The following is an 83,066-nucleotide window of genomic DNA, read 5'->3' as shown; positions in this document are numbered from 1 at the left end:
CAGCCGTCGATGACGTCCGTGCCGCGGTTGGTGAGGGTCAGGTCCACCGTGAAACCGGAACCCCAGTCGTTCGTCTTGTAGTCGACACTGCACTGAAGTGCCGCCGCCTGCGCGGTCGGTGAGCCGATGGCCAGCATCGACAGGGGTAGGGCTAAAGCGGCCGCCACGGCGGTCCACACCCGCCGAACTGTTCTGCGATTGCGTCCGGGATCCATGAACTGGTTCCTCCTAGCGGCTAACGGCTCGGGGAAGGACAAGTCTTGGCCAGTGGGAGCGCTCCCATAATGGGGATGAGCATGACAGCGGTCAAGGCGCTTGAAGAGTCGAAGACGGAGAACGGTTCAGTTCATCGAAAGTTTCGCGGAACCTCTGGGCAACCGTGCCGTTCGGCGCTACCTTGCTCGCACCAGTGGGAGCGGTTCCATCAGTCGACGCGCCGGTCAACGCGCGCCAAACTGCAAGGAGTCGCTCATGCGACACCCCCCACCTTCACTGCTCGCAGCCGCGGTAGGCGGCAACGAGCTCGTAGCCTCCCCGCACGTCCCACCGGACCCTGCGGGTGTGCACCCGCCGGCGCTGTGAGGAATCAGCCCGGACCGTTTCGCAGCGCACAGCAAGATCCGAAGGTCGACCAGCACCGCCGTCGGCACGCTGAGAAGCGGTGCGCCGCCCGGACGGGCGCACCCCCTGCCGGCAGCCGGTACCAGCGCTTACCACTTCATCGCCTGCACACCGTCAACGGCCCGTACTTGGACGGGGAGTTGACGGTGGCGCGCAGGGTGTGCAGGTGCCGGCGTCCCAGCGAAGCACCCCGTGACCGGAGCCTCGCTGATCTCGGAACGCGACGGTGCAACGCCGTCGTGCGGCACCACACCGCGTGATCGCCTGCGCGTCGAACAGCAGGAAACATCCCCGAAGGAGAAGGAACTCCCAGTCATGAGTCGCACCAGGACCTCATTGCTCGCCGCCCTCGCGCTCCTCACCGGAACCTCCGGTGCAGCGCTCTTTACGGCACCCGCCGGTGCCGCCGCCGCGCCCTGCACGGTGGACTACAAGGTGCAGAACCAGTGGGACGCCGGATTCACCGCCGCCGTTACCATCACGAACAACGCGTCCGCCAAAACGAGTTGGTCGGTGAAGTGGTCGTACTCCGGTAATCAGAAGGTCACCAGCGGCTGGAACGCCAAGATCAGCCAGAGTGGGGCCGCCGTCACCGCCGCCAACGAGGGATACAACGGCACGCTCGCCACCGGAGGTTCGGTCAGCTTCGGCTTCCAGGGCAGCTACAGCGGCAGCAACGCGATCCCTGCCACGTTCACTCTCGACGGCGTGACCTGCAATGTCGATGGTGGAAGCGGTCCGGGCGACGGAGGGGACGGAGGCGACAACGGCGGTGGCACCGACGGCCGAGTGGCCAACCCCTATGTCGGAGCCAAGGCCTATGTGAACCCGGAGTGGTCGGCCAAGGCCGCCGCAGAGCCGGGCGGCAGCCGCATCGCCGACGAGCCCACCGCCGTCTGGCTCGACCGCATCGCCGCGATCAACGGTGTGAACGGCGGCATGGGTCTGCGCGCCCACCTCGACGAGGCTCTGAAGCAGAAGGGCTCCGGCGACCTGGTCATCCAAGTGGTCATCTACGACCTTCCGGGACGCGACTGCGCCGCCCTCGCGTCCAACGGCGAACTCGGCCCGAACGACCTCGACAAGTACAAGACCCAGTACATCGACCCCATCGCCTCGATCCTCTCCGAGTCGAAGTACGCCTCCCTCAGGGTCGCCACCGTCATCGAGCCCGACTCGCTGCCGAACCTGGTCACCAACGCCGGCGGCACCCCCACCACCACCGACGCTTGCGTGGCCATGAAGGCCAACGGCAACTACGAGAAGGGCGTCGCCTACGCTCTCGACAAGCTCGGCGCCATTCCGAACGTCTACAACTACATCGACGCCGGCCACCACGGCTGGCTGGGCTGGGACAGCAACCTGGGCCCCGCCGTGCAGGAGTTCTACAAGACCGCCACCACCAACGGCGCGAGCGTGAACGACGTGGCAGGGTTCATCGTCAACACCGCGAACACCAGCCCCACCAAGGAGCCGCACTACAAGGTCACCGACTCGGTGAACGGTCAGACGGTTCGGCAGGCCAAGTGGGTGGACTGGAACCAGTACGTGGACGAGCAGTCGTTCGCACTCGCTCTGCGGGAAAAGCTCGTCGCGGCCGGCTTCAACTCCGGTCTGGGCATGCTCATAGACACCTCACGCAACGGCTGGGGCGGTTCCGCACGGCCGACCGGTCCCGGGCCTAAGACTTCGGTGGACGACTACGTCAACGGCAGCCGCATCGACCGGCGCATCCACGCCGGCAACTGGTGCAACCAGAGCGGCGCCGGTCTCGGCGAGCGGCACACCGCGGCTCCGGCCGCCGGCATCGACGCCTACGTCTGGGTCAAGCCGCCGGGGGAGTCCGACGGCTCCAGCTCCGCCATCCCCAACGACGAGGGCAAGGGCTTCGACCGGATGTGCGACCCCACCTACGGCGGTAACCCCCGCAACGGCAACAACCCCACCGGTGCCCTGCCGAACGCGCCAGTGGCTGGGCACTGGTTCTCCGCCCAGTTCCGCCAGCTCATGCAGAACGCCTACCCGCCGCTGCCGTAATCCTCTGACACGGTGAGCGTCCGCCGGGACCGGCTCGAACGAGGCGGCCCGGCGGACCGCGACGTGCACCGACGGTGCCACCGGTTGGCCTTGCCTCGCTCGGCGACGGTTCTCGGCGGCGCGGCCGAAGCTGAAGCCCACGGGACACGCTCTGCGGCGACCCGGGCCGACGACTGCTCGCATCCTGCGGCCGCGTGGCGGGCATGATCAACCACACCGCGTCGCGTGCGTGTATGGGACGAGATGCTGCCGTTCGATGTCCGTCTGAGCGGCAGTGATCGGGAGTCGCACCGCCTGCCGCGGAACCGGGCAGTTCAGGAAACGTTCCCAACATGCCCTAGTGATCGCAGCACCACTGCGTCCCCTGTCGACCTGTGAACTGGCAATTCCCCATCACTTCCCCATGTTCACCGTTCGAAGGGTTGTCAGGGACATGGAGCGCTTCTACAGTCCGTCACCGAAGCAACGGGTGGGAGCGCTCCCAAAATTCATCGGACGGGGCGTCCCGAATGTGCGTCACCCGTCCGCTCCACTCTCCCGGAGAGGCCCCCACATGCGATCGTCACCACGTCACCCGCTCACTGCGCGCACCCTGTTCGGTGCGCTGCTCACGGCTTTCGCCACCCTGGCCGCCCTGGTGGCCGTCGCGCCGGCGACGCAGGCCGACACCACGATCTGCCAGCAGTTCGGCTCGACTGTCATCCAGGGGCGCTACGTCGTCCAGAACAACCGCTGGGGAACCAGCGCGACGCAGTGTGTCACCGCCACCGACACAGGCTTCCGTGTCACTCAGGCCGACGGTTCCGTGCCCACCAACGGCGCCCCGAAGTCCTACCCCTCCGTCTACAACGGCTGCCATTACACCAACTGTTCACCGGGTACCAACCTCCCGGCTCGGATCAACGGCATCAGCAGCGCGCCGAGCAGCATCTCCTACGGCTTCGTCGGCGACGCCGCGTACAACGCCTCGTACGACATCTGGCTGGATCCGACGCCCCGCACCGACGGGGTGAACCGCACCGAGATCATGATCTGGTTCAACAAGGTGGGCCCGATCCAGCCCATCGGTTCCCCGAGCGGTACGGCCTCCGTGGGCGGGCGCAGCTGGCAGGTGTGGACGGGCAGCAACGGCTCCAACGACGTGATCTCCTTCGTCGCCCCTTCGGCGATCAGCGCATGGAGCTTCGACGTCATGGACTTCGTCCGGCAGACCGTCTCCCGGGGGATGGCGCAGAACGACTGGTACCTGACCAGTGTGCAGGCCGGTTTCGAGCCGTGGCACAACGGTGCGGGACTCGCGGTGAACTCCTTCTCGTCGACCGTCAACACCGGCGGCTCGGGCAACCCGGGCAACCCGGGTGACCCCGGCGACCCGAAGGCGAGCTGCAAGGTGACCTACGCGCCGAACGTCTGGGAGGGCGGCTTCACCGCCGACGTCACGATCGCCAACACCGGCTCGTCCCCCCTGGACGCCTGGAAGCTGTCCTTCGCCCTGCCCTCCGGACAGCGGATCAGCAACGCCTGGAACGCCACCGTTTCCCCCTCCTCCGGGGCGGTGACGGCGAGCGGTCTGGGCCACAACGCGCAGATCGCGCCCGGTGGCAGCCAGACGTTCGGCTTCCAGGCCACCTACAGCGGTTCGTTCGCCAGGCCGACCGGGTTCAGTCTGAACGGCACCGCCTGCGCGTGACCCGGTGCGACACGTCGTACGACCACCTCACCGGACCGCCCCGGGGCCTGCCCTCCACTTCCCATGCCGAAAGGGTGGGCCCCGGGGCAACCGTTCCGCTCCCTCGCTCCTCCGGCCGCCCCCGGAAAGGCCTTACGCCATGAGCCAGAGCCCCGCTCCATCCTCCCGACGCCCCGCGCTCGTCGCCGCCCTGTGCGCCGCCGCTCTCACAGTGATCGGCCTGACCGGCGCGGCACCGCCCGCTGGAGCCGGTGGATCCGCCACCTCGACGGGCTCCGAGGCCCTGCCGTATCGGGATTCCGCCCTGCCGGTGGCAGACCGTGTCACCGACCTGCTGTCCCGGATGACGCTCGACGACAAGCTCGGGCAGATGACGCAGATCGAGAAGGACGCCCTGGTGCCGCAGGCAGACCTTGCCGCATACCGCATCGGCTCGGTGCTCTCCGGCGGAGACTCCACGGTCAGCCCCAACAACGCCCGGACGTGGGCCGACACCTACGACTCACTGCAGCGCACGGCTCTCGGTACCCCACTCGGCATCCCGATGATCTATGGCATCGATGCCGTGCACGGCCACAACGCGGTGCGCGGGGCGACGATCTTCCCGCACAACATAGGTCTCGGCGCCACCCGCGACCCCGCCTTGGTGCGACGGGTCGGGCGTGCGGTCGCCGAGGAGGTCGCGGGCACCGGCATCGACTGGTCCTTCGCCCCCTGTCTGTGCGTGGCCCGCAACGACAGGTGGGGTCGCACGTACGAGTCGTTCGGCGAAAAGCCCGAACTGCCCACGTCCATGACGTCGTTCATCACCGGCCTGCAGGGCGAGACCCTGGGCGCCGGCCCCGCCTCGGTGCTGGCCACCGCCAAGCACTACCTCGGTGACGGCGGTACCACCGGCGGCGTCGACCAGGGCGACACGGAACTGCCCGAGGCCGAGCTGCGCGCGGTCCACCTACCGCCCTTCCAGGAGGCGGTGCGGCGGGGCGTGGGCTCGGTGATGCTCTCGTACAGCAGCTGGAACGGGGTGAAATCGCATGCACACAGGTACCTGGTCACCGACCTGCTCAAGGGCGAGATGAAGTTCGACGGGTTCGTCGTGTCCGACTGGGCCGCCGTCGACCAGCTGGACGGGCAGAGCGGCTTCACGGGTGCGGAGATCGCCACGGCCGTCAACGCGGGCGTGGACATGGTGATGGTTCCGCAGGACTACAAGAAGTTCCTCGGTCTGCTGCGTTCCGAAGTGACCGCCGGGCGGGTCCCTGTCGCTCGCGTCGATGACGCCAACCGCCGCATCCTCACCAAGAAGTTCCAACTCGGCCTCTTCGAGAACCCGCTCACCGACCGCTCGTACACGACGGGTGTCGGATCCGCAGAGCACCGGTCGCTCGCCCGCGAGGCCGTACGCGCCTCACAGGTGCTGCTGAAGAACGAGGGCGGCGTCCTGCCGCTGGCGAAGAACGCGAAGCTGTTCGTGGCCGGCAAGTCCGCCGACGACATCGGCAACCAGAGCGGCGGCTGGACCCTTGGCTGGCAGGGCCGCAGTGGCCCGGTCACCGAGGGCACCACGATCCTTCAGGGCATCCGTGCCGCTGCCGGCTCCTCGCAAGTCACGTACGACCGCTACGGCAACGGCATCGACGCCGGCTACTCGGCCGCCGTGGCGGTTGTCGGAGAGACACCGTATGCGGAGATGCGTGGAGACCGGCCCGGCAGCATGGAACTGGACCAAGAGGACCTGCAGACCCTCGCCCGGCTGAAGGCGAGCGGAGTGCCTGTCGTCGTGGTCCTGGTCTCCGGCCGTCCGCTCGACATCGCCGCCCGACTGCCCGACTGGAAGGCGCTGCTGGCGGCCTGGCTGCCCGGCACGGAGGGGAGCGGAGTAGCAGACGTGCTCTTCGGCGACCATGCGCCCAGCGGCAAGCTGCCCATGACCTGGATGCGCAGCGCGTCCCAGCAACCGATCAACGACGGCGACGGCAAGAACCCTCTCTTCCCGTACGGTCACGGCCTGACCTACGGCACGAACCCCGGACCGGGCCCGGGCCCGCAGCCCGAGCCCGAGACCTGCGTCGCCCAGTTCAAGACCGTCTCGTCCTGGTCCGGCGGCCACCAGGCGGAGGTCACGGTCAAGAACACCGGCACCGGCCCGCTCACCGGCTGGTCTGTCGCGTGGGACTTGAATGGCTCCACCGTCACCAGCCTCTGGAACGGTTCCATGTCAGCGGCCCAGGGCCGGGCCACCGTCCGCAATGCCGTCCACAACGGCTCCCTTGCACCGGACGCCACCACGTCGTTCGGCTTCACCGCGGCCGGCCCGGCGGGCACGCCGCAGCTGCGGTGTACCGGCTCGTGACGTGATGCACCCTGCCGTGCGTCGTCACGCGCATGGCGGACGTAGCGGTCGAGCCCGTTGTGATCATGCGCCGCTGAGCCCTGCCTCGCACCGCACCAAGATCACTCAAGGGAGGTGCTAACGCGGTCGAGGGGTGCGGCCCGCGCATGTCCCGAACAGGCAATCCGCCATGTCCGCCACGGGAAAGACCCGGGCTCGGTTCTAAGGGTTCACTGTCGGCCACCTCGACGAGCCTGCGTCACCGTGCAGACCCGGCACCTTGCCGACCCCGGGCTGGGCTCGGGAAGGGTCGCCGAGGCGGTCGGAGTGTCCGCGCGGCACCTGAGCCGTATCTTCCAGCCGACCGGGGTGAGCCCCTCCCGTTACATTCTCGAACAGCGGCTCGGCAAGGCCCGGCAGGTGCTCGCCGATCCTGGCTCCCGCCATCCGACGATCGCCGAAGTCGCCCACTGCTGGGGCTTCGCCGGCCAGGCCCACGTCACCCGTGTCTTCCGGAGCCGTTTCGGCCGCACCCCGGGGGAATCGCGTCCGCTCGTCCTCTAGACGCTCTGCACGGACTGCCGGATCTCGAGTGGAGGCCATCGGCTCCTGCGCGGTGGTGGGCGGCGGAGACCGCCGCTTGTCACCGCCGAGCCGTGTCGTCGCTCTCTCCGGGGGCGGCGGTCAGGTCGTGGTGAACGACCTGTACCGGCCGCCCGTTTCGGGATGGACTGCTACTTGATGCGGATCTCGGCGAGCTGGAGACGGTACCTGTTGGTCTCGTCCGAGGCGGGCTTGCCGAGCTTGGAGACCTTCAGGCGTAGGTAGCGGCCGGTGGCGGACGTGAGTGTGTACGTCTGAGCGGCTCCGCCCGGGTTGGGTTCGGCGGTGATGGTGCGGGCGGTGGTGTAGGTGTTCGACCCGGCAGGGCGGGTCTGGATCGTGAAATCGACGGGGAAGCCCGCTGTGCCGCCGCCCGCTGCGCCGGCGTCCGTGCGGGGGTGGAGAGTGACGGAGCCGATGGCCCGGTCGGCGCCGAGGTCGATCTCGACCCACACGGGGGTGGCGCTGACATCGGCGGAGGGGAAGTCGATGCTGGTGAAGCCCTTGCTGCCGGTCACGCTGGTGAGCTTGCCGTCGAGGACGCGTGTCTTGCCCCAGTCGCCGTTCTCCAGCGTGTAGTTGGCGGTGACGGCGGTCGCGGCGGTGGGGACGGTGAGTTCGGCGAGCTGGAGGCGGTACTTGGTGGGCTCGTCGACAGGAGGGGCACCGAGCTTGGTGGCGTGCAGACGGACGTAGCGGGCGGTCGTGGTTCTGAACCCGTACGTCTGCACAAGTCCGCCCGGGTTGGGTTCGGCGGTGACCGTGCGGGCGGTGGTGTAAGTGCTCGACCCCTCGGGGCGGGTCTGGATGGTGAAGTCGACAGGGAAGCCCGCGGTGCCGCCGCCGACCGCCGGGGTGTCGGTGCGGGGAAAGAGTCGTACGGCGTCGAGGTCGGTGTCGGCACCGAGGTCGATCTCCACCCAGACAGGGCTCGCGCTGACATCGGGGGAGGGGAAGTCGATGCTGGTGAAGCCCTTGGCGCCGGTCACGCTGGTGAGCTTGCCGTCGGTGAGCCGGTTCTTGCCCCAGTCGCTGTTCTCCAGGCTGCTGTTGCTGGTGACGGGCCGGCCGAGGGCGAGGTTGTCCAGGCGGCCGGCTCCGGTGACCGTGAACGTCCAACTGCCCGGCTGGAGGGTGAAGTAGACGTACGAGGAGTCTTTGCTCGCGTAGCTGAGGCCTGAGACGCTGCCGGTGGCGGCGCCCCCCGTGAAGACGGTGGTTCCGTTGGCCTTGATGACCGGGGATGAGCCGCGGTAGGTCGGAACACCCACCCGCGCGGTCGTCCCACTCGGGGAGGTGAGGGTCAGGGTGACCTGGTCGCCGTCGCGCGTGATGCCGAAGCGGATGTCGCCCTTGACGGTCGGTGTGACCGTGTTGATCTTCGCGAGGGTGCCGGTCTGCGGGATGACCTCGTACGTGGTCCAGCCGGGCTTGGTGGGACGGACGCCGGCGGCGTAGGCGGACAGTGCGTACAGGGGGCCACCGTTCCAGGCGTGGTTGTCGGTGCCACCCGACTTGTCCCATATCTCCCACAGAGTGTGGCAGGTGGGGTCGGCGACCTGGGCGGCGTAGCGGTTGCGCATCCGCTCCTCGGCGACGGTGGCCGCCCCCATGAGGTAGAGCGCTTCCAGGACGTAGAACTCCATGTAAGGGCTGGCGTTGAGGTGGGTGCGCAGCACCTCGGTGATCGCTGCGTGTCGGGAGGTGGGCGCGAGGCCGGCGACGACGGCGAGACCGTTGCCGCGGTCGTCGGTGTCCTTGGTGTAGCCGGGTGAGCGGTACTCGTTCTTGGACGTGTCCCACAGAACGCGGTCGAAGTTGGCCTTGATGCTGTCGCGCTTGGCCTGCCAGGAGGCGACGTCGCCGCTGTTGCCGCTGAGACCGGCGAGGGTGATGGCCGTGCCCAGGGCCAGGTAGTACCAGCAGTTGTCCAGGAGGCGGGCGTCGATGTTGGTGCCCCAGTCCTCCCAGTCCCAGTCCCCGGCCCGGTGGTTGACCAGCCCGGCCGAGTCCAGGCTCCACAGGTTCAGGTACGCCTTCACCGCCGGGTAGGTGCCGGCGACCGCATCGGAGTTGCCCGTGTAGAGGTGGTACGTGCCGAAGGCCCACACTGAGGCGAGCATCTGGACGGGCAGTTCGGCGGTCCAGATGGTGGACGGCATCGGCGAGTAGAGCACGCCGCTGGGCTTCTGCCAGGCGGTCAGCTCGGCGATGGCCTTGGCGCCGAGGGCGTGGGAGCGGGTGTCGAAGGTGTAGAAGCCTTCTTTGAGCTGGTTGACCACATCGCCCCACCACTGGGCGCGCTCGCGGGTGGGGCAGTCCATGTAGGTGTCGCGCATGTTGACGTACATCGTGCGCGCCGCCTTGCCCCACAGGGTGTCGAAGAACGCCTCGTTGCTGCTGAACGATCCGGTGAAGTCGGTGTCGTAGCCGGATTCCCGGTACTTCAGATCCAGGATGGTGACACCGGCGGGGATCGTGTACTTCACCGCCGTGCCGCTCATCCAGGCCAGCGCCTCGAACTCCTGGACCCCGCCCTTGCAGACATAGGTCGCGCGGATGTTGTTCTCCGCCCCGGGCGTGAGGCCGGTCAGGCCATCGCCGTCGGCGTAGTGGTCGGTCTGTATGCCGATCACCGCGCCGGTCGGAGCGTCCACCTTCAAGTAGGGCGTGACCTGGAGGTTCGACGGCAAGGTGGCCGTGATGGCGGTGGCGCCCTGTCCCGTGGACGGCAGCGACGAGGCGTTGCCGTAGGACTTCAGGCCCGAGTACCGGAACTGGGGGACCGGCCGACGGACGAGGCCGTTCCAGGGCGCGGCACCGGCGGCTCCGAAGTCGGTGGGGGCACCCCACGCGCCGTCGTCGAAACCGGCCGACTCCCAGGCGGTCATGGCGGTGGCGTTGCGGGCGTCGTAGTAGACGTTCGACTCGGGCAGACGAAAGTTGACCTGGGTGCCGCTGGTGTTGTTGGAGTAGCCCGGATGGACGATGTGCTTCCAACTGGTGTCGCTGACGAGCCGGGTGGTGGTGGAACCGGTTGTGATGTCGGACTGGAGGAGCAGACCGCCCTTGCCGCTGCTGTTGTGGGAGAAGCCCTGCTTGCCGAAGTGCCACACCAGCAGTGCCACCGTGTTGCGACCGCTCGTGAGGTACGGGGCGAGGTCGATCTCGTCGTAGTAGGTGCCGGTGCGGTCGGGGCCGCGCTTGAGCTGTCCGTCGAAGACGACGAGCGTGCCGTTGACCCACAGCCAGTACTTGGAGTCCGCCGCGATCTGCGTCACCGCCTTGGACGGCGCGGAACCCAGGGTGAACGATCTGCGGAACGCCACCCACTGGTTCGTCGAACTGGACGGAGCCCAGATCCACTTCGCGGTCCAGGAGACGGCGGCCGACGCCACGGGAGCCAGACCCGGCGCAAGCACCGAGCCGAGAGTGGGCGCCAGCGCCACGGCTATGGCGGAGCACAGGATGGACCGGCGCGTTACAGAGGGCATGCGGGCGCTCCTACTGTCGGTGTGCGGTGATGTGGGGGTTGGAGGGCGTCCTGGAGACCGGGAAGGAGGGGGATGCGGCGACGCCCGACTTTGAATCGTTTCATCCCTGTGTTTGCAGCGGGAATTCTTTGCCGCTCGGCGAGAAGGTGTCAAGGCCTGTGCAGGCGGGAATTCGGCCGGCGTGCCGAGGGGTTTCGCCGAAGCGCCGTCGGTGGTGGCTGCGCAGGGCCGCTGCCTGGCGGGCCGCGAAGGGTGCCCGAACGTCATCGGCCTGTCCACGGCATCGGAGACGACAGTTGCCCGCGCAGCGCCTCCTTCGCCGCCGCGTGCCGGGAAACTGATCAGGCGTCTCGTCCGCTCAGCGGCCTCTATATCGGCTACGGCGTTACTGTTATGGTGCTGGCCAAGGAGGTGGGACGTTTCGTGGTGGACCCTGTGCCTGCGCGAGCGGACGCGGCAGCGGCTCGGCGTTCCCCGGGGCGGCCGCCGGTGCCGTTGGAGCGCATCGTCGCCACAGCACTTCAGATCGTGGACGAGGAGGGCTCGCACGCTCTCTCGATGCGGACGCTGGCCCAACGTCTGGGCTCGGGCACGGCGACGCTGTACCGGCACTTCGACAACCGGGCAGCGCTGGTCGCCCATGTCGTGGACCGCATGTTCGGCAGCGTGGAGCTGAACGGCGACGAACTCGCCGCACTGGGCTGGGAGCGGGCGCTGCGGACTGTCGCGCACACCATGTTCGACGCCTTGGCCCGGCACCGGAACGCGGCGCGCCTGCTGGTCGAGCAGATTCCCCTGGGACCCAACGCCATGGCACTGCGGGAGCGCTGTGTCGCGGTGTTGCTCGACTGCGGCTTTCCGCCGCGAGTCGCGGCGTACGCGTTTGCGACCCTGGCCCGCTTCGTCCTCGGGTTCGCCGTACAGGTCAACGGGCATGTCGGCGCAGCACAGTCCGACGACGCCCCGCCGGCGGCCGTCTTTGAGAGCGTGGACCCGCAGCTGTTCCCGGCCACCGTCACCGTTGCCGGGGTGTTGCCCGTTCCCATCGAGGAAGAGTTCTCCTTCGGTCTCGAGCTTCTTCTCAGCGGACTTGCCCACCTGCGCGACGAGGCCTGACAGAGCGGCGCGATCACCCTGGCGAGTAAGGCTGTTGCGGGTGTCAGCCCCGGCTGCCTGCGGGCCCGATGCTGCGCAAGAGCCGCTCTCCGGACTCGCGCAGCTCGTCCTTGGCCTCGTCCAGTCGCGTCATGAGCAGGGCATGATCGCGTTTGCGCCAGGTGCCGGCGACCATCACGGCTTCGATGTTGGCGATGTCGGCGTGCAGGGCGGTGGCGACCGGATCGTGTGCCGGCCACAGGTTGAGGGCCCGGGCGTCGACGGCGACCAGGTCGGCCTGCATGCCCACCTCGATCCGGCCAACCCGGTCGGCGAGGCCCAGGGCCTTCGCCCCTTCCACCGTGGCCCAGGCCAGTGCCTGCTTGGCGGTGACCGAAGCGGTGCCGGCGTGCATGCCTGTCGTCTGTCGGTGCTGGGCGTGGTCCAGGCTGCGCTGGTGGGCCAGGGCGATGCGGGCGGCCGTGAGGAGATGGCCGGGCACGGCGGTGTCGATGTCGGTGCCCAGGGAGGGCGCCGCGTCCAGGCGTAGCAGTGACCCGGTGATGGGTGTGCCGTGTCCTTGGCCCAGTTCGTTCTCCGGGGTGCTGGTGAAGGTGACACCTGCCTCGATGAGCGTCTTGATCCAGTCGTCGGGCAGGTCGATCCCGTGCACGATGTTGGTCAGGGGGCTGAACAGTCCGGCGGCGCGCACGGCTTCCCAGCCGGGGGAGGGTTCTCCGCCGCTCTGGTGCATCGAGACGACGAGGCCGCGTTCCGCGCCGGCTCGGAAATCGGCCACCGCGGTGTCGGGCGAGGAGTACTGCGGCCCCTGCAATGCCATGCCCATGGTGAGGAGGGCGAGGCCACGGACGGGGCCGTCGAGCAGCCGGTCGATCTCGGTGAGGGGGTGGGGGGTGTCCGGCGACCGGTAGGCCGTGCCGTGCAGGAAGACGGCGCGGATCCCGGATTGGGCCAAGCCCTCGACGGCGGCGTCGGCGTGTTCGGGCGAGAGGGCGTTGTGACACCAGTCGCCGAGGGTGGTCGTACCGCAGTTGAGCTGGTTCAGCGCGCCGACCAGATTGCTGACGTGCAGGTCGGCCGGGGTGTAGTGGCCGGCGCACGCGCCGTGGAGGTGGGTGAGGTACTCCACCAGAGTCCAGTCGGCACCGACGGAGCGCAACGCGGTCTGCCAGGTGTGCAAGTGGGCGTTGACGAGGCCCGGGATGACGATGCGCCCGGAGAAGTCGACGACTTCGGCGTCGGATGCCTCGATGTTCTCGCCGACGGCGGCGATAAGGTCGCCCTCGACGAGGATGTCGGCATGCTCGGCGTCGGGACGACCCGGCGCCATCGTGATGACCTGCGCCCCGCGCAGCAGCACGCGGCTCATGCGATGGCCCCCGAAGGGGAACATGTGTGGCGCTGATGGGGCATGGTGTGGCTCCTCTGCTCATGGCGTCATTGCCCGCGCGGCGGATTGTGTGGTGGTGAGGAAGTCCTGAGTGGCGATGTGCCCGATGTAGCCGTCGGGACGGATCAGCAGCAGGGTGTCGCCGGTCAGGCCGTAAGCGCGCTTCAGCGTGTTCTTCGGGTCGAGAAGGCCGAGACCGTCGGCGGCGGTCGCCCCGACCGTCAGCCGCTTCAGCCGAGCGCCGGCCGTCGGCCAGGCGAGCAGTTCGAGGTCCCGGGCGGCCCCCGGTCCGTATGCGATGGCGGTGAAGTACGGCCCCCGGAAGACGTCGAACAACCGGGTCCCGGTTCCGTCGGCGCCGAGCAGTTCGGCGTCCGGCGCGCGGTCGCCCGCACGCAGTGTCCCGGTGCGCATCCCGTCGGCGGGGGCGAGCGGGCCGCCGTAGTACGTCAGGGCGAGCTGCTGCTCGTCCTTGCCCCGCTTCATGCTCGACGGGTCGAGCTTGGCGATGCCACCCCACTTGTCCGTGGACAGGCCCAGGACCCCGGCGGCGATCGGCTGCCGCTCGGCCTCGTAGGTGTCGAGCAGCGTGGCGTCCGCCCCGGCGAGGACCTGGCCGAGTTTCCAGCCGAGGTTGTAGCCGTCCTGCACGCCGGTGTTCAGGCCCTGGGCGCCGGCCGGGGTGTGGACGTGCGCGGCGTCACCGGCGAGGAAGACCCGTCCTCGGCCGTAACTCTCCGCCAGGCGGATGTTGGGCCGGAACACCGACGTCCAGTGGATGTCGTGCAACCGGATGCCCCGGTTGCGGGTGTGCTGGTGGATGCGCTGGACGATGTCGTCCTTCTCAGCAGGCGGTTCCTCGTCGCGAGTGAGACGGATCATCCACTGGAACATGTCGCTGTGCGGGAGCGGGCAGGCGCCGATGAACCTGCCGCCCCGGCCGGGCCACATGTGCCACCGGTTGCGGGCAAGACCGGTCACCGAGGCGTCGATGATGACCATCCGGTCGCTCTCGTCCGTGGTCCCGACGAAACCGATGCCGAGCTGCCTACGCACCACACTGGAACCACCGTCGGCGCCCACGACGTACCGGGCGACGATCTCCTCCGTGCCGTCCGGGCCCGCCACCTTCGCGACCACCGTGTCCTCGTCCTGCGTCAGCTCGGTCAGTTCCCTGCCGAACTCGATCTCACGGCCGAGCTCGCTGAGCCGGGCGTGCAGTGCGCGGTCCGTGCGGAACTGAGGGATCAGCCAGGTGTTCGGGTATGGGACCTCCGGAGTCGCCTCCCTGTGGGGGAACATCTTCCAGGGCACCGCCAGGGGGCCGGCATGGATCCCGAGCTTGGGGTAGGTGCTGCCGCCGGCCAGCACGTCGGGCAGGGCACCGAGGTCTTCGAGGACTTCGAGGCTGCGGGGCTGGACGCCCTTGGCGCGGGAGCCGTCGAAGGCATGGAGAGACCTGTCGACGATCCGTACGTCGAGTCCCCGGCGCACGAGGTCGATCGCCGCGGCGGCACCCGAGGGGCCCGCACCGATGACCAGGACGTCGATGACCGGCCGGTCGTTCACGAGTCGAGCCTCTCGCTCTGTGCGGTCACGAACGGGGCGATCCGGTCGGCGACGTTGTGGGGCTGCTCGAACGGGGCCATGTGCCCACATTCCAAGATCACGTGATGGTGCCGGGGTTTCAGCAAGGCCCGTGCCGTGTCGAAGTGGACCAGTGGTGTGACGTTGTCCTCGTCGCCCCAGAGGAGCAGCGTCGGGATGCCCAGCGTCCCGGTCTGGCGGAAGAGATCGTCACGGCCGGAGACGGGCAGGTGCTGCAGGGTGTCGAAGACCGCGTACAGCGACCCCTCGAAGCGGAAGGAGTCGAGCACCATCTCCGCGAGTTTCGCGCCGAGTTCGGGGTCGCGGACGTTGTGCCCGAGGTGACCGCGGAGTATCTGACGTCCGCGGTGCCGGGCGACGAGGCCGGCGAGCAGGTCGCTGCGCAGCAGCCGGTGCGGCGAGGTCAGTTGCGGTTTCGCGAGGCCGGCAGGGCCGACGATGGTGAGGGTGGACACCGACGACCGGTGCTGGGCGGCGTAGGTCATGGCGACCAACGCGCCCATGGAGGTACCGACGAGGTGCAGTGGCCGCACGGTCAGGCCGAGCCGGTCCGTAAGTTCGGACAGCTGCCGTGCGAACAGACTCTCGTCGTATCGCGCCCGCACCCGGTCCGAGTAGCCCCGGCCGTACGCGCTGCAGGTCAGCGTCCGCAGCCCGCGGGCGTGCAGCTCGGTGACGAGACCGTCCCAGTAGAACAGCGGGATGGTCAGTCCGCCCGCCATCACGACCACCTCCCCGTCCTCGGGGCCGGTCAGTTCGTAGTGCGTGACGCCGTCGGACAACTCGATGAAACTGCCGCGCAGGGCCTGCCGCGAGTCGGCGGTGAGCCGTAGGTCCTCGCCTGACGCGACGAAGTACTTCATGGAACGGGCCTCCTCGGCCTCAGTGCGTGGGGGTGTCGGTGGAGGAGCGGAGGAACATCACGATCGCGTCCGCGACCCACTGCGGTTCCTCTTCGGGCAGCAGGTGACCGCCATGGGGGTGCACCATCTCGCCGGCGCCGGGGAGGTCGCGGCTGAAGTACTGGCCGTCGACGCTCGCGCTGCGCAGGACGAGCGTGGGCGCCGTGATGCGGGGAATCTGCGCGCTGCGGTCGGGCTGATCGGTGTTGCAGAAGTCGACGAAGGCCGAGCGGTTCCCGGGCCGGTTCATGAGCTGGTGGGCCCGGTCCACCATGGCGTCGTCCACGATCGTCGAATGCGGGCCGACGCTCGAACGCAGGTTGCGCTCGATGGCGCGGCGCGGCATCACGCGCCGCAACACCGGCCGCAGCAGCGGGTTGCGGGTCAGGCGCATGCCCGCCGGGATCTCCTTCTCCGGGTACCCGGTGGCGTTGACCAGCACCAGGCCGGTCAGCCGCTCCGGATGGTCCAGGGCGAGGTTCCAGGCGATGTTGCCGCCCAGTGAGTTGCCGGCCACCGCGTAGCGAGGCACCTCCAGCGCCTCCAGGAAGGCCGCCACCGCCGCCGTGTAGGTCGGGATGCGGTAGTCGCGGTCCCTGCGAGGGCCGGTCAGGCCGAACCCCGGCAGGTCGGGGCGGATGACGTCGAACGACTCCGACAGCAGGGCCGCCGCACGGTCGAAGTGCTGAAGCGACGAAGCGCTGCCGTGCAGCAGGACGAGTGCAGGGCCGTGCCCGGCGCGTTTGTAGTGGATCCGCAATCCACCCACCGCGACGAACCGGGAATCGGGCTGCGGCTCAGACCAGGTGCTCATAATGGATACACTGTTACCGATAAGGTGGCCGTGTCAAGTGCAACCCCTGGAAGTCACGGTCTCGCGGCCCCGGAGGCGTCGAGCACGCGCTGCGGCAGCGCGCGCCTCGCCGGGCGGGCGGCGTCCGAGGTGCAGGGGAGTTCGAACGGTCGACCGGTGGACCAGTCGCGGGGTGACCAAGGCCGTGGGCAGCACCGCCAATGCGACCGGGAGGAGCGCGACGGCGGCCTCCCACGGGCTGTGGTTCAGCATGAGGTGCAGGTGATCTCGCCGGTAACGACCAGCAGCCTGACGGGATTCGTCCTCGCAGATCGCTCAGGTGACGATGCGGCAGGGCAACTTGCTCAGCCCGGGCAGGGTGTTGTTCACGATGAACTCGGGCTTGCCGATCTCGAACCGGCGCACCCGTGCGAGCAGTGCGGTGAGGAGGGCGTGCGCCTCCAGCTTGGCCAGATGACGGCGACGCGATCGCCCGCGGGGATGGTGACGCCGTCGCACTCCCGGGCCCTGGTGGTCACCCTGCTGAAAACGGTGACCGGAGAAGCGATGCGCAGAATTTCAAGGCAGGCGGCGGGTGCGAGGGAGGGTCGGCCCGCAGCGCGTCCCACTGGTCGGGGTGTTCGGCGAACAGCCGGACGGCGGCCGCCAGGGAGAGGATCGTGGTGTCCATGCCCGTGGCGAGGAACGCCATCATGAGGGTGACCGCGGCGGCCTCGTCGATCTCGCCCGAGTCGACCGCCTCCCAGACGCGGGCTCCGGGGCCGCCTGCGGCAAGCCGGTCCCTGGCGGCGGTGGTGGTGACGTAGTGCAGCAGAGCCTGCTGCTGTCGCATCGCGGCAGGTGTCCGCTCCCTCAAGGGACCCAGACCCTCGAAGGTGGAGGCACCGAACTCAAGGAGCTGGTCCCGGCCTTCGCCGGGCACCGCCCTCTTCCTCGCCACCGACGACAGTGCCCACATGACCGGCGCCTACCTCAACGCCGACGGCGGCTTCAACATGATCGGCGCCTGACCCGCGCCCTGAGCGGCGGTGGCAGGCCGCATGGGGGATCCGCCCGCGTACGGCGCCGACCCGGAGCCGTCATCACCACAACCATGAAGTTGCCATGGCAACGTTCCGTTTCGACACCCGAGTCGCACAGGACCCCGACCGCGTCTGGGCCGTCCTCACCGACGTGAGCATGATTCCGCAGTGGTTCCCGGCCGTACAGGAGGCCCGCTTCGACGGCACGCACCGCCACCTGACCACGGCGGAGGGCACGCTGAAGTCCCTCGTGGTGACGAAGGACGACACACTGCGCCGCTTCCAGTACCGGTTCGTCGAGGGCATGCCCCAGTTTATCGACTTCCACCTGGGCACCATCGACGTGCTTCCCGACGCGGACGGCTCACGCGTGGTCTACAGCCAGGAGATCCTTCCCGAGGCCTTGGCGCCCATCGTCGAGCGAGCCGTGAGCGAGGGGATCGGGGGCATCGGGCGGTACTTCGCCGCGCACCCCTGAGGAGCCGCAGAGCGGGACGCGACCGGCGGAACGACCTCGTCGGCCGCTCGGCCACCTTCCGGCCGCGCTCGTCGCTCACGGCCTAGGAGTGGCCGGTGAGGTGAGGTCGGGCAGGGGGCGCCGGGCGACCCTGTGGGCGTCGTCCTGTGGCACGCCCAGCATGCGCAGGACCATCTCGGCGAGGTTCACCGCGGCCTCGTCGCCGTCCAGGTCGGGGCGGGCGAATCTCAGCTCCACCAGGGACAGCAGCGTGCCGCCCAGTGCGGACAGGGCGACCGCCGGGTCGACGGGGGTGAAGCGGCCGGAGGCGAGGCCGGCCTGGAGGTCGCGCAGCGCCCGCCGGGCCAGGCCGTTGTCCGAGTGGATGTGGCCCATGCCGCGGTGGCGCAGGACCTGCATCAGCTCGGGGTGGGAGTCGGCCATGCGGGCGCTGAGCCGGAAGCCCGCCGCGACGAGTTCCGCGGGGTCGTCGATCTCCGCAAGGTGCTCGTCGAAGTTCTGGCCGAACTCCTCCAGGGCGTCCACCACGGCTGCCTCGAACAGCTCCGTCTTGGACTCGAAGTGGTTGTAGAAGGAGCCGAAGCCGACGTCGGCGCGCTCGGCGATCGCCTGGATGCTGGCGCTGGCGTCCCCGGTCTCGGCGAGTATCTGCCGGGCGGCGCGAACGAGCGCGCGACGGGTCTCGGCGCGGCGCCGCTCGAACCGGTTGCTGGGCGGGGCTGACGTAGGCATGCACAGAGTCTAACCGCGGGGACGATGACGACAGCATCTCTGATGGAATCATCATTTCATGTCGTGAAGGGCTTGACGACGCTACTGTCAAACTTGATGATTTCCTCATTAAGGCGATGCTGCTCGGAGGGCACCCATGTCTGAACCCCGCGTCCACGGGACCGACGTCAAAACGGCCCACCAGGACCTGCACAGCGACCAGGGCGCCCTGCGCGGCGAGCACCCCGGCCGCTCCCGCAATCCCGTCATCAAGGTGGCGGACCTGGCCTGGCTGGAATTCGAGAAGCCCGACCTTGACCGGGCGGAGGTCTTCGCCCGCGACTTCGGTTTCGGTATCGCCGCCCGCACGGAGCGGGAGCTGTGGCTGCGCGGCACCTTCCCGGGCTCGCCCTGCATGGTGATCCGGCGCGGCCGGAGTTCGCGCTTCATCGGCCCGGCGTTCCGCGCGGCGGAGCGGGCCGACCTGGACCGGCTGGCGCGGGCCACCGGCTCCCACGTGCGGGACGCGGACGTGCCCGGTGGCGGCAGGACGGTCGGCCTGCTCGACCCGTCCGGCTTCCCGGTACGGGTGGTGCACTGCGGTGAGCAGCTTTCTGCGCTGCCCGAGCAGCAGCCGCGGCTGCTCAACTTCGGTACTGCTCACCGTCGTACGAACACCACGCAGCGCCCGCCGCGCGAGCCGTCCCGCATCCAGCGGCTGGGACATCTGGTGCTGGAGACACGGGTGTTCGCGCGGGCGCTGGACTGGTACCTGGACACCCTCGGCATGATCGTGTCCGACTTCCTGTTCCTGGACGGGCAGCGCGAGCGCGGCCCGGTCATGGCCTTCATCCGCTGCGACCTCGGCAGCGTGCCGGCCGACCACCACACGCTGGCCATGCACCTGGGGCCGGGCACCGGCTATGTCCACTCCGCCTACCAGGTCACCGACCTGGACTCGATCGCGGCCGGCGGCGAGTACCTCAAGGAGCGCGGTTACCAGCGCAGTTGGGGCATCGGACGGCACATCCAGGGCAGCCAGCTCTTCGACTACTGGCGCGATCCCGACCACTTCATGCTGGAGCACTTCGCCGACGGCGACCTGTTCTCCTGCGACATCGAGCCCGGCTGGGCGGCCTTCTCGACCAGCGGGCTGGCCCAGTGGGGTCCGCCGGCCACGCGTGACTTCCTCGGTGCGAGCCCCACCCCCGAGCGGGTCCGCCACGCCATCGAGGCCCTGCGCGACGACAACGAGATGGACATGGCGCGTCTGCTGGGTCTGCTCAAGGCCGCCAAGTCCTGAATCCTCAGCTCACTCACGAAGGAAACCGACATGAGCACCAACGTCCTGCGCACCGCCGACGGGTGGTGGGCGGTCCTCCCTCAGGCTCTCGACTCCGCTCCAGCAGGGAAGGCCCCCATCGCCCGGGCCGTCCCGGTCGACACCAAGGCCGTCACCACCGCCGAACTGATCGCCGACCGGGCCGCCGTACGAGAGGCCGCGCTTTCCGGCGAACCCGGCACACCCGTCGCCGACCTGGCCGCCCTCTCGCCGCTCACCACCCCCTGCCGGGTGGTCGCGCAGATGGTCAACTACCGTAGTCACGCCCGGGATTCGGGCTTCACCGGCGACATCCCGCCCGCCTTCTTCCGCAAGGCGTCCGGCTCGGTCAGCGGCCCCGGCGACGCCGTCATCCGGCCCCCGCATGTGAAGTTCCTCGACTACGAGATCGAACTCGGCCTCGTCATGGGGGCGCCACTGCCCATCGGTACCCGAGTCGCCGAGCCGGACCTGCCGTCGTACGTCGCCGGGCTGGTCATCACCAACGACGTCAGCGCGCGGGACGTCCAGCTGACCAAGACGCAGTTCTACGAGAGCAAGTCGTACCCGACCTTCACACCGACGGGGCCGTACCTAGCCCTGCTGGAGCCGGAGGACTTCGCACACCTCCTCGACCTGCGGCTGAAGCTGTCCGTCAACGGCGAACTGCGCCAGGACCGCACTCTCGCCGACATGATCGTCCGCCCGGCGCAGGCCCTGACCCTCCTGGCCCGCTTCCAGACCCTCGACCCCGGCGACCTGCTGCTCACCGGCACCCCCGGCGGTACGGCCCTCAAGGCCCCGCCGAAACCGGTCGAGAAGATCGGCGCGCTGCTGCCGCCCGCCGTCAAGTGGAAGGCGTTCTTCAAGAGCCAGGCGAAGAACCCGCACTACCTGCACGCGGGCGACGTGATCACGGCGACGATCGCGACCCCCGACGGCCGCATCGACCTCGGCGAGCAGCGTACGCCCGTCAAGGACGCACAGTAGGGCAGAGGTGAGCCGCATATGACCGTCGAGCACAACCCGGCCGCCGTACCCGTGGTGATCATCGGGGCCGGACCCGTGGGCGTGACCGCCGCCCTCCTCCTCGCCCGGCGCGGAATCCGCAGCGTCGTCCTCGAACGCCACCAGGACGTCTACCCGCTGCCACGCGCGGTCGCCACCGACGACGAGGTCCGCAGGATCCTCCAGGCCGCGGGCGTGGGGGAGGAGTTCGCAGCCATCGCCCGCCCGGCGAACGGGCTGCGGCTGCTGGACGCCCGGCACCGGGTGATGGCCGAGTTCCGCCGCACCGGGCACGGCCTGCACGGCTACCCGCAGACCAGCATGTTCGACCAGCCCGAGCTGGAACAACTGTTGCGCGCTGCCCTGGCCCGGCGCCCGGAGTGCGAACTGCGGGGCGGTGTGGAGGTCACCGCCGTCGGACCGGACACGGCCGGCCCCGTGCGCGTGACCTACCGCGACGACGACGGCGAGCACCAGCTGTGGGCCGAGGCGGTCCTCGGCTGTGACGGTGCGGGCAGCCTCACCCGCGAGGCCATCGGCGCCGCATGGGAGGACCTGCGCTTCGAAGAGCAGTGGTCCGTCTTCGACGTCCGCACGACGGCGGACGTCCGCTGCTGGGAGGGCGTCGACCAGGTCTGCGACCCGGACCGGCCGGCCACCTTCATGCGCGTCGGCGAGGACCGCTACCGCTGGGAGTTCCGGCTGCGGGACGGTCAGGAGCCGGTCCGCGAGCTGATCGCCCCGTGGCTGCCGCAGTCGTACGACGGGGACTTCGAGGTCGTCCGTGAGACGCAGTACACCTTCCGGGCGCGAGTCGCCGACCGCTGGCGCAGCGGACGGGTCTTCCTCCTCGGCGACGCCGCCCACCTCACTCCGCCCTTCATCGGGCAGGGCCTTTGCACGGGCTTGAGGGACGCCCACAACCTCACCTGGAAACTCGCCCGGGTCCTGCAACGAGGCGGCGAAGAAAGGCTGTTGGCCACCTACGAGAGCGAGCGCAAACCGCATGCCCGCCATGTCATCCGGCTCGCGGTCGCCATGGGCTGGGCCATGACCGGTGGCCAGGACGGTGCCGCCGCGGTGCGCCGGAGGCTGCTGGCCGCAGCCTGCCGCATACCCGGGCTCACCACGGCGGCCGGCCGCGACCTCAGCCCGCCCCTGACCACCGGTCCCCTCGTCCGACGCCGTACCCGCAGGGGCCTGGCGGGCACCTACTGCCCGCAACCGTGGATCACCGCCGACGGGCGGCGTACCCGCCTCGACGAGCTGCTCGGCGACTCCTTCGCCCTCCTGACCGCCGCGGAACCCGGGCCCTCGCTGAACGCCCTTGCCCACGGGCTCGGCATCCGTGCGATCCCCGTCACGGACTTCGGCGACGACGGCACCCTCGCCGCCTGGCTGCGCGCGGGCCGGGCGGACGCCGTACTGCTGCGTCCCGACCGCGTCGTCATGGACCTAATCCCGGCCGGCGGCGTCGACTTCACGGACACCTCCGCCTGGGCGTCCCTCCTGCACACCACGCGCGGCCCCCACCCATCCCCCAGGACCGTCGACAACAGCCTGCTGAGGAGCGTCACACGATGAGCGTGCCCGACCCCTTCCTGATGCCTGATCCGCAGGTCGTCGCGGACAGCCACATCATGGACTTCGCCCGCCACGTCGGGATGCCCGGCTCCGACTACGCCACCTTGCACCGCTGGTCGGTCACCGATCTGGAGGGCTTCTGGGGTGCGGTGTGGGAGTACTTCGACATCGACGCGGACACCCCGTACGAGCGGGCGCTGGCGGAGGAGCGGATGCCCGGCGCCCGCTGGTTCCCGGGCGCCACCCTCAACTACGCGCACCACGCCCTGCGCAACCACGCCGACGACGCCGTGGCGGTCATCGCCCTCGACGAGACCGGCTCCTGCTACGAGGTGACCGCCGGCCACCTGCGCGCCCAGGTCGCCTCGGTCGCGGCCACCCTGCGCGAGCTCGGTGTGGGGCCAGGCGACCGGGTGGTGGGCTATCTGCCCAACACGCCGCACGCGATCGTCGCGTTTCTGGCCGCCGCGAGCCTGGGCGCCGTGTGGTCGGTGTGCGGGCAGGACTACGCCCCCAGGGCGGCGGCCGACCGGTTCGCCCAGCTCGAACCGACCGTCCTGGTCGCCGCCGACGGCTACCGATTCAACAGCACCACCTACGACCGCCGCGACGCCGCCCTCGAACTCGCGGCCGCGCTGCCGACATTGAAGGCCACCGTGCTGGTGGACCACGTGGGCCTGCCGTGGCCGTCGCGGGCGAATCCGTCGCCGGCCGTCTCGTGGGGGGACGCCTCCACCCGCACCGAGGAACTCACCTGCGTCCCGGTGCCGTTCGACCACCCCCTGTGGGTCGTGTTCTCCTCCGGCACCACCGGCCTGCCCAAGGGCATCGTCCACGGCCACGGCGGTGTCCTGCTGGAGCACCTCAAGACCCTGGGCCTGCACTCCGACCTGGGCGCCGGCGACCGCCTGCTCTGGTACACCACCACGCACTGGATGATGTGGAACCTCGTCGCCTCGACGCTGCTGACCGGCGCCACGACCTGCACGTACGACGGCAGCCCGGCGCCCCTCGCGAAGCCCGACGTCCTGTGGGAGCTGGCCGCGCATCACCGGGTCACCGTCTTCGGCACCAGCCCCCAGTACCTGCTCGGCATGGAGAAGTTCGGCATCGACCCGTCCGTCCACGACCTGTCGTCGATCCGCGTGGTCGGCTGCACCGGCTCCGCCCTGCCTGCCTCCGCCTACCCCTGGGTCCGTGACCACGTCGGCCAACGCGTGCTGTTGGCCTCCATCAGCGGCGGCACCGACATCGTCTCCGGCTTCGCGGGCGGCGCGCCCAACACACCCGTCTGGGCGGGACAGTTGTCCGCACCCCACCTGGGGGTGGCGTTGGCCGCCTTCGACGCCGAGGGCTTCCCCGTCGTGGACCAGGTCGGCGAACTCGTCGTCACCCGCCCGATGCCGTCCATGCCGCTGTCCTTCTGGAACGACCCCGACGGCACCCGCTACCGCGACGCCTACTTCTCCTTCTACCCCGGTGCGTGGCGCCACGGCGACTGGATCACCCTCACCTCCCATGGCTCGGTGATCGTCCACGGCCGCTCCGACAGCACGCTCAACCGCAACGGCGTCCGCCTGGGCAGCGCCGACATCCACGACGTCGTCGAACGCCTCCCGGAGATCGCGGAGGCGCTGGTCATCGGTGTGGAAGAGCCGGGTGGCGGATACTGGATGCCGCTGTTCGTGGTGCTCGCCGCCGGCGAGACCCTGGACGACGCCCTCCGCGTGAAGATCAGGGAAGCGATCCGGACCGGCGCCTCACCCCGCCACGTCCCCGACGACATCCTCGAGGTCCCCGGCATTCCGCACACCCGCACCGGCAAGAAACTCGAAGTCCCCGTCAAACGCCTTCTCCAGGGCGCCCCGGCCGAACAGGTCGTCAACCCCGCAGCCGTGGATGCTCCCGACCTCATCGACTATTACGCCCAGCTGGGCGCCGGCCGCCGGGACCGATCGGCATGACGACCGCACAGACCACCCTCGCCGTCACGCTGTCCCTCGTCCTCCTCCCTCTCGGGCTGGCGAAGATAGCCGCCGTGCCGTTCATGCGTCAGGCAGCCGCGCACCTGGGCATGTCAACGGGCCTCTACCGAGTCGTGGGCACGCTGGAGATCGCCGGAGCCGCCGGGCTGCTGCTCGGTCTGGCTTCGGCCCCGCTCGGCGTGGCCGCTGCTGCCGGGCTGGCTTTGCTCATGGTGGCTGCCGTGGTGGTGCACCTGCGCCAAGGTGACCCGCCCGTGCGGGCCCTGCCCGCCGCCGTGCTGGCTGTGGCGGCGGTGGCGTACGCGGGGATGGCGCTCGCGGCCGGCTGACGGCTCGGTGAGGTCCCTGACGCACCTGGACGACGTCGTCATCCGTCTGGTCCGCCGAAGCCTCGGCCGACGGGCGGGAACTCACCGAGGCCACGCTCCCGTCAGCCGTCCATGGACCAGTCGGCCCCGACAAGCACCGTCATGTCTCTCGCTCTCTCACTGCACCTTCAGGAGGCCACGTCATGCCCATACGTACGGAAATTCCGGTCTACCACCCCGATCTGTACTCGGCCTCGGCCATCCGCGACACGTATCCGCACTACGCCGCGCTGCGGGCACTCGGCCCCGTGGTCCGGCTGAGCAAGCACAAGGTCTACGCCCTGCCACGCTATGCCGAGTGCAAGCAGGTGCTGCTGGACGACGACACCTTCGTCTCCTCGGGCGGCGTCGGCCTGAACCCCGTCGCCAACCGCATGGGCCGGGGCACCACGCTGTTCAGTGACGGCGGTGAGCACGCCCGCCGCCGCTCCCTCCTCGCGCACCGCCTCACTCCCAGGGCGCTGCGCACGATGCAGGAGACAGTCGACCAGCAGGCCGCCGCCGTGGTCGCGGCAGCCGTGACTCGTCGGGCGGTTGACGCGGTGGAGGTCGCCACGGCCCTGCCGATGTCCGTCGTCCCCGACCTGGTCGGCTGGCCCGAGCAGGGTCGTGAACATCTGCTGCGCTGGGCCGGCGCCACCTTCGACGCGCTGGGCCCCTTCAACCGCCAGGCGGTGCGCACACTTCCCGCGTCCCTCGGCATGCTGCGCTACGCCCGCGCTGTCGTGCGCGACCGGTCCGTGCTGGACGGCAGCATGGGACACGACCTGCTGCGCGCGTCCGACGAGGGCCGGATCATGCCCGCCGAGTGCGTCACCATGATGATCGACTACCTGGCGCCATCCCTGGACACGACGATCAGCGCCATCTCCAGCGCTCTGTACCTGTTCGCCACCCACCCCGAACAGTGGCGCCTGCTCAAGGCGGACCCCGACCTCGTTCCGAAAGCGGTCAACGAGATCGTCCGCTACGCATCCCCGATCCGCGCCTTCTCCAGGACCGCCGCCCGCGACACGGAACTCGCGGGCATCGCCCTCCCCAAGGGCTCCCGGGTACTCGTCCTCTACGGCTCCGCCAACCGCGACCCGCTGGAGTGGGACGACCCGGACGCCTTCGACATCCGTCGCGACGCCGCCCGCCAACTCGGCTTCGGGCAGGGCAGTCACGGCTGTGCCGGCCAGGGCCTGGCCCGCCTGGAAACCTCCGCGATGCTCCGCGCCCTGGTCGAACGCGTCGACCGTATCGAGGTGACCGGCCCACCCGAGTGGGCCATGAACAACGTCATCCACCGTCTCGAGCGCCTGCCGCTCGATCTCATCCCCGCATGAACCCCGCCGCTCGCCCGTTTGAAGACAGTTGAGGACATCACCATGAAGATCTCCGTCGACCATCCACGCTGCGAAGGCCACGGCCTGTGCGCCGACCAGGCCCCCGACGTTTTCAGCCTGGACGAAGACGCCGAACTCACCTACCGCTTCGAGGGCACAGACGTCCCCGACGAGCATCAGCCCGCCGCCCGCGCGGCCGTCAACGCCTGCCCGGTCGCCGTCCTGCGAGTCCTGTCGTGACCGCACCGCGCTCGGTGCTCATCGTCGGCGAGTCACTCGCCGGTACCACCGCCGCCCGCCACCTGCGCACCCTTGGCCACACCGGACCGGTCACGGTCATCGGCGCCGAGGAGCACGGCGCGTACTCCCGCCCGCCCCTGTCCAAGGTGGTCCTGAAGGACCCGGCCCCGGACCAGACCCTGGGCCTGGTCCTCGACGGGATCGACATCGACGTCATCCGCTCGGCCGCCGTCGCGGCCGACACCCGGCGCCGCACCGTCACGACCGCCGACGGCCGCCAGGTCGGCTACGACGCGCTGATCGTCGCCACCGGCGCGGATGCCCGCCGGCTCGCCGCCCCCGGGCAGCGGGGCGAACTCGTCCTGCGCACCCTGAACGACGCCCGCCTGCTCCGCGCCCGCCTGGCGGACGCCCGCTCGGCGATCGTGGTCGGCGCCGGCTTCCTCGGCATGGAGGTGGCCAGCGCCTGCGCCGCCCGCGGCATCCCGGTCACCGTCGTGGACGCCGACCGGCCGCTGGAACGCATCCTCGGCGACCACCTGTCCGCCGAGATCACCGCACGCGCCTCAGCACACGGCATCCGCTTCATACAGGCCACCGGCTTCGCCACCCTGACCGGTGACCCCGTGAGCGGCGTGGCGCTCCCCGACGGCACCGAGCTCACCGCGGACCTGGTGGTCACATGCGCCGGAGAAGTACCCAGCACCGGCTGGCTGGCAGGGACCGTCCTCGCCGACCGCCTCGGCGTCGGCATCGACGATGCCTGCGCTACCACCGTCCCCGACGTGTTCGCCGCCGGCGACGTCACCTACCTCCGCGGCGACGGCACCCGCCCCGACCGGCGTGCGCCCTTCTGGTCCAACGCCGTCGCCCAGGGCAGGGCCGCTGCGGCCTCCGCTCTCGGTCTGCCACCGCAGGGACCAGCGCAGGACGACTACTTCTGGACCGAGGTCGCCGGTCTCACCGTCAAGATCGTCGGCCGCCTGCCGCTCCTCGGCGAACCGACCACGGTGCAGGGCAGCGTGGCCGACGGACGCGCCCTGCTGACCTGGAGCCATGCCGACGGGACGTCGACGGCGGTCGCCTACGGACTGCGCAGACCGGTGGCCGCGCTACGGGCCTTGGCCGCCACGACCTTGCCGCCGTCACCGTGACGGCGGCAGATGAGCGTCGCGACGTAAGGATGCCACGGGGCGCGGGCATGGCCGGGGCGCCCTTCCGCGGCGCACTCGGCTGATCAACCCGGTCCCTGGGGGCAAGCCCTCCCTGATCGACTACCACGCCTGCCTCGGCGCGTCGAACTCTGCGCTCAGAGGCGCGCACAGCCCCGAAGTTCTACCTCCCTCCATCCCGGTCGCCGGCGCACGACTTGTACGGCCGTCATCCCGCCGCGGCGGGAGCGGTGGGTTGCAGCCGTGCGTACGGGGCTTCTTCATGAGGCCGAACTCGTCGATTTGGAATGGTCGTTGAAGCGTCTGGTGGGTGAAGAAGAAGGCTGCCCAGGAGGAGCTGGAGCGGCTGCGCGGCCAGGAACACCGGTGGAACTCCGAGCGTGAGGGCCTGAGTCGGCGGGCGCCCTGGCGACTGGAACGCCAGGTCGAGGAGGCGGCCTGGGTGCGAACACGCGCGCCTCCCTGGAGGGTGGAGCGAAGACGGTATTCGAAGCGATTCGACACCTGTTGTGGGACCAGAGGAGGGCAATGGGTCATCAACGTCGTCGCATCAAACAGCCGATACCAGAGCCTCTTCCAGTGTTCCGGGAATGCTGGAGGGGGCCTTGTGCGCCCATGGGTGTTCACTTAACCTCACAGCAATGTCGAAGCGATTCGACAGCGCCTCGTGGCCCAGTCATGAGATGTCCCTCTTTCAGCTCAGCCGATTCCGCAGTCGCGACACCGCACGACGCCCTCGCCGCCTCCACGAACAACCGCTGGACCGCAGCCGACACGCCGGCACGGGCCGGGCGGCGGGCTGTCCGCTGATCAGCAATCGCTCGAAGAAGAGAGGAACTCCATGAGAAAGTCTTGGATTCTGTCCCTGATCACGCTGGTCACCGCCGCGTCGGGAGTGACAGCGGGAGGTGTGACCCCTGCCGCCGCAGCCCCCACCACGCCCTTGCGGGTCATGCCGTTGGGTGACTCCATCACCTGGGGTGTGGGCAGCAGTACGGGCAACGGCTACCGGGGCCCATTGTGGGACAGGCTGGCCGCGGACGGCCATCCGCTCGACTTCGTCGGCACGTTGCGGGGCGGTTCGATGTCCGACCCGGACAACCAAGGCCACTCGGGATACCGCATCGACCAGATCGCAGCACTCGCCGACGCCTCGCTCACCCGCTACCGGCCCAATGTCGTGACGCTGCACATCGGCACCAACGACCTCGACAGGTCCTACGAGGTCTCCACCGCCACCGCCCGGCTGAAGTCGCTGGTTGGCCAGATCACCGCCGCCGCCCCCGACGCGACCGTCCTCGTGGCCTCACTGGTCGTGTCCACCAGCGGCTCGGAGGAGCGGTACCGCGCCGCGTACAACCAGGCCATCCCCCAGATCGTCAGCGAGGCACGGGCCGCGGGCAAGCGCGTCGCATACGTGGACATGAGCAGCCTGACCACGGCCGACCTGGCCGACGCCCTGCATCCCAACGACTCGGGCTACCAGAAGATGGCCGACGTCTTCCACCGCGGCGTCAGGACCGCGGACAGCGCCGGATGGCTGAAGAACCCGGCCCCCGCCCCCGCACGCGTACAGTCCGGCGTGGCCGGCAAGTGCATGGACGTCAAGGGCGGCGCCACCACCGACGGGACCGCCGTCCAGACGTGGAGCTGCGGCGACGGTGCCAACCACTTCTGGTCCGCCTACACCGACGGCACGCTGCGCTCCATGGGCAAGTGCCTCGACGCCGCCGGCGGAGCCACCGCCAACGGCACCAAAGTACAGCTCTGGTCCTGCCACGGCGGTGCCAACCAGGTATGGCAGCCCTACAACGGTGGCTACCGCAACCCCGCATCCGGTCGCTGCCTCGACGTTCCGGGCTCCTCCACGACCGACGGCACGCAGCTCCACCTGTGGGACTGCAACGGCGGCTCCAACCAGAAGTGGACCACTCTGACCGCCGGATGACACCGCTCCCACGACCCCCAGGGCGGTAGAAGCAAATCCCGGCTCGCGGCAACCTTGTGTGACGTCTGTGACGACAAGGGAGCGGATCCGGCCAGTTCCAGTGGCCGGATCCGGGTTTCCACTGTTGAACAGCATGCAAGGAGAACGCCTCCCCATGAACAACCCCACGAACGGCGGACGCCGCGGGCGTCACCGCCGCCGCTGGACCGCCACTGGTCTGCTGCTCGGCGTGCCCGCCGTTCTCGTGCCGTATCTCCTTGTCGCGCAGGAGGACTCGCAGGCCGCGACGGTCGATGGCGACGCCTACTACCGGCTGGTCTCCGTGCGCAGCGGCAAGGTGCTGGACGTCAACGGTTTCTCCGCCGCTGACGGCACCCGTATCCAGCAGTGGACCGACCAGAACACCGCCAACCAGCAATGGAGGCTGCGGCCCACCAGGGACGGCTACTACGAGCTGGTCAACCGCAACAGCGGCAAAGTGCTGGGCACAGCGGGCGACTCGACCGCCCGGGCAGCCGCCACGGAGCAGCAGACCGACAGTTCCTCCACCTCCCAGGAGTGGAAGATCAGCGAGGTGAGCGGTTCCGACGCCGTCACCTTCACCTCGCGCAGGAGCGGCCAACTGCTGGACGTCTCCAAGGGCTCCAAGGCCGACGGCGCGGCAGTCATCCAGTATCCCGCCACAGGCAGCGCCAGCCAGGAGTGGAAGCTGGTGAAGTCGGCCGAGCCCCGGGCGGCCGGGGCGGGCACGGCGCCGACCACGGCCGCGGCCGGTCCGTATGTGTGGAAGAACGCCCAGGTGGTGGGCGGTGGTTATGTCACCGGACTCGTGTTCAACCAGCGGGAGAAGGGCCTGCTGTACGCGCGCACCGACATGGGCGGTGCCTACCGCTGGGACACCGGGGCCGAGCAGTGGATCCCGCTGACCGACTGGATCGGCGAGAAGGACTGGAACCTGCTGGGCATCGACGCGGTGGCCACCGACCCCGTCGACCCCAAGCGGCTCTACCTCGCGGCGGGCACCTACACCAACGAGTGGGCCGGCAACGGCGCGCTCCTGCGCTCCACCGACCGGGGCCGCACCTTCAAGCGCACCGATCTGCCCTTCAAGCTGGGCGCCAACGAGGACGGCCGCGGTGCGGGCGAACGGCTGGCGATCAACCCCGCGGACAATGGCACCCTGCTGCTGGGCACCCGCAAGAACGGCCTGTGGCGCAGCACCGACTCCGGTGTGACATGGCGTCAGGTCTCCTCGTTCCCCGTCAAGGACGGGGCGAGCAGCGGCGCGGGCATCTCCTTCGTGACGTACGGCCCGGCCGGCAGCAAGACGATCTACGTCGGCGTCAACGACAGGTCCACCTCCCTGTACCGCTCCACCGACGGCGGCAGCACCTGGCAGGGCGTCTCCGGGCAGCCCACCGGCCAGTTGCCGCAGCACGGCGTGCTCTCCGGTGACGGGTCGCTGTACCTGACGTACACCGACAACCTCGGACCCAACGGCGTGACGGCGGGCTCGGTGTGGAAGTACACGCCGGGCAGCGGGACATGGAAGAACATCTCCCCCTCCCAGGGCGACTACGGCTTCTCCGGTCTGGCCGTGGACCCGCGCAAGCCCTCCACGGTGATGGTCACCACTCTCGGCCGCTGGTGGCCCGAGGACGAGATCTACCGGACCACGGACGGCGGCGCCACATGGAAGGCACTGGCCGACAAGTCGGTGCGCAGCGCCTCCGCCGCCCCCTACGTCGGCACCCACACCGGGCACTGGATGACCGCCCTGGCCATCGACCCCTTCAACTCCGGGCACGTGCTGTACGGCACCGGCAACGGCATCCTGCGCAGCAAGGACGCAGGCGCCTCCGACACCGGCGGCACCAGCCACTGGAGCATGGGCGCCCGAGGGCTGGAGGAGACCGCGCTGCTGGACGCGATCGCTCCTCCCGGCGGCGCCACCGTCATCACCTCCATGGGCGACCAGGGCGGCTTCCGGCACGACTCCCTGACCAAGGTGCCCTCCGGGCGGCTGAGCAACCCGATGATGACCAACAGCACCGACATCGACTTCGCCCAGTCCAAGCCGTCGATGATGGTCCGTGTCGGCCGTGGCGGCGCGCAGGACGGCGCCTACTCCACCGACGGGGGCCGTAGCTGGAAGGGCTTCAAGGCGGAGCCGGTGGCCAGTGCCCAGGACGGGCATGTCGCGCTCGCGGCGGACGGCTCCACCATCGTCTGGACGCAGGCCGGTCAGGCCCCGTACCGCTCGACCGACAACGGGGCGAGCTGGTCGAGGGTCAGCGGCCTGGGCACCGGCGCCGTGATCGTCGCCGACCGCTCCTCGGCCAGGACCTTCTACTCGCTGTCCGGCGGCACGCTCTACGCCAGCGCCGACGGTGGCGCGACCTTCACCGCCCGCGCCGGCAACCTGCCCTCCGGCAGGCTCACGGCCGTTCCCGGCATCGCTGGGGACCTGTGGATCTCCGGCTCGGGCAAGGGGCTCCTGCACTCCACCGACGGCGGCCGCACCTTCACCACGCTCAAGACGGTGCAGTCCGCCTCCGCCCTCGGCCTCGGCAAGGCCGAGCCGGGCACCGACTACCAGGCCCTGTACCTGATCGGCACCGTCAAGGACGTCACCGGAGTCTTCCGCTCCACCGACAAGGGCTCCACCTGGCTCCGCGTCAACGACAACGCCCACCAGTGGGGCGCCATCGGCGGTGTCGGCGTCATCACCGGCGATCCCGACACCTTCGGCCGCGTCTACGTCGGCACCAACGGACGCGGCCTGCAGTACGGCGACCCGTCCTGACCCCGCGAGCCGTGGCGGGGCCGCGGCCGTGACGGCCTGCGGCCCCGCAGCTCGGTCCGCTGTCGTGGACTGCCCTCAACCGCCAGGGCGTCTGCCCGCGCGCCGGCAGGGGCGGCGGGTCAGGGGAGTGTGGTCCACTTCTGGTTGTTCTGGCCGTTGCACGTCCACAGGACGACCGGGGTCCCGTTGGCGGTCCCTGCTTGTTGGGCGTCCAGGCAGAGCCCGGCGTGGACGTTGCGGATCGACCCGTCGGTCTGCCTGGTCCACTTCTGGTTGTTCTGCCCGTTGCAGGGCCAGACGACGACCCGTGTGCCGTTGGTGGTGCCCCGGTTGGAGGCGTCCAGGCACTTGTCGCCGTAGACGCGGATCTCGCCTCCGGCCCAGGTGGTCCAGAGCTGGTTGGCGGCGGTGTGGCAGTCCCAGATCAGCGTCGCCGACCCGGCCGCGGTGGCGGCGCGGTCCACGTCCAGGCAGCGGCCGGACCCGGTGGCGCGCAGGCGTGCGGTGGTGGAGGCCAGCGGGCTGCCGCCCGTCATCTTGAACACGGCGACACCGTGCGCCGGGACGCTCGCCGAGATCTGCCCGGACGTGCTCGACGCGGCACCGGTCCACAGGTCGGTGAGGGTGAACGACCCTCCGGTGAGGCCGACCTGCGCGGCCGAGGCGGTGATGGTCGCAGTGCCCGCTCCCCGGTTGAACAGGCCCACGGCGACCGATCCGTCGGACAGGGGCTTGGCGAACACCTCGGTGTCGCCGTCGTCGCGCACCCTGCGCCCGCCCGCGCCCAGCGGATCCTGGTTGACCGCCAGCAGACGGGGGTTGCGCAGGATCGCGCTCACGTCGGCGGACATGGTGCGGATGTCGTTGCCGGCCATGAGCGGGGCCGAGAGCAGCGACCACAGGGCGAAGTGGGAGCGGGACTCGGTCAGCGACAGACCGGGACGGCCGACGACCAGCATGTCGGGGTCGTTCCAGTTTCCCGGGCCCGACTGGGCGGCCAGCGGCGCGGTGACGTCCAGGACGTTGCCGACGCCCATCGGGTAGCTGTTGGTGTTGCTGTTCTGCCAGATGTCGAGCAGGTCCTCGGTCGTCCGCCACAGGTCGGCGACCTCACCCCAGTCGTACTTGTCGCCGGTGGGGGAGTGGAAGCTGTTGGGGTTGATGCTGTAGACGATCGGGCGGCCGGTGGCGCGCAGGGCGTCACGCATGAGGGTGAACCGCGCGATCTGCTCGTTGAGTGTGCCGCTGCCGGAACACCAGTCGTACTTGAGGTAGTCCACGCCCCATGACGCGAACGTGGCGGCGTCCTGGGCCTCGTGGCCCTTGCTGCCGGTGGAGCCGGGGTAGGTCCCTACGCCCTGCGCGCACGTCTTCTCGTTGGGCGCCTGGTAGATGCCGAACTTCAGGCCCTTGCCGTGGATGTAGTCGCCGAGCGCCTTCATGCCGCTGGGGAACTTGGTCGGGTTGGCCCGGAGGTTGCCCGCCGCGTCACGCTGCGGGTCGAACCAGCAGTCGTCGACGACGACGTACTGGTAGCCCGCGGCCTTCATGCCCGTGGACACCATCGCGTCGGCGGCCTGGCGGACCTGCGCCTCGGTGATCCCGCACCCGAAGCTGTTCCAGCTGTTCCAGCCCAGGGGCGGGGTGAGTGCCGGGCTGCCCGGCGCGGCCTCGGCGGTCGTGCCGGCGGAGGCGGTGAAGCAGGCGGTGAGCGTCAGCGCGGTGGCCGTGAGGAGACGCAGCAGTCGTCTGTGTAAGACCATGGGGGGTTCCTTCCTGGCCCGCGAAGCTGTGCGGGCCTGATGGGCCGCTCATGAGGTTGTGATCAGGTGTGCCCGGGTCAGCGCTGCAGGGTGAGCAGGGCCGGCCGGTACGGCAGCTTCAGGTAGTCGGTGCCGTCCGATGAGGGAGACCTGCCCTGGTAGAGGAACTGCAGGTTGCAGGGGTCGATGGTCATGGTCTGGTCGGGGTTGCTGCGGACCAGGTCACCGTGGCTGATGTCATTGGTCCAGGTGGCACCGCTGTTGGCCTTGCCCGCGAAGGGGTTGCTCTCGGTGGCGGCCTGCGGGGTCCACGGACCGTTCAGGCTGGAGGCCGTGAACGAGCGGAAGAATCGATGCTCAGCCGCACCACGAGCCTCAACGATCATGAGGTACTGGTTCTGGCCCTGGACCTTGTAGACCTCCGGCGCCTCGAACAGGTTCTTCTCCGTGTCGCTCATGACCGTCGTGTACGACGAGCCGAAGCTGCCCGGGAAGTTCCCGATCGGCATGGTCGACTTGAAGATGCTGCCCTTGTCGTTGGCGAAGAACAGGTACATGTTCTGGTCGTCGGCGATCACGGTCGGGTCGATCGGGCCGCCGACGGGGACGCTGCCGGTGAACAGCTGCTGCGGCGCGGACCAGCCGTTGGGGTTGGTGGGGTCGCTGGACGTGCGGTAGGTGAAGGGCCAGGCGGTGCCCCACCCGTTCGAGACCAGCACCCATATCTTCTTGGGCGCGAAGTAGAAGAGTTTGGGTGCCACCGCGGAGCCGCTGATCCCGCTCTGGCCGGCCGAGGCCATGTCCGACCAGTTCGTGAAGGGCCGGAACGTCATCGCGCCCCACGACGATCCGTCAGAGCTGGTCGCGTAGACCAGGTGCCGGCCGTTGTACGTCACGGTGGTGAAGTCCTTCAGCGCCACCCACCCGTTCGCCGGCTGTGCCAGCGGACCGGTCGACGTCCATCGGTATGTCGACGGAAGGGCACACGCGTTGGGCGGCCCGGACGGGCCGGTCCACTTCTGGCTGCTGCCGCCGTTGCAGTTCCACAGCTGCACCGCCGTGCCGTTGGCGGTGGCGCCGCCGCTGACATCCAGGCACAGCCCGGACTCCACGGCGACGATCGTGCCGTCGGCGTTCGCCCGCCACCGCTGGTTGGTCCCGCCGTTACAGGACCAGATCACCGGCCGGGTGCCGGCCGTGGTGGCGTGGCCCGGAACATCCAGGCACTTGTTGCCGTACACGGTGAGCTGGTTGTCGTCCGTCAGCGTCCACTGCTGGTTGGTCCCGCCGTGGCAGTCCCAGATCTGCACGTTCGTGCCGTCGGTCTGGTTGGCGCCCGGCACATCGAGGCACCGGCCGGAACCGACGCCGCGCACGGCGCTGGTGGTGGCCGCCTGGGCGGGGTTGGCGACGAGTGTCGCCGCCGAAGCCAGCAGGGTCGCGAGCACCACAGACATGTGCCTGCGGCTGAAACCACGTTTGCGCATGGGGGTCTCGTTCCTTGAGTGAGCGGATACCGTTCGCTATGCCGAACACAGGTCGAGTCGCCGAGCAGACGGAAGGGGGAAGAGCGGCCATCTGCCTCCGGGGCGGGTCTCAGTTCCTCACGATGCGCCACCGGTTGTCGGAGGTGCCGTCGTCCGGACCCTGGACCGCGAACGCGCCGACAGCGGTGGAGTTGTCCGCGATGGCGAGCAATTTGCCGCTGTGCTCGTTGCGGATCTTGTAGGTCCCGTCTCCCTGGTCGAGCAATGTCCATCGGTGGTCTGCGGTGCCGTTGTCCGACCACTGCAGGACGGTCGCGTCGTCGTCCGTGGACATGGTCAAGACGCCGAGCACCTTGCCGCTGTGGGTGTTGCGGAAACGGAACCCGCCCCCGTCGGTGATCAGATGCCAGTCGTGGTCGGCGGTGCCCGAGTCGTGCCACTGGAGAGCCCGGCCGCCGTCGGCCGTGGACATGTTCTGGATGCCCAGCACGAGACCGCTGCCCACATTGGCGAGACGGACGGTGCCGCCGGCGTTCCAGTAGACGGCGTAGTTGTGACCGTGCGCGTCGTGGAACGGGCCCAGGCTGACGGTGGAGCCGTTGGCGGTGGCGGTGAAGGCGAGTGACGTGTTGCTGGTCCGTCTGATCGAGGACGGGTTCAGCGACGGCAGGGAGCTGAGCGTGGAGTCGCCGTAGTTGCCGGACAGGACCACCGGTCCGTAGGTGATCGCGGCGACGTCCGCGTTGTCGTTGGCCGCTCGCATGATGACCCGCATGGGCAGGCGGACGGTGACCGTGTCGCCGGAGGTCCAGGAGCGGGTCAGGGTGGCGTAGCTGCCGGGCGTGGTGACGATGTCCTGCCGCGTGCCGTTGACGCTGACGGTGGCCCCGGCGGTCCAGCCCGGGATGCGCAAACGCATCGCCCAGGTTCCGCCGACGTTGCCGGTGACCTGCAGGGTCGTGGTGTCGCCGACGGGGTATGCCGTGGTCTGGGTGACCGTGATCCCGCGCTCCGACCAGTTGAGTACTGAGGGCACGAACAGGTTGACGATCAGGGTGTCGTCACTGCGGTAGTAGATGGAGTCCATCAGCCTGGTGTGCATCTCCAGGCCCGTGCCCTGGCAGCACCAGAACGTGCCGTAGTCGGTGCTCCAGGTGCCGCCGCCCCACGCAGGACCCACACCGCGCCGGCCTCCCGGGTTGAGCGGGGTGAAGTAGGTGACGTGGCCGTGGTCGCTCGCCGGGTTCTGCTGGCCGATCATGTGGTTCAGCCAGGCCCGCTCGTAGTAGTCGAACAGCGTGGCCCGGTTCGGGTCCAGCGCGAACAACTCCCGCGTGAGAAGGAGCATGTTGAAGGTGTTGCAGCTTTCGCAGGTGTCCTTGTTCAGGTAGCCGGCGATGGCGTTCGGGGCGCGGAAGTGCTCCGCCTGGCTGTTGCCGCCGATGGCATAGGTGTGCGCGTTGACGGTGAGGTTCCAGGCGTTGGTGGCGATGTCCCGGTAGCGGGTCGTACCGGTGGCCTTGTACTCCCGGGCGGCCCCGATCCACTTGGGTACCTGGGTGTTGGCGTGCAGTCCGCTGAGCCGGTCCTGGTTGGCCGCCAGCGGATCGAACACCGCGGCGTGGTCGAACCGACGGGCGACGGCGAGCCACCGCGCGTCGCCCGTCTGCTGATAGAGATCGGTCAGTACGGCGTTCATGCCGCCCAACTCCGTCTGCAGCATGGCCTGCATCTGCTGGCCGCTCAGCCGGCCGGTGCGCCAGTCCACCCATCCCGCCAGAGCGAGCAGCACGTCCCGGGCCTGCGTGCTGCCGATGTGGCGCCACACGTCCAGCAGGCCGGCGAGGGTCTTGTGGATGGTGTAGTACGGCACGTTCCCATTGCTCAAAGTCCGCTGCTCGAGAGCGGTGAAGTCGGACTCGGGGTAGCCGGAGAGGTACCCGGCGCTGAAGCCGGCGGCGCTGTTGTTGGCCTGGCATGTGGCCAGCTCGGCAACCATGCGGGCTGCCTTGTCCCGGCAGACGGTGTCCCCGGTCACGGCGTACAGCTGTGCCCAGGCCGTGAGGAAGTGCCCTTGGACGTGGGTGCGGAAGGGGAAGTCCGGCGCGTCCCAACCGCCGTTCGCGGCCGCGCCGTTGGTGGACAGCCGGTGGTTGGTCCGGAAGTTGTACAGCAGCCGGTCGACATCGATGAACCGCAGGTAGTTCCGCGTGCGGTTCTGGTTGTCCAGCCAGCGGCTCGCGGTGAGCCGGACCTGTTCGAGTGCGAAGGGGTGCGCGGAGACCCCGATGTCGGCCCTTGCGGGAGGCACGGCCGCGTGGGCGGGGGACGCGCGGACTACGGATCCGGTGACAGGGGCGGCGGCGGTGGCCCCCACTGCTTGCAGGAGGCGCCGTCTGCTGACGGAGGAAGACATCTTGAACCTCTCGGTGGGGGCAGAGTGACTGCTGGTTCGTAGGTGCGTTCGCTCGCGTGTTCCGGCGGTCTGACGGGGCGACAGGGGGCCGTGCCGCGCGGGGGTCCGCGACGGCATGGCAGGGGGTTGGACGGATCAGGCCCAGGGGCTGACCACAGTGAAGGGTGACGCTTGAGCAAGGTTGTTCGAGGAGCCGAACTGCGTACGGTACTTCGAGCAGAAGATAGGTTTGGGCCGTGGTTCCGTCAATGCTTCCGACGGGGTCCGTTTCCATTGCGGCTCGGGTCACCCGGACGGCGCGGTGGCCGGCCTACCGGATGACGACGTCCTTGCCGCTCGCCAGGGGCTGTGACGGGCCGTTTCACGCCGACTGCCACATTCGGGCGAGGGTCGTGGCGGTGAGAAGCTCCTCGGGGTTGCCCTGTCCCACCAGGTGACCGTCGCGGAGCAGGAGGCAGGTGTCCGCCGAGCGTGCGGCTTCCAGGTCGTGTGTGGCCTGGACGACGGTCACCCCGTCGGTGACCAGTTCGGTCAGGAGCGCCGCGATCCGCTCCCTGGCCTCCGGATCGAGCCCGGTGGTGGGTTCGTCCAGGAGCAGCAGATCCGACTCCTGGGTGAGCCCTTGGGCGATCAGGGCGCGTTGTCTCTGTCCGCCGGACAGCTCCCCGAGCTGGCGGGACGCGAGGTCCATGATGCCCAGTCGTTCCATGGCCGTGTCCACGATGGCGCGATCCTGCCGGGTCAGCCGGCGCCATGGCCCGCGCTCACCCCAGCGCCCCATCTCCACCGTCTGCCTGACGGTCAAGGGCAGCGCGTCACCGACGGCGCCGCGCTGCGGGACGAACGCCGGTGGCCGGTCGCCGGCGTGGTGGAGCTTGCCTGATGTGGGCTGGATCACTCCGGCGAGCACGCCGAGCAGGGTGGACTTCCCGCTTCCGTTCGGGCCGACCAATGCGGTGAGGGTCAACGCCGGTATCTCGGCGTCGAGTTCATGGAGAACGGGACGGCCCGGGTATCCGGCGGACACTTCGGTGAAGCGGACGCGGGGCGTCGTGTCCTTGGCCGGAGCGGGGGAGGGGGGAGTTCTGAACATGATTGTCATTGTAATGTGTTCCCATGGAGTGGTTGACGGACCCCTTTCAGGTGACCTTCGTCCAAAGGGCCTTGTGGGGCGGGATGCTGGTGTCGGTGATCTGTGCCCTGGCCGGCACCTGGGTGGTGCTCAGGGGAATGGCCTTCCTCGGTGACGCCATGTCCCACGGGCTGCTGCCCGGAGTCGCGCTCGCCGCGCTGCTGGGCGGCAACCTGCTGGTCGGGGCGCTGCTGAGCGCTCTCGTCATGACCGCCGGCGTCACCGCCCTCGGCCGCACCCCGAAACTGTCCCAGGACACCGGTATCGGCCTGCTGTTCGTGGGGATGTTGTCGCTCGGCGTCATCATCGTGTCGCGGTCGCAGTCCTTCGCGGTCGACCTGACCGGGTTCCTCTTCGGCGACGTCCTCGCCGTCCGTGAACAGGACTTGGTGCTGCTGGGCGTGGCGCTGCTCCTGGCGCTGGCCGTCTCGGTCCTCGGCCACCGGGCCTTCCTCGCCCTGGCCTTCGACCCGCGCAAGGCCAGCACGCTCGGCCTGCGGCCTCGCCTGGCGCACGCCGCGCTGCTCGGCCTGCTGGCGCTGGCCATCGTCGCGTCGTTCCACATCGTGGGGACGCTGCTGGTGCTGGGCCTGCTCATCGCGCCGCCCGCGGCAGCGCTGCCCTGGGCGCGCAGTGTGCGGGGCGTCATGACCCTCGCGGCGCTGCTCGGCGCCACCGCCACCTTCGGCGGGCTGCTGCTGTCCTGGCACCTGAGCACCGCGGCCGGCGCGACCGTCTCGGCCCTCGCGGTGACCCTGTTCTTCCTCTCCCACTTGGCATCCGCCCTCCGCCACCACCGCCGTGCACGCCCCGTCGGCGCTCCCGCCGCGGCGACAGACTGAAAGAAGCCTGAGGCGATCCCCTTGTTCGTCGGAAGAAACGTCACTGCCCGGTCGTCGGCCGCGTTGGTCGCCGTCGCGCTGCTCACCACGAGCTGCGCCGACCAGGACGGCGAGGCGTCCACCCCGAAAGCCGCTGCCTCGCCCTCCGCCCCGCACGGATACGTCGAAGGGGCCCAGGAGCGGGCCGAGCAGCAGTCCCGGCTGGTGCTCAACGACCCGGAGACAGGGGGCTCCCGCGTCCTGGACCTGATCAACGGAGAGGCGCACGAGGTGTCCCGGACGACCGGCACCACGCGCCTCACCACGGACGGCCGGTTCGCCTACTTCCACACCGCGGGCGGCACGCGTGTCCTGGACAGCGGTGCCTGGATGGTGGACCACGGCGATCACGTGCACTACTACCGCGCGACGGTGCGTGGCGTGGGCCGGCTGCCCGCAGGCGCGGAAGCGCGGATCCGCAGCGACGCCGGCGTGACCGTGGTGACCGACGGGGACGGCCGGGCCGCCGTCTACCGCCGGGCCGAACTCGAGAAGGGCAGGATCGGCTCCCCCCGCACCCTTCCCGGAACACACGCGGAAGCCGTCGTGCCGTACGGGGAACACCTGCTCGGCCTCACGGAGGACGGGAAGCTCGCGGTGTACGACCGTGCGGGCAAGCGCGTCGCGTCTCCTGACGCGCGCTGCGAGGAGCCGCGGGGCGACGCCGTCACCCGGCGCGGAGCCGTCCTCGGGTGCGCCGACGGCGCTCTGCTCGTCCGGGAGAACGACGGCACGTTCACGGCCGAGAAGATCCCGTACGACGGTGACGTACCCGAAAAGGAACGGGCAACGGCCTTCCGCCACCGGCCCGGCAGCGACACGCTCACAGCGCCGGCCGGCGACCGGGCCGTCTGGGTGCTGGACGTCACCGAACGCACTTGGAAGCGTGTGAAGACCAGCGGTCCCGTGATCTCCGTCAACACCGCCGGCGAAGGCTCGGTGCTGATCGTCCTGGAGGCCGACGGATCGCTGCACGGCTACGACATCGCCACCGGCAAGCAGGTCACCAGGACGAAGCCACTCATCACGGGCGCCCCGGACGTCGGCGCCGACGGCGGTGCGGCACCGGTCGTCGAGGTCGACCGCAGCCGCGCTTACCTCAACGACCCCAAGGGCAAACGCGTGCACGAGATCGACTACAACGACAACCTGCGCGTCGCGCGCACCTTCGACCTGGACATCGCGCCGTCCCTGATGGTGGAGACCGGGCGATGATGCGCAGGATGCCAGGGGCGCTGCGGACCCGCACGTTCCTGCTGGCCCTGCTCACCCTCTTCACCGCCGGCGCGGCGACCGCCTGCGTGAACGACCACGACCGCCCCCGGGTCGTGGTGACGACCAACATCCTGGGCGACATCACGCAGGAGATCGTCGGTGACGAAGCCGACGTCACCGTGCTGATGAAACCGAACGCCGACCCGCACTCCTTCGGACTGTCGGCCGTGCAGGCCGCCGAGCTGGAGCGCGCGGACCTGGTGGTCTTCAACGGGCTGGGCCTGGAGGAGAACGTCCTGCGGCACGTGGACGCCGCCCGCGAGTCCGGAGTGGCCACCTTCGAGGTGGGCAAGGCGGTCGGCCCGCTCACCTTCCAGGCACACGACGACGGCGGCCCGGAGGAGGAGGCCGGGCAGCCCGACCCTCACTTCTGGACCGACCCCGACCGCGTACGCAAAGCCGCCGGTCTGATCGCCGACCAGGTCACCGAACACGTGGACGGCGTGGACGAGAAGACGATCCACGCCAACGCCGACCGCTACGACACCCAGCTCGCCGACCTCACCACCTGGATGGAGAAGTCCTTCGCCCGCATACCGGAGAAACGGCGGGCGTTGGTGACCAACCACCACGTCTTCGGCTACCTCGCCGAACGCTTCGACTTCCGGGTGGTCGGAGCGGTGATCCCGAGCGGCACGACGCTGGCCTCTCCCAGCTCCTCCGACCTGCGCTCGCTCACCCAGGCCATGCGCGAGGCCGGCGTGCGCACCGTCTTCGCCGACTCCTCTCAGCCCAAGCGGCTGGCCGAGGTCCTGCGCACGGAGCTGGGCGACGGTGTGCGCGTCGTAGAGCTCTACTCCGAGTCGCTGACCGAGCCAGGCAAGGGCGCCGGCACCTACTTGCAGATGATGCGCGCCAACACCACCGCCATGACCGATGGCCTGAGCGGCGCCTGACCCCGGCCTTCCCACGTGAACACCGGCCGAGCGGCCACCAGCACCCCACTCCACGCCGCACCCCCGCGGCCCCAGAAAGGAACCACACCGGTGAACAAGCCGATACGCAACAGAGCCTTCACGGGCACCGCCCTCGCCCTGGCGGCCTCCGCGGTCCTGACCGCCTGCGGAGGAGAAGACGCCGCCTCGCCCGACACACAGGCCAAGAACGCTCCGGGAACCAAGGCCGTAGCGGTCAAGGACCCGCTGGTCGCCACGTTCGACGGCGGCCTGTACGTCCTGGACGGCGAGAGCCTGAAGCTGGCCAAGACGATCGAGCTGCCCGGCTTCAACCGCCTCAACCCCGCGGGCGACGACTCCCACGTCATCGTCTCCACCGACGCCGGGTTCCGCATCCTGAACGCCGCCGAGCAGACCTTCCCCGGCATCGAGTACAAGGGCGCCAAGCCCGGGCACGTCGTCCTGCACGCCGGCAAGACGGTGCTGTTCACCGACGGCACCGGCGAGGTCAACGTCTTCGACCCCGCCGACCTCAAGGCCGGCAAGAAGCCGCAAGGCCGCACCTACACCTCCGCCGAGCCGCACCACGGCGTCGCCATCGAACTGAGCAACGGCGAACTCCTCAGCACCCTCGGCACCGAGGAGAAGCGCACCGGCGCCCTCGTCCTGGACAAGAACAACAAGGAGATCAAGCGCAACGAGGACTGCCCCGGCGTCCACGGCGAGGCCGCGGCCAAGGGCGAGGCCGTCGGTGTCGGCTGCGAGGACGGCCTCCTGATCTACAAGGACGGCACGTTCACCAAGGTCGACGCCCCCGACGCCTACGGCCGCATCGGCAACCAGCGCGGCAGCGACGCCTCGCCGATCCTCCTCGGCGACTACAAGACCGACCCGGAGGCCGAACTGGAGCGGCCGACCCGCATCTCACTCATCAACACCGAGACCGCGAAGCTGCGCCTGGTCGACCTGGGCACCAGCTACTCGTTCCGCTCGCTCGGGCGCGGACCGCACGGCGAGGCACTCGTCCTCGGCACCAACGGCACTCTTCACGTCATCGACCCGGAGACGGGCAAGGTGGAGAAGAAGATCCCCGTCGTGGACAAGTGGCAGGAGCCGCTGGACTGGCAGCAGGCCAGGCCGACCCTCTTCGTCCGCGACCACACCGCATACGTCTCCGAGCCGGGCAAGCGCAAGCTGCACGCCGTCGACATCGAGTCGGGGAAGAAGGCCACGTCCGTGACCCTGCCGCAGAGCACGAACGAGCTGTCCGGCGTGGTTGCCGGTCATTGATCCGTAGACCTCGGCGAGGGGCGGGCCGGGGGAGTGGCCTGGTCCGCCCTGCTGGCCGAACTGCACGCGGGCAGCGAGGAGTTCCGGGGAGCGGTGCAGGAATCCTGCCCGAGCAGCCGACCCGCTGCGCGGCGGCACGCCCCGGTGCGAAATACTCTCCCGATGAGTTCACGCACTTCCCCGATCGGCCGGCCGATCACGATACGGAGGGCCGTCGCGCGGGATGCCAAACGGCTCACGCGGCTCGTGCGTGGCTCAGGCGCCTACGCGGGTGAGTACGCCGCCGCAGTCGCGGGCTACCGGGTCGGGCCTGATTACATCGAGGCCCACCGCGTCTTCGTGGCCGTCGGCGCTGACGATCATGGAGGCCGGGTCCTCGGGTTCTACTCGCTCGTCCTCGCTCCACCGGAGCTCGACCTGCTGCTCGTCGCGCACATGCAGTCCGAGGCCCGTGCCGCCGGGCTCGACCGTGTCAAGGTCGTGTCGCATCGTCCCGCCGAGGGCTTCTACCACCGCGCAGGTGCAGTGCGGATCGGGACCGCGCTCGCGAACCCGCCCGCCGTGCCGTGGGACCGTCCCGAATTCGAGTTCCGCGTGTCGTAGCAATGACGCGGTTCGCCGGTTCCAGGGCACCCGACTTCGGTTGCACGGTGGCCGGCATGCAACGTCGCGGCCGGCCGTCGGCTCAGGCTTTCGGGGGAGGCACCGGGAAGAGCAGGCAGCTACTCGTGGCATGGGCAAGCAGCCGGTCGGTTGCGTCGACCAACTGCGCCTGGGCGAGGGCGGTTTGACGACCCTTGCTGACGACCGTGCCGATGGCGCGAACCGTACCCGTGTCCACGGTGATCCGCCGCAGGAACTTCACCGTCAGATCGAGCGAGGTGTACGCCATGCCCTGCGGCAGCACGGACTGGACGGCGCAGCCCGCCGCCGAGTCGAGCAGGGTGGCGAAAATGCCGCCGTGCACGCTGCCGATCGGGTTGTAGTGCTCCTCCCCGGGCGTCAGCGAGAAGACCGCACGGCCGGGCTCCACTTCGTCGAGGACCAGATCGACCGTGTGGCCGATGGGCGGCCCCGGCAGTCGCCCCGCCTGCATCTCGCGCAGGAAGTCGATGCCTGCCATGCGCCCGGCGGCCTCCGCCAGGATCGCGGGATCTTCCCATTGATACGTACGCGCTCGTCCCACGACCCAGTGCCTTCCCGTCTGGCTTTTACAAGTGAAGCTAGCTGCGGGCCGGTCTGGCTGTCAATGACGAAGTCAGGCACCTACGATGGTGAAATGGAGTGGCTTGAGGCGAGCACGGAGAACTGCCCCGTCCAGCGCACGCTCGACGTGGTCGGCGAGAAATGGACCTTGCTGATCCTGCGCGACGCCGTCAACGGAGTCCGCCGGTTCGACGACTTCCACCGCCACATCGGCCTGTCCGAGGCCGTCCTGAGCGACCGCCTGAGGAAGCTGATCTCGGCGGGCATCCTGAAGACGGTCCCTTACCGGGAGCCGGGCAGTCGCTCCCGCAACGAGTACCGGCTGACCCCCAAAGGCTGGGACCTGTGGCCCGTCCTCATGGCGCTGAGCCAGTGGGGCCAACTGCACGCGCTCGGCCCCGAGGGCCCCGTCCTGGACGTCCGCCACACCGGCTGCGACGCCCCGGTCCGCGTCGTCGTCGAGTGCTGCGCGGACCACTCCGCCCTCACTCCCCGGGACGTCACCGCCCGACTGGGACCCGGCGCCCACGCTCCGTCGTGACGCTCACCCGCCCCGGAAGACGTCAGAGCCCCCGGCCGCTGCCGATCAAGCAGGACCGTCGGTGCGCTTCTCCCGGATCCGCTGGGCGACGTCGCGCAGCTTGATGTTGTGGTGCTGGGAGATGTTGCGCAGCACGCTGAAGGCGTCCTCTTCGCTCATCCCGTGGCGTTCCATCAGCATCCCCATGGCCTCGCCGATCGCGTGCCGGGTCTCCAGCGCGTGCTCGAGCTGGTCGATCGTGCGCGCGTCCGCGAGGGCGACGGCGGCGTGCGAGGCCAGCAGCCAGCCGGCGGTCGCGACGTCCTCGGTGAAGGTCCCCGGGCGGGTGGCGTACAGGTTCAGCGCGCCGAAGTCCTCCTCGTGGGTGTAGAGCAGGACCCCGGTCATGCTGCCGATGCCCAGTCCGCGCGCGGCCTCGGCGTACCGCGGCCAGTCCGGCTGGGGCCGGGTCATGTCCGCGACCAGGAACACGCGCTCCTCGTCCGCTCGGCGGGCGAGATCGAAACACGGCCCTTCGCCCAGTTCGCCCTGCAGGCGGTCGGACTCCTCGACCATGTCCCCGTAGGAGGACAGCGTCACGGCGCGGCCCTTGCGCACCGCGAGGATCCCGGCCGCGTCACAGCCGTCCACCAGCTTCACGGCCGACGCCGCGATCTCGTCCAGCGTCTGCTGCACCGAATCCTGCTTCAGCAGGGTCCGCGCGAGCAGGGCCATTTCCTCGGCGAACTTCTGCCACTCCATCGCCACCACCCGGATCGATCGTCAGTCCGGCCACCCTACGCACAGCCTGATCCATGGGGGGCGAAGGCGCCAGGACCGATGAGCCGGAATGCGAAAGGGGAGTACACGTGTGTTTCCGGCGCCCCGGTCCCATAACCTCGTGCTGGGAGACGTCGGATGCCAGGTGTTACGCACCGGTGAGGAGGCGAGGGTGCTCGGTCGGGGTACGAGTGCGCGGTTGCTCGCGGGCGCCGTGCTGGCGCTCTGCATGGTGCTCGTCGGTCCCAGCGCTCCGAACGGCGGCCTCTTCGCCGGGCCGCGGCACGCCGCAGCCGCCGGGGACGTCGTGTCGAACCGGGTCATGACGTGGAACATCTGCAACCCCTGCACGGTGAGCGACGTCGACCGGGCCGCGGACATCGCCGCGTACGCGCCGCAGGTCATCGGCCTGCAGGAGGCGTGCGTGCGTGACGTGGAGAGGATCCGGGAGCATCTGGAGAACCTCCACGGGCTGGTCTACCACGTGGAGTACGGGTCCGTGCTGCGCAAGTGGGGCCGCTGCGGGGGAGCGCCGTGGAGCCCGGGGGCCTTCGGCCAGGCCATCCTCTCGGCCGCACCGATGACGGACCCCGTCAACGTCGAGTATCCCGACGGCGGGTCCGAGGACCGCGGGTACATGGCCGTCACCACCCTCGTGGCCGGACAGCCCGTCCGGGTCCTCAACACGCATCTCGCGCAGCGGCGCCAGGAGGCGGTCCGGGCCGAGCAGACGCGCGTCCTCGCCGCGGAGGTCGCCCGGCACGAGCGCGCGATCGTCCTCGGTGACTTCAACGCCGTGCCGGACGCCCCGGAGCTCTCCCGGATGTGGGCGCTGGCCACGGACGCGGACCCGCAGTGCCGCCCGTCGCCCACCGGGACCTGCCGGCCGACCACCGACTGGCAGAGCAAGTTCGACTACGTGTTCCTGCGCGGCTTCGCCCCGCTCAGGCACCGCGTGCTGCCGACGCCGTCCTCGGACCACCACCTGCTGCACACCGACGTGACCCCGGCTTGAAGCTTCCGGTGATCACTGGCCGGGCGGGGTACGCGGTGTCGCCCCGTGACGTGGAATCCTCGGTCGTATGGGCATACGGGGAGGGCAGGTAACGAGGGCATGCCGGCGACAGGTACGTCGGCCCGATCAGCAGGGAGGCCGCGATGACGGGGCCGGAGCACACGGAGACCGTTCACGGGCTGTCCGCGCCGACAGCGACCGTCGTGCTGACCGGGACCCTGGAAGCCATCGGCGCGGGCGCCTACGTCGTGGACGAGCAGGGCTGCATCATCGCGGTGAACACCCGCGCAGAGCAGCTTCTGGGCCGGTCGGCCGACGACCTGCTCGGGCATGACGCGCACGATCTGCTGCACCGCGGCCCGGACGGGCACCCCCTGCCGAGAACCCAGTGCACCATGCGGCAGGCCTTCCACGCCGGGCGCACGGCCCAGTCCGACGAGGACTGGTTCGCCTGCGGCGACGGCACCCTGCTGCACATCTCCTGGCTGATCACGCCGTACGACGTCGGGGGCCGGCACGCCGGCACGCTCGTCGTCTTCCACACACCCCACCACCCGCAGGCCGCGGACCCACCGCAGGAACCGGCGGCCCAGCCCCTGTCGGAACTGCACCGGCTGGCGCTGCTGGCCGAGACCACCGCGCAGCTGACGTCCACGCTCGACGTCGACGAGGCGCTGCGCCGGCTGGTGGCCCTGGTCCTGCCCCGCCTCGCGGACTGGGCGGTCGTCGATCTGATCACCGAGCGCGACGAGGTGTGGCGCACCGTCGTCGTCCACTCCGACGGTGACACGCTCGCGCACCACGAGGATCTGCAAGGGCCGATGCCGCCGATCCCGGAGGAGTCCCCGATGCCCCTGTCCAGGGCCCTGCGCGGGGTCGCCTCCAACCTCGCCGGCCCGCAGACCTACCAGGGGCCGCCGGACTCCGGCATCGCGGTCGAGCAGCGCCGCCTCTTCGACGCCACGGGCATGCACTCAGCGGCCATCGCGCCCATCCGCAGCACCCGCGCGGTCCTCGGAGCGCTGACCCTGGGCCGCGACGAGAACCAGGCGCCCTTCACGCCCGCCGACCTCCCCCTCATCGAGGACATCGCACGCCGGGCCGGCCTCGCCCTGGACAACGCCCGCCTCTACCAGCGCCAGCGCAAGGTCGCCGAGACCATGCAGAACCACCTGCTGCCGCAGATGCCGGGCGTCCCGGGCCTGCAGATGACCGTCCGCTACCTGCCCGCACCGGACGCCTCACAGGTCGGCGGCGACTGGTACGACGCCTTCCCCCTGTCGGACGCCTCCACCGCCCTCGCCATCGGGGACGTCGTCGGCCACGACCTGGAGGCGGCCGCCGGCATGGCGCAGGTCCGCAACATGCTCCGCGCCTACGCCTGGTCCCAGCACGAGCCCCCCAGCCGCATCGTCGAACGGCTGGACGAGGCGATCCAGCACATCACCGACGTCACCATGGCCACGACGATCTTCGCCCGGGTCGAACCGGCCGAGGACGGCCACTGGCAGCTGTCCTGGACCAACGCCGGACACCCGCCGCCGCTGCTGATCAGCCACGACGGCCTGGCCCGCTACCTCACCGAGGGCCACGGCATCCTCCTGGGCACCCAGACCGGCACCCGCCGCCCGGACGCCACCGCGCAGCTGCCGCCCGGCTCCACCCTGGTGCTGTACACGGACGGCCTCGTCGAAGCGCCCCGCCGCACCCTCGACGAGGGACTCGAGCGACTGCGTCAGCACGCCGCCGCCCTCGCCCACCGCCCCCTCGCCTCGTTCACCGACCAGCTCCTGCGCCGCGTCCGCCCCTCCGGCAACGACGACGACGTCGCCCTCCTTGCCGTGCGCGTGCCCGGGCGCTGAACCCGGAACGGGCTTGTCCAGGGCCCGGGCCTCATCCGTCCGGGGTACTCGGCGCCGCGCTGCCCACGCGGTCGCGGTGCTCGCGCACCGCGATCCGCGCCAGCTTCGTCAGCATCATGCCGTTGCGGATGGACACGACGTAGTCCACCGGGAGGCCGTGCATCCGTATGCCGGGGCCCCGCAGCGGATGCCAGACGAGGACGAAGAGGGTGTTCTCGCCCCAGGGGATCAGGTTCATGGCGATGCGGGCCGCGCCGAAGGGGTCCGCCTTGGCTTCCAGTTCCAGACGCCGCCGCGGCTCGCAGATGCGGACGACGCAGGTGTCGTCGAGGACCAGCGGACCGAGGCCGACGCGGACTTGCAGACGCGTGCCCACCTCCGGCCAGTGCGGGTCGGCGGCGGTGACCTGCTGGGTGCCGGAGACCCATTCCCCGTAGCGGTGGCCGTCGGACAGCAGGTCCCAGACCTCGGACGGCGAGCTCAGGATCAACCGGCGGTTCCGGGCCACACCGACCACACTCCTCTTTACCGTCGAGCCGGCGCCCGTGAACGAGACCGCCGGGCGCGGAACATCTCCTCGACCCTAGGCGGGCCGCGCGGCTCCGGCACCCGGAGCCGGCTCACCGCGGAATTCGCTGGTGACGGGCGGCGGGACGCGCTCATACTGACGCGGTGGATCCAGTGACTCTCGAGACCCGGCGTCTGGTGCTGCGGCCCTTCGGGCCGGGCGACGCGGACGCGGTGTACGACGCCTGCCAGGACGAGGACATCCAGTTCTACACCCCGGTCCCCGTGCCCTTCACACGGCAGGACGCCGAGAAGCGGGTCTGCGAGGAGTGGCCCCAGGGCTGGGCCCGCGACGACGACTACGTCCTCGGAGCGTTCCGCAAGGACACCTCGGCCCTCGTCGGCTCGTACTGCCTCACGAGGGTGAGCCGGGGCGTCTACGAACTCGGCTACTGGGCCGCCAAGGAGCAGCGGGGCCAGGGCTATACGGTCGAGGCCGCGCGGGCGCTCTGCGACTGGGGGTGGGCCACGCTCGACGTCCACCGCATCGAGTGGTGGGCCATGACCGGGAACACCGGCTCGCGTGCCGTGGCCGAGCGGCTGGGGTTCACCGTCGAGGGGACGCTGCGCAACCGCGGCATCGCCAACGACGGCGAGCCCCACGACTGGTGGGTCGGCGGACGGGTGAGGCCCTGACGTGAAGCGTGCGCGAAGAGGGGGCGCGGCGGGGCGCGGGGTGCGGGTGGGCCTGCTCATGGCGTGTGTTCCGGGCATCCCGTGGGCCGCTCTCGCCCTGGGGGTGGCCCTGGTGGAGTTCCTCCGGGGAGGGGACACCGAACTCGCCGCTCGCGACGTGCGCTACGGCGTGCTGCTCACCGGGGGAAGCCTGCTGGCCGGTGCCCTGATGGGCCTGATCCTCGCGGGGGGACTGGCCCTCGCGTCGCGCGTCGTCACCCGGCCGTGGGCCATCACCCTCACGGGAGCGCTGCTCGGCGCGCTGGTCTTCCCCGCCGAGTTCCTCGTCGTCGCGATCGGCACGGACGGGGCCGTCGCCCAGCTCGGCACGACCTTCCTCGCATGGCCGTTCATGACGGCGGTGGCGGCCGCGCACAGCACGGACATCGTGGGCCGCACCCGCAGACGCGCCTGGCTGTGGGCGCCGGGGCGGGGACAGACGCAGGGGCCGACGCCGGCACCGTCTCGCACAGGACGGCCCGCGTGATGGTGGGGACCGAACAGACCCGGCTGGTCGTGCTGAGAGGCAACAGCGGGGCCGGGAAGTCGTCCGTCGCGGCCGGGATCCGTGAGAGGTTCGGGCGGGGAGTGGCGCTGGTCGGACAGGACAATCTGCGCCGGATCGTCCTGCGGGAAAGGGACCGGCCCGGTGCGGCGAACATCGGTCTGATCGATCTGACGGCCCGCTACGCCCTGGTCGCCGAATACCACGTGGTGGTCGAAGGGATCCTGTACGCCGACCACTACGGCGAGATGCTCACCCGGCTGCGGGCCGACCACCGCGGGCCGACCCACGCGTACTACCTGCACGTGCCGTTCGAGCAGACCCTTCTCCGCCATGCCACGAAGCCGATCGCGCACGAGGTCGGCGAGGCGCAACTGCGCGACTGGTACCGCGAACTGGACCTGCTGCCCGGCGGCGTCGAGACCGTCGTCGGCGCCGAGAGCACCCTGCGGGAGACCGTGGGCCGCATCATGCACGACACCGGCCTGGCAGGTCTCCCCGCGCTCGACCTCTAGTCACCCGTCCGTACGCGCCGGGCAGGGCGGTACCGGCGCGCCGCGGTGAGGATGGACGGTGCCGGGCGCCCGCGCCGGCAGCTCGGTGCTGCCGCCTGATGCGACGCGCGGCTGTCGCTGCCCGTCCGCGCGAGGGAGAGGTATGACCGAGACCGACGAGGCCGGGGCCTTCTCCGCCGGGACCGCATGGCCCTCGGAGCACCGCGATCCGAGGACCGGCATGGTCGACCTCCGGCGCGTCGGGGCGAACCCCGACCACTGGTACCCGGTCGCCCTGTCGAAGAACGTGCGCAGCAAGCGGGCGTTCGCGACGGCGTTCGCCGGCGAGCGCATCGCGCTGTACCGCGGGGAGAGCGGCACCGTGTACGCGCTGGAGGACCGGTGCGCACACCGTCAGGTGCCGCTCAGCATGGGCGTCGTGGAGGGCGAGGCGCTGCGCTGCTGCTACCACGCGTGGGCCTATCGCGGTGACGGCCGCATCTCGCAGATCCCGTACCTCTCCAAAGGCGACGGCAGGCCGCCGCGCGGCGTGCGCGGCTACCCCGTCCGCGAGGCGTACGGATTGGTGTTCGCGTTCCCCGGCGACCCGGACAAGGCGGCCGTCACCCCGCTGCCCGATCTGCCGGCCTTCGGCTCACCGCGGTACAAAACGATGACCTACTCCCGGACCGTGCGCTGCCACTACTCGTTCATGCACGAGAACCTCCTCGACATGAACCACCAGTTCCTGCACCGGGGCGTGGTGGGCAGACTCCGTCCCGAGCTGCTCGACACCCGGACCGACGAGCGGTCGGTGGAGGCCAGGTACCTGTTCAGCCACGCCGGGGGCAAACGGAACCGCGGGGCCAGTCTGCTGGCCGCCGAGGGCATCGGCGGCGGCGACTCCCGCGACGTCATGACGATCCGCACCGAGTACCCGTACCAGACGCTCGATCTGGTCCCGGAGAACGCCGAGCGGCCGGCCTTCCGGCTCTGGGCCGCCTATGTGCCCGAGGACGCCGAGCAGCGCAGATGCCACACCTTCGGCCTGCTCATGATCGAGAAGCCGCGGGTTCCCGGCGCTCTGCACCTGGCGTGGCCGCTCATCAGGCGCTTCACCGAGCGGGTGTTCGCCGAGGACCGGATGGCCGTCGAGGCCGAGCAGCGGGCCTGGGACGAGCAGGGCGAGGACCGCAACCGCGAGGTGTTCTCCCTGATCCTGGACGTCCGGGAGGTGCTGCGCACCAACGGTGTCCCGATCCGCCCCAGGGCGGCCGCGTGCGGCGCCGCCTCGATGTGCGACGGCCATGACCGCGGGCCGGTTCCGGGCGCCGGCCCCCTCTGAGACCCCGCGTCCGCCGATGCGGGCGCGCTCACGGCCGGGGGTTGGTGCGGTGCCACCGTGGGCGGGCGTCGGTGCCGCGGCGGCCCGCCACCGAGGCACAGCGCGGGCACTGGCGCCGCACCCGGTCCGCGGCGCCGCCGGATGCGGGGAAGGCGTCCGGCCAGCCGACGTGCGGGAAGCGGACCAGCCGGGAACGGCTGAGGGACAGGCCGCAGACGGTCTCGTTGCGGCCCGGTTCCCAGGCGTGCACCTCACCGGAGGGCAGCCGGCGCCGCCCCGCCTCCTCGTCGGTCCACTGCCCGGACGCCGCGACGGCGTACTGCTTGTCACGCGCCACGGTGCTCAGCCGGCCGGGTGGTCGACGTGCAGCCGCACCTGCTCCTCCAGCCGCCGCAGGCTGCTGTCCAGGGCGTCGGTGACGGCCCGCTCGCCCGGGTCGTGGCCGTCGTGGAAGAACGACAGGTGCACGGTCACCTCACTGGCTCCGCCGTCGAGCCCGGCGACCTGGAGCCAGCCCGCGTACGCGCCCTGGTCACGGGTGCCCCATTCGAGCCGCATCTGCTCGGGCCGGGCCCGGAACAGGGCGGAGGTGTCCTCGTCGGTGCGGTCCTCGTGCACCGTGACGGCCGGCAACCGCCCGGCCTCCACGTGCAGGGCCTGTGGCAGCCAGCTGTCCAGCCGGCCGACGTTCGCGGCCTCGTCGAAGACGTGCTCCGGCTGTGCGGGCATCGTGCGGGAACGTTCGTACTCGTTCATCGCCTCACCGGCCTCGTCTCGGGGGTCATGGCGCCCACCGCGTTCCCGGTCTGCCCGCACCCAATCGCGAAAGGCCCCGTCCGCAGCGGTCGCGGACGGGGCCATGCCCTCGGCTCAGAACCTGGATCAGAACCTGGGCTGCGGGGACTGCGCCCGGACCAATTCGCGCGCCTCCGCCTCCGTCTCCACGGACGGTGGGGAACCGGCCAGCGGCTGGTTGGCGGTCTCGCGCATGCACAGCACGGCGATGACGCCGATGACCGCGGCGCCGGTGGCGTAGTACGCCGGCATGAGGGTCGAGTCGAAGGTACTGATCAGAGCGGTGATCACCAGTGGCGTCGTGCCGCCGAAGACCGAGGTGGCCAGGTTGTAGGCCACCGAGAGCGAGCCGTAGCGCACCTGCGTGGGGAAGATCGCCGGGAGCGCCGCCGACATCGTGCCGAGCATCGGCAGCAGGGAGAGCCCCATCAGCAGCAGGCCCAGCGTGATGAGGACGATGTCGCCCTGCCTGATGAGCCAGAACGACGGCAGGGAGAGGAACAGGAATCCGAGCATCCCCGTCATCAGCAGCGGCTTGCGCCCGAAGCGGTCCGAGAGCCGCCCGACCTGGTTGATGAGGAGCATCTGCAGCACCATCACCACGACCAGGATCAGCAGGCCGTGGTTGGTGCCGTAGCCCAGCTCGTCGGACAGGTACGTCGGCATGTAGGACAGCAGCATGTAGTCGGTGATGTTGTACGCCGCGACCAGCGCGAGGCACAGCAGCAGCGGCCGCCAGTACCGGGTGAAGATCTTGCCGAGGTCGGCGGCGGCCGATGTCTCCACGGCGTCGGCGGCCTCGCTCGCCTTCACCTGGCCGCCCTCCAGCTTCTGGAAAGCGGGCGTCTCGTCCAGCTTGAGCCGCAGGTAGAGCCCGATCAACCCGAGCGGGGCCGCGACCAGGAACGGCACGCGCCAGCCCCACGACAGCATCTGTTCGTCGCTGAGGAGGGTCTGCAGGAGGACGACGAGACCGGAGGCCCCGACGTAGCCGGCCAGCGTGCCGAGCTCCAGGAAGCTGCCGAAGAAGCCGCGCCGCTTGTCGGGCGCGTACTCGGCGATGAACGTCGACGCGCCCCCGTACTCCCCGCCTGTCGAGAAGCCCTGCACCAGCCGGAAGAAGATCAGCAGGGCCGGGGCCCACAGGCCGATCGCGGCGTGCGGGGGGACCAGGCCGATGGCGAAGGTCCCCACCGCCATCATGATCATGGTGAGGGAGAGGATGCGCTTGCGCCCGACCTTGTCCCCGAGCGGCCCGAAGACCATGCCGCCGAGCGGGCGCACCAGGAAGGCCACGGCGAACGTCGCGAAGGACCCGAGCAGCTGGGCGGTGTCGTTGCCGGAGGGGAAGAAGACCCTCCCGATGGTCGACGCCAGATAGCTGTAGATGCCGAAGTCGTACCACTCCATGGCGTTGCCGAGGGCGGCTGCCTTGGTGGCGCGCTTGACCGCCGCATCGTCGGTCACCGTGATGTCGCTGCGGCGCAGCTTCGGGTGACGGCGTTTCTCGATCGCCCGGAACAGCACCCGGTGTCGTCTCACAGCCGCGGGGTCCACCGACTCGTCGTTGTCGGTCGCAGCCATCACGTGGTTCCTTTCGCCGGTCGCAACTCCAAGCACAACGCCTGCACGAATCTCGCGCGCTCAAACGACCCCCTTCGCGCGGCGTCCGGCCGGCCACGGAACGTGATGCGCGGGTGCTCAGTGGGAGAGGTGGGTCACCGCACCGTCCGGGAGGATCTCCGGGACGGGTGTGCCCGTGCTCCGGCGGGGGAACCCGATGCGCCGGGTGCGTGCCTGGTGAGAGGAGCCCAAGTGACAGCGTCGGCGGAGGGCGGCCGGAACCAGGGCGCGCGGCAGGACGGCTACGAGCCGGACCCCAAGCGGTGGCGGGCCCTGTGGGTGACGCTGGTGGCCGGCTTCATGAGCCTGCTGGACGTGTCGATCGTGGCGGTCGCCCTGCCCACCATCCAGCAGGAGCTGCACGCCTCAGCGGCCGAGGTGCAGTGGGTGGTGTCCGGCTACGCCCTCTCCTTCGGCCTGGCCCTCGTCACCGCAGGGCGCCTCGGCGACGCCCTGGACCGGCGCCGCATCTTCCTCGTCGCCCTCAGCGGTTTCGTGCTGTTCAGCGCGGCCTGCGGAGCGGCCCCGAACATCACGCTGCTGGTGGTGGCCCGGCTCGCCCAGGGCCTGGCGGCCGGCTTCATGGCCCCGCAGAACTCCGCGCTCATCCAGCAGATGTTCCGGGGCGCCGAGCGGGGCCGCGCCTTCGGCTTCTTCGGCGCCACTGTCGGGATCTCCTCCGGCGTCGGCCCCCTCGCCGGCGGCCTCATCCTCGCGCTGGCCGACGGCGCCCAGGGCTGGCGGTGGATCTTCTACGTCAACGTGCCCATCGGCATCCTCGCGGTCCTCCTCGGACGCCGCCTGCTGCCCCGCACCCGGCGCTCCGGCCGGGAACACGTCGACCTGCCCGGCGTCGTGCTCCTCGGCCTCGGTGTCCTCGCGCTCATGTACCCGCTGGTGCAGGCGGAGACCGGCGGCCTCACCCGGCTGTGGTGGATGTTCCCGGCCGCGGCGGGGCTCCTCTTCGCTTTCACCCGCTGGCAGCGCCGCCTGCTGGACCGCGGCACCCAGCCGCTGCTCGACCCGCGCCTGTTCACCACCGTGCGCGGCTACGCCGTCGGCGCGGGCGTCGGCACGCTCTACTTCATCGGCTTCGCCGGCGTCTGGCTGGTCTTCGCTCTCTTCTACCAGCACGGCCTCGGCTTCTCCCCGCTCGAATCCGGCCTCGCCGTGACGCCCTTCGCCCTCGGCTCGGCCTTCGCGGCCGCCGTCTCCGGGCGGCTGGTGGACAGGCTCGGCCGGCTGCTCACCGTGGGCGGGCTCACCGGCGTGATCCTCGGCCTCGGCGGCGCCGCGCTGCTGCTGCGTTTCGCGCCCCTCGACATCGCGCCCTGGATCGCCGCCCCGGTCCTGTTCCTCGGCGGCGTCGGCGGCGGGTGCGTGATCTCCCCCAACATCACCATGACACTGCGCGACGTCCCCGTGCACATGGCGGGAGCGGCGGGCGGCGCCCTTCAGACCGGCCAGCGGCTCGGCGCCGCGGTGGGCACCGCCGCCCTGCCCGGTCTCTACTACCTGGTGCTCGGCAGCAGGAGCGACGACTACCGCGGCGCCCTCTTCCTCGCTCTGGTCGCCGGGCTCGTCGGCATGGCCGCGTCGCTGGCCCTGGCGGCGTACGACTGGCGGCGCGACCGGCGGAGCGGGGAGCAGCACCGCGCCTGTCCGGACGACGTCGCCCACAGCCCCGTGCACGCCCGGCAGACCTGAGCGTCCCCGTTTCACGAGGGCTGGGGCCGGGGCTCCCGTGGGGCGGGCGCGTCGTCGTCCAGGTCGCCGCGCAGCGCGCCGAGGGCGAAGGCCGTCATGGACGCCAGGATCAGCAGCGCGAGCGGTCCCCAGATCGCGGGAAGGGCCCACAACGGCCAGTCGTTGGCCGCCTGCGCCCACAGCGTCAGGATCGCCGTGCCGCCCAGGGCCACGCCGTGCCACCGCACCATCTTCGCCGCGGTCACGTGGCGCGGCTCGCCCCGCGCGAAGAGGGGCCACAGCCCGCCCGCGAGGGCCGCCAGGCCGAACGAGGTGCAGGCCAGCGCACCGCCCAATCGGTCCTCGGGCCATCCCACCGGCCCGTCGGACGTCTGCTGCCGCCGGTCCTCGGCGTCCCGTACCTCGACGACACGGCCGTGCCAGATCACACCGACGACCTTCTCGCCCGGCTGCATCTCGGACATCACGGGCTCGGTGCGCAGGAACGTCACCTCCCACGGCTCGCCCGACGGCGGCACCAGCTCCGCCTCGGGGGGCTCGCTGCGCTCGCCGCGGTTCAGGGCGGCACGCCGCACGGTGAACTCCTGCTCCCACACGCACCCCGACGCCTCGGCGGGGGCGGCGGCGCAGGCAGCCGCGCCGCGGTACTCCCGCTCCCGCTCCAGCGCCCCGCGGATCTGGAAGGCGGACGCCACCCCGACGCCGAGCGCGACGACCGCGAGCAGCACCCACATCACGGACCGCATGACCCCGTGCCCCGACGACCCCACCGTGCCTCATCCCCTCCGCGGACGGAAACCCGCCGAGCATTGGAACACGCCTCAGCCGCTGCTGTGGACCCGCCGGCCTTCGACGAAGGTCTCCAGGACCCGGGTCGCGGCGATCTCCTCGGGCGGACCCGCGAACGGGTCGCGGTCCAGGACGACGAGGTCGGCCGCCTTGCCGACGGTGATGCTGCCGGTGGTCGCGTCGAGATGGTTCACGTACGCGCTGCCCGCCGTGTACGCGGCGATGGCGGTGCCCAGGTCGATGCGCTGCTCCGGGAAGAAGGCCGGGGTGCCCTCGGGGGCCTCGTGGGAGACCCGGTTGACGGCGACATGGATGGCCTGGAGCGGGTCGGGGCTGCTGACGGGCCAGTCGCTCCCGGCGGCCAGGGTCGCCCCGGCGCGCAGCAGGTCCCCGAACGGGTACTGCCACGCGCCGCGTTCCGCCCCCAGGAAGGGCAGGGTCAGCTCGTCCATCTGCGGTTCGTGGGCGGCCCACAGCATCTGGAGGTTGGCGCTCGCGCCCAGCGCGCGGAAACGGGGCAGGTCGTCGGGGTGGACGACCTGGAGGTGCGCCAGGTGGTGCCGCGTGTCGCGACGGCCGTTCGCGGTCCGGGCGGACTCCACGGCGTCGAGCGCCTCGCGCACCGCCCGGTCACCGAGGGCGTGGAAGTGCACCTGGAAGCCGTGCGCGTCCAGTTCGGTGACGTACTTCCGCAGCTCGCCCGGCTCGACGAAGCTGATGCCGCTGTTGTCCGAGGTGCAGCCGCAGCCGGTCAGGTAGGGGGACAGCATGGCGGCGGTGTGGTTCTCCGCGATGCCGTCCTGCATGATCTTCACGGTCCCGGCGCGGAACCGGTCCCGGCTCAGCTCCTCCCTCCTGGCGAGGAGTTCACCGATCTGCTCGGCGCCGCGCTCGCGGTCCCACCACAGGGCGCCGACGACCCGCGCGGTGAGCAGCCCCCGGTCCAGCGCCGTCAGATAGGCCGGGGCCGGGTCGGTCAGGTTGGCGTACGTGCCGACGATGGCGTCCTGCCAGGCCGTGACGCCGTGGGAGTGCAGCACGGCCTGGGCGCGCAGCAGACCGGCGAGCTGCTCCTGCGGCGTGGGGTCCGGCACCAGCCTGCCGACCAGGTGGACCGCGCCCTCCTGGAGCATCCCGGTCGGGTTGCCCGCAGCGTCGCGCTCGATCCGGCCGTCGACGGGGTCGGGGGTCCGGGCGTCGATGCCCGCACGCTCCAGGGCCCGGCTGTTGACCCAGGCGCCGTGGTGGTCGCGGTTGGGCAGGAAGACGGGCCGGTCCGCGACCACCGCGTCGAGGGCGGCGGCCGTGGGGGAGCCGCCGGGGAACGCCTCCAGGGACCAGCCGCCCCCGGTGATCCACTCGACGTCCGGGTGCTCCTTCGCGTACGCCCCGATCCTGCGCAGGTACTCGCCCGCGTCGACGGTGTCGGCGAGATGGCACAGGCCGAGTTCGAGGCCGGCGCCCATCGGATGGACATGGGCGTCCTGGAAGCCCGGCAGCAGCAATTTCCCGGCGAGGTCGACGACCTCGGTGCGCGGCCCGGTCAGCTCGCGTACCTCGTCGTGGCAGACGGCGACGATCCGCCCGCCGCGCACGGCCACCGAGGTGGCGCGGCTGCGGGCCGGGTCGACGGTGTGCACCGGACCGCCGGTCAGGACGAGGTCCGCGGGTCCCTGGGCAGGGGGGTGTGACATCGGGGTGAACTCCAAGGAGGGTCAGACCGCCGCGCGGTCCATCGGCAGGGTGAGGGCTTCGGCGTCGGTGCCGCGCCCGGTGGTGAAGTAGGACGAGCGCCGGACGTACTTGGCCACGGCGGCCATGACGAGGCCGGCGAGCACGATCACGGCGGGCAGCGAGAACATGAACCAGCCGTTGTCCGGGCTCAGTTCGAAGTGATCGCTCATCGTGAGGTACGAGTAGCCGAGATAGCCGCCCAGGCCCAGCAGCACCAGCCCGGACAGGGCGGGCACGACGACGGCGAGCAGCGCCTCGCGCGGGCCCTCGTGCCACGAGGCGCGGAAGCGCACGGCGCAGGCGAGCGCGGTCAGGCCGTAGTAGAGGGCCACGATCAGGCCGATGGCGTTGACGGCGGCCAGCAGCATGTCGCTCAGCTTGGGGATCGCGAAGGCGAGCACGGCGATCACGGCCGCGACGGACATCACGACGACCGTCCCGGCGGCTGGAGTGCCGTAGCGCGGGTGGACCCGCGTCCACAGCGGGCCCATGGTGCGGTCGCGGCCCATGGCGAGCAGGCCGCGCGCGGTGGGGATCAGGGTGGCCTGCACCGAGGCGACGGCGGAGAACATCAGGGCCAGCAGGGGCAGGGTGGCCCAGGGCTCGGCGGCGAGCTTCTCCCCGAGGTAGCCGAGGGCCTGCGGGCCGTTGCGGACGAGTTCGGCCAGGCTCATCTCCCGCTGGAAGGCCACCGACGCGAAGAGGAACAGGCCGAGCATCGCGAACAGGGCGATGAGTCCGCCCCGCGCCGAGTCGCCCGGGTCCTTCGTCTCCTCGGTGACGCTGAAGGCCGCGTCCCAGCCCCAGAAGAAGAACACCGCGAGGACCATGCCCTGGGCGAAGGCGGTGCCGCTGGAGATCTCGAACGGGTTGAACCAGGACAGGGAGACCGCGTGGTCGCCGGCGACCAGGGCCCAGCCGCAGAAGCCGAGCAGCACCGCGTACTCGAAGACCAGCAGCCCGAACTGGAACCTGGTCGCGCCCCGGACGCCGGTGACCGCCAGGGCGGCCAGGGCGAGCAGGATCACCAGCCCGACCGCCGTGCAGACGCCGGTGGACGTCGGATCCAGGGCGATGCCGGCCAGGCTGCGCAGACCGGCCTTGTTGGCGAAGGCCAGCACGACCGATCCCATGATCGCGCTGGTGTAGGCGCAGAAGATGACCGAGCCGACCAGCGTCACCCAGCCGGTCAGGAAGCCCGGCCAGGGGCCGAGGGATCTGCCGACCCAGGTGTAGCCGTTGCCGCAGTTGGGTTCGGAGCGGTTGAGACGGGCGTAGGCGAGGGCGATGCCCAGCACCGGCAGGAACGCCAGCAGCAGCAGCGCCGGGGCTTGCAGGCCGACGATGGTGGCGATCGCGCCCATGCCGATGGCGATGCTGGTGGTGGCTGCGGTGCTGGACGCGGCGATGGCGACACCGTCGACGACGCCGAGGGAACGGCGCAGCGCGGGGCGTGGCGAGGGCGGTGCGGAGGACATGAAGGGCTCCTCGGGGGAGTGGTGGGAAGAGCCGCGCGGGACTGTGATGGAACATCCGCTGTCCACATTGGGTCAACCCTGTTGACGTAAGGCGACGGGGGCCGTTCACTGCATTGCGCGAGGAACCGTCCGTGCGTGAGGAACCGTCCGTGCGCGAGGCGCCGCCGGTGCGCGGAGCCTTCCGCCTGCGAGGAGAGGAGTCCCGGTCATGACCACCCGTGTCCCGCAGGAACGACGACGCCGCCGGCCGACCCGTTCGGGGGTCCTGTTGTCGGAGGACCTGATCGTGCAGACCGCGCTGCGGCTCATCGGCGAGCACGGGCCCGAGGCGCTGAGCGTGCGCAGGCTCGGCGCGGCCCTGGGCTGCGACCCGACCGCGCTCTACCGCTACTTCCACGACACCGACGACCTCGTGCTCGCCATCGCCGACCGGATCATCGGCGACGCGATGGCCGGCTTCACGCCCGGGGACGACTGGGCGGCCTCGCTGCGGGAGGTGGCCCTCAGGGTCCGCGCGGGTTACCTCGCCCATCCCCGCGCGGCGGCCATGGCGGCCCACCGCGTCACCCGGCGCCCGAACGAGATCCGCGCCGTGGAGACGGGCATCGGCCTGCTGCTCACCGCGGGCTTCCCGCCGGCCGACGCAGCACGGCTCTACCTGGCCTTCATCGACACCGTGCTCAGCCACGCCGCCACGGAGGCCGCGTTCCTCGCCCTCCCAGCGCAGCAGCGCGAGGCCGACCACCGGTCCTGGCGGGACGTCTACCAGGACCTCGACCCGGCGACGTACCCGTCCCTGACCCTGGTCCGCCGGGAGCTGCCCGCGATGGCGGACAGCTCCTTCGAACCGGCGGTGGACCTCCTGCTGGAGGCCCTGGCGGCCCGGGCGCGGGCCCTCAAAGGGACGTGAGCGCCTGCGCTACAGCACCTCGGCCCGCCCGGGGGTGTCGTCCAGGAAGCCGCCCGACTGGTGCTGCCACAGCTTGGCGTAGGCACCGCCGTTCGCGAGCAGCTCTTGATGGCTGCCCTGTTCGACGATCCGCCCGCGGTCGAGGACGACGAGCTGGTCCATGCCGGCGACCGTGCTCAGCCGGTGCGCCACCACCAGCGCCGTCCGCCCGTCCATGAGCCGCCACAGCGCCTCCTGGACCAGCAGTTCGCTCTCGGAGTCCAGGGCGCTGGTCGCCTCGTCGAGCAGCAGGATCGGCGCGTCCCGCAGGATCGCCCGGGCGAGGGCGACCCGCTGGCGCTGCCCGCCGGACAGCTTGACGCCCCGCTCGCCGACCATGGTGTCGAAGCCGTCCGGCAACGCGTCGGCGAACTCGGTGACATGGGCCGCCTCGGCCGCCCGGCGGATCTCGGCGTCGGTGGCGTCCGGCCGGGCGAAGGCGATGTTGTCCCGCAGCGTGCGGTGGAACATCGCCGGGTCCTGCGGCACGTACGCGATCCGGCCGCGCAGATCGGCCTGGCGCACCCGGCTGATGTCCTGGCCGCCGACCAGGATACGGCCGCCGTCGATGTCGGTCATCCGCAGCAGCAGCCGGGTGAGCGAGGTCTTGCCGCCGCCGGACCGGCCCACGAGACCGATCTTCGCCCCGCTCGGCACGGCCAGGTCGAGCCCCTCGAAGAGCCGCCGGCCGCCCCGGTGGGCGAAGGTCACCTTCTCGAAGCGGACGTCGGCCGCCCGGGCCGGCAGCGGCTCCGGTGCCGGCGGGTCGAGCACCGTCGGCGGGGTCAGGAGCAGCTCGGTGAACTGCGCTGCCTCCGTCATCGAGCTCTCCAGCCGGCGGTAGATCTGGTTGAACTCGAACATGATCCGCGTCGCGTTGCTGTAGTAGGCGAAGGCCACCACGATGGCCTCCACGCCGTGCGCGCCACCGCCCAGCGTCACCGCGAGCAGCAGGCCCATCGCGTTGGTGAGGACGGACATCGGCGCGACCAGCGTGTCGATGCGCAGGTTGCCGTAGTCCCACGACCGCATGGTGAGCCGGCGGGACATCGCGACCCGGGACCGGTGTTCGGCGGCCTCGCGCTCCTCCGCGGCGAACGCCCGCACGGTGTCCATGTTCATCAGGCTGTCGGCGACATGGCCCGACACCCGCGCGATCGCCTCCTCACGCCGGTCGACGAGCGCCTGCCGGCGCCGGATGAGCGGCACGACCAGCACCGCCGTCAGGGCGATCATCACCAGGAGACCGACGACGAGCAGCGGTTCGTAACGCCACAGCACCACCGCGCCGAACAGCAGTGGCACGAAGCTCCCCACGATCTGGAACGTCAGTGTGTCGACGAACTGCTCGAACCGGGAGGCGAAGCTGAGGACCCGCTTGGTCAGCGAGCCGGCGAAGTTGTCATGGAAGAACGCGGCGTCCTTGGCGAACAGTTCGTCCATGCCGATCACGTAGAGGTGCTCGATGCCCAGGGCTTCGAGACGGGTGAGGCAGTGCAGGGCGACGCGCCACAGTGCCTCCGCGGTCAGCAGGACACCGGCGAAGGCCAGCACGTACGGCAGTGTTGAGCCCGCCGTGACGTCCTCGTTCCCGGCGATGTCGCCGACCAGCCTGGCGACGATCAGCGGCGCCACGTAGTTGATTCCGATGTTGCCCAGCGCCGAGAGCAGCATCGCGGGAGCCGTCCACCGGCGCAGCCGTGACAACTCCCGTCCGTAGTGGCGAAGCGCGAGGAGCACCGAGCGCCTGCCCGGTAAAACCCTGTGTGTTTCCGGCTTTTCCATCCCACCCCTGTGTCGTCCTGTGGCCGCCCGCCGCGCCGCGTGTGCGGGCAGGGGCCATCACCGCAACGGATGCGTGAGGTTTCGGGTCGAGTCCGGAAGTGTCCCGCGATACCGACCGCGGAGTCCAAGCGTTTTCCGGCCGGGCGGTGGTGTGCGGGGAGCGCTCGGGGGCACGGCGGGCGGGCCGGGGGAGCGGTCGCCGCCCCCGGGGCTTCCGTGCGGTTCAGGACGCGGCGCTGGAGCCCGGGCGGAGCGTGAAGACCTGGTCGAGGCCTACGAGGGTGAGGACACGCAGGAGGTTCGCCGGTACGGCGGCCAGGACGACGTCGGCCCCGGCGGCCAGCGCGTGCTGGCGGGCGGCGAGGAGCGCGGTGATGCCCGAGGAGTCGCAGAACTCCAGTCCGGACAGGTCGAGGACCAGACACTGCCCCGGTGACAGGGAGAGCTGGTCGAGCCTGCCCCGCAGGACGGGGGCGTGGTCGTAGTCCAGGTCGCCGGCCACGTGCAGGACGGGGCCGGTCGCGGTGTCGTGCTGTGCGACGGTGAGCGGGTTCATGAGGTGTGACTCGTTACGGTGCCTATGGGGGAAGAGGTGGCGGGAACGCCGAGGGCGAGCAGCGCGGTGTCGTCGTCCAGGCCGTCGCCGAAGCTCTCCAGCAGCCCGGTCAGGGCGGTGATCACCTTGTGCGGCGTGCCCGGCGCGTGGTCGCCGGCGAAGGCGTGCAGGGCGTCCTCGCCGTACAGGTCGTCCCGGCCGGGGCCGGTGCGGGCCTCGGTGAGGCCGTCGGTGTAGAGCACGACCGTGTCGCCGGGGCCGAGGACGGTCTCGGCGGTGCCGATCGGCGCGCCGGGGACGACGCCGATGAGCAGGCCGCCCGGGGTGGGCAGGAACTCGGCGTGGCCGTCGGACCGCAGGACGAGCGCCGGCGGGTGGCCGCCGGAGGCGAGACGCACGGCCGTCGGCCCGTGGTCGCCGCCCGGCTCGACGATCCCGACGATGCAGGTGCAGTACCGGGGGTCGCCGTCGCCGGTGTACCGCTCGTGCAGGACGGCGTTCAGCGTAGTCAGCGCCGAGGCCGGATCCGGGTCGTGGTGGGCGGCGGCGCGCAGGGTGTAGCGGACCAGCGAGGTGAGGGAGGCGGCCTCGGGGCCCTTGCCGCACACGTCGCCGAGGAAGAACGCCCACCGGTCGCCGGCGACGGGGAACAGGTCGTAGAAGTCGCCGCCGAGCTGATCCGGCGCGGCCGTGTGGTAGTGGACGGCCGTCTCCAGGCCCGGTACCTCGGGCAGTGAGTCCGGCACGAGGGAACGCTGCAGGACGGCGAGCGCCTCGGTCAGCCTGGTCCGGTCCGCCTCGGCCTGCCGCCGGGCCTCGTCCGCCTCGGCGCGGGCCCGCTCGGCCTCCTGCCGGCGGTGCAGGAGTTCCTTCTCGTAGGCGCGGCGGTCCGAGGCGTCGAAGACGGTGATGCGGATCAGCAGGGGCTCGCCCCCGGTGCCGTGCTTGATCACGGCGGAGACCAGCACCGGCAGCCGGCCGCCGTCCCGGCGTCGCATCTCCAGGGCTATGCCCCGCAGCTCGCCCTGCATGCGCAGCAGCGGGGCGAAGTGCGTCTCGTGGTAGAGCTTGCCGCCGATGGTCAGCAGGTCCGTGAAGCGCTTGCGGCCCACGACGGCCTCACGCTCCAGGCCGAGCCAGTCCAGCAGCGTGGTGTTGATCTTGGCGATGGTGCCGTCCATCATCGTGGACAGGTAGCCGCACGGCGCGGACTCGTACAGGTCCTCCATGCTGTCCTCCAGCAGGGCGGTGAAGGCCGCGTCCGTGCTCGCCTCGCCCCCCGTCCCCGCGGGCTCGGGCACACCGCCCGTACGGCACATCACTTCAGGGACTCCAGGAAGCCGAGGATCGCCCCGGTGGTGGCCTCCGGCGCGCTGAGCTGCGGGCAGTGCCCGGTGGCGTCGAGCGTGACCAGACGGGAACCGGGGATCGCCCCGTGCACGAAGGCGCCGACCTCGCGGGGCGCGATGGCGTCCTGCTCGCACTCCAGCACGAGCGTCGGCACGGACACGCCCTTGAGGTCCTCGCGGCTGTCGGTGAGGAACGTCGTACGGGCGAAGACCCGGGCGATGTCGGGGTCGGTGGCGCAGAAGCTGTTGGTCAGTTCCTGCCCGAGCTCCGGGCGCTCCGGGTTGCCCATGATCACCGGGGCCATGGCGGACGACCAGCCCAGGTAGTTCGCCTCCAGGGAGGCGAGCAGCTCGTCGATGTCCTCCGTGCTGAAGCCGCCGCGGTAGCCCTCGTCGTCGATGTAGCAGGGCGAGGGCGTCACCATCACGAGCGCCCCGATCCGCTCCGGCGCCGCCTGCTCCGCCAGCACGCCGACCATGGCACTCACCGAGTGCCCCACGAACACCGCCTGCCGCAGGTCCAGCTCCTCGCAGACGTCGACGACGTCGGCGGCGTAGCCCTGGAGCGAGGAGTAGCGCTCCTCGCTCCACGCGGCGAGGTCCGAGCCGCCGGAGCCGACGTAGTCGAACAGCACCACCCGGTAGCGCTTCGCAAGCGCCGGCACCACCAGCCGCCACATGTTCTGGTCGCAGCCGAACCCGTGCGCCAGGAGCAGCACCGGCGCGTCGTCGGGGCCGGTGACGTTGACGTTGTTCCTGCGGCGGATGTCCATGCGGACCATGCTCCCACCTCGGAGGGAGTCCCTCGACGGCGGGCCAGGGGGGGCGGCCTCTTCGCGACCGCGAAGTCAGCCCAGGTAGAGCGGCACCCTGGAGGCCGCGTCGCCGAGCTCGGCCTGCTCCGCCCCGGTCGGCGCCCGCCTCCCGGTGCCGACGAGCAGCGCGTCCACGTCGTGCCAGGACGTCGGGAACGGGCTCCCCGCGATTCCCTCCAGCATCTCCCGGGAGCGGGCGAGCCCCTCCGCGGGCGGCTGCTGCGCGTCCGGGAGGTGGGCGATCAGGTCGAGGTGGTGCAGCGTCCACTCCAGGACGTACGTGGCGAGGAAGTCGCCCACGGTGAGGACCTCGTCGCGGGTGCCCACCCGGCCGGCCGGATCGGCGAGCAGGGCCGCGCGCCCGGCGGCGGAGCCGACGTCGTCCAGGTGGAACTTCAAGAGGTGCGGATCCTCGTACGCGGCGGCCAGCCGGACGGTCAGCGCGTCGAGCGGGTCGTCGCCCGTGGGCGGAGTAGCGGAGATGTCCCAGTAGGTCAGTGCGTCCCGGGTCGGTTCCCGGTCGGACGGGGTGGCCAGGGTGATCAGGACGTCCTGGGCGTCGACGATCAGGTGGCACACCAGATCCCGCACCAGCCAGCCCGTACACCCCGAGGGGCGCCCGAAGTCCTCGTCGGACAGGTCGTCAACCGCCGCGCGCAGGGCGGCCCATGAGCGGGTGAAGAGATCCACCTCGGCACCGTAGTGCGGTGCGGCGAGCGTGGACAAGCGCAATGCGGGCACCTGGAGGGTTACCGGGAGCGTCGCGACCGTCGACGGCCGCGTCCCCGGAGGGTCACGTCGAGTGAGCCGGCGATTGCGGCGTTTCACCTGGCTCGCGCTCCAAGAGGTGGTGAGCATGACCGTCCTGCAGAATCCCGGAATGCCGTCCGCGGCCGGCGAGGGCGCGGAGCCGCTCCTGTCGCCGGTCCGTTCGCACACCGAGTGGGATCCGCTGGAGGAGATCATCGTCGGACGCCTGGAGGGCGCGACGATCCCCTCCGGCCACGCGGTTGTGACCTGCAACGTGCCGCCGTGGGCAGGGCGGTTGCAGGGGCTCGCGGCCGGCTTCCGGTATCCGCGGCTGCTCGTCGAGCAGGCGCAGCAGGAGATCGACGCCTTCGTCGCCCTGCTGGAGTCCCTCGGCGTCACGGTCCGGCGGCCGGAGGCGGTCGACCACCGGCGCCGCTTCGGCACCCCCGACTGGACCTCGCGCGGCTTCTGCAACACCTGCCCGCGCGACAGCATGCTCGTGATCGGCGAAGAGATCATCGAGACGCCGATGGCGTGGCCCTGCCGGTACTTCGAGACGCACTCCTACCGCCCGGTCCTCAAGGACTACTTCCGGCGCGGCGCGCGCTGGACGGCTGCCCCCAGGCCGCAGCTCACCGACGAGCTGTTCGATCCGGACTTCCGCGTGCCGGGGCCGGGCGAGCCCATGCGGTACATCCTCACCGAGTTCGAGCCCGTCTTCGACGCGGCGGACTTCGTCCGGGCGGGACGGGACCTGTTCGTCACCCGCAGCAACGTCACCAACGCGATGGGCATCGACTGGCTGCGCCGCCACCTCGGCCCGGAATACCGCATCCACGAGATCGAGAGCCGCTGCCGCACCCCCATGCACATCGACACGACGTTCGTCCTGCTCGCACCCGGGAAGGTGCTGATCAACCCCGAGTACATCGACCCCGACCGCCTGCCGGACGTCCTCGGCTCCTGGGACGTCCTCGTGGCTCCCGAGCCCGACCCGATCGACGAGCGGCTGCTCAAGATCACGTCGATGTGCGGCAAGTGGCTCAGCATGAACGTGCTCATGCTCGACGAGAAGCAGGTGATCGCGGAGCGGCACCACACGGGGATGCTGCGCGCACTGGAGAAGTGGGGCTTCGAGCCGATCCCGTGCGACCTGCTGCACTACGCCCCCTTCGGCGGCTCGTTCCACTGCGCGACCCTGGACGTCCGGCGCCGCGGCCCGCTCCAGTCCTACTTCGACTGACTGACCGGGCCGCTGACCGGGCCGCTCGGCGGCCGCAGGTGAAGGGGGACCGGCGGCGACAGGGCCATGGGGGCGCCCTTCAGCGGCCGGACGCCTCCTGCCGTGCCGTCGCGAGAGCGGCGAGTTCGTCGGGGGTACGCGGCCCCGGCTCGCTGCCGGACAGCAGCCCCTGGGCGCGCAGGAGTTCCGCCGCCGCGGCGCCCCACGGCAGGCGCAGCCCGGCCTCGCGTAGGAGGTCCGGGCGGGCCAGGGCCGTGGCGGCCGGCCCGGTGCGGACGCCGGACGGGGTGAGGAGCGCGGCGTCGTCGGCCCAGCGCAGGGCGAGGTCCACGTCATGGGTGGCCATCACCACCGTGGTGCCCGCGGCACGGAGTCCGTCGAGGGTGGTGAGGAGCCGCTCCTGGCCGTCGGGGTCGAGCCCGGCCGTCGGCTCGTCGAGGACGAGCACACGGGGCCGCATGGCGACCGCGCCCGCGATGGCGGTGCGCTTGCGCTGGCCGTAGGAGAGCAGATGGGTGGGCCGGTCGGCCAGAGCGGTGATGTCCAGCGCGGCGAGCGCCTCCGCCACCCGCGCCCGCACCTGTGGGTCGTCGAGACCGAGGTTCAGCGGCCCGAACGACACGTCCTGCTCGACGGAAGCGGCGAACAGCTGGTCGTCCGGGTCCTGCACCACCAGCTGCACGGTGGTCCGCAGCCGGGTCAGACCCTTGCGGTCGTACGCCACCGGCTGCCCCTCGACCGTCAGCCGGCCCTCCTGCGGCCGCAGTCCGCCGGAGAGCAGCCGCATCAGCGTGGTCTTCCCGCTGCCGTTGCGGCCGAGCAGCGCGAGTGCGCGACCCTCCCGGATCTCGAAGTCGAGCCCGCTGAGCACGGTGGGGCCGTCCTCGTAGGCGTAGGTCGCGCCCCGCAGGGCGACGAGGGCGGGCTCGCTCATGTCAGCGGCCTTTCCAGTACGAAGGTGAGGGCGGCCAACGTCGCGAGCAGCGCGCAACTGGCGGCCGTGAAGCGCACCGACACCCGGGCCTCGGGCACCAGGACGCGCAGGGTGCCGTCGTAACCGCGCCCGGCGAGTCCGGCCTGGAGACGGGTCGCCCGGTCGAAGGCCCGGACGAAGGCGGTGGCGCCGAGCCCGGCCAGCGAACGCCACTCAGCGGCCCGGCCGGTGTGCCCGAGCCGGGCCGCCTGGGCCTCCCGGATGCGCCGCATCGAGTCCAGCAGCAGGAAGCTCATCCGGTACGTCACGAGCGCGACGTCGACGACCGGCGCCGGGACCCCGGCCCGGACCAGGCGGGGCAGCAGGTCGGACATGGGTGTGGTGAAGGCGAACAGCAGCACGCCCAGGGAGGCCGCCGAGGTGCGCAGCAGCAGCTCCCCGGCCCGGACCGGCCCGTCGTCCGCGAGGGAGACGAAGCCCCCCGGACCGCCCACCTGGACGAGCAGCGTGAGCGCGCCGGTCACGCAGAAGCCCAGCGGGACCCGGTAGGCCCGCCACAGCCGCCGCCGGGGCACGCCGGCCGGCCCCAGCAGCACCACCAGGGCGCTCAGGAGCACCAGGGCCGCACCCGGCCAGGGCGGCAGCGAGATCGCGAGCAGCGTGAGGCCGAGTCCGAGCACGGCCTTGTCCACGGGATGGCGGCGGCGCCAGCGACTGCTGTGCGCCGCCGCGTCGATCGGCAGCACCCGGGCTCAGTCCCGTTCCGCCGCGGACTTCCCGGCGGCGCCGGTGAGCGCCCTGTCGGCCTCGCGCTCCAGCGCCCGCTGCTCGCCCTGCCGACGGCCCCGGCGCAGCCCGAAGTAGTAGGCGAGGACACCGGCGCCGAGAGCCGCCTGGAGGGAGAACAGCGCCGATTCGATCTCACCGGAGGGCGGTTCGTACAGGGGCGAGAACCACGGTTCGTAGTCCGGCTTCAGCTCGGTGATCGCCGTCTCGGCCTCGGCGTCGGCGCCCGTGAACGGCTCCTCCTTGTGGTCGCCGAGGCCGAGCACCAGCGGCAGCACGGCGAGCGCCGCCACGGCGAGCAGCAGCACCAGGTTGATCTTCGTGTTCCGGCTCATCGGGCCACCGCCTCGGTCTCGGTCCGGGACTGCTTCTTGGCGAGGAGCACACCCAGCCGGGTCAGTTCGCCCTTGCTCGACTGCACCAGCAGCCGCATCACGAGCACGGTCAGCAGGCCCTCGCTCACCGCGAGCGGGATCTGGGTGACGGCGAAGATGGAGCCGAACTTGCCGAGCGCGCCCAGAAACCCGCTGCCCGGGTCGGGGAAGGCGAGCGCCAGCTGCACGCTGGTGACGCAGTAGGTGGACAGGTCGGCGACGAACGCGCCGGCGAACACCGCGACCATCAGCGGCGCGTTGGAGCGCCGCAGCAGCTTGTACACGGCGTATCCGGCCCAGGGCCCGACGATCGCCATGGAGAAGACGTTGGCGCCGAGCGTGGTCAGGCCGCCGTGCGCGAGCAGCAGCGCCTGGAAGAGCAGGGTGATGGTGCCCAGCACCGCCATGATGGGCGGCCGGAACAGGATGGCTCCGAGGCCCGTGCCGGTGGGGTGCGAGCAACTGCCCGTGACGGACGGCAGTTTCAGGGCGGACAGGACGAACGTGAAGGCGCCGGACGCACCGAGGAGCAGGGTGCTCTCGGGGTGCTCGCGCACTTCACGGGTGAGCGACCGGACTCCGTGGACGACGAACGGCGCCGACGCGACGCCCCAGGCGACCGCGTGCGCCGGAGGAAGGAAACCCTCGGCTATGTGCATGGCTCAGCAGACCCTCTCCAGCACCTCGTGGATGGTTGACGCGCCTTGGCCGGTCTCCTGGCTGACGGGTACCACCGCCCGAACTCCGCCTTCCCGGGCCGCAAGGACCCAGTGGCTGCCCCTGGAGGGGCCGGAGCCGGACTTCCCGATTCACAGTGGCGAGGGCCGCACCGGCATCACACCGGATTTCCCGTTCACCAAGGCCTGGTGACAATAAGGCCGGGGTAAGGGCGATGACAAGCCGCCCGAGGGGCGCGCGAAGGGGCGCCCGCTCGCACACCGGCGCATCGCCCGGCTGATCCACGTGCTCGGGCGCTCATGCTGCGGAGAGCCTCCGGGCCCCCGTCAGTCGTCGCTCCCGTCGTCCCCGCCGTCGTCGCCCTCCCCGTCGCTCCCGGCCTGGACCGGCTGCTCCGGCTTCGGCTGCTCAGGCCCGGCGTCGCCCGTTCCCGGCGTCGGAGTCGGGGTGCCGGACGCCGGCGGGGCAGGGGCCGGGGAGGCGGGCGGCGTGGACGGAGTGACCTCGGCCACGGTGCCGGTGGTCGGCGTGGTGACGGCCTGCCGGCCGGCCCCCGGATCGGAGGTGACGGGCGGGGCGGAGTCGTCGGACGGGGTGGCCGCGGGGCTGCTCGCGGTCGGGGACGCGTCGGGTTCGGTGCCCTCGGCGGTCGTGTCGGGCGAGAACCAGCGCATGCCGAGGAGCATCGCGGCGACGAACAGCGCCGCGGCGGCGGCCGTCGCGGCCACCTTCGGCCGGTTGCCGGGCCCGCCGCGCCCGCGTGCGCGGCCCGACCGCCCCGCCTGGGCCGCCCGGGCGGCGGTGCGGTGCCCGGGCGTCGCGGGCAGCGCATACGTGGTCGGGTGGCTGGTCTCGGCGGCCGCGTACGGGCCGGGACCGGTCTGCGCGGGCGCGGCCGAGGGGTTCGGCCGCAGCGGCGGTGAGACCTCGGGCAGCGGCTCGGGCAGACCCCGCCAGGCGCCCCCGGCGAACCACTCGGCGGCCTGCTCGGCGGTGGGCCGGTCCTCGGGCTGCTTGGCGAGCAGCCCGAGCAGGTAGCTCTCGAACGCCGGGGGCAGTCCGGCGACACCGAGCTCGCGGGGCGGCACGGGTGCCGAGTCGAGGTGCTGGTGCAGGAGGGCGACGGCGGTGTCCGCCTGGAACGGCGGGCGGCCGCTGAGAAGCTGGTAGAGCACGCAGCCCAGGGAGTACATGTCGGAGGCGGGCCCCGCGGGCTTGCCCAGGGCCCGTTCGGGCGCGAGGTAGAGGCCGGTGCCGACGATCTGGCCGGTGGCGGTGAGCGCGGCGCCGGGGTCGTCGAGGAACCGCGCGATGCCGAAGTCGCCGATCTTCAGCGTGCCGTGGGTGTCCAGCAGCAGGTTGGCGGGTTTGACGTCGCGGTGCACGATGCCCTGCGCGTGCGCTGCGGCGAGCCCCGCGGACGCCTGCGCGGCGAGACGGGCCACCTGCTCGGCGGGCAGCGGGCCGGAGCCGGACAGCACCCCGGCGAGGCTGTCGCCCTCGACCAGCTCCATCACCAGGTACAGCCGGTTGTCGTACTCGCCGAAGTCCAGGACGCCGACCACGTTGGGGTGGTTGAGACGCCCGGCGGTCTGCGCCTCCAGACGGAACCGGGAAGTCGCCGTGGCGTCGGTGTCCTGGGGAAGCAGCAGCTTGAGGGCCACCGCTCTGGCGAGCGTCTCGTCGTACGCACGCCAGACCTCTCCCATTCCACCGCGCCCGATCTCAACTTCCAGCCGGTAGCGGCCCGCTAGCAGCACTCGTCCTCGTCTCATGCGTGTGGGAAGGTCGTCGCCGCAGGCCGAACTCCCCGCTTACGCACGGGGATTGGTGGGGGTGCCGCAGCCGACCCAGGATACTGGCGCGGCGTGACCACCGATCTCCGCAGCGGTGTCTTCGAGGGTGTGGCTGCCGGAAATCCCGGCGCGAAAACGTCGCACGCCGGGGTGACGCTCCCGCGCGCCCGGTTGCCCGGGGGGCACGGCGCCCGTGTCAGGCCGTCGTGCCCGCCCCCTTCTCCCGGCGCGGCAGCACGGCCACCGCGAGGGCCGGTACGGCCGCGAGGACCAGCCACGGCACGGCGGCCGGCAGGCCCACGTCGAGCAGGAAGCCGGTGGCCGCGCTGCCGGCCAGGACGATCAGCCCGGAGACGGACGACAGCGCCCCCATGTACAGCCCGAGCCGGCCCTCCTCGGCGAGGTCGGGCACCCAGGCGCGGGCGGCGGGCACGACCAGCATCTGCCCCACGGTGAGCAAGATCACGAAGCCGGCGGCCGGAAGCAGTCCGGCGGCCCCCGTCCAGCCGGCCGGCCGGGCCGCGGCCACCACCGCGAAACCGGACGCGATCAGCAGCAGCCCCGCGGTCATGGAGCGGCGCAGATCGAGCCGGTCGCCCGCCCAGCGGGTCACCGGCAGCTGGGTGAACACCACCAGCACCGAGGACAGCGCGAAGAGCCAGGACAACGGCGCCTGGGAGCCCGCCGCGCGCTGCACCTCGTCCGGCAGGGCGAGGTACAGCTGGTTGTAGGCGAGCAGATAGGTGCCGTAGGCGCAGCACAGGGCGAGGAAGCGGCGGTTGCGCAGCAGGGCCCGGGCCCCGCCCCGCTCCCGGACGCGGACCCGGCCGGGGATGTGCTGCGGCATCAGCCACAGGTGCCCGGCGAGGACGAGCACGAAGACCGCGGCACCGGCGAGACACGCGGTGCGGAAGTCGACGGCGAGCAGCAGCGCGCCGAGCAGCGGCCCGACGAACGCCCCGGCCTGGCCCGCCACGCTGAACAGGGCGAGGACCCGGGTGCGCGGGCCGTGCCCGTCCTCCTCCCAGGCCACCGCCTGGCGGGCCACCTCCGACTCCACGGCGGGGGAGAACAGCGCCGCGGCGAAACCGATGACCAGCACCGCCCCGATCACCGTCCAGCTCGCCTGCGCGTAGCCGAGCCAGACGAACCCGGCGATCCGCAGCACGCAGCCCGCCAGGACGACGGGCCGCACCCCGAACCGGTCGACGAGCCAGCCGCCGACCACGAACAGCCCCTGCTGGCTGAAGGTGCGCAGCCCGAGCACGAACCCGACCAGCCAGCCCGCCATGCCGATCGCCGTGCCGAGGTGCTCGGCCAGGAACGGCAGGACGGCGAAGAAGCCGATGTTGAAGGCGAGCTGGGTGAGGATCAGCAGCCGCAGCAGCGGCGACAGCTCCTTGCAGAGCCGCCAGGTGCTCTCCCGCGGGCGCTTGGGCGCGGCGGCGTCGGAGGTTCGGGCGGCCCGGCGGGACAGCACACGGGACTTGAGGTCGGTCATCGTTCTTCCGTTGGTGAGGCGGACACGGACGTCAGGTCGGCGGTGGGGCGCCCCGGTCGCCGTGGCGGGACCGGTGCGACCCGGTCCGCGGGCGGCCCGGCCGGGCCGGCGTGCCGGGTGCGCCGCCGGGGCAGCCGCGCGCCGCCCGCGGCCGTCACCGCGAGCGCCCCGAGCAGGGCTAGTACGGCGGCGGGGAAGAGGACGGCCCACGGGGCACGCTCGGCGTACGGCTGGTTCTCGGCGAGCAGCAGGCCCCAGTCGGGGGACGGCGGCTGGGCGCCGAGGCCTAGGAAGCCGAGTGCGGCCAGGCTCAGTGCGATGCCCGGGAGCCGGAGCAGGGCGTGCCGGGCGACCGGGGGCGCGACGGCGGGCAGCAGTTCGCGCACGAGCAGGTACCAGCGGCCGGCCCCCAGCGCCCGGGTGGCCGTCAGATGGGTGGTCGCGCGTTCCTGCCGCAGCAGGGCGGAGGTGTGCGCGGCCAGCGGGGACCAGGCCACCACGGCCACGGCGAACGCGGGTGTCCAGGGCCCGCTGCCCAGGATGCCGGTGACGAGGAGTCCGGCCAGGACGGGCGGTACGGCACTGAGGGTGTCGACCAGCGGCCCGGACAGCCTCGGCAGCAGACCCAGCAGCAGCCCGACGGCGAGGGCGGCGGCGCTCACCGCGAGGGCGGTGCCGAGGGTGGTCAGGGCGCCGTGGGAGATCCGGGCGAGCATGTCGCGGCCGAGCGCGTCGGTGCCGAAGGGGTGCTCCGCCGAAGGGGCTCGCAGCCGGGCGAGCGTGTCCAGGGCGATCGGGTCGCGGGGCAGCCCGAACCCGATGACGGCGGCCAGCAGTCCGGCGTAGAGCAGGGGGAGCGTGCGGGGCGCGGGCGGCCGGGACCGGTGCAGGGACTGCAGGGCGCCGTCGCGCAGCGCCGGGCCGATCAGCAGCCGTGCGGCGACCCTGGCGAGGGCGCCGGCGGTGGCCGCGAGCAAGACGAGGGCGAGGGTGCCGGTCTGCAGGACGGGCAGGTCCTGGGAGAGGGCGGCGTGCAGGGTGAGCCGGCCGATGCCCGGGATGTCGAAGATCTGCTCCACGGCGACCGAGCCGCCGGTCAGCCCGACCACGAACAGCGCCAGATTGGGCAGGAGTCCGGGCACACAGCGGCGCACCGCCTGCCGCGCCACCGACTTGGGCGGGACACCGCGTGCCGCGGCCGCCGCGGCCCAGGGCTCCGCGAACGCGCCGGGCAGCAGGTCGTCGAGCATCCGTCCCAGGACCGCTCCGGCTGGCAGGCCGACGGCGAGTGAGGGCAGCACCATCCACTGCGGCCCGTACCAGCCCAGGGCGGGCAGCCATCCCAGCTGCACACCGATCACCGAGACCAGCACCGAGGCGACGAGGAACTCGGGCAGCGCGGCCAGCACGGCCGTCGCCGTCCCGCCGGGGCGACGGTCGGCGAGCCTGCCCCGCGCGCCCAGCCGGAGCGTACGGGCGCAGACGGCGGCGGCCGTGGCAGCGGCGACCGCCAGGGCCCCGGCCATCAGCAGCAGCGACACGCCGAGCGCCGGTACGAGGCCCGGCAGCACCGGGCCGCCGGACACCCAGGACGTGCCCGCGTCGCCGTGCAGCAGCCCGCCCAGCCAGCGGCCGAGCAGCCTCAGCGGACCGTCGTCGAGGCCCAGTTGGTCCCGGATGGCGCGCAGGGTCTCCGGATCGGGGTCACGGTCCGCCGACCGCGCGCGGAGCACGGTCAGCGCGGGGTCGGTGCGCGACAGCCACGGCAGCAGGCCGATCCCGCACACCAGGCAGGCCACGAGCACGGTCCGCCACAGCAGGGCCGGGGCGCCGCTGCGCGCGAGGGCGCGCAGCGCGGCCGCCGCACCGTTCATCGAGGGTGTCTTCGAGCTGCTCAGCGCCGGGTCCCCGTACCTATGAGGGTGCGCTCGTACGGATCGGGCAGCGCGCCCTGCACGTCCGTCGCGATGCCCGCGACCAGCTTCAGATGGACCAGCGGGATCACCGAGTCGGTGCCGAGGACGGCCGCCTCGGCCTTCATGGCGGCGTCCTGCCGCTCGGCGGTGCCGGACTCGGCCTGCGCGGCGGCGACCAGCTTGTCCACGTTCTTGTCGCACAGGAACGACAGGTTGTTGGAGCCGTCGCAGGTGTAGTCGCTCGCGAGGACGGTGACCGGGTCGCCGGTGTCCAGCATCATGTTGCGGGAGAAGACCGCCGCGTCGAACGCGCCGTCCAGCAGGTCGCCTTCGAGACGCGCGTACGTGCGAACCTCCAGCTTCACCTTGAACCCCGCCTTGCGCAGCTGCTGCTGGAGTACTTGGGCGGTCTCCGGCAGTTCGGGCCGGTCGCTGTAGGTGGCGAGGGTGATGCTCTCGCCGTCGGGGCGGGTCGCACGCGCCCGCCCTGCCGGTTCGACGCGCTTGCCGGCCGCCCAGGTCAGGGCCGGACCGAACAGGCCCTGCGCGGGGACGGCGTACCCCTCGTAGGCGCCCTTGGCGATGACCGAGGTGTCGATCGCCTCACGTGCGGCCGCCCGCAGCCCCGGCTCGGTGAAGGCGCCGGACCTGGTGTTGAGGTAAAGGCTGGTGTTGCGGGCGGTGTTGACCTCGTGGACGTCGTCCTGGTCGAGGGAGGCGAGCTGGGCGACGGGCAGGGACTCGGCGATGTCGACCTGGCCGGTGCGCAGGGCGTTGGCGCGGGCGGTGCCGTCGGAGACGAACCTGGCGGTGACGCCGGACGCCTGGGCCCGGCCGCCCCAGTAGTCGTCGAAACGGTCCAGCGTGGCGGCGGTGTCGCCTTCGGTGCTGGTGAGCGCGAACGGGCCGGTGGCGGTACCGACGACGTTCACCGTGCCCTTCTTGCCGTACGCCTTGGGTGAGAACACCGCGAGGGACGGGTTCGACAGCCGCAGCGGCAGGACGGGGTCGGATGCGGCGGTGGCGACCCGGACCCGGTCGTCGTCCTCGGCCGTGGCGGTCAGCTTCACACCGGAGAGCGCGGCCGGTGCCGGGTCGGCCTTCCCGGCGGCCGTGAGGGCGGCGGCGACGGCCTCGGCGGTGACGGCCTCGCCGTCCTGGAACTTCGCGTCCCGCAGCGTGAACACCCAGCTCCTGCCGCCGTTCTCGCTGCTCCACGACTCGGCCAGGGCCGGTACGGCCGTGCCGTTGGCGTCCAGCCTGGTCAGCCCCTCGGTGACACCGAGCCGGGACAGGAGCATCGCGTCCTGGCCGTACGGCGAGTAGTTCTCGGTCGGGGCGAAGGGGAGGGCCACACGCAGGCGCGCACCGCCGGCGGCGCCCGTGGAGGCGGACGAGTCGTCACCGGAGGAGGCGAAGCATCCGGAGAGCAAGGGGAGCACGAACAGCCCGGCTATGAGCCGGCGGGAGATTCTCATAGCGTATATGAATACCATTTTCATCAAGTAAGCGGTATCTCGAAGTGCACCACCCCGTTGCCCCCGCCGGGCACTTCCTCCCGCTCGTCGCACACCGCCTTGCCCAGCGTCTCCCACAGGCCCAGCGCGCCGGGGGAGTGCGGGTACGTGTGCAGGTAGACGGACCGGTATCCGCCGTCGGCCCGGGCGAACTCCAGCAGCCCGGCCACGAGTTGCCGGGCCAGGCCGCGCCGCCGGTGCTCGGGGCGTACGTACACCCGCCGCAGCTGCGCCGTCTCGCCCGAGGGGAACCGCTCGGCCAGCCATCGAGGGTTCGGCGGATGCGCCGGTCCGCGCGCGTCCAGGGCCGCGGTGGCCGCCACCGCGCCGTCCCGCTCGTCCACCGCGACCAGAAGGGTGTGCCGGGGCGGCGTGACGTAGAACGGCACCGGATCGATGATGTCGGCGTGCCAGTGCGGCACGTAACCCGTGCCGAAGTCGCGGTAGACGGCGTCGAGCATCACCGCCCGGGCCCCGTCGATGTCGGCCGCCGCAGCTTCCCTGATGCAGTACTCGCGCATTTGCACATCATATGCAAGTGGACTTCGCGGTTCAGCCGGGGGCCGCCGGTGTGATGTGGCTCAGCACGCACAGCCAGCGGCCCTGCCGCCGCACGAACACGTCAGTCGTCCACTCGTCGGCGTCGTGGCTCTCGCCCTGGTAGTGGGCCGTGTTCGTCACCCGTGCGGTCACCACGGCGGTGTCGCCGTAGACGCGGATCCGCGGATCGGTCCTGAGGTCCATCGCCGAGTGGCTGAGCGCACCGGACTCGACGAGGGAGAGGAACTTCTCCCGGGGGTCGATCCCCGAATCGGACACGATGACCCACTCGTCCGCCATGAAGGCCGCGATCCGTGCGGGGTCGTCGGAGACGATCGCCTCGGCCCAGCCCCTCGCCAGGCGGGCGAGCTGAACGGTGTCTTCGGAATCGGACTTCCGGTTCATGTCGCGACCGTGGCCGGGCCGGAGCGGTGTGCGGGGCGGCCGGTTCAGCTCGCGGGCGGGGTGAGCACCACGAAGTCGGCGCCGGCCTGGTCGAGGCAGACGGCGAAGCGGCCCACGCCCTCCACGTCCTCCGGGCCGGCCTGCACGGTGCCGCCGTTCCCGGCGACCTCGGCCACCGCGGCGTCACAGTCCTCGACGGCGAAGACGGGGTGCCAGTACGGCCGCCCGCCCGTCGTGGCCAGGTCCTCCTTGCGGAGTTGCATCAGCCCGCCGTGCATCCGGTCCTCGGGGAGCCCGGAGGGGGTGATCAGGGTGTACGTGCCGGCGTCGCCCGGCAGCGGCATGTCGCTGAACTGCCAGTCGAAGAGGGTGCCGTAGAACTCCCGCGCACCCGCGGCGTCGCTCGTGTACAGCTCGGTCCACGACAGGGAGCCCGGCTGGTCGACCAGTTCCAGGCCCTTGTTCGTGCCGGGCTGCCAGACGGCGAACTGGCCGCCCAGCGGGTCGCTGTACTGCGCCATCCGGCCCCAGTCGTCGAGGTCCATCGGTGCGACCCGCACGGTGCCGCCCGCCTGTTGCACGGCCTGCGTCGTGGCGTCCGCGTCGGAGACGCAGTAGTAGAGTATCCAGGCCGATCGGGCGCCCTCCTCGGTGAGCTTGCCGAGCCCGGCGACGATCTTGCCGTCCTTCTTGAACATCCCGCCCTCGAAGTCCTCGCTCTCGCCCATGGACTCGTAGTCCCACCCGAGGACGGCACCGTAGAAGGCGGCGGCGGCCGGGACGTCCGGAGCGCCCAGGTCGAGCCAGCAGGGGGAACCGGGGACGTACTCCGTCGTGATCATGGCGATGCTTCCCTTCGGCGGGGCCTGTGTGCCCAGCGTGACACCGAGCACCGGTCGTCGCCCGTCGGCCGCTGTCCGTTCGGGGGACCCCGGGCGGATGCGGGGGGTCTCAGTGGACGGACAGTCCGCCGTCGACGAAGAGGGACTGTCCGGTGACGTAGGCGGACGCGGCACTCGCCAGGAAGACCGCCGCGCCCGCGAAGTCCTCGGCGAGACCGTTGCGCCCGATCATCGTGCGGGCGGCGAGGGCGGCCACCTTCTCCGGGTCCGACGACAGCCGGGCGTTGAGCGGTGTCATGACGAAACCCGGCACGAGGACGTTGCAGGTGACGCCCCGCGGCGACCACGCCTCGGCCTGGGAGCGCGCCAGTGCCTCCAGGGCACCCTTGGAGGCACCGTAGGCGCCGCTCTGGACGAACGCGCGGTGCGCCTGCTGCGAGCTGATGTGGATGATCCGCCCGTACCCGCGCTCCGCCATGCCGGGACCGAAGCGCTGCCCCAGCAGGAACGGCGCCTCCAGGTTGACGGCCATCGTGGCGTCCCAGACGTCCTCGCCGAGCTCGTCCATCGGCGGACGCAGGTTGATCCCGGCGCTGTTGACGAGGATGCCGGGCTCCCCGAAGGCCTCGACCGCGCGCTCCGCGGCCGTCCGCACGCCCTCGCGGGTGCTCAGGTCCGCGCTGACCCAGGCGGCGTGGCAGCCCTCGGCCGTCAGTTCCGCGACCGTCGCCGCCAGCCCGGCCTCGCCGCGGGCCACGACCACCACGCTCGCCCCGGCCCGCGCGAGGGCGCCGGTGATGGCGCGCCCGATGCCGGAACTGCCACCCGTGACCACCGCGACCCGGCCCTCCAGGGAGAACAGCCCGGAAAGGTAGGCCTGCGCGGGGGAGGGCGGCGGTGTCGGCTGTGTCGTCATGGTGATCAACCCTAAGTCGCACCGTCGCGCATATACCCCCTGGGGGTATATAGTCGGGTGTCATGGATCACACCACTCATGAACCCGAGAAGCATGCGCACGGAACCGCGTCCTGGGGGACTGCGGTGAAGGCGACCCTGCACTGTCTGACCGGATGTGCGATCGGCGAGATCCTCGGCATGGTGATCGGCACATCGCTGGGCTGGGCCACCGTGCCCACCATGGTCCTGGCGATCGGGCTCGCGTTCCTCTTCGGCTACTCGTTCACCCTGTTCGCCGTCCTGCGGTCCGGCATCGGCCTCAAGGCCGCGATCCGGATCGCCCTCGCCGCGGACACGGTCTCGATCGCCGTGATGGAACTCGTGGACAACGCGATCATCGCGCTCACCCCGGGCGCCATGGACGCCCATCTGTCGGACGGCCTCTTCTGGTCCGCGCTCCTGGGCGGTTTCGCGGTCGCCTTCCTGGTCACGACCCCGGTCAACAAGTGGATGATCGGCCGCGGCAGGGGGCACGCAGTGGTGCACGCCCACCACTGACGCGCCGTCACCCGCGTGACGCCTCAGCCCTTGAGCAGGCGCACCCGGCCGTCGGGGAGCTTCGGCCACCAGTGGTGGTAGCGGCGGTAGACCTCGGGGTCGCGGCCGGCCAGCAGCGCCGTCAGCGACGCGGCCTCCGCGGCGAGCCCCTCCCAGACGGCGTCCGGCAGATCGTGGAACGCCGTGGCCTCGACACCGCCGTCGACCGCGCGCCACACGCCGGCGACCCGGCCGTCCACCAGCAGCGTGGGCAGCACGTCGCCGTTCACCCGGATCACCAGACGGCGATACGCCGGGGGAATCACGCGGCTGCGGTCGGCGTGGGCCAGCAGGACGCTGTCCCACATGGCCATGAGCCGGGGCGGCGCCGGCGTGTCCGCCGGCGGGCGCGAGGCGCCCGGTACGTCGTACAGGACGGTCCCGTCGGGGCCCCGGAGCTGTTCCACCGTGTCGTCCAGGGCGAGCAGCGCACGGCGCACGGGGGCCCGCGGCACCATGGCGAACTGCGCGACGTCCGTCACCGAGGCGGGCCCGAAGCCCGCCAGATAGCGCACGACCAGGTGGCGCAGCGACTCCGCCACCGTCTCGCGCCCTTCGGGGACCGGGCCGGTCCGCGCCGCGACGAACGACGACCGGGGCCCGAACGACCACGGCCCGCCGGCCGGGACGTGGAGCAGCGGCGCGTACGCCTTGAGCCCCCACCACGCCCCGGCCTTCTTCTCCTCACCGACCCGCTCCGCCAGCCAGTCCTGCACCTCGGCGGCCGTCCGGGGCCGGTCCGCGAAGTCCAGCAGCTTGGGCACCAGCGCCTCGCCGTCGGCCGGCGTGAGCCCCGCGGCGGCGAAGCGGTACCCGAGCCGTGAGGCGTACAGCGTCTGCTGCATCGCCTCACGGAACACCCGGTGGTCGTCCGCGTGGACCGCGTGCAACGTGATCCGCATCAGGGTCGCCTTGACCACCGCGCGCTCCGCGAACGCGGCGTCCAGCTCGGCCGGCGCGAACCCGGCCAGCCGGTTCCACAACGCCACGTAGGGCGAAGCGGGGTGCTGTGCTTGCAGCGCCACCACGCGCCGCACCGCCTCCCCGGCCTCCATCACCTCCCGCTCCAGCAGCAACTGGCGCCCGAGAGTGGCCCGATTGAGCTCCTGCGCGGTGATGTCCACGCCGTGGATTCTGCCGCGGCCCCACCGGAGCCACCTGTTCCACGGCAGTGGCCTGGATCACATGGCTCGGATTGAGTGCCCGGCCGGGCGGATGTCCGTACTCCTGGGTGTCGGGGCGGGGCCGGATGCGAGGATGAGGCGCCATGACAGTCGGGTGGTGTGCTCGCGCGATACGGGCCGCGGTGTTCGCGGCCGTCTGTGTCGTGCTCGCCGCCCTGGGGCACGTCATGATGTCCGGCGACCACGTGCCCCTGTCGACGCTGCTGGCCGGCTGGGCCGTGACGGGCGCGGCGGGCTGGTGCCTGGCGGGCCGCGAGCGCGGACTGCGCCCGGTCGTCGGCGCCGCCGTGGCCGTCCAGACGGCGCTGCACTCGGCGTTCTCCCTCGGCCCGCCGGCACCTTCCGCACCGGGGGCCCACTCCACGGACATGCCGTCCATGAGCCACGGCATGGGATCCATGAGCCACGACACGGGGGCGGGCGTCATGGCGGCCATGTCCCCGCACGCCGGGCACGTCCCCGGCGGTGACTCGTCCCTCGGCATGCTCGCCGCGCACCTCCTGGCCGCGCTGCTGTGCGGCCTGTGGCTGGGCCACGGGGAACGGGCCGTCTTCCGGCTGCTGCGTGCTGTGGGCAGCCGGCTCGCCGCGCCGCTGCGGCTGCTGTCCGCCCTGCCGGTACCGCCGCCCCCGCCCGTGCGCCGGCGGCGACGGCCGGCGAACCGCTCGCCCCGCCGCCTCCTTCTCGTCCACGCGATCACCACCCGGGGACCACCCGCGGGGGCCGCTGCCGCCTGACGGCAGCCGGTGCCGACCGGGGCAGCCCCTGCGCGCTCCGGCAGCGGCCGTCCCCCGTGCCATGCGCGCACCCGGTGAGGTCAGTCCTCCCGGCGCGCGGTA

Annotated in this window: 74 protein-coding genes and 1 riboswitch; of the genes, 34 read left to right on the top strand and 40 right to left on the bottom strand. The window is 71.1% G+C overall.

The features are described 5' to 3' along the window. Positions 1-215: hypothetical protein (locus OO68_RS47610; RefSeq protein WP_157852709.1), on the bottom strand; the 215-nt coding region annotated here is incomplete at its 3' end. Positions 216-936: 721 nt separating this feature from the next. Between OO68_RS47610 and OO68_RS14335 the strand changes: the two genes are divergently transcribed. The 4 genes from OO68_RS14335 (at position 937) to OO68_RS14320 (ending at position 7,244) form a co-directional block, all read left to right on the top strand. Then, the gene (locus OO68_RS14335) at positions 937-2,658 is read left to right on the top strand and encodes a glycoside hydrolase family 6 protein (RefSeq protein ID WP_033308709.1); all 1,722 of its coding nucleotides are present in this window, start codon (positions 937-939) and stop codon (positions 2,656-2,658) included. 553 nt (positions 2,659-3,211) lie between these two features. Further along, positions 3,212-4,348, top strand: coding sequence for a glycoside hydrolase family 12 protein (locus tag OO68_RS14330; protein ID WP_033308708.1), 1,137 nt, complete (start codon positions 3,212-3,214; stop codon positions 4,346-4,348). Between the two features lie 139 nt (positions 4,349-4,487). Beyond that, positions 4,488-6,701 (top strand): glycoside hydrolase family 3 N-terminal domain-containing protein, encoded by a 2,214-nt coding sequence (locus OO68_RS14325; RefSeq protein ID WP_051814619.1) that lies wholly within the window; start codon positions 4,488-4,490, stop codon positions 6,699-6,701. A gap of 243 nt (positions 6,702-6,944) precedes the next feature. After that, positions 6,945-7,244, top strand: a complete 300-nt coding sequence (locus OO68_RS14320; protein WP_033308707.1) for a helix-turn-helix transcriptional regulator — start codon at positions 6,945-6,947, stop codon at positions 7,242-7,244. 170 nt (positions 7,245-7,414) lie between these two features. Here OO68_RS14320 and OO68_RS14315 read toward each other — a convergent pair whose 3' ends face one another. Beyond that, positions 7,415-10,777, bottom strand: coding sequence for an alpha-L-rhamnosidase-related protein (locus OO68_RS14315; protein ID WP_033308706.1), 3,363 nt, complete (start codon positions 10,775-10,777; stop codon positions 7,415-7,417). Positions 10,778-11,266: 489 nt separating this feature from the next. Here OO68_RS14315 and OO68_RS14310 point away from each other — a divergent pair, with 489 nt between their 5' ends. Further along, a complete protein-coding gene (locus OO68_RS14310; protein WP_033308705.1) occupies positions 11,267-11,893 on the top strand; it encodes a TetR/AcrR family transcriptional regulator C-terminal domain-containing protein in 627 nt (208 codons plus the stop codon). A gap of 43 nt (positions 11,894-11,936) precedes the next feature. On the opposite strand, the gene OO68_RS14305 is transcribed toward OO68_RS14310, so the two are convergent. The 6 genes from OO68_RS14305 to OO68_RS47600 all read right to left on the bottom strand — a co-directional run bounded on the left by OO68_RS14305 (position 11,937) and on the right by OO68_RS47600 (position 17,439). Then, positions 11,937-13,262, bottom strand: coding sequence for an amidohydrolase family protein (locus OO68_RS14305; RefSeq protein ID WP_033308735.1), 1,326 nt, complete (start codon positions 13,260-13,262; stop codon positions 11,937-11,939). A 60-nt stretch (positions 13,263-13,322) separates the two neighbouring features. Beyond that, positions 13,323-14,852 carry an FAD-dependent oxidoreductase gene (locus OO68_RS14300; RefSeq protein ID WP_033308704.1) on the bottom strand — a complete coding sequence of 510 codons (1,530 nt, stop codon included), beginning with the start codon at positions 14,850-14,852 and terminating at the stop codon, positions 13,323-13,325. Continuing rightward, on the bottom strand, positions 14,849-15,754 hold the full coding sequence (locus OO68_RS14295) for an alpha/beta fold hydrolase (protein WP_033308703.1): 906 nt from the start codon (positions 15,752-15,754) through the stop codon (positions 14,849-14,851). The genes OO68_RS14300 and OO68_RS14295 overlap by 4 nt, the downstream gene beginning before the upstream one ends. A gap of 19 nt (positions 15,755-15,773) precedes the next feature. After that, positions 15,774-16,607: an alpha/beta fold hydrolase gene (locus OO68_RS14290; protein WP_033308702.1), complete on the bottom strand. Its 834-nt coding sequence runs from the start codon at positions 16,605-16,607 to the stop codon at positions 15,774-15,776. 315 nt (positions 16,608-16,922) lie between these two features. Beyond that, positions 16,923-17,105, bottom strand: coding sequence for a hypothetical protein (locus OO68_RS47605; RefSeq protein WP_245236972.1), 183 nt, complete (start codon positions 17,103-17,105; stop codon positions 16,923-16,925). A 16-nt stretch (positions 17,106-17,121) separates the two neighbouring features. After that, the gene (locus tag OO68_RS47600) at positions 17,122-17,439 is read right to left on the bottom strand and encodes a cytochrome P450 family protein (protein WP_245236971.1); all 318 of its coding nucleotides are present in this window, start codon (positions 17,437-17,439) and stop codon (positions 17,122-17,124) included. Positions 17,440-17,482: 43 nt separating this feature from the next. Between OO68_RS47600 and OO68_RS48300 the strand changes: the two genes are divergently transcribed. Continuing rightward, complete coding sequence (locus OO68_RS48300; RefSeq protein ID WP_280922498.1) at positions 17,483-17,617, top strand: hypothetical protein; 135 nt, start codon at positions 17,483-17,485, stop codon at positions 17,615-17,617. Positions 17,618-17,711: 94 nt separating this feature from the next. After that, positions 17,712-18,107 carry an SRPBCC family protein gene (locus tag OO68_RS14280; RefSeq protein WP_033308701.1) on the top strand — a complete coding sequence of 132 codons (396 nt, stop codon included), beginning with the start codon at positions 17,712-17,714 and terminating at the stop codon, positions 18,105-18,107. Between the two features lie 75 nt (positions 18,108-18,182). On the opposite strand, the gene OO68_RS14275 is transcribed toward OO68_RS14280, so the two are convergent. Continuing rightward, a complete protein-coding gene (locus OO68_RS14275; RefSeq protein WP_033308700.1) occupies positions 18,183-18,839 on the bottom strand; it encodes a TetR/AcrR family transcriptional regulator in 657 nt (218 codons plus the stop codon). Between the two features lie 136 nt (positions 18,840-18,975). Between OO68_RS14275 and OO68_RS14270 the strand changes: the two genes are divergently transcribed. The 10 genes from OO68_RS14270 to OO68_RS14225 all read left to right on the top strand — a co-directional run bounded on the left by OO68_RS14270 (position 18,976) and on the right by OO68_RS14225 (position 32,578). Continuing rightward, positions 18,976-20,121, top strand: coding sequence for a VOC family protein (locus OO68_RS14270; RefSeq protein ID WP_033308699.1), 1,146 nt, complete (start codon positions 18,976-18,978; stop codon positions 20,119-20,121). A 30-nt stretch (positions 20,122-20,151) separates the two neighbouring features. After that, positions 20,152-21,129, top strand: a complete 978-nt coding sequence (locus OO68_RS14265; RefSeq protein WP_033308698.1) for a fumarylacetoacetate hydrolase family protein — start codon at positions 20,152-20,154, stop codon at positions 21,127-21,129. An 18-nt stretch (positions 21,130-21,147) separates the two neighbouring features. Continuing rightward, on the top strand, positions 21,148-22,731 hold the full coding sequence (mhpA, locus tag OO68_RS14260) for a bifunctional 3-(3-hydroxy-phenyl)propionate/3-hydroxycinnamic acid hydroxylase MhpA (RefSeq protein WP_033308697.1): 1,584 nt from the start codon (positions 21,148-21,150) through the stop codon (positions 22,729-22,731). After that, positions 22,728-24,695, top strand: a complete 1,968-nt coding sequence (locus OO68_RS14255) for an acetoacetate--CoA ligase (RefSeq protein ID WP_033308696.1) — start codon at positions 22,728-22,730, stop codon at positions 24,693-24,695. Before mhpA ends, OO68_RS14255 begins: the two co-directional genes overlap by 4 nt. Continuing rightward, complete coding sequence (locus OO68_RS14250; RefSeq protein WP_033308695.1) at positions 24,692-25,045, top strand: DoxX family protein; 354 nt, start codon at positions 24,692-24,694, stop codon at positions 25,043-25,045. The genes OO68_RS14255 and OO68_RS14250 overlap by 4 nt, the downstream gene beginning before the upstream one ends. Positions 25,046-25,227: 182 nt before the next feature. After that, positions 25,228-26,412, top strand: coding sequence for a cytochrome P450 (locus OO68_RS14245; RefSeq protein WP_033308694.1), 1,185 nt, complete (start codon positions 25,228-25,230; stop codon positions 26,410-26,412). Positions 26,413-26,454: 42 nt separating this feature from the next. Next, the gene (locus tag OO68_RS14240; protein WP_033308693.1) at positions 26,455-26,652 is read left to right on the top strand and encodes a ferredoxin; all 198 of its coding nucleotides are present in this window, start codon (positions 26,455-26,457) and stop codon (positions 26,650-26,652) included. Continuing rightward, the gene (locus OO68_RS14235; RefSeq protein WP_033308692.1) at positions 26,649-27,806 is read left to right on the top strand and encodes an NAD(P)/FAD-dependent oxidoreductase; all 1,158 of its coding nucleotides are present in this window, start codon (positions 26,649-26,651) and stop codon (positions 27,804-27,806) included. The genes OO68_RS14240 and OO68_RS14235 overlap by 4 nt, the downstream gene beginning before the upstream one ends. Positions 27,807-28,665: 859 nt before the next feature. Next, positions 28,666-29,772 carry a ricin-type beta-trefoil lectin domain protein gene (locus tag OO68_RS14230; protein ID WP_033308691.1) on the top strand — a complete coding sequence of 369 codons (1,107 nt, stop codon included), beginning with the start codon at positions 28,666-28,668 and terminating at the stop codon, positions 29,770-29,772. Between the two features lie 154 nt (positions 29,773-29,926). After that, entirely contained in the window at positions 29,927-32,578 is a 2,652-nt protein-coding gene (locus OO68_RS14225) for an RICIN domain-containing protein (protein WP_033308690.1), read from the top strand. A gap of 119 nt (positions 32,579-32,697) precedes the next feature. Here OO68_RS14225 and OO68_RS14220 read toward each other — a convergent pair whose 3' ends face one another. The 4 genes from OO68_RS14220 to aztA all read right to left on the bottom strand — a co-directional run bounded on the left by OO68_RS14220 (position 32,698) and on the right by aztA (position 39,346). Beyond that, positions 32,698-34,341 (bottom strand): glycoside hydrolase family 27 protein, encoded by a 1,644-nt coding sequence (locus OO68_RS14220; RefSeq protein WP_033308689.1) that lies wholly within the window; start codon positions 34,339-34,341, stop codon positions 32,698-32,700. A 77-nt stretch (positions 34,342-34,418) separates the two neighbouring features. Next, positions 34,419-35,828 (bottom strand): non-reducing end alpha-L-arabinofuranosidase family hydrolase, encoded by a 1,410-nt coding sequence (locus OO68_RS14215; RefSeq protein WP_033308688.1) that lies wholly within the window; start codon positions 35,826-35,828, stop codon positions 34,419-34,421. A gap of 109 nt (positions 35,829-35,937) precedes the next feature. Next, positions 35,938-38,244 (bottom strand): beta-L-arabinofuranosidase domain-containing protein, encoded by a 2,307-nt coding sequence (locus OO68_RS14210; RefSeq protein ID WP_033308687.1) that lies wholly within the window; start codon positions 38,242-38,244, stop codon positions 35,938-35,940. Positions 38,245-38,605: 361 nt separating this feature from the next. Continuing rightward, a complete protein-coding gene (aztA, locus tag OO68_RS14205; protein ID WP_033308686.1) occupies positions 38,606-39,346 on the bottom strand; it encodes a zinc ABC transporter ATP-binding protein AztA in 741 nt (246 codons plus the stop codon). 14 nt (positions 39,347-39,360) lie between these two features. Here aztA and aztB point away from each other — a divergent pair, with 14 nt between their 5' ends. The 5 genes from aztB to OO68_RS14180 all read left to right on the top strand — a co-directional run bounded on the left by aztB (position 39,361) and on the right by OO68_RS14180 (position 44,321). Further along, entirely contained in the window at positions 39,361-40,218 is an 858-nt protein-coding gene (aztB, locus tag OO68_RS14200; RefSeq protein WP_033308685.1) for a zinc ABC transporter permease AztB, read from the top strand. Positions 40,219-40,239: 21 nt separating this feature from the next. Beyond that, entirely contained in the window at positions 40,240-41,472 is a 1,233-nt protein-coding gene (locus tag OO68_RS14195; RefSeq protein ID WP_033308684.1) for a hypothetical protein, read from the top strand. After that, positions 41,469-42,428 carry a zinc ABC transporter substrate-binding protein AztC gene (gene aztC, locus OO68_RS14190; RefSeq protein ID WP_033308683.1) on the top strand — a complete coding sequence of 320 codons (960 nt, stop codon included), beginning with the start codon at positions 41,469-41,471 and terminating at the stop codon, positions 42,426-42,428. The genes OO68_RS14195 and aztC overlap by 4 nt, the downstream gene beginning before the upstream one ends. A 90-nt stretch (positions 42,429-42,518) precedes the next feature. Continuing rightward, positions 42,519-43,718 (top strand): zinc metallochaperone AztD, encoded by a 1,200-nt coding sequence (gene aztD / locus OO68_RS14185; RefSeq protein WP_033308682.1) that lies wholly within the window; start codon positions 42,519-42,521, stop codon positions 43,716-43,718. A 162-nt stretch (positions 43,719-43,880) separates the two neighbouring features. Continuing rightward, positions 43,881-44,321 (top strand): GNAT family N-acetyltransferase, encoded by a 441-nt coding sequence (locus OO68_RS14180; protein ID WP_033308681.1) that lies wholly within the window; start codon positions 43,881-43,883, stop codon positions 44,319-44,321. Between the two features lie 82 nt (positions 44,322-44,403). Here OO68_RS14180 and OO68_RS14175 read toward each other — a convergent pair whose 3' ends face one another. Continuing rightward, positions 44,404-44,904: a PaaI family thioesterase gene (locus OO68_RS14175; protein WP_033308680.1), complete on the bottom strand. Its 501-nt coding sequence runs from the start codon at positions 44,902-44,904 to the stop codon at positions 44,404-44,406. A gap of 93 nt (positions 44,905-44,997) precedes the next feature. Between OO68_RS14175 and OO68_RS14170 the strand changes: the two genes are divergently transcribed. Next, positions 44,998-45,465: a winged helix-turn-helix transcriptional regulator gene (locus tag OO68_RS14170; RefSeq protein WP_033308679.1), complete on the top strand. Its 468-nt coding sequence runs from the start codon at positions 44,998-45,000 to the stop codon at positions 45,463-45,465. A gap of 45 nt (positions 45,466-45,510) precedes the next feature. On the opposite strand, the gene OO68_RS14165 is transcribed toward OO68_RS14170, so the two are convergent. After that, on the bottom strand, positions 45,511-46,206 hold the full coding sequence (locus OO68_RS14165; RefSeq protein ID WP_033308678.1) for a GAF and ANTAR domain-containing protein: 696 nt from the start codon (positions 46,204-46,206) through the stop codon (positions 45,511-45,513). Between the two features lie 190 nt (positions 46,207-46,396). Here OO68_RS14165 and OO68_RS14160 point away from each other — a divergent pair, with 190 nt between their 5' ends. Further along, positions 46,397-47,239 (top strand): endonuclease/exonuclease/phosphatase family protein, encoded by an 843-nt coding sequence (locus OO68_RS14160; protein WP_033308677.1) that lies wholly within the window; start codon positions 46,397-46,399, stop codon positions 47,237-47,239. 143 nt (positions 47,240-47,382) lie between these two features. Continuing rightward, the gene (locus OO68_RS14155) at positions 47,383-49,101 is read left to right on the top strand and encodes a SpoIIE family protein phosphatase (RefSeq protein ID WP_033308676.1); all 1,719 of its coding nucleotides are present in this window, start codon (positions 47,383-47,385) and stop codon (positions 49,099-49,101) included. A 31-nt stretch (positions 49,102-49,132) separates the two neighbouring features. On the opposite strand, the gene OO68_RS14150 is transcribed toward OO68_RS14155, so the two are convergent. After that, entirely contained in the window at positions 49,133-49,609 is a 477-nt protein-coding gene (locus OO68_RS14150) for an SRPBCC family protein (protein WP_106974336.1), read from the bottom strand. Positions 49,610-49,773: 164 nt separating this feature from the next. Here OO68_RS14150 and OO68_RS14145 point away from each other — a divergent pair, with 164 nt between their 5' ends. From OO68_RS14145 to OO68_RS42245, 4 genes are all read left to right on the top strand, one after another. Beyond that, complete coding sequence (locus OO68_RS14145) at positions 49,774-50,304, top strand: GNAT family N-acetyltransferase (protein ID WP_033308675.1); 531 nt, start codon at positions 49,774-49,776, stop codon at positions 50,302-50,304. A 58-nt stretch (positions 50,305-50,362) separates the two neighbouring features. Then, entirely contained in the window at positions 50,363-50,830 is a 468-nt protein-coding gene (locus OO68_RS45415) for a hypothetical protein (protein WP_157852708.1), read from the top strand. Then, positions 50,830-51,363 carry a P-loop NTPase family protein gene (locus OO68_RS14135; protein ID WP_033308673.1) on the top strand — a complete coding sequence of 178 codons (534 nt, stop codon included), beginning with the start codon at positions 50,830-50,832 and terminating at the stop codon, positions 51,361-51,363. Before OO68_RS45415 ends, OO68_RS14135 begins: the two co-directional genes overlap by 1 nt. Positions 51,364-51,505: 142 nt before the next feature. Continuing rightward, the gene (locus tag OO68_RS42245; protein WP_051814618.1) at positions 51,506-52,687 is read left to right on the top strand and encodes a Rieske 2Fe-2S domain-containing protein; all 1,182 of its coding nucleotides are present in this window, start codon (positions 51,506-51,508) and stop codon (positions 52,685-52,687) included. A 28-nt stretch (positions 52,688-52,715) separates the two neighbouring features. Here the strand turns inward: OO68_RS42245 and OO68_RS14125 are convergent, their stop codons facing one another. From OO68_RS14125 to proP, 3 genes are all read right to left on the bottom strand, one after another. Then, positions 52,716-53,024: a hypothetical protein gene (locus OO68_RS14125; protein WP_033308672.1), complete on the bottom strand. Its 309-nt coding sequence runs from the start codon at positions 53,022-53,024 to the stop codon at positions 52,716-52,718. A gap of 5 nt (positions 53,025-53,029) precedes the next feature. Then, on the bottom strand, positions 53,030-53,443 hold the full coding sequence (locus OO68_RS14120) for an SRPBCC family protein (protein WP_033308671.1): 414 nt from the start codon (positions 53,441-53,443) through the stop codon (positions 53,030-53,032). Positions 53,444-53,569: 126 nt separating this feature from the next. Beyond that, positions 53,570-55,066: a glycine betaine/L-proline transporter ProP gene (gene proP, locus OO68_RS14115; protein WP_033308670.1), complete on the bottom strand. Its 1,497-nt coding sequence runs from the start codon at positions 55,064-55,066 to the stop codon at positions 53,570-53,572. Positions 55,067-55,297: 231 nt separating this feature from the next. Between proP and OO68_RS14110 the strand changes: the two genes are divergently transcribed. Next, entirely contained in the window at positions 55,298-56,812 is a 1,515-nt protein-coding gene (locus OO68_RS14110) for an MFS transporter (RefSeq protein ID WP_245236970.1), read from the top strand. Between the two features lie 11 nt (positions 56,813-56,823). On the opposite strand, the gene OO68_RS14105 is transcribed toward OO68_RS14110, so the two are convergent. The 3 genes from OO68_RS14105 to OO68_RS14095 all read right to left on the bottom strand — a co-directional run bounded on the left by OO68_RS14105 (position 56,824) and on the right by OO68_RS14095 (position 60,813). Further along, on the bottom strand, positions 56,824-57,558 hold the full coding sequence (locus OO68_RS14105) for a hypothetical protein (protein ID WP_245236969.1): 735 nt from the start codon (positions 57,556-57,558) through the stop codon (positions 56,824-56,826). A 75-nt stretch (positions 57,559-57,633) separates the two neighbouring features. Then, positions 57,634-59,295: an amidohydrolase gene (locus tag OO68_RS14100; RefSeq protein WP_033308669.1), complete on the bottom strand. Its 1,662-nt coding sequence runs from the start codon at positions 59,293-59,295 to the stop codon at positions 57,634-57,636. A gap of 21 nt (positions 59,296-59,316) precedes the next feature. Beyond that, entirely contained in the window at positions 59,317-60,813 is a 1,497-nt protein-coding gene (locus OO68_RS14095) for an APC family permease (RefSeq protein WP_033308668.1), read from the bottom strand. 208 nt (positions 60,814-61,021) lie between these two features. Here OO68_RS14095 and OO68_RS14090 point away from each other — a divergent pair, with 208 nt between their 5' ends. Then, positions 61,022-61,723: a TetR/AcrR family transcriptional regulator gene (locus tag OO68_RS14090; protein WP_033308667.1), complete on the top strand. Its 702-nt coding sequence runs from the start codon at positions 61,022-61,024 to the stop codon at positions 61,721-61,723. Positions 61,724-61,732: 9 nt separating this feature from the next. Here the strand turns inward: OO68_RS14090 and OO68_RS14085 are convergent, their stop codons facing one another. From OO68_RS14085 to OO68_RS14065, 5 genes are all read right to left on the bottom strand, one after another. Further along, positions 61,733-63,547 (bottom strand): ABC transporter ATP-binding protein, encoded by a 1,815-nt coding sequence (locus OO68_RS14085; RefSeq protein WP_078625289.1) that lies wholly within the window; start codon positions 63,545-63,547, stop codon positions 61,733-61,735. Positions 63,548-63,770: 223 nt separating this feature from the next. Further along, a complete protein-coding gene (locus tag OO68_RS14080; protein ID WP_033308665.1) occupies positions 63,771-64,103 on the bottom strand; it encodes an STAS domain-containing protein in 333 nt (110 codons plus the stop codon). After that, entirely contained in the window at positions 64,100-65,422 is a 1,323-nt protein-coding gene (locus OO68_RS14075) for a PP2C family protein-serine/threonine phosphatase (RefSeq protein WP_033308664.1), read from the bottom strand. Before OO68_RS14075 ends, OO68_RS14080 begins: the two co-directional genes overlap by 4 nt. After that, entirely contained in the window at positions 65,422-66,225 is an 804-nt protein-coding gene (locus OO68_RS14070; protein ID WP_033308731.1) for an alpha/beta fold hydrolase, read from the bottom strand. The genes OO68_RS14075 and OO68_RS14070 overlap by 1 nt, the downstream gene beginning before the upstream one ends. Before the next feature lie 75 nt (positions 66,226-66,300). Then, positions 66,301-66,957, bottom strand: a complete 657-nt coding sequence (locus OO68_RS14065; protein ID WP_033308730.1) for a maleylpyruvate isomerase N-terminal domain-containing protein — start codon at positions 66,955-66,957, stop codon at positions 66,301-66,303. Between the two features lie 166 nt (positions 66,958-67,123). Between OO68_RS14065 and OO68_RS14060 the strand changes: the two genes are divergently transcribed. Next, positions 67,124-68,260 (top strand): amidinotransferase, encoded by a 1,137-nt coding sequence (locus OO68_RS14060; protein ID WP_033308729.1) that lies wholly within the window; start codon positions 67,124-67,126, stop codon positions 68,258-68,260. A gap of 79 nt (positions 68,261-68,339) precedes the next feature. On the opposite strand, the gene OO68_RS14055 is transcribed toward OO68_RS14060, so the two are convergent. From OO68_RS14055 to OO68_RS13995, 12 genes are all read right to left on the bottom strand, one after another. Then, positions 68,340-69,194 carry an energy-coupling factor ABC transporter ATP-binding protein gene (locus OO68_RS14055; RefSeq protein WP_033308663.1) on the bottom strand — a complete coding sequence of 285 codons (855 nt, stop codon included), beginning with the start codon at positions 69,192-69,194 and terminating at the stop codon, positions 68,340-68,342. Beyond that, positions 69,191-69,940, bottom strand: a complete 750-nt coding sequence (gene cbiQ / locus OO68_RS14050) for a cobalt ECF transporter T component CbiQ (RefSeq protein WP_033308662.1) — start codon at positions 69,938-69,940, stop codon at positions 69,191-69,193. The genes OO68_RS14055 and cbiQ overlap by 4 nt, the downstream gene beginning before the upstream one ends. Before the next feature lie 6 nt (positions 69,941-69,946). Continuing rightward, positions 69,947-70,315 carry an energy-coupling factor ABC transporter substrate-binding protein gene (locus tag OO68_RS14045; RefSeq protein WP_033308661.1) on the bottom strand — a complete coding sequence of 123 codons (369 nt, stop codon included), beginning with the start codon at positions 70,313-70,315 and terminating at the stop codon, positions 69,947-69,949. Continuing rightward, a complete protein-coding gene (locus OO68_RS14040; protein ID WP_033308660.1) occupies positions 70,312-71,013 on the bottom strand; it encodes an energy-coupling factor ABC transporter permease in 702 nt (233 codons plus the stop codon). Before OO68_RS14040 ends, OO68_RS14045 begins: the two co-directional genes overlap by 4 nt. A 30-nt stretch (positions 71,014-71,043) precedes the next feature. Then, positions 71,044-71,230: riboswitch (cobalamin riboswitch) on the bottom strand. Between the two features lie 128 nt (positions 71,231-71,358). Beyond that, on the bottom strand, positions 71,359-72,792 hold the full coding sequence (locus OO68_RS14030; protein WP_063739313.1) for a serine/threonine-protein kinase: 1,434 nt from the start codon (positions 72,790-72,792) through the stop codon (positions 71,359-71,361). 232 nt (positions 72,793-73,024) lie between these two features. Then, entirely contained in the window at positions 73,025-74,329 is a 1,305-nt protein-coding gene (locus tag OO68_RS14025) for an MDR family MFS transporter (protein ID WP_033308658.1), read from the bottom strand. Continuing rightward, positions 74,326-76,203, bottom strand: a complete 1,878-nt coding sequence (locus OO68_RS14020; RefSeq protein WP_051814617.1) for an ABC transporter permease subunit — start codon at positions 76,201-76,203, stop codon at positions 74,326-74,328. Before OO68_RS14020 ends, OO68_RS14025 begins: the two co-directional genes overlap by 4 nt. A 20-nt stretch (positions 76,204-76,223) precedes the next feature. Next, positions 76,224-77,723 carry an ABC transporter substrate-binding protein gene (locus tag OO68_RS14015; RefSeq protein ID WP_033308657.1) on the bottom strand — a complete coding sequence of 500 codons (1,500 nt, stop codon included), beginning with the start codon at positions 77,721-77,723 and terminating at the stop codon, positions 76,224-76,226. 23 nt (positions 77,724-77,746) lie between these two features. Next, a complete protein-coding gene (locus tag OO68_RS14010) occupies positions 77,747-78,283 on the bottom strand; it encodes a GNAT family N-acetyltransferase (protein ID WP_033308656.1) in 537 nt (178 codons plus the stop codon). A 31-nt stretch (positions 78,284-78,314) separates the two neighbouring features. Then, complete coding sequence (locus OO68_RS14005) at positions 78,315-78,707, bottom strand: nuclear transport factor 2 family protein (RefSeq protein WP_033308655.1); 393 nt, start codon at positions 78,705-78,707, stop codon at positions 78,315-78,317. Positions 78,708-78,751: 44 nt separating this feature from the next. Further along, positions 78,752-79,549 carry a VOC family protein gene (locus OO68_RS14000; RefSeq protein ID WP_033308726.1) on the bottom strand — a complete coding sequence of 266 codons (798 nt, stop codon included), beginning with the start codon at positions 79,547-79,549 and terminating at the stop codon, positions 78,752-78,754. Positions 79,550-79,658: 109 nt separating this feature from the next. Further along, entirely contained in the window at positions 79,659-80,465 is an 807-nt protein-coding gene (locus OO68_RS13995) for an SDR family NAD(P)-dependent oxidoreductase (protein WP_033308725.1), read from the bottom strand. 62 nt (positions 80,466-80,527) lie between these two features. On the opposite strand from OO68_RS13995, the gene OO68_RS13990 reads away from it, so the two are divergent. Then, positions 80,528-81,004 (top strand): DUF4396 domain-containing protein, encoded by a 477-nt coding sequence (locus OO68_RS13990; RefSeq protein WP_033308654.1) that lies wholly within the window; start codon positions 80,528-80,530, stop codon positions 81,002-81,004. Between the two features lie 23 nt (positions 81,005-81,027). On the opposite strand, the gene OO68_RS13985 is transcribed toward OO68_RS13990, so the two are convergent. After that, positions 81,028-82,167, bottom strand: a complete 1,140-nt coding sequence (locus OO68_RS13985; protein WP_033308653.1) for a winged helix DNA-binding domain-containing protein — start codon at positions 82,165-82,167, stop codon at positions 81,028-81,030. 143 nt (positions 82,168-82,310) lie between these two features. Here OO68_RS13985 and OO68_RS13980 point away from each other — a divergent pair, with 143 nt between their 5' ends. Then, positions 82,311-82,964 (top strand): hypothetical protein, encoded by a 654-nt coding sequence (locus tag OO68_RS13980; RefSeq protein WP_078625288.1) that lies wholly within the window; start codon positions 82,311-82,313, stop codon positions 82,962-82,964. Positions 82,965-83,066: the final 102 nt, after the last annotated feature.

This window comes from Streptomyces iakyrus (assembly GCF_000717055.1).
Taxonomy (GTDB): Bacteria; Actinomycetota; Actinomycetes; order Streptomycetales; family Streptomycetaceae; genus Streptomyces; species Streptomyces iakyrus.
Note: the sequence above shows the minus strand (reverse complement) of the source record. Positions and strands in the feature narration are given on the sequence as shown.

Bases quoted from the DNA above. Each gene is read 5' to 3' on its own strand.
- OO68_RS14305 (WP_033308735.1), bottom strand. From the start codon at position 13,262: ATGAGCCGCGTGCTGCTGCGCGGGGCGCAGGTCATCACGATGGCGCCG.
- aztB (WP_033308685.1), top strand. From the start codon at position 39,361: ATGGAGTGGTTGACGGACCCCTTTCAGGTGACCTTCGTCCAAAGGGCC.
- mhpA (WP_033308697.1), top strand. From the start codon at position 21,148: ATGACCGTCGAGCACAACCCGGCCGCCGTACCCGTGGTGATCATCGGG.
- OO68_RS14165 (WP_033308678.1), bottom strand. From the start codon at position 46,206: ATGGAGTGGCAGAAGTTCGCCGAGGAAATGGCCCTGCTCGCGCGGACC.
- OO68_RS13980 (WP_078625288.1), top strand. From the start codon at position 82,311: ATGACAGTCGGGTGGTGTGCTCGCGCGATACGGGCCGCGGTGTTCGCG.
- OO68_RS14335 (WP_033308709.1), top strand. From the start codon at position 937: ATGAGTCGCACCAGGACCTCATTGCTCGCCGCCCTCGCGCTCCTCACC.
- OO68_RS14295 (WP_033308703.1), bottom strand. From the start codon at position 15,754: ATGAAGTACTTCGTCGCGTCAGGCGAGGACCTACGGCTCACCGCCGAC.
- OO68_RS14105 (WP_245236969.1), bottom strand. From the start codon at position 57,558: ATGCGGTCCGTGATGTGGGTGCTGCTCGCGGTCGTCGCGCTCGGCGTC.
- OO68_RS14010 (WP_033308656.1), bottom strand. From the start codon at position 78,283: ATGCGCGAGTACTGCATCAGGGAAGCTGCGGCGGCCGACATCGACGGG.
- OO68_RS47600 (WP_245236971.1), bottom strand. From the start codon at position 17,439: ATGCGACAGCAGCAGGCTCTGCTGCACTACGTCACCACCACCGCCGCC.
- OO68_RS14015 (WP_033308657.1), bottom strand. From the start codon at position 77,723: ATGAGAATCTCCCGCCGGCTCATAGCCGGGCTGTTCGTGCTCCCCTTG.
- OO68_RS14290 (WP_033308702.1), bottom strand. From the start codon at position 16,607: ATGAGCACCTGGTCTGAGCCGCAGCCCGATTCCCGGTTCGTCGCGGTG.
- OO68_RS14315 (WP_033308706.1), bottom strand. From the start codon at position 10,777: ATGCCCTCTGTAACGCGCCGGTCCATCCTGTGCTCCGCCATAGCCGTG.
- OO68_RS14005 (WP_033308655.1), bottom strand. From the start codon at position 78,707: ATGAACCGGAAGTCCGATTCCGAAGACACCGTTCAGCTCGCCCGCCTG.
- OO68_RS14330 (WP_033308708.1), top strand. From the start codon at position 3,212: ATGCGATCGTCACCACGTCACCCGCTCACTGCGCGCACCCTGTTCGGT.
- OO68_RS14060 (WP_033308729.1), top strand. From the start codon at position 67,124: ATGACCGTCCTGCAGAATCCCGGAATGCCGTCCGCGGCCGGCGAGGGC.
- OO68_RS14275 (WP_033308700.1), bottom strand. From the start codon at position 18,839: ATGCCTACGTCAGCCCCGCCCAGCAACCGGTTCGAGCGGCGCCGCGCC.
- OO68_RS14080 (WP_033308665.1), bottom strand. From the start codon at position 64,103: ATGAACCCGCTCACCGTCGCACAGCACGACACCGCGACCGGCCCCGTC.
- OO68_RS14095 (WP_033308668.1), bottom strand. From the start codon at position 60,813: ATGTCCTCCGCACCGCCCTCGCCACGCCCCGCGCTGCGCCGTTCCCTC.
- OO68_RS14135 (WP_033308673.1), top strand. From the start codon at position 50,830: ATGGTGGGGACCGAACAGACCCGGCTGGTCGTGCTGAGAGGCAACAGC.
- OO68_RS14020 (WP_051814617.1), bottom strand. From the start codon at position 76,203: ATGAACGGTGCGGCGGCCGCGCTGCGCGCCCTCGCGCGCAGCGGCGCC.
- OO68_RS13990 (WP_033308654.1), top strand. From the start codon at position 80,528: ATGGATCACACCACTCATGAACCCGAGAAGCATGCGCACGGAACCGCG.
- OO68_RS14270 (WP_033308699.1), top strand. From the start codon at position 18,976: ATGTCTGAACCCCGCGTCCACGGGACCGACGTCAAAACGGCCCACCAG.
- OO68_RS14240 (WP_033308693.1), top strand. From the start codon at position 26,455: ATGAAGATCTCCGTCGACCATCCACGCTGCGAAGGCCACGGCCTGTGC.
- OO68_RS14045 (WP_033308661.1), bottom strand. From the start codon at position 70,315: ATGAGCCGGAACACGAAGATCAACCTGGTGCTGCTGCTCGCCGTGGCG.
- OO68_RS14040 (WP_033308660.1), bottom strand. From the start codon at position 71,013: ATGCACATAGCCGAGGGTTTCCTTCCTCCGGCGCACGCGGTCGCCTGG.
- OO68_RS14255 (WP_033308696.1), top strand. From the start codon at position 22,728: ATGAGCGTGCCCGACCCCTTCCTGATGCCTGATCCGCAGGTCGTCGCG.
- OO68_RS14100 (WP_033308669.1), bottom strand. From the start codon at position 59,295: ATGTCACACCCCCCTGCCCAGGGACCCGCGGACCTCGTCCTGACCGGC.
- OO68_RS14170 (WP_033308679.1), top strand. From the start codon at position 44,998: ATGGAGTGGCTTGAGGCGAGCACGGAGAACTGCCCCGTCCAGCGCACG.
- OO68_RS13995 (WP_033308725.1), bottom strand. From the start codon at position 80,465: ATGACGACACAGCCGACACCGCCGCCCTCCCCCGCGCAGGCCTACCTT.
- OO68_RS14070 (WP_033308731.1), bottom strand. From the start codon at position 66,225: ATGGACATCCGCCGCAGGAACAACGTCAACGTCACCGGCCCCGACGAC.
- OO68_RS14120 (WP_033308671.1), bottom strand. From the start codon at position 53,443: ATGAACGAGTACGAACGTTCCCGCACGATGCCCGCACAGCCGGAGCAC.
- OO68_RS14075 (WP_033308664.1), bottom strand. From the start codon at position 65,422: ATGTGCCGTACGGGCGGTGTGCCCGAGCCCGCGGGGACGGGGGGCGAG.
- OO68_RS14000 (WP_033308726.1), bottom strand. From the start codon at position 79,549: ATGATCACGACGGAGTACGTCCCCGGTTCCCCCTGCTGGCTCGACCTG.
- OO68_RS14155 (WP_033308676.1), top strand. From the start codon at position 47,383: ATGACGGGGCCGGAGCACACGGAGACCGTTCACGGGCTGTCCGCGCCG.
- OO68_RS14265 (WP_033308698.1), top strand. From the start codon at position 20,152: ATGAGCACCAACGTCCTGCGCACCGCCGACGGGTGGTGGGCGGTCCTC.
- OO68_RS14025 (WP_033308658.1), bottom strand. From the start codon at position 74,329: ATGACCGACCTCAAGTCCCGTGTGCTGTCCCGCCGGGCCGCCCGAACC.
- proP (WP_033308670.1), bottom strand. From the start codon at position 55,066: ATGGCTGCGACCGACAACGACGAGTCGGTGGACCCCGCGGCTGTGAGA.
- OO68_RS14220 (WP_033308689.1), bottom strand. From the start codon at position 34,341: ATGGTCTTACACAGACGACTGCTGCGTCTCCTCACGGCCACCGCGCTG.
- OO68_RS14325 (WP_051814619.1), top strand. From the start codon at position 4,488: ATGAGCCAGAGCCCCGCTCCATCCTCCCGACGCCCCGCGCTCGTCGCC.
- OO68_RS14180 (WP_033308681.1), top strand. From the start codon at position 43,881: ATGAGTTCACGCACTTCCCCGATCGGCCGGCCGATCACGATACGGAGG.
- OO68_RS14090 (WP_033308667.1), top strand. From the start codon at position 61,022: ATGACCACCCGTGTCCCGCAGGAACGACGACGCCGCCGGCCGACCCGT.
- aztC (WP_033308683.1), top strand. From the start codon at position 41,469: ATGATGCGCAGGATGCCAGGGGCGCTGCGGACCCGCACGTTCCTGCTG.
- OO68_RS14085 (WP_078625289.1), bottom strand. From the start codon at position 63,547: ATGGAAAAGCCGGAAACACACAGGGTTTTACCGGGCAGGCGCTCGGTG.
- OO68_RS14055 (WP_033308663.1), bottom strand. From the start codon at position 69,194: ATGAGCGAGCCCGCCCTCGTCGCCCTGCGGGGCGCGACCTACGCCTAC.
- OO68_RS14215 (WP_033308688.1), bottom strand. From the start codon at position 35,828: ATGCGCAAACGTGGTTTCAGCCGCAGGCACATGTCTGTGGTGCTCGCG.
- OO68_RS45415 (WP_157852708.1), top strand. From the start codon at position 50,363: ATGGCGTGTGTTCCGGGCATCCCGTGGGCCGCTCTCGCCCTGGGGGTG.
- OO68_RS14225 (WP_033308690.1), top strand. From the start codon at position 29,927: ATGAACAACCCCACGAACGGCGGACGCCGCGGGCGTCACCGCCGCCGC.
- OO68_RS14245 (WP_033308694.1), top strand. From the start codon at position 25,228: ATGCCCATACGTACGGAAATTCCGGTCTACCACCCCGATCTGTACTCG.
- aztA (WP_033308686.1), bottom strand. From the start codon at position 39,346: ATGACAATCATGTTCAGAACTCCCCCCTCCCCCGCTCCGGCCAAGGAC.
- OO68_RS14210 (WP_033308687.1), bottom strand. From the start codon at position 38,244: ATGTCTTCCTCCGTCAGCAGACGGCGCCTCCTGCAAGCAGTGGGGGCC.
- OO68_RS14250 (WP_033308695.1), top strand. From the start codon at position 24,692: ATGACGACCGCACAGACCACCCTCGCCGTCACGCTGTCCCTCGTCCTC.
- OO68_RS42245 (WP_051814618.1), top strand. From the start codon at position 51,506: ATGACCGAGACCGACGAGGCCGGGGCCTTCTCCGCCGGGACCGCATGG.
- OO68_RS14280 (WP_033308701.1), top strand. From the start codon at position 17,712: ATGGCAACGTTCCGTTTCGACACCCGAGTCGCACAGGACCCCGACCGC.
- OO68_RS14230 (WP_033308691.1), top strand. From the start codon at position 28,666: ATGAGAAAGTCTTGGATTCTGTCCCTGATCACGCTGGTCACCGCCGCG.